Below are 114,656 nucleotides of genomic sequence, written 5' to 3'. Positions count from 1 at the left end.
GAAGGCGGTGAGGAACGCGGCCCTGGTGGGGGACATGGGGCGGCAGGCGCTGACCGAGTTGCGGGAGATGCTCGGGGTGCTGCGCAGCACGGAGGGGCCCGCCCAGACCCAGGCCCAGGCTCAGGTCCAGGCCCAGAGCCGGGCACAGGCGCAGACGGAGGCGTCGGAGCAGGGTGCGCCCGGTGCGCCGGACGCCGTGCCGCTCGCCGCTGTGGGGGCCGCCGCGGCCGCCGCGGCCTCCCGGGCCGCCGGCGGCACGCCCGAGGGGCCGTGCCTGTCGGAGCTGGACGAGCTGGTCGGGCAGTCGGCTGCCGCCGGGATGGCCGTGGACCTGTCGGTGCAGGGCACGGTCCGCCCGTACGCGGCGGAGGTCGAGCAGACGGCGTACCGCGTGGTGCAGGAGGCGCTGACGAACGTCCACAAGCACGCGGCGGGGGCGAAGACGTACGTGCGGCTGGCGCATCGCTCGGCGGAGATCGCGATGCAGGTGGAGAACGAGCCGCCGCCCGAGCCCGCGTCGGCGTCGGCGGGGCTGCCGTCGGGCGGGAACGGACTGCTCGGTATGCGGGAGCGGGTCGTCGCGCTGGGCGGTGTCTTCGTGTCGGGGCCGACGGATGCGGGAGGCTTCCGGGTGTCGGCGGTGATCCCGGCGTCGTAGCGGCGCTTCCGTCCGGTGCGCGGTGGGTCCCGCCCACCGCGAGCCGTACGGGTGTTCAGCCCGTGGTGAGCCGTACGGGCTCCGTGCCGGAGATGAGGGCCGACAGGGCCTGGTCGATGTCGGGCCCGAGGTACCAGTCGCCGGTGTGGTCGAGGGCGTAGACGCGGCCCTCGGTGTCGATGGCGAGCAGGGACCGGCTGTCGGTCTCGGCGCCCAGCGGGCAGACCTCGGTGTCCAGGGCGCGGCCGAGGTCGCCGAGGGTGCGGGCCATGTGGAGGCCGTGCAGCGGATCCAGGTCGAGGGCGGCGGGAGCGATCCGGCGGCCGGGCCCGGTGGGCGAGACGCGCAGGCCGCCGAATTCCGCCCAGGCCTCGACGGCGGCGGGGAACACGGAGTGGTGGTGGCCGGCGGGCGAGAGGTGCTCGCGCAGGGCGTCGGCCCACACCTCGGCCTGCTTTATGTCCCACCGTCCCGGCTGCCAGCCGGCGGCGCGCAGCGTGGCGTCGACGGGTGCGGCGAAGCGAGCCGGTGTTCCCCCCTGCCCATGGGGAGGAGCCGAGGGTTCGGGGAAGGAGGCGCGGTCGGCGTGCATCTGCCCTTCGTTCGTGGATCGTGCCGCGGCGGGTGGGGCCGTGGCGGGTGGTGCGGTCGTGGGGGGTTTCGCGGCGACCGCGGCCGGGGGGTCTCGTGGCCGGGCGGGTCAGCTCCTCCCGGCGGCGGGGTCGACGATGCGGACGCCGAAGTGGGCGCTGAGCGCGGTGCAGGCCCGGCAGGGGCCGGCGAAGCCGCCGTGCAGGGGGTCGCCGTCCTCGCGGATGCGCCGGGTGGTGAGTTTGGCGTGTTTCAGGCTCTTGCGGGCCTCGCCGTTGCTCATGGGTTTGCGGGAGGCACGTTTGCTCCGGGCGGCGTCGGCGGCGGTGATGTGCCGGGAGATCAGGACGGTCTCGGCGCAGCGGCCGGTGAAGCGGTCGCGCTGGGCGCTGGTGAGGGCGTCGAGGAAGTCCTGGACGAGGGGGTGCAGGGCGGGCGGCTCCTCGCCTCGGGCGGCGGTGCCCGTGAGGGTGGCGCCGCGCACGGAGAGGGCGGCCGCGACGGTCGGGAGAATGCCGTCCCGGCGGTGGCGGAGCGCGGGCGCGTGCGGTGTCTCGGCGCTGCTCCAGCCGACTCTGGGGTCGCCGGAGGCGCTCGTGTGCGATCCCGTCTGCGTCGCGTTCATGATCGTTTTTCCCTCCCGTGCATCCCCCGGAAACTCACAGAGTGCCAAATGGCGTGGCTGCTGCGGAAGCTGGGGCGGTGTGACACACCCCGTCCGGGGCAGTGCGTCACTGGAAGGTGACGGCTGGTCACGGCAAGGCCGGGCCGGCGGGTGGCGGCCCGGTGACCGGTGACGTCGTACCGCATAGGCTGTCGGCACGCCGCGACGCGCGCGGTGGACGCGTTGGAGAGTAGTAGGGATACGGGCCTCGGCGGGGCGGAGCAGCGAGCCGGTCGCCGTGGGCCGTACAGAGTGCCGCAGGGGGCAACAGCCATGACGACAGGTCGGCTCGGGCTTGGGGTACCACCCGGCCGCCAGGCTGGGGGACAGGCCGCGCCGCCGAACGCGGCCTATGCCGGGCAGGTCGTGCACTTCCCGGATCCGGTCCGGGCCGCACGTCACCCGAGAGGGGTGCGGGTGGACGACCACGGTTTCCCCGACTTCTCGCCGTACGCGCGGGCCGCGGTGGAGATCGCGGAGCCGCCGCAGGGGTTCGGGGTCGACGAACTGCGCCTGACGGACTACGTGTCCGCGAACGCGGCGATGGCGGCGTCGGGGCACGAGTTGTGGGACACGGTGCCGAACGTGGCGACCCCGCACGGCTGGACGTGGCACCACGTGGCCGGCTCCCGGCGCCTGGAACTGGTCCCGGTCGAGGTGAAGGCGCTGCTGCGCCACCACGGCGGGATCGCGACCGCGAACGTCGACCAGAACAAGCGGGGCACCCGCCCGCTGCAGGAGACGCGGCCGGCGCACTTCCGGCTGCCGAAGTCGGGTGCCGCGGTGTCGGAGCAACAGGTGCAGGGGGTCGAGGAGGACCTCGGGTACCGGCTGCCGGGCGCCTACCGCTCGTTCCTGAAGGCGGCGGGCGGCTGTGCGCCCGTCGGGACCGCCCTGGACGCGGAGTTGGGACTGCTGGTCGACCAGCCGTTCTTCACGGTCCGCGAAGAAGCCGCGGTCAACGACCTGGTGTACGTCAACAAGTGCCTGCGCGACCATCTGACCAAGGACTACCTGGCCGTCGGCTTCGTCCAGGGCGGACTGCTCGCGGTGAAGGTGAAGGGCGAGCGGGCCGGTTCGGTGTGGTTCTGCGCGTACGACGACGTACGGGACGTGGATCCGTCCTGGCCGCAGGCGGAGCGGGTGCAGCGGCTGCTGCTGCCGTGCGGTGAGGACTTCGACGCGTTCCTGTCCCGGCTGGCGGGTTCGCCGCCGGAGCTGGAGACGGTGGCGAACCTGATGGTGGACGGCGGTTTCGTCCGTGCCGTGGCCGTCTCGTCGGTGGGGGAGTGAGTCGAGCGATGGTGACGTTCGCGCAGGCGCAGGAGCGCGCCGAGGAGTGGATCAACGGGGATGTGCCCGCGTACCAGCACCGCGAGGTGCGGGTACGGGAGTTCGAGCTGGGCTTCGTGGTGTGGGCCGAGGACCGTGAGGGCGGCCCGCGCCTGGACGGGGGCGCGCAGCGGCTGGTGATCGCCCGGGACAGCGGGGAGGCCACGCTGTGGCCCGCGCTGCCGGTGGGCGAGGTGGTCCGCCGGTACGAGGAGGAGTACGGCCGGGTCGAGCCGGCCGCCGCCGCGGCCCCGGCGCCGCCGGCGCGGGTGGACCTGAATCAGACGTCCTTCCTGCTGAGTCCGCCGGAGTGGCTTCAGGAGGCGGCGGACCGGATGGGCATTCCGGACCGGCGCGGCGAATCGGGCACGGGGGGCGGCGCGGCCGCCACCGCGCCGGCGGAGGCGGCCGGGAGTGGTCCGCTTCCTCAGACGCAGGCCGGGGTGCCGCTGGGCGCGTCCGCGGGCGCGGGTGCGCCGGCCGGGGCGACCCCGTGGGCGGGTACGGACACCAACGCCGACACCGGCGACGACCGTTCCGTACCGCTGCCGGCGACCGTGTTCGCGCCGCCGCTGAGCGGTTCCGACGACGACACCCCGCCGCCCGCTGCCCCGCCGGACGCCAAGACGGCGCTGATGGCGGGCGGCAGCGCGCTCCCGCGCACGACGTTCGCACCGGCGGTCGACGAGCCCAACGGGCCGGTCCCGCCGGGCACTTCGCCCGCCCCGGGCGCGGGGTACGGGTATCCGCAGGGACCGGGTGGACCGGGTGGACCGGGTGGACCGGGTGGACCGGGTGGACCGGGTGGACCGGGTGGTCCTGGGGCTCCTGGTGCTCCGCCTCCGCCTCCGCCGCCAGGTGTGCCGCAGGGCAGCACGCCTCCGCCGCTGTCCGGGCCGGTGGGGGATGCCGGGTACGGGTTTCCGCAGGGGCCGGGTGGCCCCGCGGCTCCGGGAACGCCTCCGCCGCCGTCCGGGCCGGTGGGGGATGCCGGGTACGGGTATCCGCAGGGGCCGGGTGGGCCGGGTGGTCCCGGGGCTCCGGGTACGCCGCCTCCGCCGCCGGTACCGGGTGTGCAGGCGCCGGGCGGTACCGGTCACGGGCGGCCGCTCGCGTCCAACGCCGGTGACATCGCCGACGCCGCGACCAGTAAGGCGGCGCCTCCGCCGCGCCGCGGGGGCGGTTCGTCCACGCCTCCGCCGCCGGGTGCTCCGGGCACGCCGGGCGCGCGGCCGGGTGGTCCGTCCACACCTCCCCCTCCGGGCGCCGCGGGCGGTTACGTGCCGACCCAGATGGTGTCGTCGCTCGGCCCCGACGGGCCCGAGGGCCTCACCGGTCCGGGCGCGCCCGGCGGTACGCCCCCGGGCGGCGTCCACCACGCCGCCACGATGTTCGCCGACCCCGGCCAGAGCGGTGGGGGCACCCCGCCCCCGTCGGCTCCGCCCGGTGCTCCGGGTGCTCCGGGTGCTCCGGGAGCGCCCAAGCCGCCCGGTGCCTCCGGCGCGTCGCAGCCGCCGACGCCCCCTGGCGGGCCGGGCGTTCCTGGCGCCCCCGGTGTGCCTCCGGGAGCCCCGGGCATGCCCGGCGCTCCGGGAGCCGTGCACCACGCGGAGACGATGCTGGCCGCGCCCCCCTCGGGCGGTCCCCACACGCCTCCGCCGCCCCCGGGCGCTGCCGGCGCCCCGGGCGGCCCTGGTGCGCCTGGCATGCCTCCGGGCACCCCGCCGCCCATGCCCCCGGGCACCCCGCCGCCCATGCCGCCGGGCGCGGTGCCGCCGCCGGGCGCGCCGCCCGTGCCCGGTCAGGTGATGCCCGGTCAGCCGCCTGTTCCTGGGCAGCATCCCCCGGCCTACGGCTACCCCCAGCAGGGGCGGCCGACCGTCGGGCCCGGCTACCAGGCCGTGTTGCGCTACCGCGCGCACGACGGTTCCGAGCAGCAGCTGATCCGGCGCTCCGCGCCCGGCACGCCGCACCCGGAGTGGCAGATCTTCCACGAACTGCGGGCCATGAACGTGCCGCCGGACCGGGTCCTGGAACTGCACACGGAGCTGGAGTCCTGCGAGCTGCCGGGCGCGTACTGCGCGCGGATGATCCGTGAGCAGTGGCCGCAGGCCCGCATCGCGTCCATCGCCCCGTACGGCACCGACCACGCGAGCCGCCAGCAGGGCATGCAGCAACTGCTCGCTCACCAGGGTGAGTTGCACCAGGTGGCGGACGGACCGGCCCGTCCCGGACCGGTCCGCGCGCCGCTGCCTCCGGTGCAGCCGGTACCGCCGATCCCCCCGGAGGGGATCGCGCAGGAGCTCGCCGCGGCGTTCGGGCCGGGGATCTTCCGGTTCGAACAGGCGGCGGTCTCCCGGCAGGGCGTACCGCCGGTCGTGGCGCACACGCTGGTGGTGGCGGGTCTGCCGATGGACATGGGTCCGTTCTTCTGGGCGCAGGCCCAGCCGGGCCGTCCGGTGCCGACGCTGGCGGAGCTGGCGGCCGAGCGCGGGGTGCAGCCGGCGTCGGACGCGGGTTCCTACCTCGTCATGGGCAGCGACTTCGGCAAGGCGATCTGCGTGCAGTACGGCACGGCGAACATCGTGGCGGTGCCCGTGGAGGCGGGGCCGGGCGGTGCGCCCGTGGCGCCGCAGTTCGTGAACACCGGTCTGCCGGAGTTCGCGCGCTGCCTGGCGCTGCTCGGCCGGATGTGGCGGCTGCGGTTCGGCCTGAACCAGGAGCAGGCGGGCCGCTGGACCGTCGACTTCCAGGCGCAGTTGGCCGCGCTCGACCCGGCGGCGCTCGGTTCGCCCGAGAGCTGGTGGTCGGTGCTGCTGGAGCAGATGTGGGACGGGCTGTTGTGAGCAGGTGAGCGTGTGAGCGTTCGGACCAAGGGGCCGGGCCCGGTCGTGTGACCGGGCCCGGCCCCTTTTGTGTGCGAGGCCGGCTGCCGGTTGCGCCCGGAGTGTCGCGTTATGAACATTTCCGCCCAATCCCTCAAGATGTGCGCGAAATCACCGACGGCGGGAGAGGGGTCCAGGATGGGCAGCGCACCGATGTCGCACCACGGCTTCGTGGTCGTACGGGGACGCGGCTACCGCCCCGATCAGGTGAAGGCCTACGCGGACTCCCTCTCCGGCGACCGGGACGCCGCCTGGGAGCGGGCCGCGCGGCTGACCGTCCTGGCCAGGAACATGGAGGAGGAACTCGCGGTCCTGCGGGAGAGGGTCGCGCGACTGGGCGAGCAGACCTACGAGTCGCTGGGCGAGGGCGCCCGGCGGCTGTACGAGCTGGGACTCGAGGAGGCGCGGAGGGTCCGGGAGCGGGCGCGGCAGGAGGCGGACGAACTGCTGGAGACGGCGCGGACGCACGCGGAGGATGTGCTCCAGGACGCGCGGACGCACGCGGACGCCGTACGCGCCGAGGCCAACGAACGGGCCCGGCAGCGGCTGCTCGGGGCCCGGGCGGAGGCCGACGACATCCGGATCTCCGTGCGGCGCGAGGCGAAGGAGTCCCGCGGCGAGGCACTGGCTGCGCTGCGGGAGGTGCGGCAGCGCACGTCCGGGATGCTCACCGAGCAGTCCCGCGAACAGGCGGACGCCCTGGTCGAGGCGGAACAGGTGGCGACGGAGCGTCAGGTCGCGCTGGAGGTGGACCACACCGAGCGGGTGGCGGCCGCCGAGACGGCGCTGTCCGAGGCGGAGCAGGCCCTCGCCGACGCGTGGGAGGCTGCGCGGCTGGAACCGGAAAAGGCACGTGAGCGGGCGGCGGAGCTGCTGGCCGAGGCGCGGCTGCGCGCGGACCGGATCGAGCACGAGACCGAGCGGGTACTGCGGGAGCACGGCGAGGTGTGGGACGCCGTACGGGCCCAGATGGACACCGTGCGGGACAGCATCACGGCGCTGAAGGAAGGAGCGTGGGCCGAGTAGCGCCCCGCGGCCGGCCGCCTCATTCCTTGAGTACCGGGAAGCGGCGCGGCGCCAGTACCAGCAGCACCGTGAACGCCAGTGCCGCCGCGCACCCCGCTCCCACGTACACCGCGTGGACCGCGTCCGCGATGGCCCGGCGTGTGGCCTCCGGCGCCGTGCCCGAACTCAGCGCCCGCGTCACCGAGTCCAGGTCGCTCGCGCCGCCGAGGCGGGTGGCCAGAACCCCGTTGGCGACCGCGCCGAAGACGGACGCCCCGAGCGTCTGACCGGTCTGGCGGCAGAAGAGGATGGAGGCGGTGGCGGTGCCCCGCTCCGACCACCCCACCGTCGACTGGACGCCCACGATGAGGGGGAGCTGGAACAGGCCGAGGGCCGCGCCCAGCACCAGCATCAGCGCGGCGGGCTGCCAGGCCGCGCCGGGGTAGGGCAGGAAGGGGAAGGCGAACAGGGTCAGCGCCGCCGCGCCGATGCCGAGCATGGCGGTGTTGCGGAAGCCGATCCGCCGGTAGACGTGCTGGCTGAGCGCGGCCGCCACCGGCCAGCTCAGTGTCCAGACCGACAGGACGAAACCGGCGGCCACCGGCGCCAGGCCGAGCACCGACTGGGCGTACGTGGGCAGGAAGACCGTCGGGGCGACCATCAGCAGCCCCAGCGCGCCCAGGGCGAGATTCACCGCGGCGATCGTACGGCGGCGCCACACCCAGCCCGGGAGGATCGGCTCCGCCGCTCGCCGTTCGATCACCACCACCGCGGCGGCCAGCGCCAGCCCCGTACCGAACAGGGCGAGCGACGGCGCCGACAGCCACGGCCACGCCACCCCGCCCTGCACCACCGCGGTGAGCAGGACGCCCGCGCACGCGAACACCGCCAGGGCGCCCGCCCAGTCGACGCGCGGGCGTGACCGCGGCTCCCGCTCGGGCTCCTGCAGGTGGCGGACGATCAGCCACAGGGCGACGGCGCCGATCGGAAGGTTGACCAGGAAGATCCAGCGCCAGTCGGCATAGGCGGCCAGGACTCCGCCCAGGGCCGGTCCGGCGATCGCCGACACCGCCCACACCGTGGAGAGCTTCGCCTGGATCTTCGGACGCTGCTCCAGCGGGTACAGGTCGGCGGCGAGTGTCTGGACCGTGCCCTGCAACGCCCCGCCGCCCAGGCCCTGGACGACGCGGAAGGCGATCAGCGCGCCCATGTTCCAGGCTCCGGCGCACAGCAGGGAGCCGACGAGGAAGACGACCGCGCCCGCGACGAGCACCGGCTTGCGGCCGAAGGTGTCGGACAGCTTGCCGTAGACGGGCAGAGTCACCGTCACGGCCAGCAGATAGCCGGAGAACAGCCACGAGAACACGGAGAAGCCGCCCAGGTCCCCGACGATCTGCGGCACGGCCGTCGACACGATCGTCGAGTCGAGGGCGGCCAGCGCCATGGCCAGCATGAGCGCGGCGACGACCGCGCCCCGCCGGTCGGTCGCGCCGGGTCGAACGGCCTGCCGTGTCGCGGGTTCGGTGCTGCCCACCCCGGATCCTTTCCCCCTGCATCCATCTGCCTCGGACAGCTTCCCACTCGACCTTCACGTGGCGGGAGGGCGGAGGCTGAGGAGTCCGGGAGGCGGAGGCGACCCTGAGAACGTGTCCACCCATGGGGGGAGGCCCCCTAGGGGAAGCTCCGTACCCGGGGTCGGGGAGGGTTCGTACCGACGGAGGACGAGCGGGGACGGGGGCGGTCCTTAACCTGGCTTTACGCCGCGGGGGGCGGTACGCCGGAGCGGCGGGGGTGGGGTTTTCCCCCGGAGAAGACTGCGCTGAGCACCAGCGCGCCGGACACCCCCCGTCGACCAGACTCGACGGCGTACCGCAGCGCACGACGTACACGCACCGACTCGTTCCATCGAACGCGGCCCACCACCGCGATTCACCGGCAGATGCCACTCGCCACCAGACGCGTTTCACCACCAGACCGACATAGGAGACTTGACGTGACAACGGCTGTGACCATTCCCAGGCACGGGGGTACTGGAGGGACTACGGCCGTCGCCGCGCGGGCGCGGCAGGTCGTGAAGGCGTACGGGGCCGGGGAGACCCGTGTCGTCGCCCTCGACCACGTCGACGTGGACATCGCCCGCGGCCGGTTCACCGCGATCATGGGCCCCTCGGGCTCCGGCAAGTCCACGCTGATGCACTGCCTCGCCGGTCTCGACACCGTGACGAGCGGTCAGATCTTCCTGGACGAGACGGAGATCACCGGGCTGAAGGACAAGAAGCTCACACAGCTGCGCCGGGACCGGATCGGCTTCATCTTCCAGGCGTTCAACCTGCTGCCCACGCTGAACGCGCTCGAGAACATCACCCTGCCCATGGACATCGCCGGCCGCAAGCCGGACCGGAAGTGGCTGGAGCAGGTGGTGGAGACCGTCGGCCTCGCGGGACGGCTCAAGCACCGGCCCAACCAGCTCTCCGGCGGCCAGCAGCAGCGCGTCGCCGTGGCCCGGGCCCTGGCCGCCCGGCCCGAGATCATCTTCGGTGACGAGCCGACCGGCAACCTGGACTCCCGCGCGGGCGCCGAGGTGCTGGGCTTCCTGCGCCGGTCCGTGGACGACCTCGGCCAGACGATCGTGATGGTCACGCACGACCCGGTGGCCGCCTCCTACGCCGACCGCGTGCTGTACCTCGCCGACGGCCGGATCGTCGACGAGATGAACCAGCCGACGGCCGATCAGGTCCTGGACCGCATGAAGGACTTCGACGCCCGGGGGCGTACGTCATGACCGTCGTGAAGACCTCCCTGCGCAACTTCTTCGCGCACAAGGGACGCATGGCGCTGTCGGCCGTCGCCGTGCTGCTGTCGGTGGCCTTCGTGTGCGGCACGCTTGTGTTCACCGACACCATGAACACCACGTTCGACAAGCTGTTCCAGGCGACCGCCTCGGACGTGACGGTGAGCGCCAAGGCCTCGTCCGACACCGGTGAGACCACCTCCCGCACCGGCAGGCCGCCGGTCATGCAGGCCTCCGTGCTCGGCGAGGTGCGCCGGGCCCAGGGCGTGCGGGCCGCCGAGGGGACGGTGTTCTCCACCTCGGTGACCGTCGTCGACGCCGACAAGGACAAGCTGTCGCCCAGCAGCGGCGCGCCCACCATCGTCGGCAACTGGAACGACAACGACTCCCGCACCATGAAGATCACCTCCGGTGCGGCGCCCAAGGGCCCGGACCAGGTGATGGTCGACGCCGACACCGCCGACAAGCACCACCTGAAGCTGGGCGACGAGATCGGTTTGATCACCGCGGTCGGCACCCACCGCGCGCACGTGTCCGGCATCGCCGCCTTCACCGTCACCAACCCCGGCGCGGCGATCTTCTACCTGGACACCAGGACCGCCCAGCAGACCCTGGTCGGCCGGACCGGCGTGTACACGAACGTCAACGTGACGGCCGCCGAGGGCGTCACCGACGAGCAGCTGAAGAAGAACGTGGCCTCCGCGCTCGGCGCCGGCTACAAGGTGCAGACCGCCAAGGAGGTCGCCGACGCCAACCAGAAGGACATCGAGAGCTTCCTGAACGTGATGAAGTACGGGATGCTCGGCTTCGCCGGAATCGCCTTCCTGGTCGGCATCTTCCTGATCATCAACACCTTCTCGATGCTGGTCGCCCAGCGCACCCGCGAGATCGGCCTGATGCGCGCCATCGGCTCCTCCCGCCGCCAGGTCAACCGGTCCGTGCTGGTCGAGGCGCTGCTGCTGGGCGTGGTCGGCTCGGTGCTCGGTGTCGGGGCGGGCGTCGGCATCGCGGTCGGCCTGATGAAGCTCATGAGCCAGATGGGCATGCACCTGTCCACCGACGACCTCACGGTCGCCTGGACCACCCCCGTGATCGGCCTGGTCCTCGGCGTGGTCGTCACCGTCCTCGCCGCCTACCTGCCCGCCCGGCGGGCCGGCAAGGTCTCCCCGATGGCCGCGCTGCGCGACGCGGGGACCCCGGCCGACGGCAGGGCAGGAACCGTACGGGCCGTCGTCGGCCTGGTCCTCACCGGCGCCGGCGCCGCGAGCCTGTACGCCGCGGCCAACGCCGACAAGGCCACTCAGGGCTCGGCGTGGCTGGGCCTGGGCGTGGTGCTCACCCTGATCGGCCTCGTCGTCGTCGGCCCGCTGCTCGTGGGCGGCCTGGTCCGCGTGCTCAGCGTGGTCCTGCTGCGGATCTTCGGTCCGATCGGGCGGTTGGCCGAGCGCAACGCGCTGCGCAACCCGCGCCGCACCGGCGCCACGGGTGCCGCGCTGATGATCGGACTGGCCCTGGTGGCCTGCCTGTCGGTGGTCGGCTCCTCGATGGTCGCCTCCGCCACCGACCAGCTCGACAAGACCGTCGGCACGGACTTCATCATCCAGAGTGACAACGGCGAGGTCATCACCCCGCAGGCGGTGAAGGCCGTGAAGGACGCCCCGGGACTGGAGCGGGTCACCGAGTACAAGCTCGTGGACGTCTCCCTGACCACGCCGGACGGCCGTACCTCCAAGAACGAGATGATCAACGCGGCCGACCCGACCTACGCCCAGGACCTGCGCACCAAGACGGTCGAGGGCACGCTCGCCGACGCCTACCGGTCCGACTCGATGTCCGTCCCCGAGGGCTTCGCCAAGAAGCACGGCGTCAAGCCCGGCTCCAAGATCGAGGTCGGTTTCAAGGGCGGCACGACGGCCAGGCTCACGGTCCGCGCGGTCACCAGCGACGACGGCCTGATCGACAACGGCGCCATGTACGTCTCGATCGCCACGGCCGCGAAGTACCTGCCCGCCGACCGGATGCCGCTCGACCTGCTGCTCTTCGCCACCGCCAAGGACGGGCAGGAGACCGCCGCTTACCAGTCGCTCAAGTCCGCGCTGCACGACTACCCGCAGTACACCGTGCGCGACCAGACCGACTACAAAGAGGAGCTGCAGAACCAGATCGGCCAGCTGCTCAACATGGTCTACGGCCTGCTCGCCCTGGCGATCATCGTCGCCGTCCTGGGTGTGGTGAACACCCTGGCGCTGTCGGTGGTCGAGCGGACGAGGGAGATCGGCCTGATGCGGGCGATCGGCCTCTCCCGCCGCCAGCTGCGCCGCATGATCCGCCTGGAGTCCGTGGTGATCGCCCTGTTCGGCGCGCTGCTGGGCCTGGGGCTGGGCATGGGCTGGGGCGCGACCGCCCAGAAGCTCCTCGCCCTGGAGGGCCTGAAGGTCCTGGAGATCCCCTGGGGAACGATCGCCGGAGTCTTCATCGGCTCGGCCTTCGTGGGCCTGTTCGCCGCGCTGATCCCGGCCTTCCGGGCGGGCCGGATGAACGTACTGAACGCGATCGCGACGGAGTAGCGAGCGCGACGCGACCCCTCCGTGGACGGGGGTCACGGTGGAGCCCGGTGCCGGGAAGTCAGGGGGACTTCCCGGCACCGGGCTTGTGCCGGAAGGGGCGGCGGGGGCGTGACCGGGGTTGTCCACAGCCCCCGCGGCACGTCAGCCCGGCGGCGTACGCTGAAGGAATCCCCGGCCCGCCGCACGAGTCGGGATCTTCGCGTTGCCCACCCTCGGACGGATTCGGACGGAAAGCCCCCCATGAGCCTGCACGGTCTGCTCGACGCCGTCGTCAAGGACCCAGCCCTCGCGGAAGCGATCACCGCGGCGGCGGACGGCAACCGCATGCACGTCGACCTCGTCGGTCCCCCCGGCGCCCGCCCCTTCACCGTCGCCGCCCTGGCCCGTGAGGCCGCCCGCCCCGTGCTCGCGGTGACGGCGACCGGCCGCGAGGCCGAGGACCTGGTCGCGGCCCTGCGTTCGCTGCTGCCGGCGGAGAGCGTCGTGGAGTACCCCTCCTGGGAGACGCTGCCGCACGAGCGGCTCAGCCCGCGCAGCGACACCGTGGGCCGCCGCCTGGCCGTGCTGCGCCGCCTGGCCCACCCGAACCCCGGCGATCCGGAGACCGGCCCGGTCTCGGTCGTCGTCGCCCCCGTGCGCTCGGTGCTCCAGCCGCAGGTCAAGGGCCTGGGCGACCTGGTGCCGGTGTCCCTGCGAACAGGGCAGACCGCGGACCTGAACGACGTGGTGGACGACCTCGCCGCCGCCGCGTACTCCCGCGTGGAGCTGGTGGAGAAGCGCGGCGAGTTCGCCGTGCGCGGCGGCATCCTCGACGTCTTCCCGCCCACCGAGGAACACCCCCTGCGCATCGAGTTCTGGGGCGACGACGTCGAGGAGATCCGGTACTTCAAGGTCGCCGACCAGCGCTCCCTGGAGGTCGCCGAGCACGGGCTGTGGGCCCCGCCCTGCCGTGAGCTGCTGCTCACCGAGGACGTACGCGCGCGGGCGCGTGCGCTCGCCGAGCGGCACCCCGAACTCGGCGAGCTGCTGGGCAAGATCGCCGAGGGCATCGCCGTGGAGGGCATGGAGTCCCTGGCGCCGGTCCTGGTCGACGACATGGAGCTGCTGCTCGACGTGCTGCCCAAGGGCGCCATGACCCTGGTGTGCGACCCGGAGCGGGTGCGCACGCGCGCGGCGGACCTGGTGGCGACCTCCCAGGAGTTCCTCCAGGCGTCCTGGGCGGCCTCGGCCGGCGGAGGCGAGGCGCCCATCGACCTCGGCGCGGCCTCCCTGTGGTCGATCGCGGACGTCCGGGACCGGGCGCGCGAGCTGGACATGATGTGGTGGTCGGTGTCGCCGTTCGCCGCGGACGAGACGGCGTACGACGGCGACGCCCTCAAGCTGGGCATGCACGCGCCCGAGACGTACCGCGGGGACATCGCGAAGGCGCTCGCCGACACCAAGGGCTGGCTCGCGGACGGCTGGCGCGCGGTCTTCGTCACCGAGGGCCACGGCCCGGCCTCGCGCACCGTCGAGGTGCTGGGCGGGGAGGGCATCGCGGCCCGCCTCGACGTGGACCTCGGGCAGATTTCCCCGTCGGTCGTGCACGTGGCCTGCGGCGGCATCGACCACGGCTTCGTCGACGCCGCGCTGAAGCTGGCCGTGCTCACCGAGACCGACCTGACCGGCCAGAAGACGGCCGGCCGGGACGGCGCGCGGATGCCGGTGCGGCGGCGCAAGACCGTCGACCCGCTGACCCTGGAGACGGGCGACTACATCGTCCACGAACAGCACGGCGTGGGCCGCTACATCGAGATGGTGCAGCGCACGGTGCAGGGCGCGACCCGCGAGTACCTGGTGGTGGAGTACGCCCCGGCCAAGCGCGGCCAGCCCGGCGACCGGCTGTACATCCCCACCGACCAGCTGGAGCAGATCACCAAGTACGTCGGCGGCGAGGCGCCCACGCTGCACCGGCTCGGCGGCGCCGACTGGACGAAGACCAAGGCGCGGGCGAAGAAGGCGGTCAAGGAGATCGCCGCCGACCTGATCAAGCTCTACAGCGCGCGGATGGCGGCACCCGGGCACGCCTTCGGCACGGACACGCCGTGGCAGCGCGAGCTGGAGGACGCCTTCCCGTACGCGGAGACCCCGGACCAGCTCACCACGATCGCCGAGGTCAAGGAGGACATGGAGAAGTCGGTCCCGATGGACCGCCTGATCTGCGGCGACGTCGGCTACGGCAAGACGGAGATCGCGGTGCGCGCCGCCTTCAAGGCCGTCCAGGACGGAAAGCAGGTCGCGGTCCTGGTCCCGACGACGCTGCTGGTGCAGCAGCACTTCGGCACGTTCTCCGAGCGGTACGCGCAGTTCCCGGTGAACGTCAGGGCGCTCTCCCGCTTCCAGACCGACACCGAGGCGAAGACGGTCGTGGAGGGCCTCGGGGACGGCGCGGTGGACATCGTCATCGGCACCCACCGCCTGTTCTCCTCGGAGACGAAGTTCAAGGACCTCGGTCTGGTCATCGTCGACGAGGAGCAGCGCTTCGGCGTCGAGCACAAGGAGCAGCTGAAGAAGCTCCGCGCGAACGTCGACGTCCTGACGATGTCGGCGACCCCGATCCCGCGCACGCTGGAGATGGCGGTGACCGGCATCAGGGAGATGTCGACGATCACCACGCCGCCCGAGGAGCGGCACCCGGTGCTGACGTTCGTCGGGCCGTACGAGGAGAAGCAGATCGGCGCGGCGATCCGCCGCGAACTGCTGCGCGAGGGCCAGGTCTTCTACATCCACAACCGGGTGGAGTCCATCGACCGCGCCGCGGCCCGGCTGCGGGAGATCGTCCCCGAGGCGCGCATCGCCACCGCCCACGGCCAGATGTCGGAGTCGGCCCTGGAGCAGGTCGTCGTCGACTTCTGGGAGAAGAAGTTCGACGTGCTGGTCTCGACGACGATCGTCGAGTCCGGCATCGACATCTCCAACGCCAACACCCTGATCGTGGAGCGCGGCGACAACTTCGGCCTGTCCCAGCTGCACCAGCTGCGCGGCCGGGTGGGCCGCGGCCGCGAGCGCGGGTACGCCTACTTCCTGTACCCGCCGGAGAAGCCGCTGACGGAGACGGCCCACGAGCGCCTGGCGACCATCGCGCAGCACACCGAGATGGGCGCCGGCATGTACGTGGCGATGAAGGACCTGGAGATCCGCGGCGCCGGAAACCTGCTGGGCGGCGAGCAGTCCGGGCACATCGCGGGCGTCGGCTTCGACCTGTACGTGCGGATGGTGGGCGAGGCGGTCGCGGACTACCGGCGGCAACTGGAGACGGGGGAGATCGAGGAGGAGCCGCCGCTCGAGGTCAAGATCGAGCTGCCGGTCGACGCGCACGTCCCGCACGACTACGCGCCCGGCGAGCGGCTGCGCCTTCAGGCCTACCGGTCCATCGCCTCCGCGAACTCCGAGGAGGACATCAAGGCCGTCCGCGAGGAGCTCACCGACCGCTACGGCAAGTTGCCCGAGCCGGTGGAGAACCTGCTGCTGGTGGCCGGGCTGCGCATGCTCGCCCGGGCCTGCGGTGTCGGCGAGATCGTCCTCCAGGGCAACAACATCCGCTTCGCCCCGGTGGATCTGCGCGAGTCGCAGGAGCTGCGCGTCAAGCGCCTCTACCCGGGCTCGGTGATCAAGCCGGCCGTCCACCAGGTCCTCGTGCCCCGTCCCAAGACCGCGAAGATCGGCGGCAAGCCGCTGGTCGGCCGTGAACTGCTGGGCTGGGTGGGGGAGTTCCTGGCGTCCATCCTGGGGTCGTAGCCCGCGCGTCCTGGGGGTCGCGGAGGGTGCGCGGTCCGCGCGTTCGCCCCCCGTGACCCCAGTACCCCCCGTGTGGCCTGGACATATTCCCCGCTACGGTGGGCACCAGGTGAAGGACGCCCGAACCAGGGGCGGGACCAGGCAGGTTAGGGGAGGGGCGCAGCGTGACGCGTCTGAGGGGCGGGGCGGTTGCGGCTGCCGTCGTGGCACTGTTCGTGACCGGATGCACGGAGCAGCTGGATGGCGGCGCGAGCGGACCGGAGCCGGTGAAGACCGGCGGCGAGGCGCTCGCCGCCGCCGAGTCGCTGACCGTCAAGGGGCGGTCGCCGAAGACCGGTTACGTCCGGGAGAAGTTCGGCACCGCCTGGGCGGACACCGACTCCAACGGCTGCCCCACCCGCGACGACATCCTCAAACGGGACCTGAAGCAGGTGCGGTTCACCGACGGGGACTGCAAGGTGTCGTACGGCGTGCTGGAGCGGGACCCGTACTCCGACAAGGAGATCGTCTACCGGCGTGGGCGCAGCCAGGTCGACATCGACCATGTCGTCGCCCTCTCGGACGCCTGGCAGAAGGGCGCCGCGTACTGGGACGCGAGCAAGCGCATAGCGCTCGCCAACGACCCGCTCAACCTGATAGCCGTGGACGCGAGCGCCAACCGCTCCAAGGGCGACGGCGACGCGGCGACGTGGCTGCCGCCCGCCAAGTCCTACCGGTGCACGTACGTCGCCGCGCAGGTCGCGGTGAAGAAGAAGTACGAACTGTGGGTCACCGCGGCCGAGAAGACCGCGATGAAGAAGGTCCTGTCCACCTGCCCCGGCCAGAAGCTCCCCTCGGGCGGCAATCCGACGAAGGCACCGGAGCGGTTCCGGGCCCGCTGAGAAGCGGCCGGCGTCGCCGCCACGCGCCGTGACGTGATGCCCGGTGGCCGGGGAGGCGGGTGTTCCTCCCCGGCCGGGGCGGCGGTCCGTACCCGCTCCCCCCAGAGGGGTGAGGGACCGCCGGAGGGGTGGTCGGTCGGGACGCCGTCCGGGCCTCAGAGGCTGTCGAGGTCCAGCACGTCCTTGTCGGCGGGCGGCACCGCCGGGACCGGCTTGCCGTAGTCCGTGAAGGAGATGTCCTCCGGCTGCTTCGCCGTGGTGTTCTCGATCCGCAGCAGGTACGGCTTGCCCTCGGTGGCGACGTAGAGGGTGTAGCGGTCCTTGCCCTCGGCCTCGGTGAGGGTGAACGCGGGGGTGCCGTCGAGGGTCGTCGCCTCGCCCTTGCGGGCGGCCGAGCGGGTGTCGTCGAAGTCGGCGAGCAGCTTGTCGAGGTCGCAGAAGTCGGCCAAGTCCTTGGCGTCGTCGCTGTCGGCGCCGGTCTTCACCCAGCGGTCGGCGAGCATGTCCACCACACCGTCGGTCTCGGACTTGGACTGGCCCTTGCCCTCGGAGCGCAGGTACGCCTCGTCGAACTTCATGTAGACGGTGTCGTCGGTCCTGATGAGGGCGACCTCGCCCTCGCCGTGCATGCCCAGGGTCCCGGCACAGTGGCCCTCGCGGTCCAGGGCCAGGTCGAGTTCGATGGTGCCCTCGTCGTCGGGGACGCTGCCCTTCAGGGTGAGGGAGGTGGCGCTCCGGGTGGCCTTGAGCGCCCTGTCGACGATCTCCTGCCCGGACAGGTCGGCGAACGGGGCGCGTTCGGCCGTGGCGCCGGCGGAGCGGTGTGCCTTGCCCTTGGCGTCGCCGCCCGCCGTGTCCGGCTTCTCGGAGCCGCACGCGGTGAGCGCGAGCGAGGCGGCGACGGCGGTCAGGCAGAGAGCGGCGGCGGTGTGACGCATGGGTCCCCCCGAGGATGGCGTGAGGTGGATGAGCTGCTGTCGCGCCGTGGTGACGGCACGGGCAGGGGGCGGTGGTGCGGCGGGGAGCACCGAGGGCCGGGGGCCCGGTGCGGTGCGGGGCGCGGGGTGCGAGGCCCCGGTGCGGTGCGGCATTGGGTGCGGGGGCCCCGGTGCTGGAGGGGAAGCAGGGGATGAGGGGCGCGGGGGCGCGGGCCCGGTCCGCCTGCTCTAGAAGTTGCCGTTGCCGAGCAGTTCGCCGTCGGCGTCGTAGACCGTGACGAGGCCGTTCTTGCTGTGCTTCCAGTCCGCGAAGGCGGAGGCGATCAGCTTGGCGGGACCCGTCCCCTTGCCCATCAGGCCGCCGGTGAAGTCGGTGTGGACGTCGACGCTGTCGAGGATGTCGTTCTGCTCGTCGGCGCCCTGGACCTTGGTGACGTGGGCGACGGCCTCCTTCTCCTTCGCGGTGCCGTTCTTGTTCACGAAGGCCTTGAACTGGTCCGCCTGGGAGGCCTTGGCGGCATCGGACTTCTTGTCCTTGGCGCCGCCCTTGCCGGAGGTGCCGCCGCTGGCCCCGTCGGCCGCCGCCGAGCTGGACGAGTCGCTCTTGGAGTCGCCGGTGTCGGCGCTGCACGACACCGCGCCGATGATCGCGAGACCGACGGCGGCACTCAGCGCGAGCTTCGTCTTCATGCCCATGAGAAATCCCTCCCGAGGATGGCGGCCGCCGATCCGGCGGCCGCTCGTTCCGATGGGTCAATCAGAGCAGGCTTTGTGAACCGAGTCAACATGACAGATTTTGTTTTATCGATTCACCTCGTGAAGGCGGCTTTCGGGCGTCCTTGGGTATGCTCGACGCCACAGAGCCATCACGAGGGGAGCCGCGCGGGTGCAGGACAACGCCACTGAGGTGACCGCCGCCGGAATCGCACGCCTCGCTGGGGTCGGCCGGGCCGCCGTCAGCAACTGGCGCCGCCGCCACGCCGACTTCCCCCGGCCCGTCGGCGGCACCGAGGCGAGCCCCGCCTTCGCGCTCGCCGAGGTCGAGGAATGGCTGCGCAAGCAGGGCAAACTCGCCGAGGTCCCGCTCCGCGAACGGGTCTGGCAGCAGCTCGCCGGACACCCCGCCGGCCCCGTCACGGCCCTGGTCCACGCGGGCTGCGCCCTCCTCCTGATCCGCGACCGGCCCACCGAATGGCTGAAGCTGAGCGGTCTGACCGACGCACGTATGGCGGAGCTGCTGCCCGCCAAGCTCGCCAAGGCCCTCACCCGGCGGTTCGGTTCACAGGCCGCTGTGAACACCGAGGGCGCCACCTCCGCCCCGGTCGGCGCGGACCACAGTTCACAGCCGGCTGTGAACACCGACGGCGCTCCCTCCGCCGCCGCACCCGGCTCCGGCCCGATGACGGCCCCCGCCGGCCACACCGGCCACACCGGCCACGCGGCCCTGACCCTGCCCGGCCCCGCCGAACTGGCCGCCTCCGTACCGCTGCTGCGGGGCGTCGGCGAACTCGCCGTCGAACTCGGCACCCGCCGCGCCTTCGAGTTCCTGCTCGGACGGCAACTCGACGCCAACCCACGTCAGTACACGCTGACTCCGGCCGGGCCCGCCGCCCTGATGGCCGAACTCGCCGGCCGGCCCCGTACGGTGCTCGACCCCGCCGCCGGCACCGGCGCCCTGCTCGGCGCGCTCGGCTCGCCGACCGCCGTGTACGCACAGGACGCCGCCCCCGAACTCGCCGCCCTCACCGCGCTGCGGCTCGCCCTGAGCACCGACGCCGAGGTGCACGCGCGCGTCGGCGACACCTTGCGCGCCGACGCCTTCCCCGGCCTCGCCGTGGACGCGGTGCTGTGCCATCCGCCGTTCAACGAGCGCAACTGGGGCCATGACGAACTCGCCTACGACCCGCGCTGGGAGTACGGCTTCCCCGCCCGCACCGAGTCCGAGCTGGCCTGGATCCAGCACGCCCTCGCCCACCTGCGCGACGGCGGCACCGCCGTGCTGCTGATGCCGCCCGCCGCCGCGTCCCGCCGCTCCGGCCGCCGCATCCGCGCCGACCTGCTGCGGCGCGGAGCCCTGCGCGCCGTGATCGCGCTCCCCGCCGGATCGGCGCCCCCGTACAACATCCCGCTGCACCTGTGGGTGCTGCGCCGCCCCATCGCCGGAGCCCAGCCCTCGACACCCGAACTGCTGCTCGTGGACACGGCCGCCGCCGCCGACGGGCGCGCCCGCGGCGACTGGCAGGACGTGCGCTCCGCCGTCCTCGACGCCTGGCGGCCCTTCGACCGCACCGGCACGGCCGACGAGCAGCCGGGGCTCAGCCGCTGCGTACCGGTGATCGACCTCCTCGACGACGACGTCGACCTCGCCCCCGCCCGCCACCTGCCGCTCCCGGCCGACGGCGGAGCCGAGCGACTGGCCGACGTCGGCGCACGCCTGGGCGACACCCTGCGGCTCGCCGCCACCCTCGCCCCGCCGCCGCCCGCCACCGCGGCGCCACCGGCGCGCTGGCCGATGACCAGCGTCGGCGAACTCGCCCGCGCCGGCGCCCTGGTCCTGCGCGCCTCCGGCAGCTCCGGTCCTGCGGCGGCGTCACACCCCCGTACCCCGGCCGCGGGCCGGCCGGCCCGCGCGGGCGTCCCCGTCCTCACCGACCACGACGTCCTCGCCGCCGCCGCGCCGTCCGGGGTGCTGCCCGACGGGGAGCCGGCCGAGGACGTCGTGCTCACCGAAGCCGGCGACGTCGTCGTGCCCGTCCTCGGCGGGGGGCGCGTGGCCCGCGTCGTCGACGAGCGCACCGCAGGGGCCGCGCTCGGCCGCAACCTCACCCTGCTGCGCCCCGACCCGGCCGCGCTCGACCCGTGGTTCCTCGCCGGATTCCTGCGCGGCACCGCCAACAACCGCCAGGCCAGCAGCTACGCGTCCACCGCGACCCGGCTCGACGTGCGCAGGCTCCAACTCCCCCGGATCCCGCTGGAGCAGCAGCGGACCTACGGCGAACGGTTCCGCGGCCTGGCGGCCTTCGAGGACGCGCTGCGACTGGCCGGACACCTCGGCGAGCAACTCGTGCGGGGCATGTACGACGGCCTGACCGACGGGACGGTCCCGCCCGGCGGCTGACGGACCGGCGGCCGGCCGGCCGGCCGAGCGGGCGGCGCGGCGGTGCGCGGCGGTGCGGCGGTGCGCGGCGGTGCGGCGGTGCAGCGGGGCGGTGCGGCGGGAACGGGAGACGGCAACGGTTCGGTACATCCCAAGCCGGTTGTCCGGGTGGACCGATACCCTCGGAACACGCTCGGAACACCCTGGTTCCGCACCGTACGCAACGTCCCCGCAGGCGCCCCGCCAGGGCCTCGGCACTAGGAGCAGTCATGCACGGCCCCGGCTACGCGCCGCCGCAGCCTCCGCGCCCCTCGACCGCACTGGTGGTCGGGCTCAGGGTGCTGTTCGTGGCTCTCTCGGTGCTGAGTCTCGGCTTCCTGGCCTGGGGCACCATGCTGCGCGTCGCCTGCATGACCCGTGCCCGGCGCGACTGGGCCCTGTTCGTCCTGTCGCTCGTCCTCCTTTTCGTGGGGTGCGTGTTCGTCGGCGTCGACGGGACCGGCGAGGAGGGCGACCCGCAGACCTGGCGCAGCGATGTCGGTGTCGGGCTGCTCCTGCTCTCCGCGTTCGGCAGCGTCGGCTACTTCCTGTACCGGGACCTCCGCCACCACGAGGCCCTCCTGGCCGGCCGGGGCGCCCCCAGTGCCACGGACGCCACCGTCGTGTACGGCTACCCGCCGTCCCCCGCCCCGCAGAGCTACGGTCCGCCGCCCGCCCCGTACGGCGGCCCGCGGCCCGCGCCCTACTCCCCGCCGCAGCCGGGCCCTTACTCCCCGCCGCCGCCCGCCTCCTTCCCACCCGCGCCGAACCCGGCGTCCGCGCCCGCTCCCCACGCGCTGCCCCAGCAGCCGCAGCGTCCCGCGCCCGCCCGGATCGACCAGGTCCGCGCCGAACTGGACGAGTTGAGCGACTTCCTGCGCGGCCAGGACAACGGTCCCGGTCAGGGCGGGCAGGCCGGCCAGGGCGGGCAGACCGGGCCGGGCGGGCAGACCGGGCCGGGCGGAGCCCCGGGCACCGGGGAATCCGGGTTCACCACGAGCTGGGGCGCGGGAGACGGCCGGTGACCGCACGCGTCGTCGCCGGACGCTACGAACTGTCCACGCTCATCGGACAAGGCGGCATGGGCCAGGTCTGGACGGCCTACGACCAGCGGCTCGACCGCCGGGTCGCCGTCAAGCTGCTGCGCCCCGACAAGGTCGCGGGACCCCACAGCCAGGACGCCGCCGAGCTGCGCCGCCGCTTCGTCCGCGAGTGCCGCGTCACCGCGCAGGTCGACCACCCCGGCCTGGTCACCGTGCACGACGCGGGCAGCGAGGACGAGAACCTCTACCTCGTCATGCAGTACGTCGACGGCGCCGACCTCGCCGACCACCTCGCCGAACACGAGCCGTACCCCTGGCAGTGGGCGGTCGCCGTCGCCGCCCAGCTGTGCGCCGTGCTGTCCGCCGTGCACGCCGTGCCGATCGTCCACCGGGACCTCAAACCGCGGAACGTGATGGTGAAGCCGGACGGCACCGTCACCGTCCTCGACCTCGGCGTCGCCTCCGTCCTCAACGCCGAGACCACCCGCCTCACCCGCACCGGCTCACCCATCGGCAGCCCCGCCTACATGGCCCCCGAACAGGCCATGGGCGGCGCCGTCGGCCCGTACACCGATCTGTACGCGCTCGGCGTGGTGCTGCACGAACTCCTCAGTGGGGACGTCCCGTTCGCCGCCTCCACCGCGGTCGGCGTGCTGCACCGCCACCTCTACGAGCCGCCGGTGCCCGTGCGCCGGCTGCGCCCCGAGATCCCCGACGCCCTCGAATCCCTCGTGCTGCGGCTGCTCGCCAAGGACCCCCAGCACCGCCCGGCCAGTGCCCAGGCGGTGTACGAGGACCTGCTGCCGCTGCTGCCCCCGCGCGGGCCGCACACCGGCGGACCCCTCGATCCCACCCGCCCCTTTTTGCGCCCGCACGCCCCCTGGCCCGACCGCGCCGTCACCCCCGCGCCGCGCCCCGAACCGGCCACCACCGGGACCGGCGGCCACCACGATGTCGCCACCGCCGTAGACGAGGTCAAGCGGCTGCTCGGCGAGGGCCGCATCACCCAGGCCGTCGACATCCTCGGCGCGATCCTCCCGGCCGCCGCCGCCCAGCATGGCGAGCACTCACCGGTGGTGCGCACCCTGCGCAAGCAGTACGCGGCCACGCTGATGGACGACGGCCAGTACCGGCGTGCCCTGCCCGAGCTGCGACGCCTCGCCGACGAACGGGCCACCGAGGCGGGTGCCGCCGACCCGCAGTCCCTCCGGTTCCGCTACGACGCGGCGCAGTGCCTCGAACAGCTCGGCGAGCCGGCCGCGGCGCTCACCGAGTACCGCGCCCTGCTGCCCTACTTCGAGAACCGGTTCGCGGAGAACCCGTACACGGCCGCCGACCCCGACCTGCCCTTCGAGATCCGCCGCCGCATCGGGCACCTGCTGCTCGCCCTCGGCGACCGGACCGCCGCCCACGACACCCTGCTGCGCCTGCTGCACGACGCGGAGCGCCGGCACGGACCCGTGCATCCCTTCCCCGCCGAGATCCAGCGCACCCTGCAGTGGCTGGGCCAGGTGCACGGCTGACCGGTGCGGGTTCGGCGCGCGTACGGGGCCGGGGCTCAACGCCCCCGTACGGGGGCGCGGTTCAACGCCCGCGCGGGGCGCGCTTCAGCGCCCGTAGGGGTAGCCGTACGTGCCCTGCGGCACCGTGGGCGAGGAAGGGGCCGCCCCGTATCCGGCCGCTGCCACCGCTTGCGGCATCCGCCGGTCGAACACGGCGAACAGCAGCATCCCCGTCGCCGCCATCAGGCACAGGATGATCACGATGCCGAGCACCGCGGCGGCGTCGCTGTCGTCGGGCACGACGGACAGTCCCGGCATCACGGTGCACTCGTACAGGACGAACGAGGCGAAGGCGCCCCAGTCCGACCCGCGTCCGCGGCGGATCGCCACGTACAGGAACGGCACCCACACAAGCATGCCCAGCGAGCCCCAGACCAGGACGGACCAGGCGATCCGCTGGAACCAGCCGGCCTCCAGCCGCTTGTCCATCTCCACCCCCAAGCGCTCCGCCGCTCGGGGACGGAGTCGTCGCAGGGCAAGATTAGGCCACGGCGGGGGGTGCGGAGGCCGCTTGTGGACGACGGGCCGGGCGGCGGGAGGCCTGATCGCCGGAGCTTGTGCCGCCCGAGCAGGCCGGACCGTCGCATCGCAGGTAGCACGCGTGTTTTTGCTGCGCCTTGAGTGATTCTTGTGCGCTGCGAGGCGATCACTTGTCAGGCCGGAGACATTCCGTCGGTTAATGTGCCTCAGCACACGCGCGACCGGCACGTACACGACAACAGGGGTGGGGATGGCCGAGCACCGGCAGTCGAAGAAGCGCAGGTACATCACGTGGGCGGCGGCCGGAGCCGTCGTCGTCGCCGGCGCCGGGATCGCGGCCCAGACCTCCATGGCGGCCACCGCCTGGCCCGCCCAGAAGACCTTCACCGGCCGTGCCTTCGACACCTGCTCGGCACCCTCGCTGAGCGCCATGAAGGCCTGGAACACCGGCTACTACGGCGCCGCGGCCGTCTACATCGGCGGCAAGAACCGCGGCTGCGCCCAGCCCAACCTGACCGCCTCCTGGGTGAAGTCGGTCAGCTCCATGGGCTGGAAGCTCATCCCGCTGTACGTCGGCGCCCAGCCGCCCTGCCAGAAGAGCGCCAACCCCGAGCGGCTCACCGCCGCCACGGCCGCCTCCCTCGGCACCAGCGACGCCAAGGACGCGGTGGCCAAGGCCTCCGCGCTCGGCATGAAGGCGGGCAGCCCGGTCTACCTCGACATGGAGCCGTACGACATCACCGACAAGGCGTGCAACGACGCCGTGCTCACCTATGTCCGCGCCTTCGACAAGGTGCTGCGCGACAAGACCTACCGCGCCGGCTACTACGGCTTCACCAGCTCCAGCGCCAAGGCCATCGCCACCGCGACCAACAAGACCGACCTGCCGGGCAACCTCTGGTACGCCCTCTGGGACGGCAAGGAGACCACCACCACCGACTGGCCCTGGGGTGCCAACCAGTTCACCGACCACAGCCGCGCCCACCAGTACATGGTCAACAGCAAGGAGACGCGCGGCGGCGTCACCATCACCGTCGACCGCGACTGGTGGGACGCTCCGGTCGCCATCACCGGCTGAGAATCCGCAGGGCGCGGATGCGGCCCGACGGCTTCCCCGCCACGTCGGGCCTCCCCTTGTGCGACGGCGCCCGAAGACGGTGCCCGAAGTCGTGGTGAATCGTTGGTCGAATGGGTTGGCCAGAGCCCGGCCGCTGCCTACCATCGATCATCGCAAGACTTTGTGCACCGCCGCACAATCTCCACAACGGGAGGTTTCCTTGCACCGCCGCCGTCGCACCGCGCTCGTCCTGTCCGCCACGATCCTCGCGGCGGCACCCCTGCTCACCGCCTGTGGAAGCGACGCGCATCCGGGCGCGGCGGCCGTGGTCGGCGGCCAGCGGATCACCTTCGGGCAGTTGCAGAGCCGGGTCAGCGAGGTGCGCGAGGCGCAGCGGGCCGCGGTGGCCGACGAGGCGCAGTACCAGCAGACCGTCGTCTCGACCGGCACGCTCGCCCGGGACACGCTGCACCAGATGGTGCTCGACCAGGTGCTGGACCGCGCCGCCCGGAACGCCGGCCTCAGCGTCAGCCGCGGCGAGGTCCAGCAGCTGCGTAGCGGTCTCGAGCAGCAGGCGGGTGGCGCCAAGGCGCTCGAGGACACCTGGCTCCAGCGGTACGGGGTGCCCCCGCAGCGCCTCGACGACAACCTCCGCCTCCAGGTGAAGGCGCAGAAGCTCGCGGCGCATCTGCACACCGACGCCGGCCAGCCGGCCTTCTGGAAGGCGCTGTCCGAGGCCTCCGCCGACCTCCACGTCGACCTCAACCCGCGCTACGGCACGTGGGACGTCGAGAAGAGCACCCTCGTGAACGCCAAGACGCCGTGGCTGCGGGACGTCTCGGCGGCGGACGCGAAGCAGTCGGCCTGACCGGAGGCCGGACGCCGGACGGCCGGACCTGTGGACAACCGGGCCGGGGGCCGGCCCTCGGCCTGTGGACAACCGGGCCGGGGGCCGGCCCTCGGCCTGTGGACAACCGGGCCGGGGGCCGGCCCTCGGCCTGTGGACAACCAGGGGCGACGTCGCGGGCGTGCGTTACGTTCGGACCGTGAACACCACCAGCACGACCACCTCCGCAGCGGCCACGGGCCGGATCGTCCTGCTCACTACCAGCCACCGGGTCGCCCCCGGGCTGCTGTCCTGGCCCGCCTGGCAGGTGCTGCGCGCGGCCGACCGGGTGCTGTGCGCGGATGGCGCCCATCCGCAGCTGCCGTATCTGCGCGAGGCGGGCATAGCCGTGGACGAGGCGGCACCGAGCGCCGAGGGACTGGTGGACGCGTGCGCCGGCGGCCGTACGGTCGTCGTCGTGGCCACCGGCGAGGGCGAACCCGCCCTGACCGACGGACTGGCCCGCCTGGCCGGCTCCGGCCGTGTGAACATGCCGGAGCTGGAGCTGCTGCCCGCCTCCTACGACCTGCCCGGCGCCCGCCTGCTCGACCTCGTCCAGGTCATGGACCGCATCCGCGCCGAGTGCCCCTGGTCGTCCCGGCAGACCCACAAGGGCCTGGCCAAGTACGGCATCGAGGAGGCGTACGAGCTGGTCGAGGCGATCGAGGACGGCGACCGTGAGGAACTGCGCGAGGAACTGGGCGACGTCCTGCTCCAGGTGGTCTTCCACGCCCGTATCGCCGAGGAGGACTCCGAGGAGCCGTTCTCCATCGACGACGTGGCCGGCACCATCGTCGCCAAGCTGATCCACCGCCACCCGCACGTCTTCGGTGACGAGACCGCCACCACCCCGGAGGAGGTCAAGGCGCACTGGCTGCGCACCAAGGCCGAGGAGAAGCGGCGCACCTCCGTGACCGAGGGCGTCCCCCTCGGCCAGCCCGGCCTCGCCCTCGCCGCCAAGCTGGCCTCCCGGGTCCGCACGGCGGGCCTGGAGGTCCCCCTCCCGGCGAGGGAGGGCTTCGGATACGAGCTGCTGGCACTGGCCGCCCGCGCCGAGGCGGAGGGCGTCGACCCGGAGGCGGCACTGCGCGCGGCGGCGCGCGCGTACCGGGACGCGATCGTGGAGACAGAGGGCACCCGAAGGCCCTGAGGGGCGCGGGCGGGGCGGCAGGGTGCCGGGGACATCGCCGCCGGGGACGGGGAGGGCCGGGGCGGCGGCAGGGGCGGAAGCCCTTGCACCGGATTCCCGGCGCTAGGGTCAACCGTATGCACGACCAGCCACCAGCCCTGTTCACCTGGGAGTTCGCCAGCAACCCCTACCCGGCCTACGCCTGGCTGCGCGAGCACGCCCCCGTGCACAGGACCCGCCTGCCCAGCGGAGTGGAGGCCTGGCTGGTCACCCGGTACGCGGACGCCAGGCAGGCCCTGGCGGACCAGCGGCTGTCCAAGAACCCGGCGCACCACGCCGAGTCCGCGCACGCCAAGGGCAAGACCGGCATCCCCGGCGAGCGCAAGGCCGAGCTGATGACCCACCTGCTGAACATCGACCCGCCGGACCACACCCGGCTGCGCCGGCTGGTCAGCAAGGCGTTCACCCCGCGCCGCGTCGCCGAGTTCGCCCCGCGTGTGCAGGAGCTGGCCGACGGACTCATCGACGGGTTCGCCGGGCGCGGCACCGCCGACCTCATCCACGAGTTCGCCTTCCCGCTGCCCATCTACGCCATCTGCGACCTGCTCGGCGTCCCCCGCGAGGACCAGGACGACTTCCGGGACTGGGCGGGCATGATGATCCGCCACGGCAAGGGCCCGCGCGGCGGGGTCGCCCGCTCGGTGAAGAAGATGCGCGGCTATCTCGCGGAACTCATCCACCGCAAGCGCGAGGCGCTCCCGGCCGAGCCCGCCCCCGGCGAGGACCTCATCTCCGCGCTCATCCGCGCCTCCGACCACGGCGAGCACCTCACCGAGAACGAGGCCGCCGCCATGGCCTTCATCCTCCTGTTCGCCGGTTTCGAGACCACCGTCAACCTCATCGGCAACGGCACCTACGCCCTGCTCACCCACCCCGAGCAGCGGGACCGGCTCCAACGGTCCCTCGCCGAGGGGGACGGCGGCCTGCTGGAGACGGGAGTGGAGGAACTCCTGCGCTACGACGGGCCGGTGGAGCTGGCCACCTGGCGCTACGCCACCCGGCCGCTCACCATCGGCGGGCAGGACATCGCCGCCGGCGACCCGGTCCTCGTCGTCCTCGCCGCCGCCGACCGGGACCCGGAGCGGTTCGCCGGCCCCGACGTCCTCGATCTCGGGCGGCGTGACAATCAACACCTCGGCTACGGACACGGCATTCACTACTGCCTCGGCGCACCGCTCGCCCGCCTGGAGGGCCAGACCGCGCTGGCCACCCTCCTCACCCGGCTCCCGGACCTGCAACTGGGTGCGGATCCAGCCGAGTTGCGCTGGCGCGGAGGGCTCATCATGCGCGGACTGCGAACGCTGCCGGTGCGGTTCACACCCGGTCGGTAAGTCGCGGGGAAGCCGGACAAGGCAGGAAAAGGCGCCTGCCGCCGCACCACGCCTACCCACTGACGGACACGAAGATGACACATGTTCAACGGTGTGATCTTCACGTGATCTGTGCGGCATGAACTTGTGACAAGCGATCGTCAGCCGATACTTTCACCCATCAGCGTGGCGCCGAGTCTGCGGTCGCCACGCGGGTCACCGCTGTCGCACGAAAGGTCTCCGCATGCTCTCCGGGAACGGTCGTCACCGTCGGCCCCGTCAGGCTCCGGCCCTCCTCGTCGCAGCCGGAGTGACCGGATCCGCCATCGCCATCCCACTGATCGGCGCCGGCGGCGCCAGCGCGGCCGACGGCAACGCGTGGGACAAGGTGGCCAAGTGCGAGAGTGGCGGCGCCTGGAGCGCCGACACCGGCAACGGCTACTACGGCGGCCTCCAGTTGACGCAGGACGACTGGGAGAAGTACGGCGGCCTCGACTACGCCTCGAGCGCCGACCAGGCCAGCCGTTCCCAGCAGATAGCCGTGGCCGAGAAGCTGCTCGCCGACAAGGGTCCCGGCGCCTGGCCGACGTGCGGGCTGCTCTCCGGGCTCAGCAAGAAGTCCGGGGCGGCGAAGGTCGACACCGGCGTGGGTGATTCGTCCGGATCCTCCAACTCCTCCGGAAAGTCCCTCACGGACGACCTCGGCCTGTCCGACTCGTCACAGACGTCGTCGGGCGATACGTCCGGTTCGTCCGACTCGTCGGATGTCGACCCTGGTTCGACCGATTCCTCCGGCTCGTCGGTCGCGTCCCCCACCACGTCCTCCCCTTCGCCGTCCTCGCCCGCCAAGAAGGGCGAGCAGGCCGAGTCCGACGCGTCCTCCGATGTCGCGGCGGGCGGGTCGCAGTCGCCCGCCGCCTCGCCCTCGGTCACGGCGCAGCCGGACTACACGGACAACTCGTGGCAGGTCGGCGGCACTTCGGCCCTGGTCGACACCGGCGCACTCAGCGGTGGGCGGCACCGCGGCGGCAGTGCCGTCGAGGACCCGGCCGACAGCCACTCGACCGCCTCCTCCGGCCGTCACGCCTCCCGTGGTGGCTCCGCGCGCGCCGTCGTCGCCGACTCCTACACCGTCCGCGCCGGCGACTCCCTCGAGTCCATCGCCGACTCCCTTGACCTCCCGGGCGGATGGGACGCGCTGTACGCGGCGAACAAGGGGGCGATCGGGTCCGACCCGAATCACATCTCCGCCGGTCAGACCCTGAATGTCCCTACCGAAACGCCCCAAAAGTAGGCGGAGTTCACGCCACGCTTCGCGCTGAATGTCCCATTCGGGGAAAGTGTGGGATGAGTCTCAGAAGCCCTGATCGTCTTTGGAATTCGGCGAAGCGCATGCCTACGGTCGTGACCGCTCGTCACCGCGAGCCCCGGCTGCCGCAACGCCGAATCCTGCCAGCGGCCGCACGGGAACAGTCGTCGCGTCAAGCGCCGTGGGCAGGAGCGGGGGACCCAAGGTAAGTGCCGCGCCGGGCAGTTGACCGGAGCGGCTAGGGGTGGAGCCGTGCCTCGTGTACGAGGCACGGCCGGGCAACTCAACCGGCCCGAACCCGACAGCTCACCTCGCAGGCGTCGGTGAGGGGATCCATCCATGCTGTTCTCCAGCAAGGGCAAGCACCGCCGTACGTCCAGGACCACCCGTGTCATCGCGCTCGCCGGTGTCGCCGGCGCCGCAGTCGCCGCCCCGCTGATGGCGGTCGGCAACGCCTCCGCCGCCACCGCCTCCGAGTGGGACGCGGTCGCCCAGTGCGAGTCCGGCGGCAACTGGTCCATCAACACCGGCAACGGCTTCTACGGCGGCCTCCAGTTCACCAACTCCACCTGGGCCGGGTACGGCGGCACCGCCTACGCGTCGCGCGCCGACCTGGCCTCCAAGTCGCAGCAGATAACCGTCGCCGAGAAGGTCCTCGCGGGCCAGGGCAAGGGCGCCTGGCCGGTCTGCGGCAAGGGCCTGTCCGGCGCCGCCTACACCGGCAGCGCCCCCTCGTCCTCCTCCTCGTCGGCGTCGGCGTCTTCCTCTTCGTCGTCGTCGAGCGGCAGCTCCGCCAAGAGCACCACCACCCGCTCGACCGAGCAGCAGGCCGCCAACCGCTCCGCGACGCGCCCCGCCCCGAGCAGGACCGTCACCACGCCCAACGGCGAGAAGGTCAAGAAGGGCGACGGCGAGTACAAGGTGGTCTCCGGCGACACCCTCAGCTCCATCGCCGCCGAGCACGGCGTCCAGGGCGGCTGGAAGAAGCTGTTCGAGCTGAACAAGAACATCATCGACAACGCCGACCTCATCTACCCGGGCCAGCAGCTCCACCTGAAGTAAGGGCCCGTACCGCCCTTCATGGGCCCCCGCCCCGGCGTGTTCCCCCCTACGCGCCGGGGCGGGTTCTTTTCGTCTCCCGCACACCCGGCCGTTCCCGAACCTTCCCCTTCCCTTTGTTCCGAGCGGGAACAAAGGGTACCGTCACTCTGTCCACGAGGCGGTCGGTCGGCCGGTCGCCGCCCCGGGACGGTTAGGCTCTAGGCGCAAGGCTCACGCCCCGCACTTCCAGCGTCACATCCCAGAAGGAGATGCTCGTGCCGTCCATCGACGTCGTCGTAGCCCGGGAAATCCTGGACTCCCGAGGCAACCCCACGGTCGAGGTCGAGGTCGGCCTCGACGACGGCAGCACCGGTCGTGCCGCCGTCCCCTCCGGCGCCTCCACCGGTGCCTTCGAGGCCATCGAGCTCCGTGACGGCGACCCCAACCGCTACCAGGGCAAGGGCGTCGAGAAGGCCGTCCTCGCCGTGATCGAGCAGATCGGCCCGGAGCTCGTCGGTTACGACGCCACCGAGCAGCGCCTGATCGACCAGGCCATGTTCGACCTGGACGCCACCGACAACAAGGGCTCGCTGGGCGCCAACGCCATCCTCGGCGTCTCCCTCGCCGTCGCCCACGCCGCCTCCGAGGCCTCGGACCTCCCCCTCTTCCGCTACCTGGGCGGTCCGAACGCGCACCTGCTGCCGGTGCCGATGATGAACATCCTGAACGGCGGCTCGCACGCCGACTCCAACGTGGACATCCAGGAGTTCATGATCGCCCCGATCGGCGCGGAGTCCTTCTCCGAGGCCCTGCGCTGGGGCACCGAGGTCTACCACACGCTGAAGAAGGTCCTGAAGAGCAAGGGCCTGTCCACCGGCCTCGGCGACGAGGGCGGCTTCGCCCCGAACCTCGGCTCCAACCGCGAGGCCCTCGACCTGATCCTCGAGGCGATCAAGGAAGCCGGCTACGCCCCCGGCGAGCAGATCGCCCTCGCGCTCGACGTCGCCGCCTCCGAGTTCTACAAGGACGGCAAGTACGTCTTCGAGGGCAAGGAGCGCTCGGCGGCGGAGATGACCGAGTACTACGAGGAGCTGGTGGCCGCCTACCCGCTCGTCTCCATCGAGGACCCGCTGTTCGAGGACGACTGGGCCGGCTGGAAGGTCATCACCGACAAGCTCGGCGACAAGGTCCAGCTCGTCGGCGACGACCTGTTCGTCACCAACCCCGAGCGCCTCGCCCGCGGCATCGAGGACGGCGCCGCCAACGCGCTGCTCGTGAAGGTGAACCAGATCGGTTCGCTCACCGAGACCCTGGACGCCGTCGAGCTGGCCCAGCGCAGCGGCTTCAAGTGCATGATGTCCCACCGCTCCGGCGAGACCGAGGACGTCACGATCGCCGACCTGGCCGTCGCCACCAACTGCGGCCAGATCAAGACCGGCGCCCCGGCCCGCTCCGAGCGCGTCGCCAAGTACAACCAGCTGCTGCGCATCGAGGAGATCCTCGACGACGCCGCGGTGTACGCCGGCCGCTCGGCCTTCCCGCGCTTCAAGGGCTGAGCCGCTTCGAGGGCCGAGCCGTTCCGGGGGCCGAGCCGCCCCGGAGGCTGAGCCGCGAAGCGTAAGGCTTCGCCAGTCGCACGTACGTCCCCGTACCCGGTCCCGTACCGTGTCCGGGGACGTACGCACGTGTGTGCACGGGCACGAACGGGAGGCGGGACGATGGCCGTCAAGGACCGGGACCGGTTCTCCACCACGACCAGGCTCAAGCTGCTCGGTGAGCAGACGGCGGCCCGTGTCTACCGTTCGCAGACCCGCCGCCAGGCCCGCCGCTCCCGTCTCACAGGCCGCGCGGCGCTGCTCGTGCTGGTGCTCTGCTCGATGGTGGTCGCCCTGGCCTACCCGATGCGGCAGTACGTCACCCAGCGCGCCGACATCGCCGACCTGCAACGGCAGAAGCGGCAGGCCCAGCAGCGGGTGGAACAACTGCGCGACCTCAAGGCACGCTGGCAGGACGACGCCTACGCCGAGCAGCAGATCCGGCGGCGGCTGCACTACGTGAAGCCCGGGGAGACCGGCTACGTCGTGGTCGACCCGGGCCCGGCCGAGCGGTCCCGCGCCGAGCGGGGGACGGCCCGCCGCCCCTGGTACGCCAACGTCTGGGACGGGGTCGACAAGTCCGACGCCTCCGACCAGTGAACTGACAGAGAGACATACGCAAGGCATGGAAACCCCACCGCCGCCCACCGAGCGCAGCAAACCCACCGAGGCGGACGTCGAGGCCTTCAAGCAGCAGCTCGGGCGGCCGCCGCGCGGGCTGCGCGCGATCGCGCACCGCTGCCCCTGCGGTCAGCCCGACGTCGTGGAGACGGCCCCGCGGCTGCCCGACGGCACGCCCTTCCCCACGCTGTACTACCTGACGTGCCCGCGCGCCGCCTCGGCCATCGGCACGCTGGAGGCCGACGGCGTGATGAAGGAGATGACGGAGCGGCTGGCCACCGACCCGGAGCTGGCGGCCGCGTACCGGGCCGCGCACGAGGACTACATCCGGCGCCGGGACGAGATCGAGGCGCTGACGGGCTTCCCCAGCGCGGGCGGCATGCCGGACCGGGTGAAGTGCCTGCACGTCCTGGTCGCCCACTCGCTGGCCGCCGGGCCGGGCGTGAACCCGCTCGGTGACGAGGCGATCGCGATGCTGCCCGAGTGGTGGCGCAAGGGCCCGTGCGTGACGCCCGCGGCGCCGTCGTCCGGCGAGGGGCGGCAGGCCGAGGCCTCCGAGGACGGCGGGTTCGCCGCCGGGCCCGCCGGGACCGAGGAGGACCGCGCATGACCCGGGTCGCCGCCGTCGACTGCGGTACGAACTCCATCCGTCTGCTGGTCGCGGACGCCGACCCGGCGACGGGCGAACTTCTGGAGCTGGACCGGCGCATGACCATCGTGCGGCTCGGCCAGGGCGTGGACCGCACCGGCCGGCTCGCCCCCGAGGCGCTGGAGCGGACCTTCGCGGCCTGCCGGGAGTACGCCGAGGCCATCAAGGAGTACGGCGCCGAGCGGCTGCGTTTCGTGGCCACCTCCGCCTCCCGGGACGCCGAGAACCGGGACGAGTTCGTGCGCGGGGTGATGGACATCCTCGGCGTCGAGCCCGAGGTGATCTCCGGTGACCAGGAGGCGGAGTTCTCCTTCACCGGTGCGACGAAGGAGCTGACGGGCCGTGCGGACCTCGCCCGGCCCTTCCTGGTGGTGGACATCGGCGGCGGCTCGACCGAGTTCGTCGTGGGCGACGACCACGTCCGCGCGGCGCGCTCGGTGGACGTGGGCTGCGTCCGCATGACGGAACGTCACCTGGTGCGGGACGGGGTGGTCACGGACCCGCCGACCGAGGAGCAGATCGTCGCCATACGGGCCGACATCGAGGCCGCGCTCGACCTCGCCGAGGAAACGGTCCCGCTGCGCGAGGCGCACACCCTGGTGGGCCTGGCCGGCTCGGTGACGACGGTGTCGGCGATCGCGCAGGGGCTGCCCGCGTACGACTCGGCGGCCATCCACCACTCCCGCGTCTCCCGCGAGCGCGTCCGCGAGATCAGCGACCGCCTGCTGCACTCCACGCACGCCGAGCGCGCGGCGATCCCCTCCATGCACCCGGGCCGTGTCGACGTCATCGGCGCGGGCGCCCTGGTCCTGCTGGCGATCATGGAGCGCATCGGCGCGCGGGAGGTCGTCGTCAGCGAACACGACATCCTCGACGGCATCGCGTGGTCCGTGGCGTAGGCTCGTCCGCCCTGGTTCTACTGGCCGGTAGCATCCGGTTGGGCAGTCCGGATACGGTGTGAGCGCACCCGGGGGGGCCGCCGTACGCCTCTCGGTGACGCTCCGCCAGGAAAACTTCGTGAAGTTCTTCACAAGGAATTCGGCCCTGTCAAGGGCCGAAAGGGCCTCCGGCGACCTTTTCGGGGTCTCAGCAGGCAGAAAACCGTGCTCGGGTGAGCGTCGGGAAGCGGTTCCGGAAGGGTCGCGGGGCCCCTCCGTGGGGGACCTTTTTCGGTCAGAGGAGCAGCTCACGCGGCCTTGACAACGGTCCGAACCGGACGGGGGCCGCCTGCCGCCGCCAGGGCCTGGCGAGCAGGGGGCGCGGAGTTTAGCACAGGGCCTGCCCAACCTTGTGAAGGGGCGCACGAGCGACCCCCCTGAGGCAGGTGGATACTCGATGCCATGAGCACCACGGAGCGTCCCAGGATCCTCGTAGTAGGCGGTGGGTACGTAGGCCTGTACGCAGCTCGGCGCATCCTCAAGAAGATGCGCTACGGAGAGGCGACCGTCACGGTCGTCGACCCCCGTTCGTACATGACCTACCAGCCCTTCCTCCCCGAAGCCGCAGCCGGCAGCATCTCCCCCCGGCACGTCGTCGTCCCGCTGCGACGCGTGCTGCCCAAGGCGGAGGTCCTCACCGGCCGGGTCACCACCATCGACCAGGACCGGAAGGTCGCCACGATCGCCCCGCTGGTCGGCGAGGCGTACGAGCTGCCCTTCGACTACCTCGTCATCGCGATGGGCGCGGTGTCCCGCACCTTCCCGATCCCGGGCCTGGCCGAGCAGGGCATCGGCATGAAGGGCATCGAGGAGTCCATCGGCCTGCGCAACCACGTCCTGGAGCAGCTCGACAAGGCCGACTCCACCACGGACGAGGAGATCCGCCGCAAGGCGCTCACCTTCGTGTTCATCGGCGGTGGCTTCGCCGGCGCCGAGACCATCGGTGAGGTCGAGGACATGGCCCGGGACGCGGCCAAGTACTACAACAACGTGTCCCGCGAGGACATGCGCTTCGTCCTCGTCGACGCCGCCGACAAGATCCTCCCCGAGGTCGGCCCGAAGCTCGGCCAGTACGGCAAGGAGCACCTCGAGGGCCGCGGTGTGGAGGTCTACCTCTCCACCTCCATGGAGTCCTGCGTCGACGGCCACGTGGTGCTGAAGAACGGCCTCGAGGTCGACTCCAACACGATCGTGTGGACCGCGGGCGTCAAGCCCAACCCGGCACTGGCCCGCTTCGGCCTGCCGCTCGGCCCGCGCGGTCACGTGGACGCCCAGCCGACCCTCCAGGTGACCGGCACCGACTACATCTGGGCCGCCGGTGACAACGCCCAGGTTCCGGACCTCGTAGGCCGCAAGGCGGGCAACGAGAACGCCTGGTGCCCGCCGAACGCCCAGCACGCGCTGCGCCAGGCCAAGGTCCTCGGCGACAACGTGATCTCCCAGATGCGGGGCTTCCCGCAGAAGGACTACGAGCACGCCAACAAGGGCGCGGTCGCGGGTCTCGGCCTGCACAAGGGCGTCGCGATGATCGTCATGGGCAAGATGAAGATCAAGCTCAAGGGTCGCCTCGCCTGGTACATGCACCGCGGCTACCACGGCATGGCCATGCCGACCTGGAACCGCAAGATCCGTATCTTCGCCGACTGGACCCTCGCCATGTTCCTCAAGCGCGAGGTCGTCTCCCTCGGCGCCATGGAGAACCCCCGCGACGAGTTCTACGAGGCCGCCAAGCCCGCGCCGGTGCCCGCCGCGAGCAAGACCGAGGAGAAGGCCAAGGCCTCCTGACCTTCAGGCCGTAGGTCTTCGGGCCTCCCGGTCCGACGAACGAACCGAAGGACCTCCCGCCATCCGTGGTGCGGGAGGTCCTTCGGCGTTCCGCGCGGCGTGACCCAGAGCCGTTGCGGTGGAACGCTGGTGTTTGCCCAGTCGTAACTCCATTGCGGGACTGCGCCCGGCGCGTCCCGGTGTTTACGTGGTGGATGACATTCCGGCGTTCGTCGTCATGGAGGTGTGCACCATGCCCGATGCCGCGCTGCGGCTCACACGACTCCTCGAACAGCTGCTGGGGTCCCCGCTTCCCCTGCGCATTCGCGCCTGGGACGGTTCCGAAGCGGGGCCGCCGGACACACCGATGCTCGTCGTACGCAATCGCCGGGCCCTGCGCCGGCTGCTCTTCAAGCCGGGCGAACTGGGCCTGGCCCGTGCCTGGGTGGCCGGCGACCTGACCGTCGAGGGCGACCTCTACGCCGCCCTGGAACTGCTCTCGGGCCTGATCTGGGAGCGGGACGAGGACGCCCGCGGCCTCACCGCGACGCTGCGCGACCCGCAGGCCCGCGCCGCCGTCCGCGGGCTGGTGAAGCTGGCCGGCCCGCCGCTGCCGCCCGCCCCGCCCCGCGAGGAGGTCCCCAGGCGCCACGGCCACCTGCACACCCGACGCCGCGACAAGAGCGCCATCAGCCACCACTACGACGTCGGCAACGACTTCTACGAGCTCGTCCTCGGCCCCTCCATGGTGTACTCCTGCGCCTACTGGCCGGCCCCCGAACCCCTCGCCACCCTCGAACAGGCCCAGCACGACAAGCTCGAACTGATCTCACGCAAGCTGGACCTGAAGCCCGGTCAGCGGCTCCTCGACGTCGGCTGCGGCTGGGGATCCATGGCCGTCCACGCGGCCCGCGAGCACGGCGTGGGCGTCGTCGGCGTCACCCTGTCCCGGGAACAGGCGGCGTACGCCCGCAAGCGCGTCGCCGACGAGGGGCTCACCGACCGGGTGGAGATCCGCGTCCAGGACTACCGGGACGTGCAGGACGGTCCCTACGACGCGATCTCCTCCATCGGCATGGCCGAACACGTCGGCGCCGTACGCTACCTGGAGTACGCGCGTGAGCTGCACGCCCTGCTGAAGCCCGGCGGACGGCTGCTCAACCACCAGATCGGCCGCCGCCCGCAGCGGGACGAATCGTCGTACCGCGTGGACGACTTCATCGACGCCTACGTCTTCCCGGACGGCGAGCTCGCACCCGTCGGCACCACCGTCACCCAGTTGGAGCGGGCCGGCTTCGAGGTGCGTGACGTGGAGTCGATCCGCGAGCACTACGCGCTCACCCTGCGCCGCTGGGTGGCCAACCTGGAGGCGGACTGGGTCCGGGCCACGCGCCTGACCAGTCCCGGCCGCGCCCGCGTCTGGCGCCTGTACATGGCGGCCTCCGCGCTCGCCTTCGAACGCAACCGCATCGGCGTCAACCAGGTGCTGGCCGTGCGGACTCCCGGATCCGGTGACTCGGGGATGCCGCTGCGGGCCCGTACCTGGGGCGCGCCCGCCGCCTAGCGCTGCGACCGGAGAGGTTCACCGGCTCGCGGCGCCCGGCACGGCACCTCGCCGCGTTGTCGCATCACCCGAGCACATCCAGTACGCGGGTAATGCTCCGCCTTGCGATGCTCCCCCACGGCCTGAACGGCGTGGGAGGTACCCCCGCACCGGACGCCGCGAGCTTCCCGGCAAACCTTTCCGGTCACAGCACCAGCGCACACGCCGAAGGGGCCCCTTCCGCCATGGAAGGGGCCCCTTCGGCACGGAGGCGCCGCTACTCGGACTTGATGGCCTGGAGCATGTTCAGCCGCGCCGCGCGCCGGGCCGGCCACAGCGCCGCCAGCACGCCGACCGCCGCCGCGAGCAGCAGGAAGACGGCCAGCCGCGACCAGGGCAGGACCAGTTCGTACGTCGACAGACTGGAGCCCAGCAGCTCACCGGCCGCCCAGCCGAAGAACACGCCGAGCCCGATGCCGAGGACGCCGCCGAACAGGGAGATCACCAGGGACTCCAGGCGGACCATCCGCTTGATGCCCTTGCGGTCCAGGCCGATGGCGCGGAGCATGCCGATCTCCTGGGAGCGCTCGAACACCGACATCGCCAGGGTGTTGATGACGCCGAGGACCGCGACGATGACCGCCATGGCCAGCAGGCCGTAGAGCAGGTTCAGCATCAGGGTGAAGATCTGCGCGATGCCGTTGGAGATGTCCTTCTTGTCCTGGATCTTGATCGCCGGGTTGGAGCCGAGGGCATTCACCAGCCGGTCCTTGGCCGCGTCGGACGCCCCGCCGGAGGTCTTGACCATGACCTGCATGTCGTTCGGGCGGGGCTGGTGCGGCGTGAGGGTGGCGTTGTCGAGCATGATCCCGCGGATCATCTCGTTGCCCTCGTAGACCCCGGCGACGGTCAGGCGCTGCTTCTTGCCGTCCTCGAAGGAGGCGGTGAAGACCGAACCGGCCTTCCAGTCGTGCGACTTGGCGGTCTTGGCGTCCACGACGACCTTCGTGCCGCCGACCGTGAAGGAGCCGTCGTCCACCCGGAGATCGGTCAGCTCGCCGATCGCCTTGCCGTTCACCCCGGTGAGGAACTCGGTCTGCCCGTCGATGCGGGAGGGCGCGTTGCGCAGCGGGCTGGTGGCCGTCACGCCCTCGGCGGCGCGCAGCTTGCTGTCGACGTCCGGGGAGAGGAAGTTGCCGTTCGCCATCGACACCACGTAGTCGGCGCGGATCGCGGACGAGGCCATCTTGTCGATCGCGTGCTGGAGGCTGCCCGCCATCACCGTCATGCCGGTGATGAGGGTCAGGCCGATCATCAGCGCGGACGCGGTGGCCGCCGTACGGCGCGGGTTGCGCACCGAGTTCTGCCGGGCCAGCTTGCCGGAGACGCCGAAGGCGCGCAGGACGGGGGCCGCGGCGGCGATCAGCGGACGGGACAGCAGCGGGGTCAGGATGAACACGCCGATGATCAGCAGCACCGCGCCGATACCCATGGGCGCCTGGGCGGCCTCGATGTCGTTCATCGAGGTGGCCACCAGGACCACGGCGACACCGGCGGCCGAGAACAGGGCACCGATGGTGTTGCGCAGTACCAGCGACTTGGTGGTCGCCTGCGCGTGCAGGCTGCTCATCGCCGCCACCGGCGGGATCTTGGCGGCCCGGCGGCCGGGCAGCCACGCGGCCAGCATGGTCACGAGGACGCCGACCGCGAGGGCGGCGGCCACGGTGCCGGGTGTGACGACCAGCGGCCCGTCGGGCACGGTGGCGCCCATCGAGCCCAGCAGGGACTTCAGCCCGGCGCCGATGCCGATGCCCGCGACCAGACCCGTCACGGCGGCCACCGCGCCCACCAGGAACGCCTCGATCAGCACGGACCGGGTGACCTGCCGGCGGGAGGCGCCGACCGCGCGCAGCAGCGCCAGCTCCTTGGTGCGCTGGGCGACCAGCATGGTGAAGGTGTTGGCGATGATGAACGTACCGACGAACAGCGCGATGCCGGCGAAGACCAGCAGGCCCTGACGCAGTCCGCTCATCGAGTCCGAGATCATCCGCGCCTGGTCGTCGGCGAGCTGCTCGGCGGTGGTCGTCTCGGTCTTCCCCTTCGGCAGCACCCGGTCCAGCTGCGCCTTCAGCGCCGTCTGGCTGGTGCCCGCCTTCGCCCGCACGTCGATCTCGTCGTACGTGCCCGGCTTGCCGAACAGCTTCTGGGCGGTCGCCGTGTCGAACAGGGCGAGGCTGCCGCCGGCGGCGACGTTGCCGTCGTCGGTGGTGAAGACGCCGCTGACGGTGGGCGTCAGGACGGGGCCGTCGACGGAGACGCGGATGGTGTCGCCGACCTTGTACCCGGCGCGCCGGGCGGTCTCGGAGTCGATGAGGACCTGGCCCTCGCCGTGCGGGGCGGTGCCGGACTTCAGCGGGTAGCGGGGGTCGTCCGAGCCCCAGTAGTTCCCGCCCTGCGACTGGAAGCCGCCGCCGATCAGCTTGCCGTCCTTGTCGGCGATCGCGGTGAAGCCCTGCACGACGCCGATGGCGGAGCCCGCGCCGGGGACGCGGGCGCTCTCGTCCAGCAGCGCCTGGGTCAGCTCGGGCCGCCGGCCGACCTGGTCGCCCTTGCTCTGCTGGAACTTGGCCCGCACGGCCACGTCGACATGGTCGAAGCCCTTGGCGGAACTCTTCTGGAACGCGTTCGAGATGGTGTTGGTGAAGACCAGGGTCCCCGACACGAAGGCGACGCCGAGCATCACGGCGAGCACGGTCATGAGGAGCCGGGCCTTGTGCGCGAGTACGTTGCGCAAGGCTGTGCGGAACATGGGTTCGTCTCAGTCCAGGGTGTACGAGTGGGTGGCGAGGGGGCGGGAGGCGGGCGGGACGTCAGCCGGCGCTGCTCTTGCCGTCGGACTCGGGGGTCCGGAGGTTCCCCCCGGGAAGACGCCGCATGAGGTCGAGGACCGCGTCCGCCGTGGGTTCGTACACCTCGTCCACGATCCGCCCGTCCGCGAGGAACACCACCCGGTCCGCGTACGCCGCGGCCACCGGGTCGTGGGTCACCATCACCACCGTCTGGCCCAGCTCGCGCACGGAGTTGCGCAGGAAGCCGAGCACCTCGGCCCCGGCGCGCGAGTCGAGGTTCCCGGTGGGCTCGTCACCGAAGATGATCTCCGGCTTGGCGGCCAGCGCCCGGGCGACGGCGACGCGCTGCTGCTGACCGCCGGACAGCTGGGAGGGCCGGTGGCCCAGCCGGTCGGCGAGCCCGACCATCGCGATCACGGAGTCGAGCCACTTCTGGTCCGGCTTGCGGCCGGCGATGTCCATCGGAAGGGTGATGTTCTCCAGGGCCGTGAGCGTCGGCAGCAGGTTGAACGCCTGGAAGATGAAGCCGATCTTGTCCCGGCGCAACTTGGTGAGCTGCTTGTCCTTCAGTGAACCCAGCTCGGTGTCGCCGATGCGCACCGAACCGGAGGAGAACGTGTCCAGGCCCGCCACGCAGTGCATCAGCGTGGACTTTCCGGACCCGGAGGGGCCCATGATCGCGGTGAACTCGGCCTGCCGGAAGTCGACGGAGACCCGGTCGAGGGCGACCACCTGGGTCTCGCCCTGTCCGTAGATCTTCGACAGATCCGTGGCACGCGCGGCCACGGCGGTGGTCGGGCCGGCGATGGAGGAGGTGGTCACGGGTGGGCGCTCCTGACGGGACGAAGTTCGCGGGACGTAGACCATCGTCGCTGCCGATCGGGCCCGTGCAGTCAGCCGCTGTTCCCGTTCCGGGGGCCGACTGGGGTCGGACCGGGGCCCGGGCACGTCATACCTGGGGATGAGGGCCGTCCCTGATACCTGGGCATGAGGGCCGTCTCCGGGACGCGTCCTGCGGGCCGGATCGTCGAGAACAGGTGGAGCCCCCTGGTTCGGACGGTGAAATTCCGTCATTCCACGTGCGCGTCCGGCGCTCGCCCGCAAGGCTGTTGGCAAGTGCCGATGGCCACCCCCGAGCGCTGATGCTCCCTCAGTTACCAATAAAATAAGACAACATGAGTCCACCCGCCCACTGTTCGGGGAAGGTGTCCCGATAGGGTCGGAGCCGCAGCGCGGAGCCCATGGCCTGCCCGGATGGTGGAAAGCAGACACGGCGAGCTTAAACCTCGCTGCCCCTTCGCGGGCGTGCCGGTTCAAGTCCGGCTCCGGGCACCACCGCGTCACGCACGGTCCGGTCGGCGGGCCGTGCCTCGCGGCGGGAGGGCGGGTCCGAGCAGGCCTCCCCGCATCCGGGGCCCGCGCGCCCTCACGTCACCTCATCCGCGTCAGCGCGCTTCTGCACGCGCGAACCCCCGTCGACGCGGGCACTCATCGACGCGAACCCTCATTGACGCGGACAACCATTGACATCGGATCGGTCCGGACGGAAACTCAGGGGCACATCACAGTGAAAGAAATTTCACCAGGCGAACACCAGAACACCCTGCCGTCCGTTCAGTCAGCCACCCCGTCATCCACCCAGGCGACGACGCCCATCCGAAGGGAACGACCGATGCGCACCACCGTCGGCATCATTGGAGCCGGACCGGCCGGCCTGCTCCTCGCCCGGCTGCTCCACAACGCCGGGATCGACTCGGTCGTCCTGGAAAGCCGCGACCGCGCCTACGTCGAGCACCGGCAGCGGGCCGGGATCCTGGAGCAGGGCACCGTGGACGTGCTGCGCGCGGCCGGGGCGGGGGAGCGGATGGACCGCGAGGGGCTGCGGCACGACGGGATCGAGCTGCGCTTCGACCGGCGCCGGCACCGCGTCGACTTCCCCGCGCTCACCGGTGGGCGGTCGGTGATGGTCTACGCACAGACCGAGGTCTGCAAGGACCTCATCGCCCTGCAGCTCGACGAGGGCGGCCCACTGCTGTTCGAGGCGGAGGCGCTGGCCGTGGAGGGGGCGGAGGGCGACCGCCCCTCCATCCCGTTCCGCCACGAGGGGCGCGAGGACGTCCTCGAGTGCGACTACGTCGTCGGGTGCGACGGCTTCTGGGGCGTGGCCCGCAAGGCCGTCCCCGCCTCGCTCTCCCGGGTGTTCGAGCGGACGTACCCCTTCGGCTGGCTCGGCATCCTCGCCGACGTGGCCCCCTCGCACGACGAGCTGGTCTACGCCCGCCACGACCGGGGGTTCGCCCTGCTGTCCATGCGCTCCCCGTCCGTCTCCCGCCTCTACCTCCAGGTGCCCGCGGACACCGACGCCGAGGCCTGGAGCGACGAGGAGATCTGGGACGAGCTCGAACGGCGGCTGGAGACCGACGACGACTGGGCCCTGCACCGCGGCCCGATCACCCAGAAGTCGGTGACCCCGATGCGCTCCTACGTCCACGAGCCCATGCGCCACGGCCGCCTGTTCCTGGCCGGGGACGCCGCCCACATCGTGCCGCCGACCGGGGCCAAGGGGCTGAACCTCGCCGTCGGCGACGTCGTCACCTTCGCCCGGGCGCTCGTCCACGAGAAGGAGACGGGCTCCGCCGAACTCCTCGACGCCTACTCGGAGACCTGCCTGAGGCGCGTCTGGCAGGCCGAGCGCTTCAGCTACGACATGACCACGATGCTGCACCGCGACCCGGACGCCACCGCCTTCGAGGGACGGCTGCAACTGGCCCGGCTGGACCGGATCGGCTCCTGCCGGGCCGCCGAGACCGACCTCGCCGAGAGCTACACCGGGTTCCCGATCGGCTGACGGACACCCGGGTGGTCTCCGGCCGGTTCCGGACGTGTTCCGGGTCGGTCATGAACGGGGCCCTCCCTGGCCGGGAATCATGCGGCGACGTAGCGTGTTCCGCAGCATGGCGAGGGAAAGATCCTCCCGAGGTACTAGGGTCAGCCCTTTGCCTTTCCATTACTCTTGAGGCCAAGGCCGCGCCGTGCGGCCATGGAGGAGTGAGATGAGGAGCAGAAACCCGGTCTTCTCGCGACGGGGGTTCAGCCGCGACAACGGCTACGCGGGCTTCAACGCCGCGCCGCAGGCCGGGGGTCCCGCTGTCGGCACGCAGGGCAATCCGTACGCGCAGGGCAACCCGTACGCCCAGCCGAGCGGCAACCCCTACGCGCAGAACCCTTACGCTCAGCAAGACCTTCAGCAGGGCGCGCCGCCGCAGGCCCCGGCCACCACCGGCCGGATGACGATGGACGACGTCGTCCTGCGCACCGCGTCCACGCTCGGCACCCTGGTCGTGACGGCCGCGCTCGCCTGGGCGCTGCTGCCGGTCGACAGCGCCAACATCAACCGTTCCTACGGGATCGGTGTAGGCGCCATGGTGATCGGCATGGTCCTGGCTCTGGTGCAGTCGTTCAAGCGCAAGGCCTCACCCGCGCTGATCCTGACCTACGCCGCGGTCGAGGGCGTGTTCCTCGGCGTCGTCTCCAACATCGTCGACACCCACGTCGCCAGTGGCGCCGCCATGCAGGCCGTGATCGGCACGATGGCCGTCTTCGTCGGCGTCCTGCTGGCGTACAAGGCGGGCTGGATCCGCGTCACCCGCCGGTTCTACGGCTTCGTGATGGCGGCGGCGCTCGGCTTCGTGCTCCTCATGGCGGTCAACCTGCTGTTCGCGGTGTTCGGCGGCGGTGACGGCCTCGGCTTCCGCAGTGGCCCGCTCGGCATCCTCTTCGGTGTCATCGGCATCATCCTCGGCGCCTGCTTCCTTGCGCTGGACTTCAAGCAGGTCGAGGACGGCATCGCCTACGGCGCGCCGCGCGAGGAGGCCTGGCTCGCGGCCTTCGGCCTCACGCTGACGCTGGTGTGGATCTACATGGAGTTCCTGCGTCTCATCGCGATCCTCAACCAGAGCGACTAGTCCACAGCGCACCTCGCGCCGGACGAACGCGACGAACGCAAGGGCCCCGGGTCTCCCCGGGGCCCTTCGTCGTTCCGGCACCGTGTCCGTCCGGCGGCACCGGCGCTGCGCTGCGCTGCACGCCTAGAGCAGCTTGCGCGCGGCCCTCCTCAGGTCGTACTCGTGGATGAGCGCCTTGGCGTGGCCGTACGCGAGGTCGTGCTCGTGGCGGAGCCAGCTGACCTTCTCCTCGAAGCGGAGCGCGGGGCCTTCTTCGACGGTGCGCAGCCAGTCGGAGATATCACGACCGGTGCAGTGGGGGATGCGGGCGAGCAGATTGCGATGGGTCTCTTCGGAGAAGACTTGGGACATCGGCGCCTCCGGACGCATTCGAAGCCGGTCCTTCACGTCACCGTGCCTGAGGGTTCGCGTATTGGCAACAGTCGTGCCGCGACGCGTAGTCTCGCGGCGTGGTTGACACGACATCTCTGACCCGGGCAGTGGATCACTTCGCCGACCGCCTCAGGGCGGCGCCGCAGAGCCGGCTGCAACGGGCGGGTGCAGCGGAGGCGCTGGCACTGGCCAGGGAGTTCGCCCGGCGGGCCCAGCTCGCCGAGTGCCCCGGGTGCGAGCCGCGGGAGATGCCCGACGCGGGGATGTTCGCGGCGGCGGACCAGGTCACGGTCGCCGGGCACGACCTGGCGCTCGTACTGAAGACCGACGACGAGGTCGAGGAGGCCGTACGTCTGGTGCAGGAGGCGCTGAAGCGGGCCGGGGTCTGAGCCGCGGACCTGGTCCGGGGCGGACGGGGCGCTGACGCGAGTGGGAGCCGGCGGCCCCCGCTACAGCGACGCGATGACCCGGTCCGCCAGGATGTACACCTGCTCGGTACCGCAGGTGAAGGTGAGCGTGTAGGCGCCGGAGACGCCCGAACCGCCGAGCAGCACCGGGGTCTCGCCCGCGCGCAGGGCGTCGGCCAGGCGTTCCGCGGTCTCGCGGTGTCCCGGGGTCATGCACAGGGTCGTACCGTCGGCGAAGACGTAGACGTCGAGGGTGCCCAGCGGGCCCGGGCGGACGTCGGCGAGTTCCACGCGGGACTCGGCCAGGTCCTCCAGCGTGGCGAGCGTCTGCTCGTGGTCGCCTCCGACGGGCGACGAGTGCGGGGTGAAGTCCGGATGCGAGGGGTGCCGGCGGCGGGCCGCGGCCAGCTCCGGGGACTCGCCGGACGTACCGCCCTGGACGTAGTCCGCCCCGGAGAGCTCGTCGGTCTCCGGGGCGGGCTCGGCCACCGGCTCCAGGTGCTCGAGGCCGGTGAAGTCGGACTGCCGGGGCAGGAACAGCTCGCTGTCGGGGAGCCCGAGCAGGGAGGGCGCGTCGGCGGCGTCGCGCGCCTCCTGGGCGGCCCAGAAGGCGCGCGCCTCGGCCAGCTCCCGCTCCCGCTCCTCGGAGAGCGCCTGCACCACGGCGGCACGTATCTGCTCCGCGTCCGCGTGGCTGCGGGCTGCGGGAACCAGTGCGCGCGCGGTGGCGGCGTGGTTCTCCGCGAGCTGGGTGTGCAGGGCCGCGACCTGGCGGCGCAGCACCCACAAGGCGCGCAGGACGGCGACGCCCACGGCGCCGGTGGCGGCCGTGGTGAGCAGCAAGGCGATCGGCATGGCGCTCACTGACGTACTCCCGGGTTCAAGGTCGACCCCCGACTTCCTACATCAGCTTGAAGGGCGGACTATCCAAGTGTCAGTGCGTAATGTCACGAAACGGACAGAATTATGGTCCGATGCGGCCCCGGGGCCCTCTGGGGTAAAGCGCTGACCTGCGTAAACCTCCGCGCCGAGGGAGATAGGTCACATCCTGAGGGAGATTGGATCACAAAATGGCCCGGAACCAAGGGGTTTCTTGGATTCCGGGCCATTCAGTCACAGTGGGTGGTAAAGCGGCCACTGACGGTCTCTCAGGTGGCCATTGTGACGCGGTGTCTCAGCTGAGGCGTTCGATGACCATCGCCATGCCCTGGCCGCCGCCCACGCACATCGTCTCCAGGCCGAACTGCTTGTCGTGGAACTGGAGCGAGTTGACGAGTGTGCCCGTGATGCGTGCGCCGGTCATGCCGAAGGGGTGGCCCACCGCGATCGCGCCGCCGTTGACGTTCAGCCTGTCCAGGTCGATGCCGAGGTCGCGGTAGGAGGGGATCACCTGGGCGGCGAAGGCCTCGTTGATCTCGACCAGGTCGATGTCGCCGACGGTCAGTCCGGCCCGCTTCAGGGCCTGCCGGGACGCCTCGACCGGACCCAGTCCCATGATCTCCGGGGACAGGGCGGAGACACCGGTGGAGACGATCCGGGCGAGCGGGGTGAGGCCCAGTTCGCGGGCCTTGGTGTCGGACATGATGACGACCGCGGCGGCGCCGTCGTTGAGCGGGCAGCAGTTGCCGGCGGTGACCAGGCCGTCCGGGCGGAAGACGGGCTTGAGGCCGGCCACGCCCTCCATGGTCACGCCGGGGCGCGGGCCGTCGTCCTTGCCGATCACGGTGCCGTCGGGCAGCGTCACCGGGGTGATCTCCCGCTCCCAGAAGCCGTTCTTGATGGCCTCCTCGGCGAGGTTCTGCGAACGCACGCCGAACTCGTCCATGTCCTGGCGGGTGACGCCCTTGAGGCGGGCCAGGTTCTCCGCGGTCTGGCCCATCGCGATGTAGGCGTCCGGGGCCAGGCCGTCCTCGCGCGGGTCGTGCCAGGTCGAGCCGCCTTGCTCGGCCCTGGCCGCGGTACGGGCCTCCGCTTCGGCGAACAGCGGGTTGTGGGTGTCCGGCAGGCTGTCGGAGTTGCCCTTGGTGAACCGGGAGACCATCTCGACGCCGGCCGAGACGAACACGTCGCCCTCGCCGGCCCTGATCGCGTGCAGGGCCATCCGGGAGGTCTGGAGCGACGAGGAGCAGTAGCGGGTGATGGTGCAGCCGGGCAGGTGGTCCATCCCCATCTGCACGGCGACGATCCGGCCGAGGTTGTTGCCCTGCTCGCCGCCGGGCAGGCCACAGCCGAGCATCAGGTCGTCGATGTCCCGGGGGTCCAGCTCGGGGATCTTCGCGAGCGCCGCCTGGATGATCGTGGCGGTGAGGTCGTCGGGGCGCAGGTCCTTGAGGGAGCCCTTGAAGGCGCGGCCGATGGGGGAGCGGGCAGTCGAGACGATGACGGCTTCGGGCATCACGACTCCATGTCGATAGGGCGGCGCGCAACGCTCGTGGAGGGCGGTGGCCGGGCGACCGGGCGGCCGCGTGGTCGATGACGGCGGGCTGCTAGGAAGTTACCCGTACGTACGGCCGGGGTCACTCCAACCGGGGTGTGACCCTGGCCGCAATTTTCTAAGCGCTTGCTTTCCCTGTTTGCTTCCCCCGTGCTGCCGGGTTCGCTCTCGGGCCGCCCTCAGACTCCCCCAGCTCCTCGAACTGAGGGGCGTCCTCGGACGGGCCGGAAGAGGCCGGCTCGGGCTCCGGGACCCGGCGCCGCCGGCGCCGCTTGAGCAGGGCCCACGGTCCGCGCGGACCGGTCGGCAGCGCCGCCGTGACCTCCGTGCCCGCCTGCGACGCGGCCTCGGCCGCCGCACGGGCCACCGGCAGGAAGCCCTCGCTCCGGGACACGTCCGGACGCTCCTCCTCGGCCGGCCACAGGCCCAGCGCCGCGCACACCGTCGGCAGCACGGCCATCGCCGCCGTCGCGTACCCCTCCGCGGAGGGGTGGTAGTTGTCCGGACCGAACAGCTCCCGCGGGTTCGCCGCGAACTCCGGACCCAGCAGGTCGCCCAGCGACACGGTCCGGCCCCCCTGCTCCACCGCCCCGATCGTCTGCGCCGCCGCCAGCTGGCGCGAGGCCCGCCGGGCCAGCCACCGCAGGGGCTGCTGGACCGGTTCGATCGTGCCGAGGTCCGGGCAGGTGCCCACGACGACCTCGGCGCCCGCCGTGCGCAGCCGCCGCACCGCCGCCGACAGATGGCGCACCGAGCGCGTCGGCGGCATCCGGTGGGTCACGTCGTTCGCCCCGACCATGATCACGCAGATGTCCGGCACCCGCTCCGGGTCGCCCAGCACCAGCGCCACCTGGCGGTCCAGGTCGTCCGACCGGGCACCGGGCTGCGCCACGTTGCGCATCCGCACCGGACGTTCCGCCACCGCCGCCAGGCCCGACGCCAGCAGCGCGCCCGGCGTCTGCCCGGCCCGGTGCACGCCCTGTCCCGCGGCCGTGGAGTCGCCGAGCATCACCAGGCTCAGCGGCGGCTCGCCGGGAGTGTCGTAGGCACGGCCGTACAGTCCGTCCGCGACCGGCACGTGGTTGTCCGTGCCGTTGCCCACGTGACGCTTGGCCATCTGCACCTCGGCCAGCAGCAGACCGACGGCCGCGGCACCGACCAGACCGAGTCCGCCGCCGCCGTACGCGGCGCCGGCCGCGATCCGCCGGGCCACTCTCGCCCTCGACATGTTCGTCATGCCCGCCGACACCTCCTCGTAGCCGTACATCCACTCCTTGCCCCGTACGGACCGTCGTCCAATCTCGACGGGGAGTGAACGTCCACCCGGGGTGGTCCCCCCTGGCCTTAGGCTGGCGGCACACTACGACCACATCTTTTGCAGCAACCGGAGACAACGGTGCAATTCCACGACTCGATGATCAGCCTCGTCGGCAACACCCCGCTGGTGCGGCTCAACAGCGTCACCAACGGGATCAAGGCGACCGTCCTGGCGAAGGTCGAGTACTTCAACCCCGGCGGCTCCGTGAAGGACCGCATCGCCCTGCGCATGATCGAGGCGGCCGAGCAGAGCGGGGAGCTCAAGCCCGGTGGCACGATCGTCGAGCCGACCAGTGGGAACACCGGTGTGGGACTGGCCATCGTGGCCCAGCAGAAGGGCTACAAGTGCATCTTCGTGTGCCCGGACAAGGTCTCCACGGACAAGATCAACGTGCTGCGCGCGTACGGCGCCGAAGTGGTCGTGTGCCCGACGGCCGTCGCGCCGGAGCACCCCGACTCCTACTACAACGTCTCCGACCGGCTGGTCCGTGAGACCCCCGGAGCCTGGAAGCCCGACCAGTACTCGAACCCGAACAACCCGCTGTCGCACTACCACTCCACCGGTCCCGAGCTGTGGGAGCAGACCGAGGGGCGGATCACCCACTTCGTGGCAGGCGTCGGCACCGGCGGCACCATCTCCGGCACCGGCCGCTACCTGAAGGACGCCAGCGACGGCAAGGTCCAGGTCATCGGCGCCGACCCGGAGGGCTCGGTGTACTCCGGCGGCTCCGGGCGGCCCTACCTCGTCGAGGGCGTCGGTGAGGACTTCTGGCCGACCGCCTACGACCGGAGCGTGGCCGACGAGATCGTCGCCGTCTCCGACAAGGACTCCTTCCAGATGACCCGCCGCCTCGCCAAGGAGGAGGGCCTGCTGGTCGGCGGCTCCTGCGGCATGGCTGTCGTCGCGGCGCTGCGGGTGGCCGAGCGGCTCGGCCCGGACGACGTCGTGGTGGTCCTGCTGCCGGACAGCGGGCGCGGGTACCTGTCGAAGATCTTCAACGACGAGTGGATGGCCGACTACGGCTTCCTGGACGACGAGGGCCCGAGCGCCCGCGTCGGCGACGTGCTGAACGACAAGGCGGGCGGCTCCATCCCCTCCCTGGTCCACATGCACCCGGACGAGACCGTCGGCGAGGCCATCGAGGTGCTGCGCGAGTACGGCGTCTCCCAGATGCCGATCGTGAAGCCGGGCGCCGGCCACCCGGACGTCATGGCGGCCGAGGTGGTCGGCTCGGTGGTCGAGCGGGAGCTGCTGGACGCGCTGTTCACCAAGCGGGCCGCGCTGGAGGACCCGCTGGAGAAGCACATGTCGGCCCCGCTGCCCCAGGTCGGCTCCGGCGAGCCGGTCGCCGACCTGATGTCGGTGCTGGGCGCGGCGGACGCGGCGATCGTGCTGGTGGAGGGCAAGCCGACCGGGGTCGTCAGCCGTCAGGACCTGCTCTCCTTCCTGGCCAAGGGCGAAAAGCACTGACACGTCGCCGCGGCCGGCGTGCCGGCGGGGAACGTGCGGCGACCCGCGGCTGAGAGGAAGTCGTGGAAACGGTACGTGCGTGTCACGTGCACGCAGCACCCGCTTAACACGCGTCCGGCAGATTGGTGGACGTCGGAAGGGGCGGGGGATCGCCTCCCGGGCGCGGCGCGCCGGGGGAGGCCGTCCGCCCCGGCCGGCGCCGTGCGGCGTCGCGGACCTCCGGAGCGGCTCCCGGACCTCCATGGACGCCACGGACGCGAAGGCCCGGTCCTGACCCGGCCCCGCGTCCCTCGCGGGGACCGCCGTCGTCCCGCCCCCCGGTAACGGGGGTGCGGCGGTCCCCGCGCATACGCCTTGCCCCCGCGCGGTCGTGCCGGGAACGCCGCCGCCCGCTCCTGCCGGGCCGGCGCGGCCGCTCAGTCCCTGCGGCCGCTCAGTCCTTCCAGGTGTCGTCCTCGCCGCGGTCGCGGCGGCGGCCGGTGAACAGGCCCGGGTTGGTGCGCGCGGCCTGGACGGCGTTGACGCCCACGATCCCGAACCAGGCGACGATGAGGCCGGGCAGGTGCGCGACGCCGCCGCCGATCGCGGACAGCGGCACGGCCAGTACCAGCGAGACGATGCCGAAGCCGAAGCGCTCGCCCCAGGAGTCGGTGGCCCTCGGCGAGCGGGAGCCCCGCGCCACCGTCATCTGCTGCTCGGCGAACTGCCGGCGCATCCGGCGTTCGACGGCCCCGTCGATACGCTGGTCGACCTTCTCCAGGAACGAGTCGACCAGCGCGGACTCGTACTCCTCGCCCAGCTCCCTGCGGGCTTGCAGGGAGGCGTTGAGGTCCTTCTTCAGGTCCGTGTCCCGCGCGTCCATTCCGGTCATACGCACCAGGCTAGGGAGCCGGGTCGCCCGCCGCACTGGGGCTAGCCCCCCTGTCCGTGCGGGGGCGGGCCGCCGTCGGCGTCGCCGGGGCTGCGGCCGGCGACACCGACGGGGCCTGCTCACACTAAGCACGTCGATTGTCACGTTCTGTGCGTGTTTGGGCGGTTTTAATGACACTTGGCCGATCCCTTGCCCTGACTGTATGACTTCATGCAGAGTTCTTGGTGTCTGAATAGAAACTGGTCGAGGAGATACCCTCCCGGGGCGTCGACGACATCTGGAGGGGGAGCACGTCATGAGCGTGACCGACAGCCCTGCCGCGCGGCTGCAGGCGCTCTTCGAGGGGCACCGGCTCACACCGACCCAGCGGCGCATCGCGCACAGCATGGTGCGGCGGGCCGCCGACGTGCCCTTCCTGTCCAGCGTCGAGCTGGCCGAACTGGCCGGGGTCAGCCAGCCGTCGGTGACCCGCTTCGCGGTCGCCCTGGGCTTCGACGGCTACCCGGCGCTGCGCCGGCACCTGCGCGAGGTCGCGCCCGCCGAACCGGCGGCCCGGCCGGCCTCGTACAACGAGTACCAGCAGGCGGTCGAGGCCGAGATCGAGAACCTGAGGCACCTCGCTCAGGCGCTGGCCGATCCACGGCCCGTGCGCAGGGCGGGACAGGTGCTCGCCGCCTCACGCCCGCTGCCGGTCCTCGGCCTGCGGGCCGCGGCCGCCCAGGCCTACGGCTTCGCGTACTTCGCCGGCAAGGTCCACCCGGACGTACGGCTGCTCGACGAGGGCGGCACGATGATCCAGGACCGCATCGACGGCGCCGTACGGGCGGGCGCCTCGGCGCTGCTGTGCTTCGCGCTGCCGCGCCATCCGCGCGAGGTCGTGGACACCCTCGCCTACGCCAAGGACGCGGGGCTGACCGTCGTCACGGTCGCGGACTCGGCCTTCGCGCCGGTCGCCAAGCATTCCGACCTGCTGCTGCCCGCCGCCGTCGGCACCGGGCTCGCCTTCGACACCGCGTGCGCGCCGATGCTGCTCGGCCGGGTGCTCCTGGAGGCGATGTGCGACGACCTGCCCGACGCGCAGGCCCGCCTGGAGGAGTTCGACCAGAGGGCGGCGGCGCGGGGGCTGTTCGTGGAGTGACGCCTCGTGGCGTGACGCCCGGGGCCGGGTGCTCTCAGACTCGTCTCACCAACGCTCGTTAGCCTGCCCGCCCGAACGAGGGTGCCGGGACGACGAGGAGGCAGGGCATGGCGCGCGCTGGTCGCACAGGTCGGGGAGGTCAGGGCCTGGCCCGGGTGGCCGTCGTGGTGCGGGCCGGAGCCGCGCCGCTGTGGTGGCTCGGCGTGTTCGCGGCGGGGATCGGCGTTCTGGTGCCGGGGCTGACCGGGCGCCGGATCGGGGTCCTGGCGGGGGCCGCGCTGTTCCTGGTGACGGCGGCCGTCGTGGCCTGCGCCCGGCGCAGGCGTTACCGGGCCCTGGCCCGGGGCGCCGCCCAAGCCGGACGCCACGACGTGCTCCAGGACCGGGCGGTGAGCGTCCGCGTCTGGCGCCGGGGGCACCGCTGGTGGCTCGCCCCGGCCTTCCTGGCCGCGCTGGGCGGCTCCTTCGCCCTGCCCGCGGCCGGCGGCCTGCTGCTGGCCGGCGCCGGAGCGGGGCTGTGGCTCAAGGCCGCCTGGCTCGGGCGGCTGGAGCGGGCCGAGGACACACTGCTGTGGGTGCGCGTCGACTGGCTGGGCAAGCGGGGCGGGCATCCCGCGGGCAAGGCGGTGCGGGGCTACCGCGGTACCGGCCTCGCGGCGGGCGACGCGGCCCCGGGCGGAGCACGCCGCCGCACCGCGGCGCTCGGCTAGGAAAGGTCCAGGGGGTCTGTCCCGGCGGCCCGGGTCAGACCTCCAGGTCCTCCTCGATCCTCCTGAGCTGGTGGCGGGCCATCGCCAGGTTGGCCCGCTTGGCGTCGAGGACGAGGTAGAGGAACAGGCCGTTCCCGCCGCGCCCGCTGATCAGGCGGATCAGGTGGTACTGGTCGCTCAGGGTGATCAGGATGTCCTCGATCTGCGCCTTGAGGCCGAGGTGCTCCATGGTGCGCATCTTGGCCCGTACGACATCCGTGTTGCCCGCGGCGGCGACGTTCAGGTCGAAACTCTTGCTGCCGCCCATCGTGCCCAGCGCCATGCCGCTGGTGTAGTCGACGAGCGCGACGCCTGTCGCTCCCTCGATGGAGGCGAGCGCTTCCTTCAGGCAGGTCTCGGTGTTGGCCATGGCCGGGTCTCCTTGTTGTGTCAACTATCAGTGGTAGTACGCGCGTTGGTGGCAGTGGTGCGTGGCGCGCGGGTGGTTCTGGTCCGTGCGGTGCCGGTCCTGGTGGCCGGTTTCACGGCTTTCGCGGGCGCCTTGCCGGAAGCGTCGGCCGCCTCGGCGTCGACCAGCTCCCCGATGCGGGCGCCCGCACGGCGGCCCTCCAGATGGAGGCGGCCGACGTTGACGCGGTCCTGGGCGAGCAGGGTCAGCACCGCGGTGCGGCCCGCCGCGTAGGTCGCGACGTAGCCGTGGACGCCTCGCACGAGCAGTTCGCGCAGATCGCCCTGGCCGGTCACGTCCGACATGCGCACGGCGACGCCGAGCGCCGTCGCGGTGAGTGCCGCCACGCTCTCCGGCTCCACGCCGGGGGTGTCGTGGGCCAGTACGAGGCCGTCGACACTGGCGGCGAGGGCGCCGGTGAGCTGGGGTACCCGGGCTCTGAGCCGGCGTAGCTCGTCCAGGATCTCGGGCTCGGCTGCCATCCGGTGTCTCCTCTCAAAGGGCCTCCAGCGCATCCCTGAGCCTCTTCAGCAGCGTGACGTGGGGGTCGGTGGTGTACGCCAGCCGGTCGGCGAGCGCGGGGGTCTGTCCGGCGCCGTCCGGTACGGGCGCGTCCCGTGGCGCGACGACCGGCGCGACGAGCCCCGCGGCCGCCAGACGCCGTACGTCCACCAGGGTGTGGAACGCCTGCCGGCCCAGCTCCCGGGCCAGGTCGGTGGCCGTGCGGGTGCCGTCGACCCGCTCCAGGAGCTTCCGCTGGCGGGGCGTCAGCTTCGGTGCCGCGGCGGCGTGCGTCCGCACCAGCGGGGCGCTGTCCGGCGCGTCGTCGGGCCAGACGCGGTGCAGCAGCTCGCGGCGGCGCAGGATCCCGCGCTCCAGGGCGGCCACCGGGACCCGCAGGACGGGGCCGAGCGGGTGGGCGATGCCGTAGCGGAACCGGCCCGGGGTGCTGCTCGGGGCGAGTGCGAAGTAGGCGGCGTCGTGGAGCGCGCCCAGGTGGCACAGCTCCAGGGCGCCCTCGGTCAGATGGCCGCCGTCCAGCAGCAGGCGTGCGGCGCCGTGCCGGTCGTCGGCGCGGATGACCGCGTCCCGCCACGCCTCGGCCGTCAGCGTGCCGTGGGCGGTGAGCAGCAGGTCCAGGCCGGGGCTCAGGGGGCTCTCGGCGTGCACTACACAGCCCTCGGCGAGGTGGAGCGTGCCGTGCTCGCGGACCAGGACGCCGGTGGCCCGCTCGGCGGCGAGCCGGGTCAGCATCGGCGAGAGGCCGCCCCAGGCCGCGTCCTCGGCGGCCGGCTTGCTGCGCACCGGCAGCTGGGGTGGGGGCGGGGTGTCGACCACGGTCATCCCAGCACCAGCCGCTCGGCCATCTCGCCCAGGCGTATGCGGGCCAGGGCGAGGTTGCCCTCGGTGCGGGTCAGCCACAGGTGCAGGAACACGCTGCTGTCGAAGGACGTGTCCACGAACCGCAGCAGGTGGTAGCTGTCGCGGTTGCTGACGATCAGGTCCTCCACCGGGGGACGCTCGCCGTCGGGGTCCTCGGCGGCGGCGAAGGCGCCGTGCTCGGCGGCCAGCCGGGCCAGTTCGGCGGCCTCCGCCGCGGTGGTCTCGTGGTCGCCGCCCGGGGACTCCCCGACGGTGCCCAGGGCAAGTCCGCTCGTCCAGTCGACCAGCGCGGCGCCTCTGGCACCGGGCAGCCGCATGGCTTCCAGTAGGCACTCGTCGATTCCGGGCACCGTTGTTCCTCTCCCACCGGGGGTTCGGCTGAGTGATGCCGACGCTACGCACGGTGTGCGCCGGTGGTGAGGGTTACGGCATTTTCCGGTGGAACATGCGACCGAGGGGCTAGTGTGGGTCGACTGAACCGGGTTTCAGGCGTGTCTTGCCGTGTCTTGCCGTGTCTTCGACGGACCTCAGGCGCGCTCGGGTGCGCGCAGGGTGGTGAGCGCCGACGCGTGCGCCCCCCCTGACTCGGTGACGATCTCCTCGACCGGCTGCGGCTCGCGCACGACCGCGAAGGCGACACCCCCGCGGCCGTCCGGGACGTAGCCGTAGACCCCGGGCCGGGGCAGGGAGTTGTAGGCGTAGTGGTGGGCGAAGTAGTAGGCCCCGGTGTCCAGCGCCGCCACGTGGTCGCCCGGTTCGAGAGGGGCGAGCGCGCGGGCCTCGGCGAGCAGGTCGCCCGCGAAGCAGGCGGGCCCGGCCACGTCCTGCACCACCTCGGGTCCCGGCTTGGGTCGCCCCTTCGCGTCGTACGCGGCCAGGCGCAGCGGCCAGGCCTCCGGTACGTAGACCGTGCGCGTCGCGACCTGCACGCCCGCGTGGGTCACGGCGACCGGCCGTCCCCCGGCGCTCTTGGTGTACTCCACCCGGGCCACCAGCGTGCCCTGCTTGGCCAGCAGCGACCGCCCGAACTCGGTCACCAGCCCGTACCGCCCCTCGCACAGCCCCGGCACCACCTCGCGCAGCAGCCGCGCATAGTGCGCGTACGTCGGCGCGGTCGCCTCGGAGCCGAAGTTCACCGGCAGCCCGCCGCCGATGTCGAGGGTGTCGATCTGCCGCCGTCCCGCGCGCGCGTTGATCTCCTCGGCGAGTTCGTACGTCCGCGCCACGCCCTGCGTCATCAGGGAGAGCGGGATGCCCTGGGACCCGGTGTGGGCGTGCAGCCGGGTCAGCCACGGACGGTCCAGATACGCCCGCACGACCCACTCGCGGGCGCCCTCGTCCTGTAGCGCCACCCCGAACTTCGAGGTCGCCGTGGCCGTTGACAGCGCCTCGATGGCACCCCCGCCGACCTGCGGATTCACCCGTATCCCGAGCGGTGAGCGAGGAGTGGTGGAGCCCACGAGGGCGTCGATGCGGGCCAGCTCCTGCGGGTTGTCCGCGTTGACGGCGATACCGAGTTCCAGCGCCTCGCGCAGTTCGGCCGCCGTCTTGGCGGGTGAGTCCAGGACGGTACGGGCGGGCGGCACCCCGGCCGCCCGCGCCAGCGCCAGTTCCCCCGGGCTCGCCACCTCGGCGCCGATGCCCTCCTCGTGCAGCAGCCGCAGGACGGGCACGAGCGGGGTCGCCTTGACGGCGAAGGCGTGCAGCACCGGAGTCCCCGGCGCCAGCACCGCCTCGAACGCCGCCCGGAGCGCCGCCGCGGACTCCCGGATGCCGGTGACGTCGAGCAGGCCCACGATGGGGGAGCCGGGGCCGAGCAGCCCCTGCGCCACCGCGGCCCGCACCGCCTCGTCCCGTCGCACCGCCCGCCCGCGGTCCGCCTCGCCGATCCTGTCGCCGTGGTTCTGGTCCATGCCGTCGTCCATGCCGCGCCCCCGGTCTCGTCGGTGTGTCTCCAGGTCCTGCCTTCCTGACCTGGAGCGGGCCAAACATGAGCCGGTCGTGCGGCCCGGCCCGGCCACGCGTATTGACTAGCTCTATTCATCACGCCAGGATGTGAATAGTCGCAGCAACAATCCGCCGGGAGCACCCACCAGGAGGCAGACCATGTCAGGACCCCGCCCCGTACGAGCGCCGCGCGGTACGGAACTGAGCGCCCTGGGATGGCAGCAGGAAGCCGCCCTGCGGATGCTCCAGAACAACCTCGACCCCGAGGTCGCCGAGCACCCCGACAAGCTCGTCGTCTACGGCGGCACCGGCAAGGCGGCCCGCGACTGGCGCTCCTTCGACGCCATGGTCCGCACGCTGAGGACCCTCAAGGCCGACGAGACCATGCTCGTCCAGTCCGGCCGCCCGGTCGGCGTCATGCAGACCCACGAGTGGGCCCCGCGCGTGCTCCTGGCCAACTCCAACCTCGTCGGCGACTGGGCCAACTGGGAGGAGTTCCGCCGCCTGGAGGCCCTCGGCCTGACCATGTACGGCCAGATGACCGCCGGCTCCTGGATCTACATCGGCACCCAGGGCATCCTCCAGGGCACCTACGAGACCTTCTCCGCCGTCGCCGCGAAGAAGTTCGGCGGCACGCTCGCCGGGACGATCACCCTGACCGCCGGCCTCGGCGGCATGGGCGGTGCCCAGCCCCTCGCCGTCACCATGAACGACGGCGTGGCCATCTGCATCGACTGCGACCCGCGCGCCATCGAGCGGCGCATCGAGCACCGCTACCTCGACGTGAAGGCCGACTCCCTGGAGCAGGCCCTCCAGCTGGCCGTGGAGGCGCGCGACCAGCGCAAGGCCCTGTCCATCGGCGTTCTCGGCAACGCGGCCGAGCTCGTCCCGCAGCTGCTCGCGATGAGCGCGCCCATCGACATCGTCACCGACCAGACCTCCGCCCACGACCCGCTGGCCTACCTCCCGCTGGGCGTCGACTTCGAGGACATGGCCGACGCCGCCGCCAAGGACCCGGCCGGCTTCACCACCCGGGCCCGCGAGGCCATGGCCCGGCACGTCGAGGCCATGGTCGGCTTCATGGACGCCGGCGCCGAGGTCTTCGACTACGGCAACTCGATCCGCGGCGAGGCCCAACTCGCAGGGTACGAGCGGGCGTTCGCCTTCCCCGGATTCGTCCCCGCCTACATCCGGCCGCTGTTCTGCGAGGGCAAGGGCCCGTTCCGCTGGGCCGCGCTGTCGGGTGAGGCGTCCGACATCGCCAAGACCGACAAGGCGATCCTGGAGCTGTTCCCCGAGAACGAGTCCCTGGCGCGCTGGATCAAGATGGCGGGCGAGCGCGTCCACTTCCAGGGCCTGCCCGCGCGCATCTGCTGGCTCGGCTACGGCGAGCGCGACAAGGCGGGCGAGCGGTTCAACGACATGGTCGCGAGCGGTGAGCTCCAGGCGCCGATCGTGATCGGCCGCGACCACCTCGACTGCGGCTCCGTCGCCTCCCCGTACCGGGAGACCGAGGCCATGCTCGACGGCTCCGACGCGATTGCCGACTGGCCGCTGCTGAACGCGATGGTGAACGTGGCGTCGGGCGCGTCGTGGGTGTCGATCCACCACGGTGGCGGCGTCGGCATGGGACGGTCCATCCACGCCGGCCAGGTGACGGTCGCCGACGGCACCGCTCTCGCCGGGGAGAAGATCCGGCGGGTGCTCACCAACGACCCCGGCATGGGCGTGATCCGGCACGTGGACGCCGGGTACGACATCGCGGAGTCGGTGGCCGCCGAACGCGGGGTGCGCGTGCCCATGCGCGAGGGTGAGGAGGCGTGACGCGGCATCAGGCCGATTCGAGCGAGGTCCGCGCGGCCGCGACGCGGACCCCGTCGCCCGCCGTGGGCGACTCCTTCCACACGATGTGGCGGGAGTTGCTCCCCATGGGGCGCCACCCCGAGTCCGGTGGCTACCGGCGATTCGCCTGGACCGCGGCCGACGCCGAGTGCCGGGCCTGGTTCCGGCGGCAGGCCGAGGACCGCGGGCTGGCCTACGAGGTCGACCGCAACGGCAACCAGTGGGCCTGGCTCGGGGACCCCGCGGCCGGGGACGCCGTGGTCACCGGGTCGCACCTCGACTCCGTGCCCGACGGCGGGGCCTTCGACGGGCCCCTGGGCGTCGTGTCCTCCTTCGCCGCCCTCGACGAACTGCGCGGCCGGAACGCGCGGTTCACCAAGCCGCTGGCCCTCGTCAACTTCGGTGACGAGGAGGGCGCGCGGTTCGGGCTGGCCTGCACCGGCTCGCGGCTGACCGCCGGGCAGCTCACCGTCGAGCAGGCGCACCGGCTCACCGACGCCGACGGGGTCACGCTGCCCAGGGCCATGGAGGCCGCCGGGTACGACCCCGACGCCATCGGCCCCGACCCGGAGCGGCTCGCGCGCATCGGCGCCTTCGTCGAACTGCACGTCGAGCAGGGACGCGCCCTCGACCTGACCGGCGACCCCGTCGGCGTGGCCAGCGCCATCTGGCCGCACGGGCGGTGGCGGTTCGACTTCCGGGGCGAGGCCAACCACGCGGGCACCACCCGGCTCGTCGACCGGCGCGACCCGATGCTGTCGTACGCCGAGACCGTGCTCGCCGCCCGGCGCGAGGCGGCGCTCGCCGGTGCCGTCGCCACCTTCGGCAAGATCGCCGTCGAGCCGAACGGCGTCAACGCGATCCCGTCCCTGGTGCGCGGCTGGCTCGACTCCCGCGCCGCCGACCAGGCGACCCTGGACACCGTGGTCACCGGTGTCGAGAAGGCGGCCCGCGAGTACGCCGCGGCGCACGGCGTCGACCTGGACGTGGTCCGCGAGTCCTTCACGCCCGTCGTCGAGTTCGACCACGCCCTGCGCGACGAGCTCGCCCGGCTCCTGGGCACGGACACCGACCTGAAGGTGCCGGTGCTCGGCACGGGTGCCGGACACGACGCCGGAATCCTGTCCGGGAGCGTCCCGACCGCCATGCTGTTCGTGCGCAACCCCACCGGTGTCTCGCACTCCCCGGCCGAGTTCGCGGCCGAGGACGACTGCGTGGCCGGGGTGCGCGCGCTCGCCGACGTACTGGAAGGGCTGGCCTGCACGTGACCCCCACCGAGCAGACGCGGACGTACTGGCTGGAGCAGGCCTGGCTCGGCACCCTCCCCCAAGCTCTCGACGGCGCTCGAGCAGGGGGGACCCCCGTCGAGCCGGGCGTGGCGCTCGACGTGCGCGGCGGCCGCGTCGCGGCCGTCCGCACCGGCGTGCCCGTCCCGCCGGCGGGAGCCGAGGTGCTGCGGGGACTCACGATCCCGGGACTCGCCAACGCGCACAGCCACGCCTTCCACCGGGCTCTGCGCGGCACCGTCCAGGTCGGCTCCGGGACGTTCTGGACCTGGCGCGAGGTCATGTACGCCACCGCCGGCCGGCTCACCCCCGAGACGTACCACGCGCTGGCCCGCGCGGTGTACGCCGAGATGGCGCTGGCCGGCATCACCGCCGTCGGCGAGTTCCACTACGTCCACCACGCTCCGGGAGGCGCCCGGTACGCCGACCCGAACGCGATGGGCGAGGCCCTGATCGAGGCCGCCGCCGAAGCCGGAATCCGCATCACCCTCCTCGACACCTGCTACCTGTCCGCCGGATTCGGTCAGCCGCCCGGCACCCACCAGCTCCGCTTCTCCGACGGGACGGCCGAGGCCTGGGCCGAACGCTGTTCAGTTCTCAAGGAACGGGATCACGCGCGGATCGGTGCCGCCGTGCACTCCGTACGGGCCGTGCCCGCGCGGGACCTGGCGACGGTGGCACGGTGGGCCGAGGAGCGGGGGGCCCCGCTCCACGTGCACCTGTCGGAGCAGACCGCCGAGAACGACGCCTGCCAGGCCGCTCACGGCTGCACCCCGACCCGGCTGCTGGCCGACCACGGCGTCCTCGGCCCGCGCACGACCGGCGTGCACAACACCCACCTGACCGAGGAGGACATCGCCCTGCTCGGCGGATCCGGCACCGGCACCTGCATGTGCCCGACCACCGAGCGGGACCTGGCCGACGGCATCGGGCCCGCCGTCGCCCTCCAGCGCGCAGGCTCCCCGCTCTCCCTGGGCTCCGACAGCCACGCCGTCGTCGACCTGCTCGAAGAGGCCCGCGCGATGGAGCTGAACGAGCGGCTGCGCACCCGCACCCGCGGTCACTGGACCGCCGCGGCCCTGCTGCGGGCCGCCACCGCCGACGGGCACGCCGCCCTCGGCTGGTCCGACGCCGGCAGCCTCACCCCCGGCGCCCGCGCCGACTTCACGACGATCGCGCTGGACTCGGTCAGGACAGCGGGGACGCTGCCCAGGCTCGGCGCCGAGACGGCCGTATTCGCGGCGACCGCCGCGGACGTACGCCATACGGTCGTGGCCGGTCGGCACATCGTGCGGGACGGCGCCCACACCCTCGTACCCGACGTGCCGTCGGCGCTGGCAGGCGCCGTCCAGGCACTGCGCGGCTGAATTTCCCCGTCACCCCTGAGGACACCATGAGCAGCACCGCCATCACCAACATCGCCACGCTGGTCACCAACGACCCCTCCCTCGGTGACGGATCCCCCCTCGGACTGGTCCGGGACGCGGCCGTCGTCATCGAGGGCGACCGCGTCGCGTGGACCGGTGAATCCAGCAAAGCACCCGCCACTGACAACCGGGTCGACGCCGGCGGCCGGGCGGTGATCCCCGGCTTCGTCGACTCCCACTCCCACCTCGTCTTCGCGGGCGACCGCACCGAGGAGTTCAACGCCCGCATGTCCGGCCGGGCCTACAGCGCGGGCGGCATCCGCACCACGGTCGCCGCCACCCGCGCCGCCACCGACGCGGAGCTGGAGGCCAACCTCACCCACCACCTCGCCGAGGCCCTGCGCCAGGGCACGACCACGTTCGAGACCAAGTCCGGCTACGGCCTCACCGTCGCCGACGAGGCCCGCGCCCTGCGCATCGCCGCCGCGCACACCGACGAGGTCACCTACCTCGGCGCCCACATCGTCCCCCCGGACTACGCCGAGGACCCGGCGGCGTACGTCGCCCTGGTCACCGGGGAGATGCTGGACGCCTGCGCCCCGCACGCCCGCTGGGTCGACGTCTTCTGCGAGAAGGGCGCCTTCGACGGCGACCAGGCCCGCGCGATCCTCACCGCGGGCAAGGCCAAGGGCCTGCTCCCGCGCATCCACGCCAACCAGCTCACCTACGGCCCCGGCGTCCAGCTCGCCGTCGAACTGGACGCGGCCAGCGCCGACCACTGCACCCACCTGACCGACGCGGACGTGGACGCGCTGGCGAACGGGAACACGGTCGCCACGCTCCTGCCCGGCGCCGAGTTCTCCACCCGCGCCCAGTGGCCCGACGCCCGCCGCCTCCTCGACGCGGGTGTCACGGTGGCCCTGTCCACCGACTGCAACCCCGGCTCGTCGTTCACCTCCTCGGTGCCCTTCTGCGTCGCGCTCGCCGTACGGGACATGGGCATGACCCCGGACGAGGCGGTCTGGGCGGCGACGGCGGGCGGCGCGAGGGCTCTGCGTCGCGACGATGTCGGCCGTCTGTCCCCGGGCGCCCGCGCCGACCTCGCCGTCCTGGACGCGCCCAGCCACGTCCACCTGGCCTACCGGCCGGGCGTTCCGCTGGTCACCCAGGTCTGGCGGCGCGGCGTACGCGAGGTCTGAGCGGGGCCTGTCCGGCGGACCGAGCCGCAGGAGGCCGACGGAAGGCGCCCCGCCGGCCGCCCGGATCACCGTCCGGGTCCGGGTCCGGTCAGGCGCTGCCCGCCCGCCACTCCTGCGCCGTACCTCCGCCGTGCAAGTCGAGGGAGAGGTGGCCGTCCGAGTGCGGGGTGAGGGCGGTCCAGGTGGCGATGGCCGGGCGGATCATGCCGTCCGGGTCGACGGTGAAGCGCAGATTGCGGCCGTTCCTGCCGTCGACCGACGAGCACCTCCAGACGCCGACGCCGTTGTCCACCGAGCCGCGGCTGTCCAGGCAGAAATCGGGGTCCGCCGCCGACTGGAGCACCTGGCGCGAGGCGTCGAACCGCCAGCGCTGGCTGGACGCGGACCCACACGGGGCGGTGACGACGTCCGTGCCGTTGTCGAAGTCGCCGGCCACGTCCAGGCAGCGGCCCGAGGCGGCGTTCACCACCTGCGCGTAGGCCGCGCCGGGCGGATGCACCGGCGAGGGCGACGGGCCGGGCGGAGGCTTCGGGCGCGCCGTCCGGGAGTGGCCCGGCGTCGGTTCGGGGGCCGGATGCCGGGACGGCGGCCGGGAGGTCGCCGACGGGGAGGGCGCGGGCGGGGTCGCCGACACCGTGGCCGTCACCGTGACCCGCACCGGCGGCGTGGGCACGGTCATCGCGCCCGCCGCCCGCTGGTGCGGTGTGCCGTCGTTCGAGGTGAGCAGGAACAGCAGCAGTGTCGTGAGGGCCACGCCGAGCGCTGCCGAGACCAGCGCGTAGCGGCGGGAGCGCGGCCAGGCGGAGGGCCGCGCCCGGGCCCCCGGCGGCGGATCGGCCGGATGCTGTGCGACATAGGCGGCGCCACCCCAGGGCAGCAGGCCCTCGGCCACCGCGGTGCGCGGGTGGTCGCGCAGGGCGGACTGCTCCTCGAACGCGGCCGAGCAGTGGTCGCAGCGCGTCATGTGGGCGTGCAGGTCCAGGCTCGCGCGGGGGTGGTCCGGCCGTACCGCCTCCTCGATGAGCCGCCGGAAGTCGCCGCAGCGTGAGTCGTCCGACGCGGCCAGACGTGCCTTCAGACAGGCCTGGGCCAGTGCCTTGAGCGCCTGTGGGGTGCCGTGCACCACGTCCTGGCGGGTGAGGCCGAGGAACCTGGCCGTCCGCTCCTCGGGTTCCCGCTCCACGATCCCGTACCAGACCAGGCCCTGGACGCGGGTCGGCAGCGACCGGAAGGCGGCGAGCAGGGGCGGTACGGGGCCCTCGGGGCCGGCCGTGTTCAGGACCAGCAGCAGCCCCGGGTCGACGCCGCCGGACCGCTCGTCCCGCGCCCAGGCGGCGGTCAGTCGGGCGGTGAGCAGCAGCAGGCGCAGCCGGACCGGGACGCCCGGGTCCGCACCGCGCGCCGTCTCGCGGGCGGCGAGGGTGAACGCCTGCGCCGCGAGTTGACGGGCGGCCGACTCGCCGGCGGTGCAGTGCCGGGCGTGGGCGAGGGCCCGGGGCAGGTGGCGGGAGCGCAGTTCGCGCAGCGCCGGCCAGAGGGTCGCGGTGTCGGCGCGCAGCAGTTCGGTGAGCCGTGCGTCGGAGGCGTCCGCGTGCGGTCCGCCGCCCGTGTCCCCGGTCTCGACGTCGTCGTCGCTCCCGTCGGCCCGAGCCATTGACCCGCCCTCCTCGCACCCCCGGTGGCACGGCCGGACTCTGGACGTACCGGCCGGTATGGGGGTGACCCATAGTGGGGGAAGCGAGCCGCGGGGGAAAGAGGTTGCCCAGGGTTTTCCGGGGTAACGGCGCCACGGCGGCGGGGCTTCCCGGGGCATGCCCCGCATGCCCCGAACGCTCCGGGGCACGCCCCGCACGTGCCCGGGACGTGCCCCGGACGTGCCGAGGCGCCGGGGGCGCGGTCCGCCCGGCGCCACCGACGGCACCGGACGGAAACGTCCCCCTTCATCTCGTCACACCGTCACTCTTCGAGTGTCAGGCCCTTGCGCAGTTGTCCGAGCGTCCGGGAGAGCAGCCGGGAGACGTGCATCTGCGAGATGCCGAGTTCCTCGCCGATCTCCGACTGGGTCATATTGGCCACGAACCGCAGAGACAGGATCTTCCGGTCCCGGGAGGGCAGTTGGGCGATCAGCGGCTTCAACGCCTCGACGTACTCAATGCCTTCGAGCCCGTGGTCCTCGTAGCCGATGCGGTCCGCGAGGGCGCCCTCGGAGTCGTCCTCCTCGGGCTGGGCGTCCAGCGACGACGCGGTGTAGGCGTTCGAGGCGGCCATGCCCTCCACCACCTCGTCGTTGGACAGGCCGAGGTGCTCGGCGAGTTCGGCGACCGTCGGGGCGCGGTCGAGCCGCTGGGCCAGTTCGTCACCGGCCTTGGCGAGGTCGAGGCGCAGTTCCTGGAGCCGGCGCGGGACGCGCACGGACCACGAGGTGTCGCGGAAGAAGCGCTTGATCTCCCCGATGATGGTGGGCATCGCGAACGTCGGGAACTCCACGCCCCGGGACAGTTCGAACCGGTCGATCGCCTTGATCAGGCCGATGGTGCCGACCTGGATGATGTCCTCCATCGGCTCGCTGCGGGAGCGGAAGCGGGAGGCGGCGAACTTGACGAGCGCGAGGTTCAGCTCGACGAGCGTGTTGCGGACGTACGAGTAGGCGTGGGTGCCTTCCTCGAGGGACTCCAGCCGCTCGAAGAGGGCCTTGGACAAGGCCCGGGCGTCGTCGGGGGCCACTTCGTCGTACGGGGGGATGTCCGGGAGTCCGGCCAGTGCGTCGGCCTGATCGGCCCGCTCGGCGCGTACGTCGTGGAACTCGATGGGATCCAGGGGCTCCGCTGGGGATGCCGACGTCGCCATCGGGGTATGCGATGCGTCGAGCCGGGGTGACATGATGTCCTCCATCGTTCTCGGCATATGGCTGCCGAAGCCAATTCGTGCACTGCGGTGTGCGGCGCCTCCAAAGCCGGCCGTGTCGGGTGCGGGTCTCTACTAGCCCTACCCGCTTTCCCAACACCGCCGCAAGTTCCTTATGTGGGGGTATGTCCGTTTGTGTGCGGATGTTCGGCTGTCGGAGCGATGAGGGAAGGCGTAGTGTTCGAGGGCGTCAGGCAGCAGCGAAGACCCCGGGAGAGAGAGACGGCATGGACCGCGGGACGGTCGGCAGCGCACAGTCGGGCCGGCTTCTGGTGGAGGTGCGGCAAGAGGGCTCCAGCGCCGTCGTGACGCCGGCGGGTGAGCTCGATCACCACACGGCCGACCTGCTGCGCGAACCACTCGAGGAGTGCCTCGACAAGGGACGCTCGCGCCTGGTGGTGGATTGTTCACGCCTGGAGTTTTGCGACTCCACGGGGCTGAACGTGCTGCTGGGCGCGCGGCTGAAGGCGGAGGCGGCCGGAGGGGGTGTGCATCTGGCCGGGATGCTGCCGGTGGTGGCCCGCGTGTTCGAGATCACAGGGGCGGACGCGGTCTTCACCGTGCACGACTCCCTGGAGGATGCCCTGGCCGACGAGGCCGGCTGAGCCGGCCTTCGGGTTCGTCGACGTGCCCCTTCCGTGTTCAGCGCCCGGCGTATGCCGGGCGCACGCGCGGCGGGCCGAAAACGGGGGTGTTCCCCCCGATCGGTCGGGCAGGAGACATCCTGAGTGGATCGGTCGCCCTCGCGGGCGCCGGCGACCGGGGTTCCGGCGTGTGTACGGACGTACCGACCGTGTGCGTGTGAAGTGACTGGTGACTTTTGAATCGTGAACTGGTGAATCGGTGAGGTGAAGCGCTGATGAGCACCACCCGGCCTTACTCGCCGGGCGACCGCGGCCCGGAGCCCAGCGGCGCTTCCGGGGCGTCCGAGGGGGACGCGCCGACGGGCGCGGTACCCACAGGGGGTGCGACGGCCGTGCCGGCGGCCCCCTCCGGGAGTCGCCAGATCCGCAGGCTGAGCTTCGACGGCGAGAGCGGCGTCGTGCCGCTCGCCCGCGACTTCACCCGCCAGGCGCTGTACGCGTGGGGCTGGCTGCCCGCCGCGACCGCCGACCAGCGGGCCGCCGCCGAGGACGTACTCCTCGTCGTCTCCGAACTGGTCACCAACGCCTGCCTGCACGCCGAGGGCCCCGACCAGCTGGAGATCACCTGCGACAACAAGGTGATCCGCATCGAGGTCTCCGACCGCGGCACCGGCCAGCCCGCGCCGCGCACCCCGCACCGCGCCGGGCGCCCCGGTGGCCACGGCATGTTCATCGTCCAGCGGCTGTGCCTGGACTGGGGTGTGGTCCGCGCCCCCGGCGTCGCCGGCAAGAGAGTGTGGGCCGAGCTGGGGGCGCCCGCCTGAACGCGGAGCCGCTCGGCAAGGCCCGACGGCGACCGCGGCACCAGGAGCGCAACACCAGGAGCGCGAGACAGAGAAGACCGCGACACGAAAGGGCCGCCCCTCACGGGGCGGCCCTTTCGGCGATCGGAGGGTGACGTCAGTGGACGTCGCCCATCAGGGACTGCACCTTCCGGCGGTACATGTAGATCGCGACACCGGCGAGGGCGGCGAGGACCGCCTCCAGGGCGACCGCCCCCGTGCCGCTGAGGTCGACCCCGGCCACGGCGGGGTTGGACAGCAGGCTGGTGATGGAGTCGCCCGCGGTGACCGCGAGGAACCACACGCCCATCATCTGGCTGGCGTACTTGGCCGGCGCCATCTTCGTCGTCACCGACAGGCCGACCGGGGAGAGGCACAGCTCGCCGACGGTCTGGATCAGGTAGATGCCGACCAGCCACATCGGGCTGACCAGGGTGTCACCGTGGGCCATGCCCAGCGGCAGCAGGAAGAAGAAGAACGAGACGCCGATGAAGAACAGGGCGGCCGCGAACTTCGCGACGGTGCTCGGCTCCTTGCCCTTGCGGCTCAGCCACAGCCAGAACCAGGCGAAGACCGGGGCCAGCGCCATGATGAACACCGGGTTCAGCGACTGGTACCAGGAGGACGGGAAGCCGAAGCCCAGCAGCGAGGAGGAGGTCTTGGTCTCACCGAACGCCTGGACCGTGGAACCGCCCTGGTCGTAGATCATCCAGAAGGCGGCGGCCGCGACGAAGAACCAGATGTAGCCGGTCATCTTGGACTGCTCGACGGCCGACAGTTCCTTGTCGCGCTTGATGCGCAGCAGGACGCCGGCCGGGATGACCAGACCGATGACGGTGAGCGGGATCATCGCCCAGTTCAGGGTGAAGTGGCCGGTGAAGCCGACGATGCCGTAGAAGACGGCGGCGACGGCGAGCCAGGTCAGGCCCTTGCGCAGCCAGGAGGCACGCTCGGCGGCGTCCAGCGGCTTGGGCACGACGTTGCTCTGCGGGCTCAGGTTCCGGGTGCCGATCAGGAAAGCCGCGAGGCCGATCGCCATGCCCACGGCGGCGAGGCCGAAGCCCAGGTGCCAGCTGACCTGCTGGCCGACGGTGCCGATGATGAGCGGCGCGAAGAAGGCACCCATGTTGATGCCCATGTAGAAGATCGTGAAGCCACCGTCGCGGCGCGGGTCGTCCGGGCCCTTGTAGAGGTGGCCGACCATGGTGGAGATGTTGGCCTTCAGCAGGCCGGAGCCGAGCGCGACCAGCGCGAGACCGGCGAAGAAGGGCGCCTGGCCGCCGGGCAGCGCCAGCACCGCGTGACCCGCCATGATCGTGACCGCGGCGATCGCCACCGTCTTGCGGGGGCCCCAGACACGGTCGCCCAGCCACCCGCCGGGCATGGCGAGCAGGTACACCATCGACAGGTAGACGGAGTAGATGGCGGTGGTGGTGGCCAGATCCATGCCGAGCCCACCGCTCATGCTCCCCTTCTTGGCGTCGGGGCCGCCGGAGAGCAGGTACACGACGAGAAGGGCCCGCATACCGTAGAAGCTGAAGCGCTCCCACATCTCGGTCATGAAGAGTGTGGCCAGGCCGCGGGGGTGGCCGAAGAAGGTCTTCTCGGAACCGGGTGTGCCCGGATGGACCGAGTCCTTCGTCAGGCTGGACGCCATGGTCGTTCCTTGCTGGTCGGGACGCGCCGCCCTCGGCGGGTACGCGCCCGGTGGGGGTGGCCGGCACCGGCAGGCCCGAGGTCCACCCCACGCCCAGGGGGATCCCGCTCCGGATCGCGAAGCGGCGGACGACGGCCACCGGGATCCACACCTCTGCTCGCGTCGACGCGCGTACGAGGCCCGGCCCTAGGTCATTCTTCCCGGGCCGGTTGGGGCCGACCCGCCCACAAAAGAGACCTTCAGCGTCAAGACGATCGCCAAAGGTCCCCTGTGTGCATCAGACGTTCAAGCCACCATACGGCAGGACACCGCCCGATATGGAAGGACTTGAGACACGGATCACAGGTCGCTGGGGAACCCTGCCCGGCTTTCGAAGGTCTATTACCAAGGCCTCAAAGGATCGCATTCCGTGCCGCCCGGTCCGTGCCGCGGAGCCGCACGGGCGGCACCCGACAGGCCGCAAGGTAAGAAGCGCGTGTGTCGATCACACCGCCGGACCACCCCAGCGGGCGGCGCGGGCGGACTACCATCGGCTCATGACCCGTGTACTGCTCGCCGAGGACGACGCGTCCATCTCGGAGCCGCTGGCCCGCGCACTGCGCAGGGAAGGTTACGAGGTCGAGGTGCGTGAGGACGGACCCGCCGCGCTCGACGCCGGAATGCAGGGCGGTGTCGACCTGGTCGTGCTGGACCTCGGGCTGCCCGGCATGGACGGCCTGGAGGTCGCCCGCCGGCTGCGCTCCGACGGCCACACGGTGCCCATTCTGATCCTGACCGCGCGCGCCGACGAGGTGGACACCGTCGTCGGCCTCGACGCGGGCGCCGACGACTACGTCACCAAGCCCTTCCGGCTCGCCGAACTGCTCGCCCGCGTCCGGGCCCTGCTGCGGCGCGGCGCCGCCGAGCCGCAGCAGCCGCCCGCCACGCACGGCGTGCGCATCGACGTCGAGTCCCACCGCGCGTGGATGGGGGACGAGGAGCTCCAGCTCACCGCCAAGGAGTTCGACCTGCTCCGGGTGCTCGTGCGGGACGCGGGCCGGGTCGTCACCCGCGACCAGCTGATGCGCGAGGTCTGGGACACGACCTGGTGGTCGTCCACCAAGACCCTCGACATGCACATCTCCTGGCTGCGCAAGAAGCTCGGCGACGACGCGGCGAACCCCCGGTACATCGCGACCGTGCGCGGCGTGGGCTTCCGATTCGAGAAGAGCTGAGCCGGCCGCCCCGCGCTTTCGTCAGGTAGGAGGACATGCGCCGCCGACTGATCCAGTCCACGCTTGCCGTGGTGCTGGTAGTGATCGCCGTCTTCGGCTTGTCCCTGGTGATCGTCGAGACCCGCACCATCAGCAGCAGCGCCCAGGAGCGGGTCGACTCCGAGGCGCTGCGGCTGGCCAGCATCGTCGACAGCAGGCTGCTCGGCGCGGCGACGGTCGACGCCGACGTCCTGCGCAACCAGATGGCCGACGGCCAGTACGCCGTGATCGGCATCCTCGGGCAGCAGCCCATCAAGGTCGGCGCCAAACCGTCCGGCGACGTGATCCACTCCACGGCCAAGGGAGAGCAGGGCGAGACCGTCCGGGTGGAGGAGCCCCGTTCCTCGGTGACCCGCGAGGTCGGCCGCACGCTGCTGATCATCGGACTGGTGGCGCTGCTCGCGGTGGTCGCCGCGGTACTGCTCGCCGTCCGCCAGGCCAACCGGCTGGCCTCCCCGCTGACCGACCTCGCCGAGACCGCCGAGCGCCTCGGATCCGGCGACCCGCGCCCCCGTCACAAGCGCTACGGCGTCCCGGAGCTGGACCGGGTCGCGGACGTGCTCGACGGGTCGGCAGAGCGCATCGCCCGCATGCTGACCGCCGAGCGGCGGCTCGCCGCCGACGCCTCCCACCAGCTGCGTACACCGCTGACCGCGCTGTCCATGCGCCTGGAGGAGATCACCCTCACCGACGACCCGGACACGGTCAAGGAGGAGGCCAACGTCGCGCTCGCCCAGGTCGAGCGGCTGACCGACGTGGTGGACCGCCTGCTGACCAACTCCCGCGACCCCCGCACCGGCTCCGCCGTCTCCTTCGACCTCGACGAGGTCATCCAGCAGCAGATCGCCGAGTGGCGCCCCGCCTACCGCAGCGTCGGCCGGGCGATCGTCAGCTCCGGCAAGCGGCACCTCCAGGCAGTGGGCACGCCGGGCGCCGTCGCACAGGTGCTGGCCGCGCTGATCGAGAACTCCCTGATGCACGGCGGCGGCACGGTGGCGCTGCGCACCCGCGTGACCGGCAACCAGGCCGTGGTGGAGGTCACCGACGAGGGCTCCGGCGTCCCCGCCGACCTGGGCGCCCGTATCTTCGAGCGCACCATCAGCGGCCGCAACTCCACGGGCATCGGGCTCGCCGTCGCCCGCGATCTCGCCGAGGCCGACGGCGGCCGCCTGGAACTGCTCCAGGCCCAGCCGCCCGTCTTCGGCCTGTTCCTGTCCCGCACCCCGCCGAAGAAGCAGTCGGAGGACCACCCGACGGTGCGTTGACCCCCGGGGCGGGCCCCGGGGCAGGGCCTAGGCCCTGCCGTCAAATTCCCGCCTGCCCCGCGACGCCTGGCACGCACTCTCGCCCCACCGGGCGAAAGCCCAAGTACGTCCAGTACGAGGACTTCCGCCCGGCACGCCGAGAGCACGCACCAGACGCCGCGGAGCCGCCCTTCGGGCGACGACGGGAATTTGACGACAGGACCTAGCGGAAGACCTCGCGCCGGGGCTTCTTCGACTCGGTCTGGAGGAAGGACTCCGCGCCCGCCACGGCCTGCCGGGCCGGCAGGGTGCGGAACACCCAGGTGCGGTACGACCAGAAGCGGAACAGGGTCGCGATGCCGATGCCGAGGAACTTGAAGACGTTGCTCTGCAGCGGGCTGTCCCAGCCGAAGCCGTACGTCGCCAGGTACAGCACGCCGTTCTCGATCACCAGGCCGACCACGCTGAACAGCAGGAACAGCGTCAGTTCCCGGGTGCGCCCGCTCTTGTCGCGGTCCCGGTACGTGAAGTAGCGGAAGCCGACGTAGTTGAAGACGATGGCGACGACGGTCGCGATGACACTGGCCCGCACCACCTGAAGTCCGGTCACGTGCCGCACCAGGTTGAACACGAGCAGGTTGACCAGCAGCCCCGCTCCGCCCACCGCGCCGAACTTCACGAGCTCGCGCCACAGCTGGTCCACGTGCCTGCGCAGCGCGCCGCGGGGTGCCGGGGGCTCCGGTCGATGCCCCGAGGAACCATGTTCCATGGTCGTGCAGGCCCCCGTCTCGGTCGGTTCGGTCAACCCGGCCATGCTAACCAGCGCTCCACGCCCGCGCCTGTGGACAAGGCATCAGCTCGGGAACGGGTCGGAAAGAGTCCGGGAAAAGGCGGGAAAGAGCCGTCGAAGCGACTGGTAAGAGCGCCGACGGGCACGCCGGAGCGGTCGGGCGCGTACGTCAGTGCGGCGGGTGACGATCCCCGTGAGGTGCCGGACGGCCCCGGCGGGCGCGGAAGCGGGCCGCGCCGCGGCGGCCGATACCCTAGGAGCGTGACGTTCCCGGTAGTCGGCATGGTCGGCGGTGGCCAGCTCGCTCGTATGACACACGAGGCGGGCATCCCGTTGGGCATCAGGTTCAAGCTCCTCAGTGACACTCCCCAGGACTCCGCGGCGCAGGTGGTGAGCGACGTCGTCATCGGCGACTACCGCGACCTGGACACGCTGCGCGCGTTCGCGCGGGGCTGCGACGTGATCACCTTCGATCACGAGCACGTCCCCACCGAGCACCTGCGGGCCCTGGAGGCGGACGGCATCCCCGTACGCCCCGGCCCCGACGCGCTCGTGCACGCCCAGGACAAGGGCGTGATGCGGGCGAAGCTCGACGCGATCGGTGTGCCGTGCCCGCGGCACCGCATCGTGAGCGATCCGCAGGACGTGGCCGCGTTCGCGGCCGAGCTCGAAAGGGGCGGGCACGAAGTGCCCCCCGGCAAGGGCGGCGGTGGGCGACGGGCGGGCGGTTTCCCCGTGGTCCTCAAGACCGTCCGCGGCGGCTACGACGGCAAGGGCGTGTGGGTGGTCGACTCCGTCGAGGAGGCCGCCGAGCCCTTCCGTGCCGGCGTGCCCGTCCTCGCCGAGGAGAAGGTCGACTTCGTCCGGGAGCTGGCCGCCAACGTCGTACGCTCCCCGCACGGCCAGGCGGTGGCCTACCCGGTCGTGGAGTCGCGGCAGGTGAACGGCGTCTGCGACACCGTGATAGCCCCGGCACCCGACCTCGACGAGAGACTGGCCCTCCAGGCCGAGCAGCTCGCGCTGACCATCGCCAAGGAACTCGGTGTCGTCGGCCACCTCGCCGTCGAGCTGTTCCAGACCCGCGACGGTCGCATCCTCGTCAACGAGCTGGCGATGCGCCCGCACAACTCCGGCCACTGGTCGATGGACGGCGCCATCACCTCCCAGTTCGCCAACCACGTCCGCGCGGTCCTCGACCTGCCGCTGGGCGACCCCCGCCCGCGCGCCAAGTGGACCGTCATGGTGAACGTCCTCGGCGGCGACTACCCGGACATGTACTCCGCGTACCTGCACTGCATGGCCCGTGACCCCCAGCTCAAGATCCACATGTACGGCAAGGACGTGAAGCCCGGCCGCAAGGTCGGCCACGTCAACACCTACGGCGACGACCTGGACGACGTGCTGGAACGCGCCCGTCACGCAGCCGGCTACCTGAGAGGCACCATCACCGAATGAGCCCAGTTGTTGGCATCGTCATGGGGTCGGACTCCGACTGGCCCGTCATGGAGGCCGCCGCCGAGGCGCTCGACGAGTTCGAGATCCCCTACGAGGTGGACGTCGTCTCCGCGCACCGCATGCCGCGCGAGATGATCGCGTACGGCGAGCGCGCGGCGGACCGCGGACTGAAGGCGATCATCGCGGGCGCGGGCGGGGCGGCCCACCTGCCCGGCATGCTCGCCTCCGTCACCCCGCTGCCGGTGATCGGCGTGCCCGTCCCGCTGAAGTACCTGGACGGCATGGACTCGCTGCTCTCGATCGTGCAGATGCCTGCCGGGGTCCCGGTGGCGACCGTGTCCGTCGGCGGCGCCCGCAACGCGGGTCTGCTCGCCGCCCGGATCCTCGCCGCGCACGACGAGGAACTGCTCGCCCGGATGCGGGAGTTCCAGCAGGAGCTGAACGACCAGGCCACCGAGAAGGGCAAGCGGCTGCGCGCCAAGGTCGAGAACTCCGGCGCCTTCGGCTTCGGCACGGGGAAGTGACGCCGGTGTCCTCGCTGAACGAAGCCCGGGACCTGCTGCGCGAGTTCCCGGTCGTCGACGGCCACAACGACCTGCCCTGGGCGCTGCGCGAGCAGGTCCGCTACGACCTCGACGCCCGTGACATCGCCACCCCCCAGAACGCCCACCTGCACACCGACCTGCCGCGCCTGCGCGAGGGCGGCGTCGGCGCCCAGTTCTGGTCGGTCTACGTCCGCGCGGACCTGCCCGACCCGGTGCCGGCGACGCTGGAGCAGATCGACTGCGTACGGCAGCTGCTCGACCGCCACCCGGCCGATCTGGCCCCCGCCCTGACCGCCGCCGACATGGAGGCGGCGCGCGCGGACGGCCGGATCGCCTCCCTCATGGGCGCCGAGGGCGGCCACTCCATCGCCGACTCCCTCGGCACCCTGCGCGGGCTGTACGCGCTCGGCGTGCGCTACATGACGCTCACCCACAACGACAACGTGGCCTGGGCGGACTCGGCGACGGACGAGCCCGGCGTGGGCGGCCTGTCGGCCTTCGGCCGCGAGGTGGTCCGGGAGATGAACCGGCTCGGCATGCTGGTCGACCTCTCCCACGTGGCCGCGACGACCATGCGGGACGCGCTCGACACCACGAGCGCGCCGGTGATCTTCTCGCACTCCTCCGCGCGGGCCGTGTGCGACCACCCCCGCAACATCCCGGACGACGTGCTGGAGCGGCTGCCCGCCAACGGCGGGATCGCGATGGTGACGTTCGTGCCGAAGTTCGTGCTCCAGGCGGCCGTGGACTGGACGTCCGCCGCCGACGAGAACATGCGCGCGCACGGCTTCCACCACCTCGACACCACCGCCGAGGCGATGAAGGTCCACCGCGCCTTCGAGGAGGCGAACCCGCGCCCGGTCGCCACGGTCGCGACGGTGGCCGACCACCTCGACCACATGCGCGAGGTCGCCGGCATCGACCACCTGGGCATCGGAGGCGACTACGACGGCACGGCCTTCACCCCCGACGGCCTGGGCGACGTCTCCGGCTACCCGAACCTGATCGCGGAACTGCTGGACCGCGGCTGGTCCAGGACCGACCTGGCCAAGCTCACCTGGCAGAACGCGGTCCGCGTCCTGGGCGCCGCGGAGGACGTCGCCCGCGACCTGCGGGCCACCCGGACGCCGTCGAACGCGACGATCGCCGAACTGGACGGATGAGTTCCAGTGCCGGACGGCAGGAGGCCGCGTACCTCCTGCCGTCCGGCGCGCACGACGGCTGACGGACGCCTCTCAGCAGGCGCACAGGCAGAACGGGTGCCCGGCGGGGTCGGCGTAGACCCGGAAGCCACGCGCACGGTCCGTCGCGTCCAGCGGCCGCGCGCCGAGTGCCAGCACCCCCTTCTCCGCCGTGTCCAGGTCCTCCACCACCAGGTCCAGGTGGGACTGCTGCGAGGCGTCCGCGGCCGGCCACTTCGGCGGCACGTACCCCGGCGCCTTCTGGAACGCCAGCGCGGACCCGCCCGGCACCTTCAGGTCCACCCAGTCGCCCTCGCCCTCCACGGTCCCGCCGAGCACCTCGGCGTAGAAGCCGGCGAGGGCGCGCGGGTCGGGACAGTCCAGAACGACGACACCCAGCTTGGCGAGAGCCATGACTTCCTCCCAGTCGGAAACGGTGTTACCCATTGGAGCGGGCAACCGGTAACGGTTACTGCATGCTCGCGCATAGCGGGTAACGGTGCAACCGGATTCGCGAGGTACCGTCGCTGACATGAGTGAGAGATCGTCCGCGCCCGGAGGCCTGGCGCTGGTCGAGTCCCTGGTGAACACGCTGGACATCGAGACGGGCGCCGACTCGCTCGCCACGGCGGAGGGCCGGGCGCGCCTCGGGATCCCCGAGGCGGAACTGCCGCAGGCGCGCGAGCTGCGCGAGTCGCTGCGCGCCACTCTGCTGGCCCACGCCGGTCACCCGCCCCACCGGAGGGTGACACCGCTGGGCGAGCTGCTGGCACGGGCGCCCCTGCTGGTGACCGTCGACGCCCGGGACGGCTCCGCCACGCTCGCCCCCGCCGACGGCGGCCCCCTGCTCTCCCGGGTCGCGGCCGCCGTCGCCGAGGCCCTCGTCGAGGGCACCTGGGCCCGGCTGAAGGCCTGCGAGGCGGTCACGTGCCACTGGGCGTACTACGACCGCAGCCCGGCCGGCCGCGGCCGCTGGTGCTCGATGCGAGTGTGCGGGGCGCGCGCGAAGATGCGCCGCTACCGGGCGAAGCAGACGTGATCCACGAGGAGTTCGCTGCTCACGCCGCGCTCCGGTGGTGCACAATGCGTGCAGACGCCGGTTCGGCCGACTGAGCCTCGGCCGAACCGGCGTCACCTGTCTGCGTGTGTCTGCGTGTGCCTGCGTGTGCCTGCGTGTGTCCTTGTGTGCCCGCCGGCGCCGGGCTACGCGGTCGGGCGTCCCATCGCCCGGTACGTCCACCCGGCCCGCCGCCACAGCTCCGGGTCCAGCGCGTTGCGCCCGTCGAGGACCACCCGGGCGGCCGCGACCTCGCCCAGCCCGGCCGGGTCCAGCTCGCGGAACTCCCGCCACTCGGTCAGGTGCAGGACGACGTCCGCGCCGCGCACGGCCTCCAGCGCGGAGTCGGCGTACCCGAGCGTGGGGAACACCCGCCGGGCGTTGTCCATGCCCTTGGGGTCGTAGACCGTCACCTGGCCGCCCTGGAGGTGTATCTGACCGGCGACGTTGAGCGCGGGGGAGTCCCGTACGTCGTCCGAGTCCGGCTTGAAGGTGGCGCCGAGCACCGCGACGCGCTTGCCGAGGAACGGCCCGCCGCCCAGCGCCTGCCGGGCCATCTCCACCATCTGCCCGCGCTGGCGCATGTTGATCGAGTCGATCTCGCGCAGGAAGGTCAGCGCCTGGTCCGCGCCCAGCTCGCCGGCGCGTGCCATGAAGGCCCGGATGTCCTTGGGCAGGCAGCCGCCGCCGAAGCCGATCCCGGCCCGCAGGAACTTCCTGCCGATCCGGTCGTCGTGCCCGATGGCCTCGGCCAGCTTGGCCACATCGCCGCCGGCGGCCTCGCAGACCTCGGCCATCGCGTTGATGAAGGAGATCTTCGTGGCCAGGAAGGAGTTCGCGGAGGTCTTCACCAGTTCCGCGGTCGGGAAGTCGGTGACCACGAACGGGGAACCCTCGCCGACCGGTGTGGCGTACACCTCGCGCAGCAGCTTCTCCGCCCGCTCGCTGCGCACGCCGACCACGATCCGGTCCGGGTGCAGCGTGTCCTGCACGGCGAAGCCCTCGCGCAGGAACTCCGGGTTCCAGGCCAGCTCCACGTCCGCGCCCGCGGGCGCCAGCTCGGCGATCATGCGGGCCAGACGGTCGGCGGACCCCACGGGCACGGTCGACTTGCCGACGACGAGCGCGGGACCGCTCAGGTGCGGGGCGAGCGAGGTGACGGCGGAGTCGACGTAGCTCATGTCGCAGGCGTACTCGCCGTGCTTCTGCGGGGTGTTCACGCAGACGAAGTGGATGTCGCCGAACGCGGCCACCTCCGCGTAGTCCGTCGTGAAGCGCAGCCGCCCGGTCGAGCCCTCGATCCCGGCCACGTGCCGGCGCAGCAACTCCTCCAGGCCGGGCTCGTACATCGGGACCTCGCCCCGCCGGAGCATCTCGATCTTCTCGGGGACGACGTCCAGACCCAGCACCTCGAAGCCGAGCTCGGCCATGGCCGCGGCGTGCGTCGCGCCGAGATAGCCGGTGCCGATCACGGTGATCTTGAGGCTCATGGGTGCTCCAGGAGAGACGACGGTGATGCGGTGCCCGAGCATATCGGGGGCATACGCGGGGCCCTCGCCGGGCAATGTCCCCGCTGTCGCCAAGCTCACGTATCACTGGCGTGGGCGGGCGCCTAAAATTTGGGTTACTTAACGGTAATTAGCGTTGGAGCGTGAGAGACCTTGGCCGGATCGGCTGACTTCGACCTGTACCGCCCGTCCGAGGAGCACGACATGCTCCGTGACGCCGTCCGTTCGCTGGCCGAGGCGAAGATCGCGCCGTACGCCGCCGCGGTGGACGAGGAGGCCCGCTTCCCCCAGGAGGCCCTGGAGGCGCTGGTCGCCAACGACCTGCACGCCGTGCACGTGCCCGAGGAGTACGGCGGCGCGGGCGCGGACGCCCTCGCGACGGTCGTCGTGATCGAGGAGGTGGCCCGCGTCTGCGCCTCCTCCTCCCTCATCCCGGCCGTGAACAAGCTGGGCTCGCTGCCGGTGATGCTCTCCGGCTCCGAGGACCTGAAGAAGAGGTACCTGGCCCCGCTCGCCAAGGGCAACGCGATGTTCTCGTACTGCCTGTCCGAGCCGGACGCGGGCTCCGACGCGGCCGGCATGAAGACCAAGGCGGTCCGCGAGGGCGACACGTACGTCCTCAACGGCGTCAAGCGCTGGATCACCAACGCGGGCGTGTCCGACTTCTACACGGTGATGGCCGTCACCGACCCCGAAAAGCGCAGCAAGGGCATCTCGGCGTTCGTCGTCGAGAAGTCGGACGCCGGGGTCTCCTTCGGCGCCCCGGAGAAGAAGCTCGGCATCAAGGGCTCCCCGACCCGCGAGGTCTACCTGGACAACGTCCGGATCCCCGCCGACCGCATGATCGGCGCCGAGGGCACCGGCTTCGCCACGGCGATGAAGACGCTGGACCACACCCGCATCACCATCGCGGCCCAGGCCCTCGGCATCGCCCAGGGCGCCCTCGACTACGCCAAGGGCTACGTCAAGGAGCGCAAGCAGTTCGGCAAGCCGATCGCCGACTTCCAGGGCATCCAGTTCATGCTCGCCGACATGGCCATGAAGATCGAGGCCGCTCGCAACCTCACCTACGCGGCCGCCGCCAAGTCCGAACGGGGCGATTCCGACCTCACCTTCCAGGGCGCCGCCGCCAAGTGCTTCGCCTCGGACGTCGCCATGGAGGTCACCACGGACGCCGTCCAGCTCCTCGGCGGCTATGGCTACACCCGCGACTACCCGGTCGAGCGCATGATGCGCGACGCCAAGATCACGCAGATCTACGAGGGCACGAACCAGGTCCAGCGGATCGTGATGGCCAGGAACCTTCCCTAGGCTCTTTGCGCGCGTCCAACGGCCTCCGGCATTGAACCGGGGGCCGTTCGCGGTGCGCCGGGGGAGGGCCGCCGGCCGCGGGCCGTAAGCCGAACGGCGGTAGCCGGTCCGGCGTCCGCGCCGGATGGCGCGGGGACCCGGGCGGGCGTACGACGGTAGGGAGCAGGGCCCCGCCCCGGTGCCCTTCGTCCCCCAGGAGGAGCCATGACCCAGCCCGGAACCATGACCCCCATGAGCAAGGAGATGCAGGACTGCGTCCAGGCCTGCATGTCGTGCCACACCGTCTGCGAGGAGGCCATGAGCTCCTGCATGCAGATGGGCGGCCAGGCGCAGATGCAGATCATGCGCGCGCTCATGGACTGCTCCGAGATGACCCGCATGTGCGCGGACATGATGATGCGCCGCTCGCCCATGGCGGCGGAGATGTGCGCGATGTGCGCCAAGGCGTGTGACATGTGCGCCGAGGCGTGTATGTCCATGCCCGACGACAAGATGATGAAGCGTTGCGCGGAGGCGTGTCGCCGCTGTGCGGAGATGTGCCGCGCCATGGCGGGCGTCAGGATGTGACCTGAGCCCGGCCCGACGGCGAAAGCCCCGCGGTGCCGGCCGGCACCGCGGGGCCCTCCTGGCAGGGGGTCCGGGTCAGTCGCTCGTGACCGTGACCTTCTGGTCGTTCTTCAGTTCGTCGACCAGCGTCTTGACCTTCGCCTTGTCCCAGACGAGGTTGCCGCCCGTGGAGCCGGAGATCGGCATGTTCATGGAGACGCCGTCGCCGCCGTTGACGTTCTTCATCGCCCAGAACATGGAGGCCAGGTCCCACAGGCTCATGTCCTTGTCGACGATCAAGGAGTCCAGGCCCGCACCCAGCGTCGGGTAGAGCCTGAACGGGTTCAGGATCGTCGAGGGGGTCGCCACCTGGTGGGACAGCGCGGCGAGGAACTTCTGCTGGTTCTTCGTGCGCTGCAGGTCGGAGGTGGCGAACGCGTGCCGGGTGCGCACGAAGGCCAGGGCCTGCTGGCCGTCCAGCTTCTGCTTGCCCGCCTGGAAGTCGGCGCCGGAGTACTTGTCCTTGAAGCCCTTGTCGATGGTGAGTTCCACGCCGCCGACCGCGTCCACGATGTTCGCGAAGCCGGCGAAGCCGATCTCCACGTAGTGGTCGATGTGCAGGCCGGTGTTGTACTCGATGGTGCGGACCAGCAGCTCCGGGCCGTCGAAGGCGTAGGCCGCGTTCAGCTTGTTGGGTCCGAGGGGGCCCTTGATCTTGCCGGACTCCGAGCCGCGGAACTGCGGGATCGTGACGTTGGAGTCGCGCGGCAGGGATATCAGCGTGTCGCCGTTGTCGCCGACGTGCAGGATCATCATCGAGTCCGTGCGCTTGCCCTCGGCGGACCCGGTGTGCAGCTGCTTCTTCTGCTCCGAGGACATGCCCTCACGGCTGTCGGAGCCGACGATCAGGTAGTTCGTGCCCTTGCCGGTCTCCGGCCGGTCGATGACCTTGGACAGGTCGACCTCGCGGCGGAGCTTGGAGTCGGCCCAGAAGTAGGTCGCGACCGAGGTCACCACGAGCAGCGTGACCAGGGTGATCACGGACCACTTGAAGCGGCGCCGCCAGTTCGGCGCGGGACGGTAGGCGCGCGGGTCGCCCCCGCCCGGTCCCCCCGGCCCCCCGTAGACGTGGCCGGAGCTGTAGCCGCTGTCGTACCCGTCGTAGTCGCCGGGGCCGTCGTATCCGCGGCCGTCGACGTACGACGGTTGCTGCGGAATGCCGTACGGCGGCGCCGAGGGGCCCGGGCCGCCGGGCGGCGGGTACCCGCCCTGCCCGCCGGGGGCCCCCGGGCCGCCGCGCCGTACCTGGCGCATCACACGCGCCCCCTCCGGCGTCGCGCCGGCGCTGCCGCGTCCGTATCCGGGTCCGCGGTTGCCGCCGGACCACCCCTCGGGCCAATCATTCATGCGCCCCAGTGTGCAGGGCACCGCCGTGTCCCTTACAAGGGGCGTCAGGAAATAGGGGCACCGCTGTTGCGAAGCTGACACAAATTTCCGGGATGCCGCCTCGGCATAAGGTGGGGGTCATGACAGAACAGGCCTCCGCCGCGGAATCCGCCGAGATTCCGGACATCCCCGGCAAGCCGATTTCGGCGTCCCGGACCACCCTGAGCCACATCATGACCCACAACGACACCAACCTGCTGGGGACGGTGCACGGCGGTGTGATCATGAAGCTGGTCGACGACGCGGCGGGCGCGGTGGCCGGCCGGCACAGCGGCGGGCCCGCCGTCACGGCGTCCATGGACGAGATGGCGTTCCTCGAACCGGTCCGGGTCGGCGATCTCGTCCATGTGAAGGCCCAGGTCAACTGGACCGGCCGGACCTCCATGGAGGTCGGCGTGCGGGTCCTCGCCGAACGCTGGAACGAGACCACCCCGACCACTCAGGTCGGCTCGGCGTATCTGGTCTTCACGGCTGTGGACGCCGACGGCAGGCCGCGCGCCGTGCCGCCCGTCCTGCCCGAGACCGACCGGGACCGGCGGCGCTACCAGGAGGCCCAGATCCGCCGCACCCACCGCCTGGCCCGCCGCCGCGCCATCAGGGAACTGCGCGAGAAGCGCGCGGCCGAGGGCTACGAGGACTGACGCCGCCGGTTCTCACTCCGTCAGCCGCACAGCACCTCGTCGCCCGTCATGACCGCGGCGGCGCCCTGTTCCTGGTCCTCCACCCGCACCTGGCGCACCTGGTGGTAGTCGCTTCCCGCGACCACCTTGAGCGTGGCCCCCTGCCCCGGCACGGCCCGCAGATCACTGCCCGGCAGCGCCGCGGCGAGCGACTTCGCCGACCGGTCCCACCGGGGGTCGTAGAGCACGACGGTCCGCCGCACGGTGGGCTCCTTGGCGTCCGCGGGCGCCCCCGTCGTACGGAACCCGGCCGCCGCCAGCGCCTGGTCCACCCGCTTGCCGAGCCCGGTCGCGCCGGTGCCGTTCTCCACCTGGACACGGATCTGCTGCGGGGGGACCTGCACGGTCGCCGGAGAGTTCTCCTGCCGCGGCCGCCGCACGGTCAGCGGCCGGTCCTCCCGCAGCGCCCGGAAGAGCCGGTCCGCCTTGGCCCGGTCCCACTTCACCGTCGAGCCGACGCCGTTGACGGGATAGGACGGCTGCGAGATCGGGACGGTGGCGAACTCCGACGAGGACGGGGAGAAGCTGCGCATCGCCCGCCCGAGGTCCAGCAGCTCGTCGGTGTGGAAACCCTGGTCCGCCCGTACCGAGCCCAGCACGGTCAACGCCACGTTCCGGAACTTCATGGGGTTCAGCAGCACCTGGGAGGAGGTCGCCCGCTCGATCAGGGCGGCCAGGAACCGCTGCTGGCGCTTCATCCGGCCGAGGTCGCTGGCCCCGTCGACGTGCCGGGAGCGGACGTACTGGAGTGCCTGGCCGCCGGAGAGCGTGTGCGTGCCGGCCGCCAGGTCCAGGCCGGAGTAGCTGTCCTTCATCGGTTCGGAGGTGCAGATCTGCACCCCGCCGAGGACGTCCACGGTCCGCATGAAAGTGGTGAAGTCCACCTCGAGGTAGTGGTCGATCTTCAGTTGGGTCAGGTCCTCGACCGTGCGCACGGTCAGATGGGGGCCGCCCTCCGCGTACGCCGCGTTGAGCTTGACGGGGTGCGGCCCGTGCCACCGGCCCGTGTTCCGGTCGACGTGACCGGGCAGCTCGGCGTAGGAGTCCCGGGGCAGGCTCACCACGCTGGCCCGCTGCCGGTCCTGCGACACATGCACGATCATCATCGTGTCGGTGCAGTGGCAGGCCTGGCCGCCCAGCCGGTACTGGCGCCGCTCCTGCGCGCTGATGCGGTCCCTGCCGTCGGTGCCGACCAGCAGGACGTTCATGCCGTGGCCCGCCCGCGGGCGGTTCTTCATGTCCTTGAAGGGGTCGACCCGGGCGATGTCCGCGTCCAGGCTGGAGACCACCGCGTGCCCGATCCCGGCGGAGGCGAGCACCACCACCGACAGGGTGGTCGCCGCCCGCATGGCCCAGCGCGGCCTCCGGCGCGGTGCTGCGGACGCGTGCGGGACCCGGGCCGGCCGCGGCGGTGCGGTACGGCGCTGCGGGGCACGCGGTGGCCGCGGGCGGGGCCGGGACGGCGTGGGGGGCATGGGGACACCTCCGCATAGGCGTGGGTGGGCACCGTGAGCACCGTAGGGCCATACGATCTGCTGACCGGCGCAGTGACCCCCACGGCGCGCACCGGTGTCCCCCGTTCGCGGTAACGTGAGCACCGATGAACGCCAAGCCCGACGTGCGGCTCCCCGCCGTTTCTGTGATCATGCCCGTCCTCGACGAGGAACGGCACCTGCGCGGAGCCGTCGAAGCGATCCTCGCGCAGGAGTACGGCGGCGAGATGGAGGTCGTGATCGCCCTCGGTCCGTCCGCGGACCGCACGGACGAGATCGCCGCCGAACTCGTGGCCGAGGACCCGCGCGTGCACACGGTCCCGAACCCCACCGGCCGCACCCCCGCCGCGCTCAACGCCGCGATCAAGGCATCCCGCCATCCGATCGTGGTCCGTGTCGACGGCCACGGGATGCTCTCGCCGGACTACATAGCCACCGCGGTACGGCTCCTGGAGGAGACCGGCGCGCAGAACGTGGGCGGCATCATGCACGCCGAGGGCGAGAACGCCTGGGAGCATGCCGTCGCCGCCGCGATGACCTCGAGGATCGGGGTGGGCAACGCCGCCTTCCACACCGGCGGCCAGGCCGGCCCGGCCGAAACGGTGTACCTGGGCGTCTTCCGCCGCGCGGCCCTGGAGCAACAGGGCGGCTACAACGAGGAGTTCATCCGCGCCCAGGACTGGGAGCTCAACTTCCGCATCCGCGAGGCGGGCGGCCTGATCTGGTTCTCGCCCGAGCTGCGGGTGTCCTACCGGCCCCGCCCGAACGTCAAGGCCCTCGCCAGGCAGTACAAGGACTACGGCCGCTGGCGGCACGTCGTCGCCCGCTACCACCAGGGCTCCATCAACCTGCGCTACCTCGCCCCGCCGGCCGCGGTGTGCGCCATCGCGGCCGGGATCGTGGTGGGCGCGGCCCTGACCCCGTGGGCCCTGGTGGTACCCGGCGGCTACGTGGCGGCGATCGCCGCCGGATCGCTCCCCGCGGGTAAGGGCCTTCGCCTGGCGGCACGGCTGCGCATTCCGGTCGCCCTGGCCACCATGCACATGTCCTGGGGCTGGGGTTTCCTGACCAGCCCCAAGTCGCTGGCCAGGAAGGTCATCGCCGCCCGGAGGCCGGCGGTCCCCGCCACCGACTGAGCGTTCGCGCCGAGCGTTCTCAGGGCCCCTCTCCGCGGGAGAGGGGCCCTGCTCGCGCTACCAGCGGTAGGGCGCGTACACGTCCATGCACTGGCCCTCGTCCGAGCCGTTGATGGCGTCGGAGTTGTCGGGCAGGTCGCCGGCCTTCGGGGTGGCCTCCTTCGGATAGGTGCTCCCCGTACGCCAGTCGGCGCCGACGATGACGGTGACACCGGAGACGTCGGTCGACTTCCGCACCGAACTCAGCGGAATCCCGAGGGCCTTGGCGACGCTCTGCGCGTCGCCCTCCAGGTCCGCGCTCGGGTAGCGCACGAGCGTCTCCTCCTCCGACAGCGCCGCCGAGGTGTCGGCGGTGGCCCGCGTGAAGCCCTTGCCCGCCAGTTCCTGGCCGATCTCGCGCGCCCGGCCGCCGACCGGGGCCTGTGTGGCGGTGCGGGTGCCGTTCTGCACCAGGACGCCCAACCGGTCGGCCCGGACCGAGGGAGTCCTGACCGCCGCGCTCTCGCCCGTACGCTTCTTCGCGTTCTTCGCGTCCGGCGCCGCGCCCTTGTCGTCGAAGGGCACGTCGTCGCGGAGCATCTTCCACATCTTCGTGGCGCCGGCGCCGTCCGGGACGACGTGGTTCTCGTCCTGCGGGTCGGCGACATTGGGCATCGTCGTCATGGTGATGCGGTCGGTGGGGACCGTCTTGAGCTGCATGGCCAGGTGGTACAGCTTCTCGACGGTGCCGATCTCCTCGGAGACCTGGAGCGACTTCGTGGCCGCCTCCGCCAGGCCCATCAGCCGGCCGGAGTCGGTGAAGACGTTCTGGCTCCGCAGGGTGCGGATCATCGAGTTCATGTACATGTGCTGGGCCCTGGCCCGCAGCAGGTCGCTGCCCCAGGCGTGCCGGGTGCGCAGCCACTGGAGGGCCTCTTTGCCCTTGACCTTGTGCTTGCCCGCCGTCAGCTTCAGGCCGGAGCCCCCTGGCGCCAGGGGCGTGGGGTGGTCCCACACGTTCTGCTTCACACAGACCTCGACGCCGCCTATGGCGTCCGCCATCTTCACCACGCCCGCGAAGTCGATCGTCATCCAGTGGTCGATGTACACACCGGTGAGGCTCTCCCAGGTGGCGAGCGTGCAGCCGGCGCCGCCGCGGGCCAGCGACTCGTTGATGATCTCGTTGACGGGCGGATAGACCTTGCCGGTGTCGGGGTCGGTGCACTTGGGGATGTCGACCCGGGTGTCCCGCGGGATGCTCACCACGGAGGCGCTCTTGCGGTCCGCGGCCAGGTGGATGAGCATCTGCACATCGCCCCGCGGCGGGGTGCCGCGGTTGTCCCGGCTGCCGCCCAGCGCGACGTTCGCGTCGGAGTTGCGGCTGTCGGAGCCGATCAGCAGGATGTTCATGGGCATCTGGCCGGCCGAGTTGGGCTTCGACCTCTGTGCCTTGGAGTCACCGCTGCTGCGCTGGCCCTTGCGGATATTGCCGTTCAGGTGCTGGTAGTAGAGGTATCCGGCGCCGGCCGTGCCGAGTACGACCAGCGCGAGCACCGTCGCCGACCAGCGCAGTACGCGCCGCGCGGGACCTCTGCCCTTGGCATCGCGCTTCTTCCCGCCGCGTCCTCCGCCGCCGTGCCGGCCGCGGCCGTCCGATGCGCTGCCGTTGCGCGGCGCGGGAGGTATCGCTTCCTCGACCGCCGACCCCTCCCCGCGCAGACTGCTCTGCGTCACTCCCCGTCCTCCCACCCTGGTGCCATGCCATGAAACAGGCCTGTCGTGCGCCGGGTTAGACGCATGACAGGCCCATAAGGTGGTGCTGTGCGCTCAACTTGCGCATTCGACCTTGTCCGCCGTGGACTTCCCGTCGACCTCCGGGGCCTTCGTCGGCGCGGTGAGCGGTACGCCCGCACCCTTGAAGTCCTTGCCCAGCGTCAGCGTCATCGTGGGCATCCCCTGGGAGTTGGTGAAGCTCTTGCCCGGCTTCAGCGCGGCCCCGGACAGTCCCATGAGCGCGGCGAGCTTACGGGCCTGCGGAGCCTGGTCGGGCGCGTACTCGAGCGTGGTCTTGGCGACGTCCTCGGGCGCGTTGGCCGCGTTCTCCGACTTGAGCACGCCCACGGAGGTCTGCAGCCAGGTGACGGTGTCCTGGGCGGCACCGCCGGCGGCCCCTCCGTTGAAGACCCGGACCCGCACCTCGGAGGCCTCGGACTGGGTGCCCTTGAGCCGGGCGGCGTCGGCGCTCTTGTCGGCCTTCTTCTTTTTCTTCACCTCGGTGAAGGAGACGTCGTTGTTGATGGCGTCGAAGACCTGGGGCGCCGTGTTCTGGTTGACGACGACCGTCACGGGAACCTTCTCGGCCGGGTTGTCGAGCACCGGCGTGGTCAGGAAGGTGATGTTCTTCGGCGGCACCTTCTGCAACTCCTGCGCCACCTCCATGAGGGTGGTGCCCTTGCCGATGCCCTTGTCGACGGTCAGGGCCTTGGTGGCCGCGTTCGCCAGCTTGTACAGCTTGGTCGGGTCGGTGAGCGTGTCACCGGAGGCCATCTTGCGCATCAGCGAGCTGAGGAACTGCTGCTGCACCTTGATGCGGTCCAGGTCGCCCTTGTTGCCCCAGGCGTGCCGGGTACGGACGAAGGCCAGGGCCTGTTCACCCTCGACGGTGGACTCGCCGGCGGGCAGGTCCAGGTGCGAGTCCTTGTCCTTCACCGCGTGCTTGAGGCACACGTCGACTCCGCCGACCGCCGTCGTCAGCGTCTTGACCGCGTTGAAGTCGGCCATCATGAAGTGGTCGGGCTGAATGCCGGTGACCTCTTTGACCGTGCGCATGGTGCAGCCCGGGTCGCGGCCGTCCTGGCCGAGGCTCGTGTTGAAGCGGACGCCGGCCGTCCCCGGGATGACCTTCGTGCTGCCGTCGGGCTGCTTGGTCGGGCAGTCCGGCACGTTCACGATCAGGTCGCGCGGGATGCTCAACGCGGTCGCGTTCGTACGGTCCTTGGCGACGTGCAGCAGGACGTTGGTGTCGGCGTGGCCCACGCTGCCCTTGTCGCCGTAGCCCTCGTTGCCGGCGCCGGTGCGCTTGTCGGTGCCGATGATGAGTATGTTGAAGGCTTCGTCCTTGCTGAAGCCGTTCTTGGCGGCGCTGCCCACGTCGGTGGTGGTGACGTTGCCCTCGAGGTGCTTGAGGACCAGGTAGCCGGCCGTGCCGACGCCGATCAGGACGAGCGCCATGGTGCCGCCGGTCCACATCAGGACCTTCTTGGTCTTCGACTTCTTCTCCGGCCGGCGTCCCCGCCGCCCGGGCGGCTCCTCCGGCGGCGCCGCCCGGCGCCGACGCGGGGTGGGCACGGTCTCGGAGGGGGCGGCGTCGCGGGTCTGCTGCCGTCCGGGCGCCGCCGGGCGCTGCCCGGTCGCCGTGCCTCCGGCTCTGCGGGAGGAAGGCCGACGGGGACCCGGTACCGCCGACTGCGGAGCGGAAGGGGTCAGTTGCAGTTCGTATTCGCCGGTGTCCGGATTGAGCACCCACTGGTCTGCGGGGTCGACATTGTCCGCCCGCCCACGGCCTTGCGCGTCCACGGTTGTCCGAATCCTCCGTCGGGGGCCACGCGGCGCCTTGCCCCTCTTGGCGCCAGGTCTGCTTCGCACAGTGCGCGACCCCAGGAAGACCTCGCGGCCAGTCGCACCGGATCGCTCACACTATCCGGCAGATTCAACATGGAGCGACGCTGGTGACAAATTCCACTTCCCTACATGGGGGCAATCCGCCCATTTCCTTGGACAAAAGTTCGCCTTTGGCCGTGGCTTTACCCGCAGAGCCCCCAAGTTGGCCGTGTCGTCGCGGAACGACGTCGTGGGTCGGGGCGCGAGCAGCGGATCGCCGGGACGCTCGGCCCGTGGCGTGCACAACCCTCCGGGAAATACCCACCGTAGTCGCGCGACTGCGCAGATGAATCCCTTTCCGGTCCGGAATCCGAATCCACGGCGGCCGAATTCGCGCCGTTCGCCCCGAATCCCGTATTCCGCGGGATTCGGGGCGGGCGTGTTGCACGGGGATCCGGGTCCGGAGCCCGGTCACGTCATCTGGCCGTGGCCGTGACCCGCTCGGACTCGATGCGCTTCGCCAGTGCGTCCTCGGGCAGCTGGTCGAGGTTGCGGCACAGGACGACCGAGGCGCCGGCGGTGAGCGGCGCGTACAGGCCCGCGCTGAGGCCCTCCCAGGTGTCGTACGGCAGCGCCGACAGCAGACGGGAGGCCGGCCCGGTCAGGTTCAGCTCCGGGGCGTCGCCGCGGGCCCGCTCCACGACCTCCGCCGCCGTGTACTCGGCCCCGGCCACGATCAGGGCCGGCTCCTCCGGGTCCACCGGCGCGAAGGGCGCGAACACGTCGCCCTGCCCCGGCACCTCGACGGCGTAGTCCATGAAACCCTCCGGCGGCTGCGGGAACCGCCCGCCCAGCGGCCGCAGCGCCAGCGCCACCCGCTCCCCGGAGCACGCGCGGGCCGCGTCCAGTGTGTCCGGTCCGCTGACCACGACATCGGCGACGCCCGCGTTCCCGTCGACGTCCGCCACTGCGCCCACGGACGCGCACGCCAGCAGCCACACGGCCGTCTGCCAGTGCGCCGGCAGCATGAGCGCGACCCGGTCGCCGGGTCCGGCGCCGAGGTCCCCCTGGAGGAGGTTCGCGGTCTTGGCCACCCAATTGGAGAAGGTGGCCACGGACAATTCGACGCGTTCGCCGGTGGCGTCGTCGTAGAAGGTCACCAGCGGGCGTCCGGGATCCGCGGCGAGCGCGGAACGCAGCAGGTCGGCAGGGGTGCGTTCGGTGGCGTTCACCCGCGCAAGCGTACGCGGCGCCGACCCTGCCCACCGCGTGGTCGGCCACGTGCGGGTGAGTGGCGGGCCACCGGGTCGGCGCAACGGCAGCCGACGGTCCGTCAAATCCCGGATGGACAGGTTTGTCTCATCGTGTCCAGGGTCTGGGGCATGCGTCGATACGGATTCCTCGCGTGCTCGATCGGTGTCATGTGCGCGGCCGCCCTTACCCTCGCGCCCGGCCTGACGGGCGGTCGGGCGAGCGCTGAGCCGGCGTCGGCGACCGGGCCGGCAGACGCCCCCGGCAGCACCCGGTCCCTGCCCCTCGCCCCGCTCACCCGCGACCCCGGCCCCGCCCCCAACCACGGGGCCGCCCTCGAACAGGGCCTGCGCCGCACGGACGTCCGCCACTTCCCCCTGGTCGGAGTCGTCTGGGACGACCCGGACACCGAGTTGCGCGGCAGCGTCCGGATCCGTACCCGCTCCGCCGCCACCGGCGTCTGGTCCGGCTGGCAGGACATCGACACCCACAACGCCGACCACGGCGCCGACCCCGGCACGGCCGAGCGCACCTCCGGGCACGTGCACGGCGCCACCGCGCCGCTGGGGGTGGGCGACTGCGACGGCGTCGACGTGCGCGTCCGCGCCGATGCCGGGAGCCGTGACCCGGCCGCCCGGCCGGTCCCGCTGCCCTCGGGCCTGCGCCTGGAACTCGTCGACCCCGGTACCGCCGGCCCCGGCGTACGGCCGGCGGCGCGGGGCTCCGCGGTCGGCGCCATCAGGATCCCCGCGCTCGATCGCGATGCCACCGAGCGCGAGTTGCCCGCCCCGGCCGGCGGCGAGCCCACGGCGGACCGGCGCGCGCCGTCCCACGTCGGACCGCGCCCGGGTATCGTCACCCGCCGCGGCTGGGGCGCGGCCGAGTCCCTGCGCGAGCGGGGCTTCGTCTACACCGAGAAGGCCGAGGTGGCGTTCGTGTACCACACCGCCTCCGGCAACAACTACAGCTGCGCGCAGGCCCCGGCGGTGATCCGCGGCATCTACCGCTGCCACGTCAAGAGCATGGGCTGGCGCGACATCGGTTACAACTTCCTGATCGACAAGTGCGGGACCGTCTACGAGGGCCGGGTCGGCGAAGTGGCGAAGCCCGTACTGGGCGCCCACACCATGGGGTTCAACAGCAACAGCGCGGGCATCGCCGTCATCGGCGCCCACGGCACCGCCAAGCCCTCCTCGGTCGCGGTGACGGCCGTCGCACGGCTGACCGCGTGGAAGCTCGGGCCCTACGGGATGAATCCGCGCGGAAAGACATATCTGACCTCCGCCGGTGGCAACCTCTACCAAAAAGGAAAGAGCGTACGCCTGAACGTGATCTCCGGCCACCGGGACGGCTTCGCCACCGACTGCCCGGGACAGCGGCTCCACGGCAAGCTCGGCGCGGCCCGCTCGGCCGCGGCGCGCTACCAGGGCCGCTGAGGACGGACGAGGACGGACCGAGGACGAACAGGAAGCGGAGACGACAGGTGACAGAAGCGATCCTCCTGGTCGGCGGCAAGGGCACGCGGCTGCGCCCCCTCACGGTGCACACGCCGAAACCGATGGTGCGGGCGGCGGGAGTGCCGTTCCTCACCCACCAGCTGGCGCGGGCGAGAGCGGCGGGCGTCGAGCACGTCGTGCTCGCCACCTCCTATCTGGCCGAGGTCTTCGAGCCGTACTTCGGCGACGGCTCCTCGCTCGGGCTCCACCTGGAGTACGTGACGGAGGAGGAGCCCCTGGGCACGGGCGGCGCCATCCGCAACGTCGCCCCGCGCCTGCGCTCCGGCCCCGACGAGCCGGTCCTCGTCTTCAACGGCGACATCCTGACCGGGCTGGACATCCAGGCCCTGGTGCGCACCCACGAGGCCACGGGCGCGGACGTCTCCCTGCACCTGACGAAGGTGCCGGACCCCCGCGCCTACGGACTGGTCCCCACCGACGCGACCGGCCGCGTCCTGGCCTTCCTGGAGAAGCCGCAGACCCCCGAGGAGATCGTCACCGACCAGATCAACGCGGGGGCGTACGTCTTCCGGCGCTCGGTCATCGACACGATCCCGCAGGGCCGCCCGGTGTCGGTGGAGCGGGAGACGTTCCCCGAACTGCTCGCGGCGGGCGCCCACTTGCAGGGCATGGTCGACTCCACCTACTGGCTGGACCTGGGCACCCCGGCCGCCTTCGTACGCGGCTCCGCGGACCTGGTCCTCGGCCGCGCGCCCTCCCCGGCCGTGCCCGGTCGCTGCGGCGACCGCCTGATCCTGCCCACGGCCGTCGTCGCCCCCGGCGCCAAGCTGACCGGCGGCACGGTGGTGGGCGAGGGCGCGTTCGTCGCCGAGGGCGCGCGGGTGTTCGGCAGCGCGATCCTGCCCGGTGCCGTCATCGAGCCCGGTGCCGTCGTCACCGACTCCCTCATCGGCAGCCGCGCCCGCGTCGGCACCCGATCCGTCCTCAACGGCACGGTCATCGGCGACGGCGCGGTGGTCGGCGCCGACAACGAGCTGAGAAACGGCGCGAGAGTGTGGTGCGACGCGCGAATCCCGGCCGGGTCCGTGAGGTTCTCCTCGGACCAGTAGCCGGCGGGGCGGGCGGGACAGGGTACGAAGCTGCGAGCGCGGTGAGCCGGCCCGCCCCGTGCCGACCCCACCGCGCGAGCCAGTCGACGCGGGCGGGAGTCCCGGCTCAAAGGCGCCCGATGTCGCCCTTCGGCATCCGCGGCGCCCGCCGGGGCGGCACCCGCCCGCTCAGCAGGATCAGCCGGGTCGCCCGATGCCGCTGCCCGGCGTACGGCTCCAGCAGACGCAGCATCTCCGCGTCGTCCGCGTTCCGGTCGCCGGCCAGCGCCCACCCCACTATGCCCGGCAGATGCAGATCGCCGACCGTCACGGCGTCCGCCGCGCCATGACTGCGCTGCACGGTCTCCGCCGACGTCCACGGTCCGATGCCGGGCACCAGCTCCAGCCGCTCCCGCGCCCGCTCCGGAGGCATCCGCGCCGCCTCCTCCAGCCGCGCGGCGACCCGCACCGCCCGCAGCACGGTCGACGCCCGCTTGTCGTCGACCCCGGCCCGGTGCCACTCCCACGACGGGATCAGCGCCCACGTCCGCGGCGCCGGCATGACGTACATGCGTACCGGGGCGGGTCCGGGCGCCGGCTCCCCGTACGTGCGCACCAGCATTCGCCAGGCCGCGTACGCCTCGACCGTCGTCACCTTCTGTTCCAGGACCGACGGGATCAGCGACTCCAGCACCAGGCCGGTCCGCGTCAGCCGCAACCCCGGCCGCCGGTGCCGGGTCAGCGCGAGCAGCCGGTGCCGCGGTACGAACGCGGACGGGTCGTCGACGGCCCCGAGCAGTTCGGGCAGCTGCTCCAGCAGCCATTCGGCGCCCGGCCCCCACGCCTCGCCGCGCACCGTCTCGCCGTGAGCGGACACGCGCAGCGTCCCGGGCCCGAGCGGTGTGCGGCCGGTGCGCCACACCGAACCGTCGGGCATCGCCCGGAACGTGGGATCGCCCTGCCCCCGCCGCAGCGGTCCGAGCACGAGCCCCAGGTCCAGCGGCCCGTCCGGCACCCAGGTGCGGACCCGCCCCGGCGCGGCGGCCTGCCGGGGTACGGCCGCGGGCACGCCGGCCTGCCCACCGCGCACGGTCGGACGCGGGGGCCGCGGAGCGAAACGTCCTGCCACGAATGAGATCCAGGGTTGCCTTGAGGTGCCGTACGAGCCTATGCGGTCACAGGGTGACGACGAACGCGCCCGCGTCCCGCTCCGGCCGCGGCTTCGGCTGCTCCGCCGGATGCCCGACGGCGACCGCCCCCATCGGATCCCAGTCCGCGGGCAGCCCCAGCACCTCGCGCACCACGTCCCGGCAGAACATCGTCGAGGACACCCACGCCGAGCCGAGCCGCTCCCCGGCCAGCGCGACCAGGAAGTTCTGCACCCCGGCCCCGGTGGCGACCACGAACATCTCCCGCTCGGCGCCGTCCCGCCGCTCGTCGCCGTACTCGTGCGAACCGTCCATGACGAGGCACGGCACCACGAGGTACGGCGCGTTGCGCAGCACGTCACCGCGCCGGATCCGCCGGGCGATCGACTCCTCGCTCTTTCCGTCCCGCCGCAGGTCCGCGATCCAGGCCTCCCGCATCGCGTCGAGCAGCCGGGTGCGCGACTGCGCGGACTCGAGGAGCACGAACCGCCACGGCGTGGTGTGGTGCGGCGCGGGCGCGGTCACCGCCGCGGCCACCGCCCGCCGCACCGCGCCGGGATCGACGGGCTCGTCGGTGAAGGACCGCACGGTACGCCGCTGGGTCACCGCCTCCCGCACGGCCTCGGAGGTCCCCAGCCGGAACATGTCGTCGCGCGCGTCACGCACCATGACCCGCGCTCCTCCCTCGTCCTCACCGTTCTCCTCGGCCACCACGTGCCGCAGCCCGCGCACCACCGCGACGGGCAGCCCGGCTGCCTTGCCCTTGACCAGGTCGCCCGCGGCGGCGAGTTCGTCGGCGGTGGCGACGACGGTGGCGCTCAGCGGGTTGCCGTGCGCGTCCGTGCCGCCGCGCAGATCGTCCAGCACGCGTACGCCCGCGGCGCCGATGGCGACGTCGGTGAGCCCCGCGCGCCAGGGCCGCCCGAAGGTGTCGGTGACGAGCACTCCGACGGTGACGCCGAGGGCGTCGCGCAGCCCGTCCCTGATCGCGCGCGCGGACGCGTCCGGATCCTCCGGCAGCAACAGCACCGTGCCGGGAGGGGTGTTGGACGCGTCGACTCCGGCGGCCGCCATGACGTGCCCCTGCCGGTTCTGCACGATCCGCAGCGCTCCGCGCCGGGCCACGACCCGTACGGTCTCGGCATCGATCGCGGCCTCCCGGTCGGCCGCCCGGACCAGCCGCCCCTCGGCCTTGGAGACGATCTTCGAGGTGACGAGCAGAACGTCCCCGTCGGCCAGTCCGGGCTCCGCGCCGGCGATCAGCTTGGCCAGCTCGTCCCCCTGTGCGACCTCGGGGATCCCGGGCACCGCCCAGACCCGGAACTCCGGGGCGCCGGCCGGTGACTCCTCCGTCGTGCCGCTCATGCTCCGCGCACCTCCTCGGCCAGTGCGAGCGCCTCGCCCGCCATCCGGGCGGCGGCGTCGACGTCGGTCATCATCAGCGGCACCGCCCTGCACCGGATGCCCGCGGTCTCGACCCGCTCGACCGAGGCCTCGTCGACCGTGTCGACGAGCCAGCCGTCCAGCAGCCCCGAGCCGTAGTGCTCGGCCACCGCCGCGGCCGTGGACTCCACGCCGACCGCGGCGAGGACCTTGTCGGCCATGCCGCGCACGGGCGCGTCCCCGACGATGGGGGACAGGCCGATCACCGGTACCCCCGCGTCGGCGATGGCCTCCCGGATGCCGGGCACCGCGAGGATGGTGCCGATGGAGACGACGGGGTTGGACGGCGGGAAGAGGATCACGTCGGCCTGCGCGATCGCCTCCAGCACGCCGGGCGCCGGCTTGGCCTGTTCCGCGCCGACCGGCACCACGGCTTCCGCCGGTACCGAGGCCCGCAGCCGCACCCAGTACTCCTGGAAGTGGACGGCCTTGCGCTCGCCGGGACCCGGGGTGGCGCCGCTGTCGGGCAGCGTGACCGCGACATGCGTCTCCACCCGGTCGTCGGTCATCGGGATCAGCCGCACCCCCGGCTTCCACCGGTCGCACAGCGCCTCGGTCACCGCGCTGAGCGGATACCCGGCGCCGATCATCTGAGTGCGCACGATGTGCGTGGCGAAGTCGCGGTCGCCCAGGCCGAACCAGTCCGGTCCTACGCCGTACGCCGCGAGCTCCTCCTTGAGATGGAAGGTCTCGTCGGTCCGGCCCCAGCCCTGCTCCTCGTCGATGCCGCCGCCGAGCGTGTACATCACCGTGTCCAGGTCCGGGCAGATCTTCAGCCCGAAGAGGTGGATGTCGTCGCCGGTGTTGCCGATGACCGTGATGTCCGCGTCCGGCACGGCCCGCTTCAGGCCGCGCAGGAACCGGGCACCACCGATGCCGCCTGCCAGAACCACAATCCGCATGGGCACAGTGTGTCAGCCGCCGGGCCGACTCGGTGCGGCCTGTGGACAGCGGCCTGTGGACAAGGGACACGTCCCCCGCCGGCGGCTCAGGCGCCGGCCGCGCCCGCCGGGCCGGGGAGGACCCCCGCGCACTGGGCGGCGGTGTGGGCCGCCCCGGTCGAGGACCGGGCGTGCATGGGCATCTCGGTCAGGCCGGGGAAGTACACGTGCAGGCTGACCGCCGGCTCCAGCGAGTCGTTGACGACCTCGTGCGCGTATCCGGGTGCGAACACGCGCTGAGCGCCCGCGCCCAGCGCGCGCGTGGCCCGCGCGGTGCGCTCGGTCAGCTGGCCGTCCAGGACCGTGAGCACGCCGGAGGAGGGGCCGTGGTCGTGGAGTCCGCTGCCCTGTCCGGGCACCCAGGACAGCAGCCACACCTCGTAGCCCGGGCCGGTGCGCAGCCGGTGGTACCAGCGGGTCGTCGCGTCGTAGCGGACGAGGTGCGCCCACTGGGCGCGGTCGGCCGCGAGGGAGCGGGCCAGGCCGACGAACTCGGCCACGGTGGAGGGGTGTTCGCGGGGGGCCTGGAGCAGGTGCGGGACTTCGAGGAGGTCGCCGGCGATCTGGAGGTCGCTGTCGCTGTTCATGAGGGTGGGGAGGTTCCTCGGTGAAAGAAGGTCAGAGGGAACGGGGGCCCGGCCGAAAAGGTCCGGACGACGGCTGGAGCACGCGTGACGCGCGGGGGCTCAACAGCCGTAACAGCGACAGCTGCAGCGAGCGTGGGCAGCACCGAGGGACCCGGCGGTGCGGGTCGTGGTGAGTGCCGAGTTCGCGAGCATGCCCTCTAGGCAAGCGGCTCACACCCCCACTGTCAACTTGACGCCCGGAATGTGGGACATGTTTCACCTCATCCGGTTCATCTCGCAGATGAAAGGTTTGCTCGTGGGGGTACGGGGACACATGGCGCACATGCCGGGCGCGCAAGCCCCGTTGCGATCCCGTGATCAGACCGTGATCCAGGTCGCTTCGGTGTGCGTGTCGGAACGAGATCGAAGTCCGGGGCGTCCTTCCCTGTGCGGGCTCCGCGTGGGGCGCGAGACCTTCGGAGCCTCGACCGTGTGTCAGGGTTTATGACGATTTGAACACTTTCCGCATGGCCTTGGTTCCGCAGAGTGAATAAGGGGCTCAATAGCAGATCTCGGCTTGACTCGCCCGGAGCAGCACACTTGTAATTTCACTCGTGTCGTTCAGCCGGACAGATAACGGCTGCATCACGGGGACGCGAAAGACAGACGAGGGGCGCACATGACCGAGCTGGTGCAGCAACTGCTGGTCGACGACGCGGACGAGGAACTCGGCTGGCAGGAGCGCGCGCTGTGCGCCCAGACCGACCCCGAGTCCTTCTTCCCCGAGAAGGGCGGCTCCACCCGCGAGGCCAAGAAGGTCTGCCTCGCCTGCGAGGTCCGCTCCGAGTGCCTCGAGTACGCCCTCGCCAACGACGAGCGCTTCGGCATCTGGGGCGGTCTGTCCGAGCGGGAGCGCCGCCGGCTGAAGAAGGCGGCCGTCTGACCGCCGTACCACCGCAGGCTCCGCTCACATCCCCCGGAAAACGTCACGAACGGCCCGTCGCAGGTGGGTTATCCACAGGCGGCGGGCCGCCTTGTTGGCCAGCCGATAGTGTGGTCGCTCGTCCGACACGCCCCCTTGCCCCCACCGGGCACGGGCGTCCACCGAAGTCCACCGAACCGGGGCCCGTATCTCGATGTCCGTGCACAGCCATACGGCAGCCCACTACGACGGCGCTGCCCCAGTGCCCGACCCCGCGCGTGCGACGGTGTCCGACCAGACCGGCACACCGGAGTACCCGCGCCACGTCGTCACCGCCGTGCTCGTCTCCCACGACGGCGCGCGCTGGCTGCCCGACGCGCTCGCCGGCCTGCTCGGCCAGGAGCGCCCCGTGCAGTGCGCCGTGGCCGCCGACACCGGCAGCGCGGACGAGTCGGCCCAGGTGGTCACCGACGCCCTCGGCGCCGACCGCGTCCTGCACCTCGCCCGGCGCACCGGCTTCGGACAGGCCGTCGAGGAGGCCGTTCACAGCGCCCCGGTCCTCACCCCGGACGACCTGCCGTACCTCAAGCGCCCCAGCAGCTGGGACCCCGTTACGCGCACCTGGCGCGACGAGACCTACGACCTGCCCGAACTGCCGTACGGGGAGCCGGTGCAGTGGCTGTGGCTGCTGCACGACGACTGCGCCCCCGAACCCGACGCCCTGGCCCAGCTGCTGCGCGTCGTGGAGAACGAGTACGAACTCGGCCGGGACGACGTGGCGGTGGTCGGTCCCAAGCTGCGCGGCTGGTACGACCGCAGGCAGCTCCTCGAAGTGGGCGTCAGCATCGCCAACTCCGGACGCCGTTGGACCGGCCTCGACCGACGCGAGCAGGACCAGGGCCAGCACGACCACGTCAGGCCCGTGCTGTCGGTGTCCACCGCCGGAATGCTGATCCGGCGTGACATCTTCGAGGAACTGGGCGGGTTCGACCGCCGGCTCCCCCTGATGCGCGACGACGTCGACCTGTGCTGGCGTGCCCTCTCCGCCGGCCACCGTGTCCTGGTCGCCCCCGAAGCCGTCGTACGGCACGCCGAGGCGGCCTCCCGCGAGCGCCGCACCGTCGACTGCGTCGGCCGCACCGCCGCCTCCCCGCACAAGGTCGACAAGGCCGGCGCCGTCTACACCCTGCTCGTCAACACCCGCACGGCAGCGCTGCCCTGGGTGCTGCTGCGCCTGGTCCTGGGCACCCTGCTGCGGACCGTCGCCTACCTCGTCGGCAAGGTGCCGGGGCAGGCCGTCGACGAGATCCGCGGTCTGATGGGCGTCCTGCTGCGGCCCGAGCGGATCATCGCGGGCCGCGGCAGACGCGGCAAGCCACAGATCGACAAGGGGGAGCTGCGGGCGCTGCTCCCACCGCCGGGCGCCACCATCCGCGTCACAGTGGAACAGGTCGCGGGCAACCTCATGGGCGGCTCCGACGCCGAGGCGTCCTCGGCCGGCCGGCACGGCGGCGCGATCGAGTCCGGGCCCGGCGGCGACGACGCCGACTTCCTGGAGATCGAGCAGTTCGCGCGTCTCAAGCGCATCGCCCGCAAACCCGGCCCGGTGCTCTTCCTGGTGCTGCTGTTCGTCTCCCTGGCCGCCTGCCGTGGTCTGCTCGGCGGCGGCGCGCTCGCGGGCGGCGCCCTGCTGCCCGCGCCCGCCGACTCCTCCGAACTGTGGTCGCGCTACCTCGACTCCTGGCACCCGGTGGGCGCGGGCGGCACCCCGTCCGCGCCTCCGTACCTGGCGATGGTCGCGACGCTCGCCTCCCTGCTGCTCGGCTCGACCGGGCTCGCGGTCACCGTCCTGCTGGTCGGCTCGGTACCGCTGGCCGGATTCACCGCGTACTTCGCCTCCCGCCCGCTGGTCCCCTCCCGCCTGCTGCGCGCCTGGGGCGCCGTCGCCTACGCCTTCCTGCCGGCCACCACCGGCGCGCTGGCCGGCGGCCGCATCGGCACCGCCGTACTGGCCGTGCTGCTGCCGCTGATCGCCCGCGCCGGCGTCGCGGCCGCCGGCCTGGCCAAAGCCCCCGGCGCCCGTGGAAGTTGGCGGGCCACCTGGGCGTACGCGCTGCTGCTGACCATCACCACCGCGTTCACGCCGATCGTGTGGCCCATCGCGCTCCTGCTCGGCCTCGGCGTGCTGGTCGTGCGCCGCGACGACATCGTGGCCCACGGGCTGCGCTTCCTGGCGCAGTTGGGCACCCCGCTGCTGGTCCTCGCGCCCTGGTCGCTGTCGCTGCTGCCGTTCGGCTTCTTCCACGAGGCCGGCCTCGAGTACGGCGCCTCGGCCGCCTCCGCGCTCGACCTGCTCGGCGCCGGCCCCGGCGGCCCCGGCACGATGCACGGGCTGATGCTCATCGGCATCGTCCTGGCCGCGCTGGCCGCCCTGCTGCGCTCCGAGCGCCAGTTCGCGATCTGGACGGCCTGGGCGGTCGCCCTGGTGGCGCTCGTCTTCGCCGTGCTGTCCAACGGCTCCACCTGGGCCGGCCCGGCCACCCTCGTCTACGGCCTCGCCCTCCTCGCCGCCGCCGTGATCGGCGCCGACGGGGCACGTGCCCGCGTGGCCGAGCAGAGCTTCGGCTGGCGCCAGCCGGTCGCCGCGCTGATCGCCTTCGCCTCGGCCGCCGGCCCCCTGCTCGTCGCCGCCGGCTGGATGATCGGCGGCGCCGACGGCCCGGTGGAGCGGCGCGACCCCGTGCAGGTGCCCGCGTTCGTCGCCGAGGAGAGCGGCACCCGCGACCAGGCCCGCACCCTGGTTCTCGACAGCGACTCGCCCGCCCACGTCGGCTACATGCTCGTACGCGGCTCCGGTGCCCGCATGGGCGACGCCGAACTCGCCGCGGTGAACGGCGGGAACAAGCAACTGGACAAGGTCGTCGCCAACCTGGTCGCCGGCTCCGGCGCCGACCAGGCCGGCCAGCTCGGCGGTTTCGCCGTGCGCTACGTCCTGGTCCACAAGGGCGCGCCCCGCGACGTCAGCCGCGTCCTGGACGCCACGCCCGGCCTGACCCGGCTCAGCCAGCAGGACGGCAGCGCCCTGTGGCGGGTGAACCAGGAGGTCTCGCGCGCCGCCATCGTGCCCGCCGCGGGCTCCGGCACCGCCGAGCCCGTCGCCGCCGGACCCGTCGAGATCCACACCACGATCCCGTCCGGGGCCGAGGGCCGCGTGCTGCGCCTGGCCGATTCCGCGGACGCGGGCTGGACGGCCACCCTGGACGGCAGGCCGCTCACCCGCACCACCGTCGACGACTGGGCCCAGGGCTTCCAGCTCCCCGCCTCCGGCGGCAAGCTGGACGTCACCTTCGAGGACCCGTTCAGCCACACGGCCTGGCTGTGGGCCCAGGGCGCCCTCGCCGTAGTCCTCGTCGTGCTCGCCCTGCCCGGCCGGCGCCGCGACGTCGACGACGACCTGCCGGAGGAGGAGCTCGTTCCCGCCCAGGCCGTCGCCGGGGAGGGCCGCCGGGCCCGCAGGCTGCGGGCCCAGGCCGAGGCCGAGGCAGACGAGGCCGGACAGGGCGAAGCGGGCCAGGACGAGTTCGGTCAGGAGGAGTTCGGGCGGCAGGAGTTCGCGGCGGAACCCGGCACCGTGCCGGCTCCCGCCCCGGACGAGGAGCCCGCCGCCGTCCCGCACCAGCAGTCCTACGACGAGTGGGACACCACCGCCTACGCGGGAGCCGCGACCGAGTACGGCGCCTACGGCGACGGCCAGTACGAGGGCGACGGCCAGTACCAGGGCGCCCAGCCCCAGCAGTACCCGGCGGGCGGCTACGACCAGGCGTACCCGCCCGACCCGTACCAGGGCGGCCAGTACGACCAGTACGGCTACGGCGGCCAGACCCCGGCGGCGCCCTACGGCCAGACGTACCAGCAGGGATACGAGGAGCCGTACGACCCGGCTCAGCACCACCCGCACGGCAACGGCAACGAGCGCCCCGACGGGAGCCAGCAGTGAACCGCACGACCCTGTCCCTGATCGCCGGCGTGACCGCGCTCGCCGCCGTCACCGGATTCGCCGCGCTGGACACGCCGGACGCCGCGGGCGCCGGCTCCGCCACGGCGGGCGCGCAACTGCCCGTCGAGCGCACGACGCTGGTGTGCCCGGCGCCGAGCACCTCCGACATAGCCGACACCGCGTACACGTCCTTCACCCCCGTGACCACGGGCACCGGCGGCACGGGCAAGGCCCAGCTCATGCCCGCCACCGAGCAGTCGGACACGGGTGACGGGAAGGACACGGCCAAGGGCGGCTCCACGGGCAAGACCAAGGACGGCGGAAAGAACAAGACCGCCAAGTCGGTCCTGGAACCCAAGGAGCCCGGCACACCCGTCACCCGTGACACCTCGGGCGGGGAAGCGCCCGCGCTGATCGGCACGGCCGAGGGCAAGTTCGCGCCCGGCTGGACGGTGCAGCAGACCACCGAGGTCGCCGTGGGCGCCGGCCGCGGGGTGCTGGGCGTGACCTGCACCGCGCCGGACACCCAGTTCTGGTTCCCCGGCGCGAGCACGGCCGCCGCGCGGTCCGACTACATCCACCTGACCAACCCGGACGACTCCCCGGCCGTCGTCGACATCGAGCTCTACGGCGCGGAGGGCGCCGTGAAGTCGCCCGCCGGCGAGGGCATCACCGTCGCGCCGCACTCCAGCGAGCCGCTCCTGCTGTCCACGCTCACCGACTCGGCGCAGCAGGACCTCACGGTGCACGTGAGCGTGCGCAGCGGCCGGGTCGGGGCGGCGGTGCAGGCCCTCGACAACAGTCTGGGCGGGGACTGGCTGGCGGCGTCCGTGGACCCGGCGGGCAGCCTCGTGCTCCCGGGCATCCCCAAGGACGCCACGGACGTACGGCTGATCGCCTTCACGCCCGCCGACTCCGACGCCGACCTGAAGGTGCGCCTCGCCTCCCCGTCCGGGCTGATCACGCCCGCCGGACACGAGACGGTCCACCTCAAGGGCGGGATGACGACCGCCGTCGACCTCGGCGAGGTCACGCGCGAGGAGGCGGGGTCGCTGGTGCTGACCCCGACCTCGCGGTCGGTGCCCGTGGTCGCGGCGCTGCGGGTCCTCAGGGGCAAGGGCGACCGGCAGGAGACGGCGTTCATCCCGGCGGCCGGCCCGTTCGTGACCCGGGCGACCTCGCCCGACAACAGCGCCAAGGGCTCGACGCTGTCGCTGACGGCTCCCACCGCCACCGCACAGGTCAAGGTCACCGCGTCGGCGGGCAGCGGGGGCGGCACGGCCGTCTCGAAGACCTACACGATCAAGGAAGGCACGACCCAGGACATCGCCCCGCCGGTGCCGTCCGGCCTGAAGGGGACGTACGCGCTCACGGTGGAGCGGATCTCCGGCGGCCCGGTCTACGGGGCGCGCACCCTCACGGCGTCGGGGGAGGGCAACTCCGGCTTCACGATCCAGACGCTGCCGGACGACCGCGGGATGGTGGCGGTGCCGCGCGCGGAGCAGGATCTGTCAGTACTGCAGAAGTGAGCCGGGCGGCCCGAGGGCGGCCCGGCGACGGGCCGGGGCTGTCCTCGCCGTACCGGGGCGGTCAGTCCTCGCCGTACCGGGGGTCGACCGTCTCCGGGGTCAGCCCCAGCAGCTCTGCCACCTGCTCGACGACGATCTCGTGCACCAGGGCGGCGCGCTCGTCGCGGCCCTTGGTGCGGATCTCCACCGGCCGCCGGTAGACGACCACACGCGCGCGTCGCCCCTCACGCGACGCGACCGTGCCCCCGAGCGGCACCGCCTCGTCGCTCCACGGCTGCCCCGGCCCGTCCAGCCGCGGCACCTCCACCACGAAGAAGTCGACGTCGGCCAGTTGCGGCCAGCGCCGCTCCAGCCGGTCCACGGAGTCCTGCACCAGATCCGCGAACGCCTCGGCCCGGCTCGCGGCGAGCGGCACCTGCGGCGGGGCGATCGGGCCGCGCATGCCCCGGCCGTGGCGATCACGTCGGCGGGGCCCGGGGCCGGCGGCACGGGGCGGTACAGGGTTGTCCATCACTGGTGAAGAGTAGTCCCCGGCGTCCCCGGGTGCCCGGTCCCGCGCGTCATTGCGGACCCCGTGCCGGACCCGTGCCGGACGCTGCGCCGGGTGCCGCACCGGACACGGCATCGGACCCCGCGCCGGACGCCGTACCCGCCCCGCCGTGGCCGCTCGCCCGGTGAGCATTTCAGCCAAGCTGGGGCTCGATTCCATATCTCTCCAGGACCGTCGATATCAAGGTAATTGACTGATTTTGTACCCGGTCGTGACCGGATCCGACTTGTTCGAGATTCCGACAGGGGGCGTTCCCGCAGGTCAGCGAAGTGTGACAGAAGGTGTGTCCGGGACGTTTCATACCGCGACACGGTGGAGTGGCCTGGTGGAGAGTCGTCGCGGCCCGCTCAAGAGTGCGGTACCGTCCATCGTCGTGAGCCTTGTACGTCGCTGTTCGCGCACCGCTTGCGGCCGTCCCGCCGTAGCGACGCTGACGTACGTCTACGCCGACTCGACCGCTGTCCTCGGCCCGCTCGCCACCTACGCCGAACCCCACTGCTACGACCTGTGCGCCGAGCACTCCGAGCGCCTCACCGCGCCCCGGGGCTGGGAGGTCGTCCGGCTCCTCGACGGCTCCGCTCCCGCGCGGCCCAGCGGAGACGATCTGGAAGCGCTTGCCAACGCCGTGCGCGAGGCGGCCAGGCCCCAGGAACGAGCGGCCGAGGCCGGTGGCGGCGCGCGTACCGCGGACCCGATGGAGGTCGCCCGCCGCGGCCACCTGCGCGTGCTCCGGTCGCCCGACAACTGACGCCGGGCAGCCCGCGAAATCCTTCCGCCACCCGCGGCCCTCGCCTCCGCCGCCTTCTGTTCGCATGCCGACGGTAGTTTGTGGTGACCGATAGGACCTCAGAAGGGCTGGCCGTGGCTGCTGATCTGTCGCAGATCGTGAAGGCGTACGACGTACGCGGGGTGGTCCCGGACCAGTGGGACGAGCCGCTGGCCGAACTCTTCGGGGCGGCCTTCGCCCAGGTGACCGGCGCCGACGCCCTCGTGACCGGCCACGACATGAGGCCCTCCTCGCCGGGCCTGGCCCGGGCCTTCGCCCGCGGCGCGGCGCGCCACGGCGCGGACGTCACCGGGATCGGCCTGTGCTCCACGGACCAGCTGTACTACGCCTCCGGCGCCCTGGACCTGCCCGGCGCGATGTTCACGGCCTCGCACAACCCGGCCAGGTACAACGGCATCAAGATGTGCCGCGCGGGCGCGGCCCCCGTCGGCCAGGACTCCGGGCTGGCGGAGATCCGCGAACTGGTCGAGCGGTGGCTCGCCTCGGGCGCCCCTGAGCCGGCCGCCCGGCAGGGGACGATCAGCCGGCGCGACACGTTGCGTGACTACGCGGCGTACCTGCGCTCCCTCGTCGACCTGGACTCCCTCCGCCCCCTGAAGGTCGTCGTCGACGCGGGCAACGGCATGGGCGGCCACACGGTCCCGACCGTCTTCGACGGTCTGTCCGTCGACCTCGTCCCGATGTACTTCGAACTGGACGGCACCTTCCCCAACCACGAGGCCAACCCCCTGGACCCGGCCAACCTCGTCGACCTCCAGAAGCGGGTCCGCGCGGAGGGCGCCGACCTCGGCATCGCCTTCGACGGCGACGCCGACCGCTGCTTCGTGGTCGACGAGCGCGGCGAGCCGGTCTCCCCGTCGGCGATCACCGCGCTGGTCGCCGCCCGTGAGCTGGCGAAGAACGGCGGCAAGGGCGTGATCATCCACAACCTCATCACCTCCTGGTCGGTCCCGGAGGTCGTCGAGGAGAACGGCGGCACGCCCGCCCGTACCCGCGTGGGCCACTCCTTCATCAAGGCCGAGATGGCGAGGACCGGGGCGATCTTCGGCGGTGAGCACTCCGCGCACTACTACTTCAAGGACTTCTGGAACGCCGACACCGGCATGCTGGCCGCCCTGCACGTCCTCGCGGCCCTGGGCGGCCAGGACGGCCCCCTGTCGGCCCTCGTCGCCCAGTACGACCGCTATGCCGGTTCCGGGGAGATCAATTCCACGGTCGACGACCAGGCCGCCCGCCTCGCCGCCATCAGGTCGGCCTACGCCGGTCGCGCGGACGTCACCCTCGACGAACTCGACGGCCTCACCGTCACCGCCGCGGACTGGTGGTTCAACGTCCGCCCGTCCAACACCGAGCCGCTGCTGCGGCTGAACGCCGAGGCCCGTGACGAGGCGACGATGGCCAAGGTGCGGGACGAGGCCCTGGCGATCATCCGGGGCTGAGGGGCCGTCCACCCCCCGCCAGGGCGGCGTCCGGGCGTGCGGGCCCGGCCCGACCCCGCCACGCCGCCCCCACCGGCGGTACCCTGACCAGGCACGTCCGTACGACCGCACCGACGCACCCACCCCGCCCGCCCGAAGGGAAACCCCATGCCGCTCGAAGCCGGCCTTCTGGAGATCCTCGCCTGCCCGGCCTGCCACGCCCCCCTCAAGGAGCAGGACGCCGAGCTGGTCTGCACCGGGCAGGACTGCGGTCTGGCGTACCCCGTCCGCGACGGCATCCCCGTCCTGCTCGTCGACGAGGCCCGCCGCCCCGCGTGACGCAGACCCGTCCGGAAGAGGCCCAGCGCCTCGCCCGGACGGGCTCCGCTGTCCGCACGAAGACGACCCGGCGCTCGGTGCCCGATCGGGAGGCTGCCGCCCATGCTCGACGAATCGCTGCTCGACGCCCCGGAGGGGCTCGCCCAGGCCGACCGCCGCGGACTGCTCCGCGGTGCCGCCGAGGCCGGCGCCCGCGTCCGGACCGCCGCCCGGAACGCCGCCGAGGCCGGCGTGAGCGGCCTCAGGCCCGACGGCCGCCCCCGCGCCGTCCTGATCGCCGGCCCCGGCGCCGCCGCCACCCACGCGGCCGACCTGCTCGGCACGCTCGCCGGCGCGGGCAGCCCCGTGACCCGGCTGGCACCCACGGGCGTGGCCTCCGCCGCCGGAGCCCTGCGCTGGGAGCTGCCCGGCTGGGCAGGCTCCGTCGACCTGCTGCTGATCGCCACCCCGGACGGCACCGAGCCGAGCCTGTCCCTGCTCGCCGAGCAGGCCTACCGGCGCGGCTGCACTGTCGTCGCCGTGGCCCCGGCGGGGACGCCGCTCGCCGAGGCCCTCGAGGGCGCCCGCGGCCTGTTCATCCCCATGGCCACGGCCCCCTACGACCACGGCGAACCCCTCGCCGGATCCGCCCCCGGCGTCCTGTGGGCGCTGCTCACGCCGCTGCTGGCGCTCCTGGACCGCGTCGGCCTGCTCACCGCCCCGCCCGACTCCCTGGAAAGGGCCGCCGACCGGCTGGACCACATCGCCGAACGCTGCGGACCCGCCATCGTCACCTACAGCAACCCGGCCAAGACCCTCGCCGCCGAACTCGCCGACGCGCTGCCGGTCATCTGGACCGAGGGCGCCTCCGCGGGCCCCGCGGGACGCCGGTTCGCCGCCGGGCTCGCCGAACTGTCCGGCATCCCCGCGATCGTCGCCGAACTGCCCGAAGCCCTCGCCGCGCACACCGCGCTGCTCGCCGGTCCGCTGGCCGCCAGTGCCGACCCGGACGACTTCTTCCGCGACCGCGTCGAGGAGCGGCCCGCCCTGCACGCGCGCGTGGTGCTGCTGCGCGACCGCCCGCTCGGCGGCCTGACCGCCGCCCCGGCCGCCCGAGACCTCGCCCTCAGCCACGACACGCCGATCAGCGAGCTGGAGCCGGACCCCGGCGACGATCTCGAGACCCTCGCGGAACTGATCGCCGTCACGGATTTCACCGCCGTTTACCTGGCGCTCGCCTCCGGCACCTGATCTGTCCTTGAGCGCAGACGAGAACGCTGAGAACGCCGAGAACGCCGAGAACGCCGAGAACGCCGAGAACGCCGAGAACAGCCCAGAACCGCAGAGAGAAGCGCATGGACCGCCTCGACAACACGATCCGCCCCTACGCCTGGGGTTCCACCACCGCCATCCCGCACCTGCTGGGTGCAGAGCCGAGCGGCGAACCCCAGGCGGAGCTGTGGATGGGGGCCCATCCGGGCGCACCCTCGCGCACCGCACGCGGCACCCTCGCCGAGGTCATCGAGGCCGGCCCGGAGGAGGAACTGGGCGCCAAGACGGTCGCGAAGTTCGGCCCGCGCCTGCCCTTCCTGCTCAAGATCCTCGCGGCCGGCGCCCCGCTCTCCCTCCAGGTCCACCCCGACCTGGCACAGGCCAAGGAGGGATACGCCGACGAGGAGCGCCGAGGCGTCCCCGCCGACGCCCCGCACCGCAACTACAAGGACGCCAACCACAAGCCCGAACTGGTCTGCGCGCTCACAGAGTTCGACGGCCTGTGCGGCTTCCGCGCGCCGAACCGGGCCGCCGAACTGCTCGACGCCCTCGGTGTCGACTCCCTCAAGCCGTACGTCGACGTGCTGCGCGCCCGCCCCGAGGAAGCCGCCCTGCGCGAGGTCCTCACCGCCCTCCTCACCGCCGACCGCGAGGAGATGGCCGCGACGGTCGCCGAGGCCGCGGCCGCCTGTGCCCGCCTCGGCGGCGACCACGCCCCCTACGCCGGCATCGCCCGCCACTACCCGGGCGACCCGGGCGTGCTGGCCGCGATGCTCCTCAACCACTTCCGCCTCAAGCCGGGCGAGGCGGTCTTCCTCGGCGCCGGCATCCCGCACGCCTACCTCAACGGCCTGGGCGTGGAGATCATGGCCAACTCGGACAACGTCCTGCGCTGCGGCCTGACCCCCAAGCACGTCGACGTCCCCGAACTCCTGCGCATCGTCCGCTTCGAGGCCCGCGACCCCGGCATCCTGTGCCCGGAGGCCGGCCCCGACGGCGAGGAGGTCTACGACACCCCTGTCGACGAGTTCCGCCTGTCCCGCTACGTCCTGCCCGAGGGCACCGACGCCGAACGCGACCTCACCCTCGACACCCCGCAGATCCTGCTCTGCGCGGCCGGCTCCGTCCGGACCGGCGAACAGGAACTCGCCCCGGGGCAGTCCGTGTTCGTCCCCGCCGGCGAAAAGACCGAAGTGTCCGGCACCGGCACCCTGTTCCGGGCCACCGTCGTCGTATGACCGCGCGGGCGGCGGCCCAACGGGCCGCCGCCCGGGTAACCGTCGCCGAACCGGGCTGCGACAATGACCCACCGGCCGAGGACTGGCCAAGGCCGCAAGCGAGTACGACGGCGAAGGGACAACGCGAACAGATGAGCGCGTCAGGCGGCACCAAGGCGATCATGGCGGCACTCGGCGCCAACCTTGCCATCGCGGTAGCCAAGTTCGTGGCATTCGCCTTCAGCGGCTCCTCGTCGATGCTCGCCGAGGGCGTGCACTCCCTCGCCGACTCCGGCAACCAGTTCCTGCTGCTGATCGGCGGCAAGCGGGCCCAGCGCGAGGCGACCCCGCAACACCCCTTCGGCTACGGCCGCGAACGGTACGTCTACGCCTTCCTCGTCTCCATCGTCCTGTTCTCCGTCGGCGGCATGTTCGCCATCTACGAGGGCATCGAGAAGATCCGCAACCCGCACGAAGTGGAGCACTGGTACTGGCCGGTGGGCGTCCTCGTCTTCGCGATCGTCGCCGAGGGCTTCTCCTTCCGCACGGCTGTCAAGGAGGCCGACGCACTGCGCGGCAAGCTGTCCTGGCCGCAGTTCATCCGCCGCGCCAAGGCCCCCGAACTGCCGGTCGTGCTCCTGGAGGACTTCGGCGCGCTGATCGGTCTCGTCCTCGCCCTCGGCGGCGTGGGCCTCGCCCTGCTCACCGGCGACGGGCTCTGGGACGGCATCGGCACGGTCTGCATCGGCGCCCTGCTCGTGCTGATCGCCCTCGTCCTGTCCGCCGAGACCAAGTCCCTGCTGCTCGGCGAGGCCGCCGGCACCGACGTGGTCCGGCAGATCGAGACCGCCATGGTCGACGGCGACACCGTCACCGGCGTCATCCACATGCGCACGCTCCACCTCGGCCCCGAGGAACTGCTCATCGCCGCCAAGGTCGCCGTCCAGCACGACGACACGGCCGCCGAGGTCGCCGCCGCCATCAACGCAGCCGAGGCCCGCATCCGCGACGCCGTGCCCATCGCCCGCGTCATCTACCTGGAACCGGACATCTACAGCGAGGCCGAGGCGGCCAAGGGCCCGGACCGCGAGGCCACCCCGGGCGGACCCGCCCCGCACCCCACCGGCCACTGATCCCGGCCGCCCCGGCGACGATCACGAGGCCCCGCGGACGTCCTGTGTGTCCGGACACGGACTGTGGGCCGCCGCTCTTCGCGGTGTAGCTTGGGACGGAGCCAGACGTCGCTGCTGATGGCGGTCGGGCGGCCCGAGCAGAGGCCGGCCGAGGGAGAGAGGGCCTCCGACGGACTGTGCTGCGCGCACGCGGGCATGCCTGTGTCCTCTTCGGGCACCCTGTGTCCGCCGCCGCGCAGGTCAGCCGTACCCACCTCGCCCCAACCCCGAGGAGCAGCACCCCATGACGACTGTCGAGAACCGACAGGACTTCAAGGTCGCCGACCTGTCCCTGGCCGAGTTCGGCCGCAAGGAGATCTCCCTCGCCGAGCACGAGATGCCTGGCCTGATGGCGATCCGCGCGGAGTACGCCGAGCAGCAGCCGCTCAAGGGCGCCCGCATCACCGGCTCCCTGCACATGACCGTGCAGACCGCCGTCCTGATCGAGACCCTGACGGCCCTCGGCGCGCGGGTCCGCTGGGCGTCCTGCAACATCTTCTCCACGCAGGACCACGCGGCCGCCGCCATCGCCGTCGGCCCCGACGGCACCCCCGACAACCCGCAGGGCATCCCGGTCTTCGCCTGGAAGGGCGAGACCCTCCAGGAGTACTGGTGGTGCACCGAGCAGGCGCTGACCTGGCCGGACAGCCCCACCGGCGGCCCGAACATGATCCTGGACGACGGCGGCGACGCCACCCTGCTGGTCCACAAGGGCGTCGAGTACGAGAAGGACGGCAAGGTCCCCTCGCCCGACACCGCCGAGTCTGACGAGCACCGCGTCATCCTGGAGCTGCTGAACCGCACTCTGGGTGAGAGCCCGCAGAAGTGGACCCAGCTGGCCTCCGAGATCCGGGGCGTCACCGAGGAGACCACCACCGGCGTGCACCGTCTGTACGAGATGCAGCGCGAGGGCACCCTCCTGTTCCCGGCGATCAACGTCAACGATGCGGTCACCAAGTCGAAGTTCGACAACAAGTACGGCTGCCGGCACTCCCTGGTCGACGGGATCAACCGCGCCACCGACGTCCTGATCGGCGGCAAGACCGCGGTCGTGTGCGGCTACGGCGACGTGGGCAAGGGCTGCGCGGAGTCCCTGCGCGGCCAGGGCGCCCGCGTGATCATCACCGAGATCGACCCGATCTGCGCCCTCCAGGCGGCGATGGACGGCTACCAGGTCACCACGCTGGACGAGGTCGTCGAGACGGCCGACATCTTCGTCACCACCACCGGCAACAAGGACATCATCCTCGCCTCCGACATGGCGAAGATGAAGCACCAGGCCATCGTCGGCAACATCGGTCACTTCGACAACGAGATCGACATGGCCGGCCTCGCCAACGTCCCCGGCATCGTCAAGGACGAGGTCAAGCCGCAGGTCCACACCTGGACCTTCCCGGACGGCAAGAAGATCATCGTGCTGTCCGAGGGCCGCCTGCTGAACCTGGGCAACGCCACCGGTCACCCGTCGTTCGTGATGTCCAACTCCTTCGCGGACCAGACTCTGGCCCAGATCGAGCTGTTCACCAAGCCCGACGAGTACCCGACCGGCGTCTACGTGCTGCCCAAGCACCTCGACGAGAAGGTCGCCCGCCTCCACCTGGACGCCCTCGGCGTCAAGCTCACCACGCTGCGCCCCGAGCAGGCCGCGTACATCGGCGTGGAGGTCGACGGCCCGTACAAGTCGGACCACTACCGCTACTGACCACCACCGAGCCGCACCCCGCGTCTCAGTCAGGTCCTTCGAGGCAGGCCCCCGCACCCCCGTGTCGGGGGCCTGCCCCTTTCGGCCGGACCAGCGGTGCCGACCGGACCGGCGGCCGTCACGCCCGCCTGCCCGCAGTGCCGAAGCGGCCGGACCACCCCGTCACACCCCAGGACCCCCATGCCCCGCGGCCGTTATTCGCTCCACGATCCGCACGATCACACCCCCCTCGCGGAAGAGCACTTCCATTGCGCCCCCGGCCCCTCCGGCTGGCGCTACGTATCCCAGCTGACCACCCCCTCGGGCGCCCATCACGGTTCCGTCGACCTCGCCATCGACGACCTCGGCCGCCCCATCCGCCTCGAACTCCACGCGGGAGGCTGGCAGGTGCGCGGTGCCGCCCTCGACGGCGTCACCTGGGTCCGCACCGACCCCACCGGCATCCATGCCACCGAAGGCACTGCGCGCGCCCACGCCTTCACCGGCACATCCCCCGCGTTCCTCATCGCCACCGCCCGTCTCCTGCGCCTCACCCCCTCCGCCTCCGCGACCCGCGTCCGCCTCGTGGCCTTCACGGATCCGGTCCTCGCCCCCCGCACCGTGGACCAGTCCTGGGCTCTGGTGGAAAGAGAAGCACACGCCACTGACAACGGCCCGCTGATCGTGGACGAATACCAGGTCACAGCCCTGGACACGGGCGAACAGCACACCGTGCACATCGCCGGGGACGTGGTTCTGGCGGCCCCCGGCATCGAGCTGGAGGACCTTCAGTCACCCCCGTCGGTCTTCGACTCCTGAGCCTGCGGGCGGGGAAGGCCGGGAGAGGGCGAAGGAGGTTGAGGAAGGGTGAATGAGGTTGACGGACCCGGACCGGCCGACGCGTCAGGCCGGCGGCACGAACCCGGTACCGGGACGCTCGGTCGGCGATGTGTCCTCGGACGCCGCGTGCTGCGCCGGGAGGCCCGTGGACGGGGCGCCCCGGGCCGGGGCGCCCCGGGAAGCGGTGTCCTGAGGTACGGCGGGTGAAGCCTCAGCGGCGGATACGCGAGTCCCCGGCTGCTCGCCGACGCCGTGCGCCGGCGGCTGCGGCACGCCGTGGGCCGGCGGTTGCGGCGCCGGGAAGCCGGGAGCACCGGGCGCCGTGCCGGACCCGGCGACCGGGACGCCGGCCTCCCCGACGGACGCGCCCGTCGCCGAGCCGCCGCCGAACGCGCGCCGGGCCTCACGCGCCTGCCGCTCCTGCAACACCGCCGCCAGATACATGGCCGGCGGAACCTCGCGCGGCGCCGGAGTCCCGGTGCGGGCGGCGAGATCGGCGGCGAGCCGCTCGGCCATGCTCCAGCCGACCTGCGGATCCAGAGTCTGCATCCGCGTCAGGTACTGCCGGACCGCCAGCCACAGCCCGTCGGGAACCGCCGACAGATCGAGAGCGGAGAAACGCCCCGCCAGCCAGGGCGGCGGCGGAGGCACCGCGGTCGCCTGCCCGGCCGGCACCCGCTCCCGTACGACCAGGGTGCCCGCGAACACGTCTCCCAGCCGACGCCCCCGCGACGACACCAGCGAGGCGATACAGGCGACGACCCCGGACGTCAGCAGAATCTCGACCACACCGATCGCCCCACGCACGAGCGCGTGCCGGAACCGGATCGGCCCGCCGTCGTCCCGGACCACACGCAGCCCGCATGCCATCTTCCCGAGCGACCGCCCGTGGCTGAGCGTCTCCACGGCTATCGGCCCCCCGACCAGCACGAGCAGAAACGCCCCGATCGACACCGCGATCCGGGCGGCCTCGTCCAGGGAAGCGGTGGACGCCACGAGAGCCAAGGACACGGCCATGTACACCATCACCGTAACGACGAGGTCGAGGATCACCGCCAGTGCCCTGCTGGGCAGCCTCGCCGGGCGCACCTCCAGCGCCACGGCCTCACCCGTCACCAGCTCACTCACGCCCGTCGTCCTTCCCCTGGCCTGCCCCGAGAGGGGCCAGTCTGCCAAGCTGAGGGCGACCGCGCCGCAGTAGGACAAGCTGACACCGCCGACGAGTTGTCGAACAACCAGCCGAGGAGCAGGCAGACACGATGGACCTGGACGTCTTCGTCTCCGCCCACCGAGCGGAATGGGACCGCCTCGACACCCTGCTCCGGCGCCGACGCCGGCTCACCGGCACGGAGGCCGACGAGCTCGTCGCCCTCTACCAGCGCACCGCCACCCACCTCTCCCTGATCCAGTCCAGCGCGCCCGACCCGCAACTGACGGGGCGGCTCAGCCAACTCGTGGCGGCCGCGCGCAGCGCCGTGACCGGGACACGCCGCGCCTCGTGGCGGGACGTCACCCGCTTCCTGCTGGAGGGCTTCCCCGCAGCGGTCTACCGGGCCCGCCACTGGTGGGTTCCCACCGCGCTCCTGTCCACCGTCGTCGCGGCGCTCCTGGGATGGTGGATCGGTACGCACCCCGAGGTACAGGCCGCGATCGCGGCCCCGAGTGAGCTGCGGCAGCTCACCCGCCCCGGCGGCGAGTACGAGACCTACTACTCCAGTCACCCCGCGGCCGCCTTCGCCGCCCAGGTCTGGACGAACAACGCCCAGGCCGCCGCGATGTGCCTGGTCCTGGGCGTCTTCCTGGGACTGCCGGTCCTGTGGATCCTCTTCCAGAACATGCTCAACCTGGGTGTGGGCATCGGCCTGATGTCCTCGGCAGGCCGGCTCGACACATTCCTCGGCCTCGTCCTCCCGCACGGTCTGCTCGAACTGACGGCGGTCTTCGTCGCCGCCGGTACCGGGCTGCGCCTCGGCTGGACGGTCATCGATCCCGGCCCCCGCTCCCGACGCGTCGCTCTCGCCGAAGAAGGCCGAGCCGCGCTGGGCATGGCGATCGGCCTGGCCCTCGTCCTCTTCGTCTCCGGAGCCATCGAAGGCTTCGTCACGCCGTCGGGCCTGCCCACCTGGGCCCGCATAGGAATCGGGATCGTCGCGGAGCTGGCCTTCCTGGCCTACGTCTACGTCCTCGGCGGTCGAGCGGCACGGGCCGGCGGTACAGGGGACGTTGCGCCAACCGAGCGAAGCGCGACCGTGCCGACGGCCGCCTGATGTGCGTTTGGGCCCGCCGAGCTGCTAATCTCCTCTTCGCCGCACCGGAGCCGTTGACACGGGTCGGGTGGGGAGGTAGATTCAAACAGTTGCCCGGAGGTGGACTTCCACGAGGGTGACAGTGAGCGTCTATCTGCTTCTGTACATGTCGACAAGATCGATCATGAAGAAGCCTCTCCCGATGAATCGGAAACGAGGGCCGGTCAGACTGGCTCAAAAGTTCTGGTAAAGTCGGAATCGCCGGAAAGGGAAACGCGAAAGCGGGAACCTGGAAAGCGCCGAGGAAATCGGATCGGAAAAAGATCTGATAGAGTCGGAAACACCGAAGGGAAGCCCGGAGGAAAGCCCGAGAGGGTGAGTACA

General features: G+C 72.2%; 95 protein-coding genes, 1 tRNA gene and 1 riboswitch (1 of these 97 running past the window's edge). Of the genes, 61 read left to right on the top strand and 35 right to left on the bottom strand.

Annotated elements, in window-relative coordinates:
* Positions 1-658, top strand: partial view of a sensor histidine kinase gene (locus ACWC91_RS20725; RefSeq protein ID WP_376500212.1) — the final stretch only. The gene continues 725 nt to the left of window position 1, outside the view; 658 of the gene's 1,383 nt are visible here — the last part of the coding sequence; its start codon lies beyond the left edge, outside the window; the stop codon is at positions 656-658.
* Between the two features lie 55 nt (positions 659-713).
* Here ACWC91_RS20725 and ACWC91_RS20720 read toward each other — a convergent pair whose 3' ends face one another.
* A complete protein-coding gene (locus ACWC91_RS20720) occupies positions 714-1,250 on the bottom strand; it encodes an SUKH-3 domain-containing protein (protein ID WP_225074800.1) in 537 nt (178 codons plus the stop codon).
* Between the two features lie 108 nt (positions 1,251-1,358).
* On the bottom strand, positions 1,359-1,874 hold the full coding sequence (locus ACWC91_RS20715) for a YwqJ-related putative deaminase (RefSeq protein WP_225074801.1): 516 nt from the start codon (positions 1,872-1,874) through the stop codon (positions 1,359-1,361).
* 312 nt (positions 1,875-2,186) lie between these two features.
* Between ACWC91_RS20715 and ACWC91_RS20710 the strand changes: the two genes are divergently transcribed.
* From ACWC91_RS20710 to ACWC91_RS20700, 3 genes are all read left to right on the top strand, one after another.
* Entirely contained in the window at positions 2,187-3,206 is a 1,020-nt protein-coding gene (locus ACWC91_RS20710) for an SMI1/KNR4 family protein (protein WP_225074802.1), read from the top strand.
* Positions 3,207-3,214: 8 nt separating this feature from the next.
* Positions 3,215-6,091, top strand: coding sequence for an SUKH-4 family immunity protein (locus ACWC91_RS20705; protein WP_450725998.1), 2,877 nt, complete (start codon positions 3,215-3,217; stop codon positions 6,089-6,091).
* 177 nt (positions 6,092-6,268) lie between these two features.
* A complete protein-coding gene (locus ACWC91_RS20700) occupies positions 6,269-7,156 on the top strand; it encodes a cellulose-binding protein (RefSeq protein WP_450643891.1) in 888 nt (295 codons plus the stop codon).
* 19 nt (positions 7,157-7,175) lie between these two features.
* On the opposite strand, the gene ACWC91_RS20695 is transcribed toward ACWC91_RS20700, so the two are convergent.
* A complete protein-coding gene (locus ACWC91_RS20695) occupies positions 7,176-8,669 on the bottom strand; it encodes an MFS transporter (protein WP_450643890.1) in 1,494 nt (497 codons plus the stop codon).
* A 459-nt stretch (positions 8,670-9,128) separates the two neighbouring features.
* Between ACWC91_RS20695 and ACWC91_RS20690 the strand changes: the two genes are divergently transcribed.
* From ACWC91_RS20690 to ACWC91_RS20675, 4 genes are all read left to right on the top strand, one after another.
* Complete coding sequence (locus tag ACWC91_RS20690; protein WP_225074806.1) at positions 9,129-9,917, top strand: ABC transporter ATP-binding protein; 789 nt, start codon at positions 9,129-9,131, stop codon at positions 9,915-9,917.
* Positions 9,914-12,493, top strand: coding sequence for an ABC transporter permease (locus ACWC91_RS20685; protein ID WP_450643889.1), 2,580 nt, complete (start codon positions 9,914-9,916; stop codon positions 12,491-12,493). The genes ACWC91_RS20690 and ACWC91_RS20685 overlap by 4 nt, the downstream gene beginning before the upstream one ends.
* Positions 12,494-12,733: 240 nt before the next feature.
* A complete protein-coding gene (mfd, locus tag ACWC91_RS20680) occupies positions 12,734-16,270 on the top strand; it encodes a transcription-repair coupling factor (RefSeq protein ID WP_225074808.1) in 3,537 nt (1,178 codons plus the stop codon).
* A gap of 164 nt (positions 16,271-16,434) precedes the next feature.
* Positions 16,435-17,151: an HNH endonuclease family protein gene (locus tag ACWC91_RS20675; protein ID WP_225074809.1), complete on the top strand. Its 717-nt coding sequence runs from the start codon at positions 16,435-16,437 to the stop codon at positions 17,149-17,151.
* 155 nt (positions 17,152-17,306) lie between these two features.
* Here the strand turns inward: ACWC91_RS20675 and ACWC91_RS20670 are convergent, their stop codons facing one another.
* Together ACWC91_RS20670 and ACWC91_RS20665 are read right to left on the bottom strand one after the other, a co-directional pair.
* The gene (locus ACWC91_RS20670; protein ID WP_225074810.1) at positions 17,307-18,089 is read right to left on the bottom strand and encodes a hypothetical protein; all 783 of its coding nucleotides are present in this window, start codon (positions 18,087-18,089) and stop codon (positions 17,307-17,309) included.
* Between the two features lie 228 nt (positions 18,090-18,317).
* Complete coding sequence (locus tag ACWC91_RS20665) at positions 18,318-18,785, bottom strand: hypothetical protein (RefSeq protein ID WP_225074811.1); 468 nt, start codon at positions 18,783-18,785, stop codon at positions 18,318-18,320.
* A 190-nt stretch (positions 18,786-18,975) separates the two neighbouring features.
* On the opposite strand from ACWC91_RS20665, the gene ACWC91_RS20660 reads away from it, so the two are divergent.
* From ACWC91_RS20660 to ACWC91_RS20650, 3 genes are all read left to right on the top strand, one after another.
* Positions 18,976-21,207 carry an N-6 DNA methylase gene (locus ACWC91_RS20660; RefSeq protein WP_450643888.1) on the top strand — a complete coding sequence of 744 codons (2,232 nt, stop codon included), beginning with the start codon at positions 18,976-18,978 and terminating at the stop codon, positions 21,205-21,207.
* 248 nt (positions 21,208-21,455) lie between these two features.
* Complete coding sequence (locus tag ACWC91_RS20655; protein WP_376500198.1) at positions 21,456-22,250, top strand: hypothetical protein; 795 nt, start codon at positions 21,456-21,458, stop codon at positions 22,248-22,250.
* Positions 22,247-23,791 carry a serine/threonine-protein kinase gene (locus ACWC91_RS20650; RefSeq protein ID WP_225074814.1) on the top strand — a complete coding sequence of 515 codons (1,545 nt, stop codon included), beginning with the start codon at positions 22,247-22,249 and terminating at the stop codon, positions 23,789-23,791. Before ACWC91_RS20655 ends, ACWC91_RS20650 begins: the two co-directional genes overlap by 4 nt.
* A gap of 84 nt (positions 23,792-23,875) precedes the next feature.
* On the opposite strand, the gene ACWC91_RS20645 is transcribed toward ACWC91_RS20650, so the two are convergent.
* Entirely contained in the window at positions 23,876-24,259 is a 384-nt protein-coding gene (locus ACWC91_RS20645) for a hypothetical protein (RefSeq protein WP_225074903.1), read from the bottom strand.
* A 301-nt stretch (positions 24,260-24,560) separates the two neighbouring features.
* On the opposite strand from ACWC91_RS20645, the gene ACWC91_RS20640 reads away from it, so the two are divergent.
* From ACWC91_RS20640 to ACWC91_RS20585, 12 genes are all read left to right on the top strand, one after another.
* Positions 24,561-25,388: a glycoside hydrolase domain-containing protein gene (locus ACWC91_RS20640; protein WP_225074815.1), complete on the top strand. Its 828-nt coding sequence runs from the start codon at positions 24,561-24,563 to the stop codon at positions 25,386-25,388.
* A gap of 199 nt (positions 25,389-25,587) precedes the next feature.
* On the top strand, positions 25,588-26,235 hold the full coding sequence (locus tag ACWC91_RS20635; protein ID WP_281154469.1) for a SurA N-terminal domain-containing protein: 648 nt from the start codon (positions 25,588-25,590) through the stop codon (positions 26,233-26,235).
* Between the two features lie 178 nt (positions 26,236-26,413).
* A complete protein-coding gene (locus tag ACWC91_RS20630) occupies positions 26,414-27,403 on the top strand; it encodes a nucleoside triphosphate pyrophosphohydrolase (RefSeq protein ID WP_450642068.1) in 990 nt (329 codons plus the stop codon).
* A 116-nt stretch (positions 27,404-27,519) separates the two neighbouring features.
* Positions 27,520-28,773: a cytochrome P450 family protein gene (locus tag ACWC91_RS20625; protein ID WP_281154471.1), complete on the top strand. Its 1,254-nt coding sequence runs from the start codon at positions 27,520-27,522 to the stop codon at positions 28,771-28,773.
* Between the two features lie 223 nt (positions 28,774-28,996).
* The gene (locus tag ACWC91_RS20620) at positions 28,997-30,046 is read left to right on the top strand and encodes a LysM peptidoglycan-binding domain-containing protein (protein WP_225074819.1); all 1,050 of its coding nucleotides are present in this window, start codon (positions 28,997-28,999) and stop codon (positions 30,044-30,046) included.
* Between the two features lie 182 nt (positions 30,047-30,228).
* A riboswitch (cyclic di-AMP (ydaO/yuaA leader) is annotated at positions 30,229-30,396 on the top strand.
* Positions 30,397-30,400: 4 nt separating this feature from the next.
* The gene (locus tag ACWC91_RS20615; protein WP_225074820.1) at positions 30,401-31,123 is read left to right on the top strand and encodes a LysM peptidoglycan-binding domain-containing protein; all 723 of its coding nucleotides are present in this window, start codon (positions 30,401-30,403) and stop codon (positions 31,121-31,123) included.
* 248 nt (positions 31,124-31,371) lie between these two features.
* Entirely contained in the window at positions 31,372-32,658 is a 1,287-nt protein-coding gene (gene eno, locus ACWC91_RS20610) for a phosphopyruvate hydratase (protein WP_225074821.1), read from the top strand.
* 162 nt (positions 32,659-32,820) lie between these two features.
* Entirely contained in the window at positions 32,821-33,297 is a 477-nt protein-coding gene (locus tag ACWC91_RS20605) for an FtsB family cell division protein (protein ID WP_225074822.1), read from the top strand.
* Positions 33,298-33,322: 25 nt separating this feature from the next.
* Positions 33,323-33,928: a DUF501 domain-containing protein gene (locus ACWC91_RS20600; RefSeq protein WP_450642069.1), complete on the top strand. Its 606-nt coding sequence runs from the start codon at positions 33,323-33,325 to the stop codon at positions 33,926-33,928.
* On the top strand, positions 33,925-34,866 hold the full coding sequence (locus tag ACWC91_RS20595) for a Ppx/GppA phosphatase family protein (protein WP_225074824.1): 942 nt from the start codon (positions 33,925-33,927) through the stop codon (positions 34,864-34,866). Before ACWC91_RS20600 ends, ACWC91_RS20595 begins: the two co-directional genes overlap by 4 nt.
* Before the next feature lie 441 nt (positions 34,867-35,307).
* A complete protein-coding gene (locus ACWC91_RS20590) occupies positions 35,308-36,690 on the top strand; it encodes an NAD(P)/FAD-dependent oxidoreductase (RefSeq protein WP_225074825.1) in 1,383 nt (460 codons plus the stop codon).
* Between the two features lie 232 nt (positions 36,691-36,922).
* Entirely contained in the window at positions 36,923-38,233 is a 1,311-nt protein-coding gene (locus ACWC91_RS20585; protein ID WP_225074904.1) for an SAM-dependent methyltransferase, read from the top strand.
* A 256-nt stretch (positions 38,234-38,489) separates the two neighbouring features.
* Here ACWC91_RS20585 and ACWC91_RS20580 read toward each other — a convergent pair whose 3' ends face one another.
* Together ACWC91_RS20580 and ACWC91_RS20575 are read right to left on the bottom strand one after the other, a co-directional pair.
* Complete coding sequence (locus ACWC91_RS20580) at positions 38,490-41,021, bottom strand: ABC transporter permease (protein WP_450642071.1); 2,532 nt, start codon at positions 41,019-41,021, stop codon at positions 38,490-38,492.
* Positions 41,022-41,082: 61 nt separating this feature from the next.
* The gene (locus tag ACWC91_RS20575; RefSeq protein ID WP_281154476.1) at positions 41,083-41,883 is read right to left on the bottom strand and encodes an ABC transporter ATP-binding protein; all 801 of its coding nucleotides are present in this window, start codon (positions 41,881-41,883) and stop codon (positions 41,083-41,085) included.
* 426 nt (positions 41,884-42,309) lie between these two features.
* Here ACWC91_RS20575 and ACWC91_RS20570 point away from each other — a divergent pair.
* From ACWC91_RS20570 to ACWC91_RS20560, 3 genes are all read left to right on the top strand, one after another.
* Positions 42,310-42,396, top strand: a tRNA-Leu gene (locus tag ACWC91_RS20570).
* Positions 42,397-42,733: 337 nt separating this feature from the next.
* On the top strand, positions 42,734-43,909 hold the full coding sequence (locus ACWC91_RS20565) for a 4-hydroxybenzoate 3-monooxygenase (protein ID WP_281154477.1): 1,176 nt from the start codon (positions 42,734-42,736) through the stop codon (positions 43,907-43,909).
* A 205-nt stretch (positions 43,910-44,114) separates the two neighbouring features.
* Positions 44,115-45,026, top strand: coding sequence for a Bax inhibitor-1/YccA family protein (locus tag ACWC91_RS20560; RefSeq protein ID WP_141360415.1), 912 nt, complete (start codon positions 44,115-44,117; stop codon positions 45,024-45,026).
* 123 nt (positions 45,027-45,149) lie between these two features.
* Here ACWC91_RS20560 and ACWC91_RS20555 read toward each other — a convergent pair whose 3' ends face one another.
* The gene (locus ACWC91_RS20555; protein ID WP_141360416.1) at positions 45,150-45,377 is read right to left on the bottom strand and encodes a DUF4287 domain-containing protein; all 228 of its coding nucleotides are present in this window, start codon (positions 45,375-45,377) and stop codon (positions 45,150-45,152) included.
* Between the two features lie 98 nt (positions 45,378-45,475).
* On the opposite strand from ACWC91_RS20555, the gene ACWC91_RS20550 reads away from it, so the two are divergent.
* Positions 45,476-45,787 (top strand): hypothetical protein, encoded by a 312-nt coding sequence (locus tag ACWC91_RS20550; protein ID WP_225074830.1) that lies wholly within the window; start codon positions 45,476-45,478, stop codon positions 45,785-45,787.
* 60 nt (positions 45,788-45,847) lie between these two features.
* Here ACWC91_RS20550 and ACWC91_RS20545 read toward each other — a convergent pair whose 3' ends face one another.
* The 3 genes from ACWC91_RS20545 to ACWC91_RS20535 form a co-directional block, all read right to left on the bottom strand.
* Positions 45,848-46,669 carry a hypothetical protein gene (locus ACWC91_RS20545; protein WP_376500186.1) on the bottom strand — a complete coding sequence of 274 codons (822 nt, stop codon included), beginning with the start codon at positions 46,667-46,669 and terminating at the stop codon, positions 45,848-45,850.
* Positions 46,670-46,979: 310 nt separating this feature from the next.
* Complete coding sequence (locus tag ACWC91_RS20540) at positions 46,980-48,200, bottom strand: acetyl-CoA C-acetyltransferase (protein ID WP_225074832.1); 1,221 nt, start codon at positions 48,198-48,200, stop codon at positions 46,980-46,982.
* A gap of 157 nt (positions 48,201-48,357) precedes the next feature.
* Positions 48,358-49,476, bottom strand: a complete 1,119-nt coding sequence (locus ACWC91_RS20535) for an SGNH/GDSL hydrolase family protein (protein WP_450642083.1) — start codon at positions 49,474-49,476, stop codon at positions 48,358-48,360.
* A gap of 159 nt (positions 49,477-49,635) precedes the next feature.
* Between ACWC91_RS20535 and ACWC91_RS20530 the strand changes: the two genes are divergently transcribed.
* Complete coding sequence (locus ACWC91_RS20530) at positions 49,636-51,027, top strand: cystathionine beta-synthase (RefSeq protein ID WP_225074833.1); 1,392 nt, start codon at positions 49,636-49,638, stop codon at positions 51,025-51,027.
* A gap of 433 nt (positions 51,028-51,460) precedes the next feature.
* Here ACWC91_RS20530 and ACWC91_RS20525 read toward each other — a convergent pair whose 3' ends face one another.
* Positions 51,461-51,898 carry a hypothetical protein gene (locus ACWC91_RS20525; protein ID WP_225074834.1) on the bottom strand — a complete coding sequence of 146 codons (438 nt, stop codon included), beginning with the start codon at positions 51,896-51,898 and terminating at the stop codon, positions 51,461-51,463.
* Between the two features lie 295 nt (positions 51,899-52,193).
* Here ACWC91_RS20525 and ACWC91_RS20520 point away from each other — a divergent pair, with 295 nt between their 5' ends.
* Complete coding sequence (locus tag ACWC91_RS20520) at positions 52,194-53,036, top strand: MurR/RpiR family transcriptional regulator (protein ID WP_225074835.1); 843 nt, start codon at positions 52,194-52,196, stop codon at positions 53,034-53,036.
* A 107-nt stretch (positions 53,037-53,143) separates the two neighbouring features.
* A complete protein-coding gene (locus tag ACWC91_RS20515) occupies positions 53,144-53,746 on the top strand; it encodes a hypothetical protein (protein WP_450642074.1) in 603 nt (200 codons plus the stop codon).
* Positions 53,747-53,780: 34 nt separating this feature from the next.
* On the opposite strand, the gene ACWC91_RS20510 is transcribed toward ACWC91_RS20515, so the two are convergent.
* From ACWC91_RS20510 to ACWC91_RS20490, 5 genes are all read right to left on the bottom strand, one after another.
* On the bottom strand, positions 53,781-54,155 hold the full coding sequence (locus tag ACWC91_RS20510; RefSeq protein ID WP_141360423.1) for a roadblock/LC7 domain-containing protein: 375 nt from the start codon (positions 54,153-54,155) through the stop codon (positions 53,781-53,783).
* A 20-nt stretch (positions 54,156-54,175) separates the two neighbouring features.
* Positions 54,176-54,676: a roadblock/LC7 domain-containing protein gene (locus tag ACWC91_RS20505; protein ID WP_225074837.1), complete on the bottom strand. Its 501-nt coding sequence runs from the start codon at positions 54,674-54,676 to the stop codon at positions 54,176-54,178.
* 13 nt (positions 54,677-54,689) lie between these two features.
* Positions 54,690-55,538, bottom strand: a complete 849-nt coding sequence (locus ACWC91_RS20500) for a transcriptional regulator (RefSeq protein ID WP_450642076.1) — start codon at positions 55,536-55,538, stop codon at positions 54,690-54,692.
* The gene (locus tag ACWC91_RS20495; protein WP_225074839.1) at positions 55,535-55,927 is read right to left on the bottom strand and encodes a hypothetical protein; all 393 of its coding nucleotides are present in this window, start codon (positions 55,925-55,927) and stop codon (positions 55,535-55,537) included. Before ACWC91_RS20495 ends, ACWC91_RS20500 begins: the two co-directional genes overlap by 4 nt.
* A 177-nt stretch (positions 55,928-56,104) precedes the next feature.
* Positions 56,105-57,490, bottom strand: a complete 1,386-nt coding sequence (locus tag ACWC91_RS20490) for a diaminopimelate decarboxylase (protein ID WP_450642078.1) — start codon at positions 57,488-57,490, stop codon at positions 56,105-56,107.
* A gap of 193 nt (positions 57,491-57,683) precedes the next feature.
* On the opposite strand from ACWC91_RS20490, the gene hutU reads away from it, so the two are divergent.
* The 4 genes from hutU to hutI all read left to right on the top strand — a co-directional run bounded on the left by hutU (position 57,684) and on the right by hutI (position 63,218).
* Positions 57,684-59,348: a urocanate hydratase gene (hutU, locus tag ACWC91_RS20485; protein WP_450642079.1), complete on the top strand. Its 1,665-nt coding sequence runs from the start codon at positions 57,684-57,686 to the stop codon at positions 59,346-59,348.
* A gap of 83 nt (positions 59,349-59,431) precedes the next feature.
* Complete coding sequence (locus ACWC91_RS20480; protein ID WP_225074906.1) at positions 59,432-60,634, top strand: allantoate amidohydrolase; 1,203 nt, start codon at positions 59,432-59,434, stop codon at positions 60,632-60,634.
* Positions 60,631-62,019 (top strand): formimidoylglutamate deiminase, encoded by a 1,389-nt coding sequence (locus tag ACWC91_RS20475; protein WP_281154484.1) that lies wholly within the window; start codon positions 60,631-60,633, stop codon positions 62,017-62,019. The genes ACWC91_RS20480 and ACWC91_RS20475 overlap by 4 nt, the downstream gene beginning before the upstream one ends.
* 26 nt (positions 62,020-62,045) lie before the next feature.
* On the top strand, positions 62,046-63,218 hold the full coding sequence (gene hutI / locus ACWC91_RS20470) for an imidazolonepropionase (protein WP_450642080.1): 1,173 nt from the start codon (positions 62,046-62,048) through the stop codon (positions 63,216-63,218).
* Positions 63,219-63,306: 88 nt separating this feature from the next.
* Here the strand turns inward: hutI and ACWC91_RS20465 are convergent, their stop codons facing one another.
* Positions 63,307-64,872 (bottom strand): ricin-type beta-trefoil lectin domain protein, encoded by a 1,566-nt coding sequence (locus ACWC91_RS20465; protein WP_450642081.1) that lies wholly within the window; start codon positions 64,870-64,872, stop codon positions 63,307-63,309.
* A gap of 302 nt (positions 64,873-65,174) precedes the next feature.
* Positions 65,175-66,110, bottom strand: coding sequence for an RNA polymerase sigma factor SigF (locus tag ACWC91_RS20460; protein WP_281154486.1), 936 nt, complete (start codon positions 66,108-66,110; stop codon positions 65,175-65,177).
* Between the two features lie 239 nt (positions 66,111-66,349).
* Between ACWC91_RS20460 and ACWC91_RS20455 the strand changes: the two genes are divergently transcribed.
* Positions 66,350-66,727, top strand: coding sequence for an STAS domain-containing protein (locus ACWC91_RS20455; RefSeq protein ID WP_100571008.1), 378 nt, complete (start codon positions 66,350-66,352; stop codon positions 66,725-66,727).
* A 254-nt stretch (positions 66,728-66,981) separates the two neighbouring features.
* Complete coding sequence (locus ACWC91_RS20450) at positions 66,982-67,530, top strand: ATP-binding protein (RefSeq protein ID WP_225074846.1); 549 nt, start codon at positions 66,982-66,984, stop codon at positions 67,528-67,530.
* A gap of 136 nt (positions 67,531-67,666) precedes the next feature.
* Here the strand turns inward: ACWC91_RS20450 and ACWC91_RS20445 are convergent, their stop codons facing one another.
* A complete protein-coding gene (locus tag ACWC91_RS20445) occupies positions 67,667-69,205 on the bottom strand; it encodes a peptide MFS transporter (RefSeq protein ID WP_281154487.1) in 1,539 nt (512 codons plus the stop codon).
* A gap of 536 nt (positions 69,206-69,741) precedes the next feature.
* Here ACWC91_RS20445 and ACWC91_RS20440 point away from each other — a divergent pair.
* Together ACWC91_RS20440 and ACWC91_RS20435 are read left to right on the top strand one after the other, a co-directional pair.
* A complete protein-coding gene (locus ACWC91_RS20440; protein ID WP_100571005.1) occupies positions 69,742-70,419 on the top strand; it encodes a response regulator transcription factor in 678 nt (225 codons plus the stop codon).
* A 35-nt stretch (positions 70,420-70,454) separates the two neighbouring features.
* Positions 70,455-71,723: an ATP-binding protein gene (locus ACWC91_RS20435; protein WP_450643466.1), complete on the top strand. Its 1,269-nt coding sequence runs from the start codon at positions 70,455-70,457 to the stop codon at positions 71,721-71,723.
* 202 nt (positions 71,724-71,925) lie between these two features.
* On the opposite strand, the gene ACWC91_RS20430 is transcribed toward ACWC91_RS20435, so the two are convergent.
* Positions 71,926-72,471 (bottom strand): GtrA family protein, encoded by a 546-nt coding sequence (locus ACWC91_RS20430; protein ID WP_225074907.1) that lies wholly within the window; start codon positions 72,469-72,471, stop codon positions 71,926-71,928.
* A gap of 282 nt (positions 72,472-72,753) precedes the next feature.
* On the opposite strand from ACWC91_RS20430, the gene ACWC91_RS20425 reads away from it, so the two are divergent.
* Genes ACWC91_RS20425 through ACWC91_RS20415 form a run of 3 tightly spaced genes read left to right on the top strand, consistent with a single transcriptional unit; the run spans position 72,754 to position 75,655 of the window.
* Positions 72,754-73,947 (top strand): 5-(carboxyamino)imidazole ribonucleotide synthase, encoded by a 1,194-nt coding sequence (locus tag ACWC91_RS20425; RefSeq protein ID WP_225074849.1) that lies wholly within the window; start codon positions 72,754-72,756, stop codon positions 73,945-73,947.
* Positions 73,944-74,471 carry a 5-(carboxyamino)imidazole ribonucleotide mutase gene (purE, locus tag ACWC91_RS20420; RefSeq protein WP_225074850.1) on the top strand — a complete coding sequence of 176 codons (528 nt, stop codon included), beginning with the start codon at positions 73,944-73,946 and terminating at the stop codon, positions 74,469-74,471. Before ACWC91_RS20425 ends, purE begins: the two co-directional genes overlap by 4 nt.
* A gap of 5 nt (positions 74,472-74,476) precedes the next feature.
* Entirely contained in the window at positions 74,477-75,655 is a 1,179-nt protein-coding gene (locus ACWC91_RS20415) for a dipeptidase (RefSeq protein ID WP_225074851.1), read from the top strand.
* Between the two features lie 72 nt (positions 75,656-75,727).
* Here the strand turns inward: ACWC91_RS20415 and ACWC91_RS20410 are convergent, their stop codons facing one another.
* Complete coding sequence (locus ACWC91_RS20410; protein ID WP_141360440.1) at positions 75,728-76,087, bottom strand: VOC family protein; 360 nt, start codon at positions 76,085-76,087, stop codon at positions 75,728-75,730.
* A 118-nt stretch (positions 76,088-76,205) separates the two neighbouring features.
* On the opposite strand from ACWC91_RS20410, the gene ACWC91_RS20405 reads away from it, so the two are divergent.
* Positions 76,206-76,712, top strand: a complete 507-nt coding sequence (locus ACWC91_RS20405) for a CGNR zinc finger domain-containing protein (protein WP_450643465.1) — start codon at positions 76,206-76,208, stop codon at positions 76,710-76,712.
* 164 nt (positions 76,713-76,876) lie between these two features.
* Here the strand turns inward: ACWC91_RS20405 and ACWC91_RS20400 are convergent, their stop codons facing one another.
* On the bottom strand, positions 76,877-78,220 hold the full coding sequence (locus tag ACWC91_RS20400) for a UDP-glucose dehydrogenase family protein (RefSeq protein ID WP_225074853.1): 1,344 nt from the start codon (positions 78,218-78,220) through the stop codon (positions 76,877-76,879).
* Between the two features lie 171 nt (positions 78,221-78,391).
* Here ACWC91_RS20400 and ACWC91_RS20395 point away from each other — a divergent pair, with 171 nt between their 5' ends.
* Together ACWC91_RS20395 and ACWC91_RS20390 are read left to right on the top strand one after the other, a co-directional pair.
* Positions 78,392-79,549, top strand: coding sequence for an acyl-CoA dehydrogenase (locus tag ACWC91_RS20395; protein ID WP_263637468.1), 1,158 nt, complete (start codon positions 78,392-78,394; stop codon positions 79,547-79,549).
* A gap of 204 nt (positions 79,550-79,753) precedes the next feature.
* On the top strand, positions 79,754-80,116 hold the full coding sequence (locus ACWC91_RS20390; RefSeq protein WP_141360444.1) for a four-helix bundle copper-binding protein: 363 nt from the start codon (positions 79,754-79,756) through the stop codon (positions 80,114-80,116).
* A 75-nt stretch (positions 80,117-80,191) separates the two neighbouring features.
* Here ACWC91_RS20390 and ACWC91_RS20385 read toward each other — a convergent pair whose 3' ends face one another.
* Positions 80,192-81,502 carry an LCP family protein gene (locus tag ACWC91_RS20385; RefSeq protein WP_225074855.1) on the bottom strand — a complete coding sequence of 437 codons (1,311 nt, stop codon included), beginning with the start codon at positions 81,500-81,502 and terminating at the stop codon, positions 80,192-80,194.
* Positions 81,503-81,621: 119 nt separating this feature from the next.
* On the opposite strand from ACWC91_RS20385, the gene ACWC91_RS20380 reads away from it, so the two are divergent.
* Positions 81,622-82,182 carry an acyl-CoA thioesterase gene (locus ACWC91_RS20380; protein WP_450643464.1) on the top strand — a complete coding sequence of 187 codons (561 nt, stop codon included), beginning with the start codon at positions 81,622-81,624 and terminating at the stop codon, positions 82,180-82,182.
* A gap of 20 nt (positions 82,183-82,202) precedes the next feature.
* Here ACWC91_RS20380 and ACWC91_RS20375 read toward each other — a convergent pair whose 3' ends face one another.
* Complete coding sequence (locus ACWC91_RS20375; RefSeq protein WP_281154489.1) at positions 82,203-83,696, bottom strand: LCP family protein; 1,494 nt, start codon at positions 83,694-83,696, stop codon at positions 82,203-82,205.
* A 125-nt stretch (positions 83,697-83,821) separates the two neighbouring features.
* Here ACWC91_RS20375 and ACWC91_RS20370 point away from each other — a divergent pair, with 125 nt between their 5' ends.
* Positions 83,822-84,850: a glycosyltransferase family 2 protein gene (locus ACWC91_RS20370; protein WP_450643463.1), complete on the top strand. Its 1,029-nt coding sequence runs from the start codon at positions 83,822-83,824 to the stop codon at positions 84,848-84,850.
* A gap of 57 nt (positions 84,851-84,907) precedes the next feature.
* Here the strand turns inward: ACWC91_RS20370 and ACWC91_RS20365 are convergent, their stop codons facing one another.
* The 3 genes from ACWC91_RS20365 to ACWC91_RS20355 form a co-directional block, all read right to left on the bottom strand.
* Positions 84,908-86,563, bottom strand: a complete 1,656-nt coding sequence (locus ACWC91_RS20365; protein WP_450643462.1) for an LCP family protein — start codon at positions 86,561-86,563, stop codon at positions 84,908-84,910.
* Between the two features lie 93 nt (positions 86,564-86,656).
* On the bottom strand, positions 86,657-88,405 hold the full coding sequence (locus ACWC91_RS20360; RefSeq protein WP_225074860.1) for an LCP family protein: 1,749 nt from the start codon (positions 88,403-88,405) through the stop codon (positions 86,657-86,659).
* Positions 88,406-88,905: 500 nt separating this feature from the next.
* A complete protein-coding gene (locus tag ACWC91_RS20355; RefSeq protein ID WP_225074861.1) occupies positions 88,906-89,661 on the bottom strand; it encodes a TIGR03089 family protein in 756 nt (251 codons plus the stop codon).
* A 150-nt stretch (positions 89,662-89,811) separates the two neighbouring features.
* Between ACWC91_RS20355 and ACWC91_RS20350 the strand changes: the two genes are divergently transcribed.
* Together ACWC91_RS20350 and ACWC91_RS20345 are read left to right on the top strand one after the other, a co-directional pair.
* Positions 89,812-91,116 carry an N-acetylmuramoyl-L-alanine amidase gene (locus ACWC91_RS20350; RefSeq protein WP_450725996.1) on the top strand — a complete coding sequence of 435 codons (1,305 nt, stop codon included), beginning with the start codon at positions 89,812-89,814 and terminating at the stop codon, positions 91,114-91,116.
* A 47-nt stretch (positions 91,117-91,163) separates the two neighbouring features.
* On the top strand, positions 91,164-92,246 hold the full coding sequence (locus ACWC91_RS20345) for a mannose-1-phosphate guanylyltransferase (RefSeq protein ID WP_225074862.1): 1,083 nt from the start codon (positions 91,164-91,166) through the stop codon (positions 92,244-92,246).
* 106 nt (positions 92,247-92,352) lie between these two features.
* On the opposite strand, the gene ACWC91_RS20340 is transcribed toward ACWC91_RS20345, so the two are convergent.
* The 4 genes from ACWC91_RS20340 to ACWC91_RS20325 form a co-directional block, all read right to left on the bottom strand.
* Positions 92,353-93,354, bottom strand: a complete 1,002-nt coding sequence (locus tag ACWC91_RS20340; protein ID WP_450643496.1) for a DNA-3-methyladenine glycosylase family protein — start codon at positions 93,352-93,354, stop codon at positions 92,353-92,355.
* A gap of 46 nt (positions 93,355-93,400) precedes the next feature.
* Positions 93,401-94,738 (bottom strand): coenzyme F420-0:L-glutamate ligase, encoded by a 1,338-nt coding sequence (locus ACWC91_RS20335; protein WP_225074864.1) that lies wholly within the window; start codon positions 94,736-94,738, stop codon positions 93,401-93,403.
* A complete protein-coding gene (gene cofD / locus ACWC91_RS20330; protein WP_281154493.1) occupies positions 94,735-95,718 on the bottom strand; it encodes a 2-phospho-L-lactate transferase in 984 nt (327 codons plus the stop codon). Before cofD ends, ACWC91_RS20335 begins: the two co-directional genes overlap by 4 nt.
* An 86-nt stretch (positions 95,719-95,804) precedes the next feature.
* Complete coding sequence (locus ACWC91_RS20325; protein ID WP_225074866.1) at positions 95,805-96,344, bottom strand: cysteine dioxygenase; 540 nt, start codon at positions 96,342-96,344, stop codon at positions 95,805-95,807.
* 658 nt (positions 96,345-97,002) lie between these two features.
* Here ACWC91_RS20325 and ACWC91_RS20320 point away from each other — a divergent pair.
* The 3 genes from ACWC91_RS20320 to ACWC91_RS20310 all read left to right on the top strand — a co-directional run bounded on the left by ACWC91_RS20320 (position 97,003) and on the right by ACWC91_RS20310 (position 102,771).
* The gene (locus ACWC91_RS20320; RefSeq protein ID WP_003975777.1) at positions 97,003-97,266 is read left to right on the top strand and encodes a WhiB family transcriptional regulator; all 264 of its coding nucleotides are present in this window, start codon (positions 97,003-97,005) and stop codon (positions 97,264-97,266) included.
* A gap of 193 nt (positions 97,267-97,459) precedes the next feature.
* On the top strand, positions 97,460-101,242 hold the full coding sequence (locus ACWC91_RS20315; RefSeq protein ID WP_376500152.1) for a glycosyltransferase: 3,783 nt from the start codon (positions 97,460-97,462) through the stop codon (positions 101,240-101,242).
* Positions 101,239-102,771, top strand: a complete 1,533-nt coding sequence (locus tag ACWC91_RS20310) for a DUF5719 family protein (RefSeq protein WP_376500150.1) — start codon at positions 101,239-101,241, stop codon at positions 102,769-102,771. The genes ACWC91_RS20315 and ACWC91_RS20310 overlap by 4 nt, the downstream gene beginning before the upstream one ends.
* 61 nt (positions 102,772-102,832) lie before the next feature.
* On the opposite strand, the gene ACWC91_RS20305 is transcribed toward ACWC91_RS20310, so the two are convergent.
* Positions 102,833-103,282: a metallopeptidase family protein gene (locus ACWC91_RS20305; protein ID WP_225074869.1), complete on the bottom strand. Its 450-nt coding sequence runs from the start codon at positions 103,280-103,282 to the stop codon at positions 102,833-102,835.
* Positions 103,283-103,646: 364 nt separating this feature from the next.
* Here ACWC91_RS20305 and ACWC91_RS20300 point away from each other — a divergent pair, with 364 nt between their 5' ends.
* The 8 genes from ACWC91_RS20300 to ACWC91_RS20265 all read left to right on the top strand — a co-directional run bounded on the left by ACWC91_RS20300 (position 103,647) and on the right by ACWC91_RS20265 (position 112,005).
* On the top strand, positions 103,647-104,069 hold the full coding sequence (locus ACWC91_RS20300) for a DUF3499 domain-containing protein (RefSeq protein WP_141360459.1): 423 nt from the start codon (positions 103,647-103,649) through the stop codon (positions 104,067-104,069).
* Between the two features lie 113 nt (positions 104,070-104,182).
* Entirely contained in the window at positions 104,183-105,547 is a 1,365-nt protein-coding gene (locus ACWC91_RS20295) for a phosphomannomutase/phosphoglucomutase (protein ID WP_225074870.1), read from the top strand.
* A gap of 147 nt (positions 105,548-105,694) precedes the next feature.
* The gene (locus ACWC91_RS20290; RefSeq protein WP_225074871.1) at positions 105,695-105,865 is read left to right on the top strand and encodes a Trm112 family protein; all 171 of its coding nucleotides are present in this window, start codon (positions 105,695-105,697) and stop codon (positions 105,863-105,865) included.
* A gap of 102 nt (positions 105,866-105,967) precedes the next feature.
* Positions 105,968-107,095 (top strand): SIS domain-containing protein, encoded by a 1,128-nt coding sequence (locus ACWC91_RS20285; protein WP_141360462.1) that lies wholly within the window; start codon positions 105,968-105,970, stop codon positions 107,093-107,095.
* A gap of 104 nt (positions 107,096-107,199) precedes the next feature.
* A complete protein-coding gene (gene manA, locus ACWC91_RS20280) occupies positions 107,200-108,354 on the top strand; it encodes a mannose-6-phosphate isomerase, class I (protein ID WP_450643497.1) in 1,155 nt (384 codons plus the stop codon).
* A gap of 131 nt (positions 108,355-108,485) precedes the next feature.
* Positions 108,486-109,466 (top strand): cation diffusion facilitator family transporter, encoded by a 981-nt coding sequence (locus tag ACWC91_RS20275; protein WP_450643498.1) that lies wholly within the window; start codon positions 108,486-108,488, stop codon positions 109,464-109,466.
* Positions 109,467-109,749: 283 nt separating this feature from the next.
* The gene (gene ahcY, locus ACWC91_RS20270; RefSeq protein ID WP_225074874.1) at positions 109,750-111,207 is read left to right on the top strand and encodes an adenosylhomocysteinase; all 1,458 of its coding nucleotides are present in this window, start codon (positions 109,750-109,752) and stop codon (positions 111,205-111,207) included.
* Between the two features lie 180 nt (positions 111,208-111,387).
* On the top strand, positions 111,388-112,005 hold the full coding sequence (locus ACWC91_RS20265) for a hypothetical protein (protein ID WP_450643499.1): 618 nt from the start codon (positions 111,388-111,390) through the stop codon (positions 112,003-112,005).
* Between the two features lie 84 nt (positions 112,006-112,089).
* On the opposite strand, the gene ACWC91_RS20260 is transcribed toward ACWC91_RS20265, so the two are convergent.
* Entirely contained in the window at positions 112,090-113,154 is a 1,065-nt protein-coding gene (locus ACWC91_RS20260; protein ID WP_450643500.1) for an RDD family protein, read from the bottom strand.
* 131 nt (positions 113,155-113,285) lie between these two features.
* Between ACWC91_RS20260 and ACWC91_RS20255 the strand changes: the two genes are divergently transcribed.
* A complete protein-coding gene (locus ACWC91_RS20255) occupies positions 113,286-114,293 on the top strand; it encodes a stage II sporulation protein M (protein WP_225074877.1) in 1,008 nt (335 codons plus the stop codon).
* A gap of 99 nt (positions 114,294-114,392) precedes the next feature.
* On the top strand, positions 114,393-114,656 hold a 264-nt coding region (locus ACWC91_RS20250), incomplete at its 3' end, for a hypothetical protein (RefSeq protein WP_450643501.1).

It is taken from the genome of Streptomyces sp. NPDC001204, assembly GCF_053598035.1.
Note: the sequence above shows the minus strand (reverse complement) of the source record. Positions and strands in the feature narration are given on the sequence as shown.

What these genes read in the sequence shown, in the direction of transcription:
- ACWC91_RS20325 (WP_225074866.1), bottom strand. Translation starts at nt 96,344, where the DNA reads ATGAACAGCGACAGCGACCTCCAGATCGCCGGCGACCTCCTCGAAGTC.
- ACWC91_RS20640 (WP_225074815.1), top strand. Translation starts at nt 24,561, where the DNA reads ATGGCCGAGCACCGGCAGTCGAAGAAGCGCAGGTACATCACGTGGGCG.
- ahcY (WP_225074874.1), top strand. Translation starts at nt 109,750, where the DNA reads ATGACGACTGTCGAGAACCGACAGGACTTCAAGGTCGCCGACCTGTCC.
- ACWC91_RS20370 (WP_450643463.1), top strand. Translation starts at nt 83,822, where the DNA reads ATGAACGCCAAGCCCGACGTGCGGCTCCCCGCCGTTTCTGTGATCATG.
- ACWC91_RS20275 (WP_450643498.1), top strand. Translation starts at nt 108,486, where the DNA reads ATGAGCGCGTCAGGCGGCACCAAGGCGATCATGGCGGCACTCGGCGCC.
- ACWC91_RS20385 (WP_225074855.1), bottom strand. Translation starts at nt 81,502, where the DNA reads ATGAATGATTGGCCCGAGGGGTGGTCCGGCGGCAACCGCGGACCCGGA.
- ACWC91_RS20350 (WP_450725996.1), top strand. Translation starts at nt 89,812, where the DNA reads ATGCGTCGATACGGATTCCTCGCGTGCTCGATCGGTGTCATGTGCGCG.
- hutI (WP_450642080.1), top strand. Translation starts at nt 62,046, where the DNA reads ATGAGCAGCACCGCCATCACCAACATCGCCACGCTGGTCACCAACGAC.
- ACWC91_RS20705 (WP_450725998.1), top strand. Translation starts at nt 3,215, where the DNA reads ATGGTGACGTTCGCGCAGGCGCAGGAGCGCGCCGAGGAGTGGATCAAC.
- ACWC91_RS20580 (WP_450642071.1), bottom strand. Translation starts at nt 41,021, where the DNA reads ATGTTCCGCACAGCCTTGCGCAACGTACTCGCGCACAAGGCCCGGCTC.
- ACWC91_RS20375 (WP_281154489.1), bottom strand. Translation starts at nt 83,696, where the DNA reads ATGCCCCCCACGCCGTCCCGGCCCCGCCCGCGGCCACCGCGTGCCCCG.
- cofD (WP_281154493.1), bottom strand. Translation starts at nt 95,718, where the DNA reads ATGCGGATTGTGGTTCTGGCAGGCGGCATCGGTGGTGCCCGGTTCCTG.
- ACWC91_RS20715 (WP_225074801.1), bottom strand. Translation starts at nt 1,874, where the DNA reads ATGAACGCGACGCAGACGGGATCGCACACGAGCGCCTCCGGCGACCCC.
- ACWC91_RS20605 (WP_225074822.1), top strand. Translation starts at nt 32,821, where the DNA reads ATGGCCGTCAAGGACCGGGACCGGTTCTCCACCACGACCAGGCTCAAG.
- ACWC91_RS20430 (WP_225074907.1), bottom strand. Translation starts at nt 72,471, where the DNA reads ATGGAACATGGTTCCTCGGGGCATCGACCGGAGCCCCCGGCACCCCGC.
- ACWC91_RS20400 (WP_225074853.1), bottom strand. Translation starts at nt 78,220, where the DNA reads ATGAGCCTCAAGATCACCGTGATCGGCACCGGCTATCTCGGCGCGACG.
- ACWC91_RS20700 (WP_450643891.1), top strand. Translation starts at nt 6,269, where the DNA reads ATGGGCAGCGCACCGATGTCGCACCACGGCTTCGTGGTCGTACGGGGA.
- ACWC91_RS20620 (WP_225074819.1), top strand. Translation starts at nt 28,997, where the DNA reads ATGCTCTCCGGGAACGGTCGTCACCGTCGGCCCCGTCAGGCTCCGGCC.
- manA (WP_450643497.1), top strand. Translation starts at nt 107,200, where the DNA reads ATGGACCGCCTCGACAACACGATCCGCCCCTACGCCTGGGGTTCCACC.
- ACWC91_RS20565 (WP_281154477.1), top strand. Translation starts at nt 42,734, where the DNA reads ATGCGCACCACCGTCGGCATCATTGGAGCCGGACCGGCCGGCCTGCTC.
- ACWC91_RS20390 (WP_141360444.1), top strand. Translation starts at nt 79,754, where the DNA reads ATGACCCAGCCCGGAACCATGACCCCCATGAGCAAGGAGATGCAGGAC.
- ACWC91_RS20315 (WP_376500152.1), top strand. Translation starts at nt 97,460, where the DNA reads ATGTCCGTGCACAGCCATACGGCAGCCCACTACGACGGCGCTGCCCCA.
- ACWC91_RS20560 (WP_141360415.1), top strand. Translation starts at nt 44,115, where the DNA reads ATGAGGAGCAGAAACCCGGTCTTCTCGCGACGGGGGTTCAGCCGCGAC.
- ACWC91_RS20505 (WP_225074837.1), bottom strand. Translation starts at nt 54,676, where the DNA reads ATGGCAGCCGAGCCCGAGATCCTGGACGAGCTACGCCGGCTCAGAGCC.
- ACWC91_RS20710 (WP_225074802.1), top strand. Translation starts at nt 2,187, where the DNA reads ATGACGACAGGTCGGCTCGGGCTTGGGGTACCACCCGGCCGCCAGGCT.
- ACWC91_RS20615 (WP_225074820.1), top strand. Translation starts at nt 30,401, where the DNA reads ATGCTGTTCTCCAGCAAGGGCAAGCACCGCCGTACGTCCAGGACCACC.
- ACWC91_RS20555 (WP_141360416.1), bottom strand. Translation starts at nt 45,377, where the DNA reads ATGTCCCAAGTCTTCTCCGAAGAGACCCATCGCAATCTGCTCGCCCGC.
- ACWC91_RS20450 (WP_225074846.1), top strand. Translation starts at nt 66,982, where the DNA reads ATGAGCACCACCCGGCCTTACTCGCCGGGCGACCGCGGCCCGGAGCCC.
- ACWC91_RS20520 (WP_225074835.1), top strand. Translation starts at nt 52,194, where the DNA reads ATGAGCGTGACCGACAGCCCTGCCGCGCGGCTGCAGGCGCTCTTCGAG.
- ACWC91_RS20645 (WP_225074903.1), bottom strand. Translation starts at nt 24,259, where the DNA reads ATGGACAAGCGGCTGGAGGCCGGCTGGTTCCAGCGGATCGCCTGGTCC.
- ACWC91_RS20305 (WP_225074869.1), bottom strand. Translation starts at nt 103,282, where the DNA reads ATGGACAACCCTGTACCGCCCCGTGCCGCCGGCCCCGGGCCCCGCCGA.
- ACWC91_RS20595 (WP_225074824.1), top strand. Translation starts at nt 33,925, where the DNA reads ATGACCCGGGTCGCCGCCGTCGACTGCGGTACGAACTCCATCCGTCTG.
- ACWC91_RS20525 (WP_225074834.1), bottom strand. Translation starts at nt 51,898, where the DNA reads ATGACCGGAATGGACGCGCGGGACACGGACCTGAAGAAGGACCTCAAC.
- ACWC91_RS20510 (WP_141360423.1), bottom strand. Translation starts at nt 54,155, where the DNA reads ATGGCCAACACCGAGACCTGCCTGAAGGAAGCGCTCGCCTCCATCGAG.
- ACWC91_RS20405 (WP_450643465.1), top strand. Translation starts at nt 76,206, where the DNA reads ATGAGTGAGAGATCGTCCGCGCCCGGAGGCCTGGCGCTGGTCGAGTCC.
- ACWC91_RS20685 (WP_450643889.1), top strand. Translation starts at nt 9,914, where the DNA reads ATGACCGTCGTGAAGACCTCCCTGCGCAACTTCTTCGCGCACAAGGGA.
- ACWC91_RS20255 (WP_225074877.1), top strand. Translation starts at nt 113,286, where the DNA reads ATGGACCTGGACGTCTTCGTCTCCGCCCACCGAGCGGAATGGGACCGC.
- ACWC91_RS20540 (WP_225074832.1), bottom strand. Translation starts at nt 48,200, where the DNA reads ATGCCCGAAGCCGTCATCGTCTCGACTGCCCGCTCCCCCATCGGCCGC.
- ACWC91_RS20585 (WP_225074904.1), top strand. Translation starts at nt 36,923, where the DNA reads ATGCCCGATGCCGCGCTGCGGCTCACACGACTCCTCGAACAGCTGCTG.
- ACWC91_RS20290 (WP_225074871.1), top strand. Translation starts at nt 105,695, where the DNA reads ATGCCGCTCGAAGCCGGCCTTCTGGAGATCCTCGCCTGCCCGGCCTGC.
- ACWC91_RS20500 (WP_450642076.1), bottom strand. Translation starts at nt 55,538, where the DNA reads ATGACCGTGGTCGACACCCCGCCCCCACCCCAGCTGCCGGTGCGCAGC.
- ACWC91_RS20380 (WP_450643464.1), top strand. Translation starts at nt 81,622, where the DNA reads ATGACAGAACAGGCCTCCGCCGCGGAATCCGCCGAGATTCCGGACATC.
- ACWC91_RS20465 (WP_450642081.1), bottom strand. Translation starts at nt 64,872, where the DNA reads ATGGCTCGGGCCGACGGGAGCGACGACGACGTCGAGACCGGGGACACG.
- ACWC91_RS20535 (WP_450642083.1), bottom strand. Translation starts at nt 49,476, where the DNA reads ATGACGAACATGTCGAGGGCGAGAGTGGCCCGGCGGATCGCGGCCGGC.
- ACWC91_RS20335 (WP_225074864.1), bottom strand. Translation starts at nt 94,738, where the DNA reads ATGAGCGGCACGACGGAGGAGTCACCGGCCGGCGCCCCGGAGTTCCGG.
- purE (WP_225074850.1), top strand. Translation starts at nt 73,944, where the DNA reads ATGAGCCCAGTTGTTGGCATCGTCATGGGGTCGGACTCCGACTGGCCC.
- ACWC91_RS20600 (WP_450642069.1), top strand. Translation starts at nt 33,323, where the DNA reads ATGGAAACCCCACCGCCGCCCACCGAGCGCAGCAAACCCACCGAGGCG.
- ACWC91_RS20455 (WP_100571008.1), top strand. Translation starts at nt 66,350, where the DNA reads ATGGACCGCGGGACGGTCGGCAGCGCACAGTCGGGCCGGCTTCTGGTG.
- ACWC91_RS20590 (WP_225074825.1), top strand. Translation starts at nt 35,308, where the DNA reads ATGAGCACCACGGAGCGTCCCAGGATCCTCGTAGTAGGCGGTGGGTAC.
- ACWC91_RS20435 (WP_450643466.1), top strand. Translation starts at nt 70,455, where the DNA reads ATGCGCCGCCGACTGATCCAGTCCACGCTTGCCGTGGTGCTGGTAGTG.
- ACWC91_RS20265 (WP_450643499.1), top strand. Translation starts at nt 111,388, where the DNA reads ATGCCCCGCGGCCGTTATTCGCTCCACGATCCGCACGATCACACCCCC.
- ACWC91_RS20720 (WP_225074800.1), bottom strand. Translation starts at nt 1,250, where the DNA reads ATGCACGCCGACCGCGCCTCCTTCCCCGAACCCTCGGCTCCTCCCCAT.
- ACWC91_RS20320 (WP_003975777.1), top strand. Translation starts at nt 97,003, where the DNA reads ATGACCGAGCTGGTGCAGCAACTGCTGGTCGACGACGCGGACGAGGAA.
- ACWC91_RS20410 (WP_141360440.1), bottom strand. Translation starts at nt 76,087, where the DNA reads ATGGCTCTCGCCAAGCTGGGTGTCGTCGTTCTGGACTGTCCCGACCCG.
- mfd (WP_225074808.1), top strand. Translation starts at nt 12,734, where the DNA reads ATGAGCCTGCACGGTCTGCTCGACGCCGTCGTCAAGGACCCAGCCCTC.
- ACWC91_RS20670 (WP_225074810.1), bottom strand. Translation starts at nt 18,089, where the DNA reads ATGCGTCACACCGCCGCCGCTCTCTGCCTGACCGCCGTCGCCGCCTCG.
- ACWC91_RS20440 (WP_100571005.1), top strand. Translation starts at nt 69,742, where the DNA reads ATGACCCGTGTACTGCTCGCCGAGGACGACGCGTCCATCTCGGAGCCG.
- ACWC91_RS20480 (WP_225074906.1), top strand. Translation starts at nt 59,432, where the DNA reads ATGTGGCGGGAGTTGCTCCCCATGGGGCGCCACCCCGAGTCCGGTGGC.
- ACWC91_RS20490 (WP_450642078.1), bottom strand. Translation starts at nt 57,490, where the DNA reads ATGGACCAGAACCACGGCGACAGGATCGGCGAGGCGGACCGCGGGCGG.
- ACWC91_RS20460 (WP_281154486.1), bottom strand. Translation starts at nt 66,110, where the DNA reads ATGGAGGACATCATGTCACCCCGGCTCGACGCATCGCATACCCCGATG.
- ACWC91_RS20665 (WP_225074811.1), bottom strand. Translation starts at nt 18,785, where the DNA reads ATGGGCATGAAGACGAAGCTCGCGCTGAGTGCCGCCGTCGGTCTCGCG.
- hutU (WP_450642079.1), top strand. Translation starts at nt 57,684, where the DNA reads ATGTCAGGACCCCGCCCCGTACGAGCGCCGCGCGGTACGGAACTGAGC.
- ACWC91_RS20655 (WP_376500198.1), top strand. Translation starts at nt 21,456, where the DNA reads ATGCACGGCCCCGGCTACGCGCCGCCGCAGCCTCCGCGCCCCTCGACC.
- ACWC91_RS20445 (WP_281154487.1), bottom strand. Translation starts at nt 69,205, where the DNA reads ATGGCGTCCAGCCTGACGAAGGACTCGGTCCATCCGGGCACACCCGGT.
- ACWC91_RS20515 (WP_450642074.1), top strand. Translation starts at nt 53,144, where the DNA reads ATGGCGCGCGCTGGTCGCACAGGTCGGGGAGGTCAGGGCCTGGCCCGG.
- ACWC91_RS20285 (WP_141360462.1), top strand. Translation starts at nt 105,968, where the DNA reads ATGCTCGACGAATCGCTGCTCGACGCCCCGGAGGGGCTCGCCCAGGCC.
- eno (WP_225074821.1), top strand. Translation starts at nt 31,372, where the DNA reads ATGCTCGTGCCGTCCATCGACGTCGTCGTAGCCCGGGAAATCCTGGAC.
- ACWC91_RS20625 (WP_281154471.1), top strand. Translation starts at nt 27,520, where the DNA reads ATGCACGACCAGCCACCAGCCCTGTTCACCTGGGAGTTCGCCAGCAAC.